Consider the following 115,343-nt stretch of genomic DNA (forward strand, 5'->3'; position numbering starts at 1 on the left):
ATTGCTGCTCGCTGGGCACTGGACCAACTGCTGTTGGAGGAAGTGTTTCCGTTTCTTTACAGGCGGCTAAGCTTAGCGCCAGTAGTAGAATTACGATTCTGGTTTTTGTCATGATCCGTATTATTTTTTTGGCGTGAACTCAAAGGCTAAGCTAGGGTAGCTGGTGTTAGTTTTGAGGAATTTTTTAGGAAGAGTTACCGTGATTTTATCTCCATCTTGGCTCCATTTTACTTTTTGTCCAGAACTTAGCAAAGTGATGCTGCTTTTCTTTTCAGGAATATTTCCAGCCCAAGTTACGGAGGGAGGCGTTTCCTCTCCTTCGGGAATATTTACCAAAGCATACATGTTTCCCTCTTTGCCAGCCGTAAAAAATGTGTTTTCATCCTGATAGTTTTCAGTAGTTCTGGTGCCGTAGATCGCTTTTCCATTTTTGTCCATCCAGTTACCTATTTCAGTCATGCGCTCTAAGTCGCCTTCGCGAAGCGTTCCATCAGGTTTTGGCCCTATGCCCAGTAGCATGCTTCCTCCTTTGGCTACAATTTCCACCAGCGAATGGATGATTTTGGTAGAAGACTTTAGCTCATCGTTGGGTACATGTCCCCAGTTATTTGCGAGGGGAATGCAGCTTTCCCAAGGGTTGTTGATTTGCTTGCCGGGGATGGTTCTTTCAGGTGTTTGGTAGTTTTCGTATGGTCCATGAACGGTTCTGTCTACCACAATCAAGCCTGGTTGGTTTTTCCGTGCCATCGCCGCTATTTTTTCAATATCAATAGTTTGTTCGCCGTGCCTCACCATGCGGCCTGGTCTTACCCAACCGCCATCAAACCATAAAATGTCGATAGAGCCGTAGTCTGAGGTGAGTTCGTTTACTTGGTTAAAAGCGAATTTTTTGTATTTCTCCCATCTTTCAGGGTGAGCAGCGAGGTTATAGTTTACATTTCGATCCCATGAACCATATTTGTCCCACCAGAAGTATTGCGAGTGCCAGTCAGGTTTTGAAAAATAGGCACCGATCATCATCCCTTCGTTTCTGAAAGCTTCAAACACGTACTTGGCCACATTGGCTTTTGGGTGGTTGGCAAATGGTCCGTTGGTGATTTTAAAATCGGTTTCTTGTGTGTCAAACATATTGAAACCATCGTGGTGCTTGGTGGTGAATACCACATATTTCATTCCAGCACCTTTGGCCGCAGCGGCCCATTGTTCAGGTGCAAAATTCACTGGGTTGAAGTAATCTTTCATGCCCCAGTACCATTTTTTGAACCCTTCATAAGTCATGCTGTCTTTTCGGTTGATCCAGTCTTCGGAAGTGAGTTCCCAAGATTCTACTACTCCAGCTTGGGCATAAAGCCCCCAGTGGATAATCATCCCAAATTTCAGGTCTTGCCATTGTTCGAGCTTAGCCCTTACCTTCGGGTCGGTGGGCCATTCGTATTCGTCAGACATCCCGTGGACATTCCCCTCTTGGGCCATTATTGCACTTGAGCTACAGAGAGCCAACAGTAGCATCAACACCAGATATTTTCGCATGGATCTTACCTTTAGATTGTTCTTGATATTTTCTTCTTTCACTACAATCTTAAATAAAAATCTTTAATTTTAGAAAATGTGTGCGCAAACATTTGTAATTTGCCTGCAGAAATGTGAAGTTGTATATCCAAAATTATGAACAATCAAACTCCTAAAATTTTAGCCCAATTGATAAAAATGAATAATATGAAAAACATGTTTTTGCCCTTGATCTGCTGGGCAATTATGCTAATGACCCTAAGTTGTTCTAGTGTTCAAAAAGATGAAAATTATGATTCTCCGATTAGCATTATTCCTGAGCCTGTAAGTATGGAAAAAGGGCAAGGGGCTATCATTCTTACCGAAAAAACTAACTTGCTTGTATCAGAAGGCGATGCCCAAGCGAAAGAAATAGCCGAAAGCTTTGCCCAACAATTCCAAGAGGCTTCAGGAATCCAACTTTTGGTGAAGGAAACTAAGGATAGAGCACCAAATGGTGGGATACTTTTTACCGTAGCAGAGATTGACGTTCCTGCTGAAGGATATTCCCTAGTGGTAAATGATGAGGGAGTGGTCGTCAAGGGAAAAGACCATGCGGGTTTGTTTTATGGCGTGCAAACGCTGAAGCAATTGTTGCCACCTGCCATTGAGAGCAAGGAAGTGGTTGCAGATGTAAAGTGGACATTGCCACTTGTTTCTATTGAAGATTACCCAAGATATAACTGGAGAGGAATGCACTTGGATGTTTCAAGGCATATGAGTTCGGTTGACTTTGTGAAAAAGTACATCGACAACATGGCGATGCACAAATTGAATATCTTCCATTGGCACTTGACCGATGACCAAGGTTGGAGAATCGAGATTAAAAAATATCCGAAACTTACGGAAATAGGTGCGTGGAGAGATGAAACATTGGTTGGACACGCTGGTTCTAAGGAATTTGATGGCAAGCGCTATGGCGGTTTTTATACCCAAGAAGAGGTAAAAGAAGTGGTGGCGTATGCCAAAGAACGATTCATCACGGTAGTTCCAGAAATTGAAATGCCTGGCCATGCTACGGCAGCGGTTGCTTCCTATCCTGAGCTTGGCGTGACGGGAAATCGTCCAAAAGTTGTAGGTGAGTGGGGCGTGTTCTTGGATATTTATGGTGTAGAAGACACTACATTCACATTTTTGGAAAATGTATTGGTGGAAGTGATGGCTCTTTTCCCAAGTAAATACATCCACATTGGTGGCGACGAGGCTTGGAAAGATCAATGGAAAGCTTCTAAATCGGTACAAGCAAAGATCAAGGAACTGGGTTTGAAAGATGAGCATGAGCTGCAAAGCTGGTTCATTACCCGCATGGAGAAGTTCATCAACTCAAAAGGAAGGCAAATAATTGGTTGGGACGAGATTTTGGAAGGAGGGCTTGCCCCTAATGCAGCGGTGATGTCTTGGAGGGGAGAAGAAGGAGGCATAGCGGCAGCAAAAGACAAGCATTATGTGGTGATGTCTCCAGGCTCGCATTTGTACTTCGATCATTACCAAGGAGATCCAAAGTTCGAGCCTCTCCAAATCCATGGATTTACTACCTTGGAAAAGCTTTACTCTTATAACCCTACACCAAAAGAGCTGACTCCTGAGGAAGAACAGTATATTCTAGGGGCACAAGCTAATGTGTGGTCAGAGTATTTGCCTACACCCGAAAAAATAGAATATGTTGTTTATCCGAGAATAGGGGCATTGTCTGAAGTGCTTTGGTCCCCTTTAGCGGGAAAAAATTGGAAAGCATTTAAGCTGAAAGTCCCTGATCAACTAGAGCGCTATGCTTTCAGAGGCATCAATTATTCAAAGAGTATCTATTATGTAACTTATGAGGTAAAAGCACAAGAAGGCTCAGACAAATTGATAGTCACACTCAAAAACCAGTTTGAACTGGAAGGTATGCATTATACATTGGATGGGAGTGAGCCTACTGTCGATTCTCCTCTTTATTCTGAACCTTTAGTATTGGCAGAAGGAACGCAAGTAAAAGCGGTGTTGATAGAAGATGGAAAGCCAAAAGCGAAAGTGACTGGTATTACAATAGAAAAACCTCAACCCAAACGCTCTTCTCATTAGGGGAGGGGCAACTTTTTATCACCTTAAGTAAAATATGATATGCAAAGAAGAGATTTTATAAAATCTAACTCGGTGTTGGCGGCAGGTGCAGTGATGATACCTCAAGTGTTGAATGCGTCGGTTTTTAAAGATGGGTTTATCTCGAAAAGACCTCCTGTGGGGAAGCGAAACTTCACTAGCAAGGCCGTGGAAGAGGCTATAAAAAATGTAAAAAAAGCGATTAAAAACCCTGAGTTGGGTTGGATGTTTGAAAATTGTTTCCCGAATACCTTGGACACCACGGTGAACTATAAAGAGGTAGATGGTCGCCCAGATACGTTCGTCATTACGGGAGATATACATGCGATGTGGTTGCGAGATAGTAGTGCACAAGTATGGCCGTATGTGCCATTGGCTAAAAAAGATAAAGATCTCCAAAAGCTTCTTTCGGGTGTTGTCAATAGGCAAACTGACTGCATTTTGATTGACCCTTATGCAAATGCGTTTAATGAAAGTGCTACTGGAAGTGAGTGGGAAACTGACTCAACGGACATGAAGCCAGAGCTTCATGAGCGGAAATGGGAAATTGATTCGCTTTGCTACCCTATTCGTTTGGCTTACCATTATTGGAAAACAACTGGAGATACTTCTGTTTTTGATAAAAAATGGGAAAAGGCCATGAAACTGGTGCTGAAAACCTTTATTGAACAGCAACGAAAGGAGGGTGATGGACCTTACAAATTCATGAGGAAAACGGAGGTAAATACGGATACCATGCCCATGTTTGGGGCTGGAAATCCTGTTGTGCCAGTCGGGTTGATTGCTTCGGGCTTTCGCCCCTCTGATGATGCCACCACTTTTTTATTCTTAGTTCCTTCTAACTTTTTTGCTGTTACTTCGCTCAAGCAGCTCAATGAGATTTTTACAGAAGTGATAAAAGACAAGGAGTTTGCCTCAAAATGTACTGCTTTGGCAAATGAGGTGAGCGATGCGTTGAAGGAATATGCCATTGTTGAGCACAAAGGGTATGGCAATATTTTCCCTTTCGAAGTAGATGGTTTTGGTAACAAACTATTTATGGACGACGCAAATGTCCCAAGCTTGCTGGCCATGCCTTATTTGGGAACTATCAATGCCGATGACCCTATTTATCAGAACACTCGAGCTTTTGTTTGGGGCAAAGACAACCCATTCTTCTTTAAAGGAACAAAGGCCGAAGGAATTGGTGGCCCGCACAAAGGAATGGATTTGATCTGGCCTATGTCCATCACCATGAAGGCGCTTACCAGCGATAATGACGAGGAAATTAAAGGATGTATTGAAACTCTAATGGCGACCCATGGCGGTACAGGATTCATGCATGAGGCTTTTCATAAAGATGATCCGAGCATTTTCCACAGAACATGGTTTGCTTGGGCGAACACGCTCTTTGGCGAACTGATTCTTAAAGTATACAACGAGCGGCCACAGCTTTTGAAAGAAATTTGACCGATTACTTAAATAAACCACAGTACTACGAATGAAGAATAATAGACGAGATTTTATCAAAAAATCATCCATCGGATTGGGCTTAGCTGGTGCAGGGATGGTGCCCTTGAGTGCTTGTACGGCTACTACTAGCGAAAAAGTAGGTGAGGAGAAAGCGGCTAAAGATCAAAAAGTAACCAAACCAATCGTGATTTCTACATGGAATCATGGTCAGCCGGCAAATGTTGCAGCATGGGCATTGCTCAAAGAAGGTAAAAGCGCTTTGGACGCAGTAGAAGCGGGCGTTCGTATTCCTGAGTCAGACCCTGAAGTAAGAACTGTTGGACTTGGTGGATATCCTGATCGTGATGGAAGAGTGACATTAGATGCTTGTATCATGGACCATCATAGCAATTGCGGTTCAGTAGCTTTTTTGCAAGACATTGTAAACCCGATCTCTGTAGCTAGAAAAGTGATGGAAGATACTCCGCACGTAATGTTGGTAGGAGAAGGCGCACTACAATTTGCCGTAGAAAAAGGCTTTGAGCGAACTAATTTATTGACCGAAGCTTCTAAAAAGGATTGGGAAAATTGGTTGAAAGAATCTAAGTACGCGCCTGTGATCAATGTGGAAAACCATGATACGATCAGCATGCTTGCTTTAGATGAGGAAGGCAACATTTCTGGTGCATGTACGACCAGTGGCGCATCGTATAAAATGCACGGCAGGGTAGGAGATTCACCCATTATTGGAGCTGGGTTATTTTTAGATAATGAAGTTGGCGGGGCTTGTGCCACAGGTTTGGGCGAAGCGGTGATTAGGGTTTCGGGAAGTGCAATGGTGGTGGAAATGATGAGACAAGGGGCTAGCCCCCAAGAAGCATGCAAAGCTATTGTAGAGCGCATTTATGAAAAATTGAAAGATGTGGAGAATTTGCAAGTTGGCTTTTTGGCGCTCGATAAGAAAGGAAGCTACGGAGGTTACGCCATCCATAAGGGTTTTAACTATGCAGTGTATTCAGATGAATCTAACAATACTTTGATTGATGCTGAGAGTAAGTTTAGTTAAGCAGTATTTTTATAGTTTGCTATTTTCCACTGCTTTTGTTCATTTGACTAATGTTCCGTTGATGGCACAAACAGGCTCAGTTACTGAACCTGTGAGGTATATTGGCGGGAATACGATTGATCCCAGTGTTCACGAAGGCAGGCTGAGGTATGCGATAGGAACGGAAAATATTCAGGTGCTCCGAGCCAATAGGGAGCATCCTGAATTGGCAGATGGTTTTGGTTGGACGTATAACCACGCTCCAAATTTGGCTTATTGGGAACATACTTTTTTCCTTCAGTACTTAAGTAATCCGAAAGATGAACACGTAGCCCCAGGTCATACGATGCTGGTCACTTCAGAGAATGGCCGCCAGTGGGAAAAGCCCAAAGTGGTATTTCCGGCTTATGAGGCACCTGAAGGAGTGGCAATTCCCGAAGGCTATAATGGCTATATGATGCACCAGCGGATGGGATTTTACGTAGCTCCAAATGATCGCTTGTTGGTATTGGGTTTTTATGGTCACACAGATCATCCTTTTGGTAAAGGTGGTATTGGTCGTGTGGTAAGAGAGGTGAAAAAAGATGGGAGTTTCGGACAGATTTACTTTTTGAGATACAGTAGTTTTACCAATTTTAATGAAAATAATACCAGTTATCCTTTCTTTAAAAAATCTAAGGATGAAGGGTTTGTAGAAGCTTGTGAAGCATTACTTGCCGACCGGTTAATAACCTTGCAATGGTTAGATGAGGATTATGGAATGGATGATTTTTATGGAGAAGGAAGAGTCCCCGATTCGGTAGAAGCTTTTTCATATTATCACCGCCCTGACGGAAAAGTGGTCGGGCTTTGGAAATTTTCCCATACAGCTTTGTCTAGCGATGAAGGGCAAACCTTTTCCGCACCGGTAAAAACCAAAACCTTGCTAATGGCAGGAGGTAAGGTATGGGGGCAGAGGACGGACGATGACCGTTATGCATTGGTGTATAACCCTATAGAAATGCAAGAATACCGCTTCCCTTTAGCCATAGTGACAGGAAATGACGGGGCCGTTTTTGACAATCTTTTGCTTGTGCAAGGTGAAGTTCCGCAAAGAAGGTTTTTTGGTAGGTGGAAAGATTTTGGGTCTTGCTATACCCGAGGGATTGTGGAAGGAAATGGTAATCCGCCAGGCGATGATATGTGGCTTACCTACAGCATGAACAAGGAGGATATTTGGGTCAGTCGTGTGCCTCTTTCGGTGAAGTATATGGTAGAAGGAGATGTGGCGGATAACTTTGAGGACATGAAAGTGGATGGGCAAATCAAGGATTGGAATAGTTATGCTCCGCAATGGGCATCTGCCAAAATTGTAGCGGAGGCCAAAAGTAATAAAGCTCTCGAACTTACAGATGCTGATCCGTATGATTATGCTCGGGCTATCCGGGTTTTTGAGGAGGGTAAAAATGTGAAGCTTTCCTTTAAGGTAAAACCCCAACAAGATGACAAGGGTACTTTGCAGGTGGAAGTGACCGATCAATTTGGCAACAGACCAGTGCGGGTTTATTTTTTGCCAGATGGACGATTAGTAGCCTATGATGGCAGCAAGGAAATCGAGTTGGGAAAGTATAAAAAAGAGACTTGGTACAAGTTAGAGCTAGAAATTGATGCATATCTCTACGGAAGTTATTCCTTGATACTTGATGGAAAAGTAGTTTTGGAAAATGCAGCTTTACATGAAGCTGTAAAGTCTGTGGAACGAATTTCTTTCCGAACAGGTGACTATCGCAGTTTTCCCACCCGAAAAACGCCTAACCAAAAAGTATCTGAGCCTTTGGAAGGAGCGGATGACAAAGTAGAAGAAGCGATCTTTTTGGTGGACGATGTAGAAGTACGTGCGAATTAACTGAACTCCTTTTTTAACATAAAACTGCCTCTGTCCTATTCTTGGACAGAGGCAGTTTTATGTTAAATAATTCTTCCTTCGGAATCATTTTCCCCGACCTTATTTAAACATGTTCTTAGGTCTATCCTTTATCGATAGCAACCTCTAAATTTTGCTTGAATAGCGAAATTACCAATTCTTTTATTAGCCAAGTATTACCATTCATTCCTGTCCAAGTGCCACTCATTAGGTCTTCCCGTTAGTGAATATTAGGGGTGATATATTCGCCGTTTTCCAACAAAGAATTTTATCACTATACCAAATCAGTTTAAATGAAGAACCCAATAAAATTACTCACGCTTATTACGACCTTATTGCTCCTCATTTTTCAATCTTGCAAAGATGATGAAGAGCCAGTGCCACAAAATGTAGCACCTGTTATGGTAGCGCAATCGTTTTCCGCTTCGGAAGGGGCTAGTTCTGGTGGCGTGTTGGGCACTGTTGTGGCGACCGACCCCGAAGGGAAGGCGCTTACGTTTAGTATCACTACAAACGATAATGGATTATTTGAGATCAGCACAGTAGGGGCTTTGAGTTTGGCCACAGGCAAAAACCTAGATTTTGAAACGGCAGCAAGCCATACCATCACGGTTGCTGTTTCTGATGGCGATCTGGAAACCGAAGCAGCCATGACGATCAACGTAACAGATATAGACGAAGCACCAAGTATTGCCGCACAAAGTTTCACGGTAAAAGAGGATGTTTCAGGCACGGATATACTTGGCTCTATAGTCGCCACGGATCCTAATGGCGATAACCTTACCTACACGATTGACAGCAAGGGAAGCTTGACGTTTGCACTTGCCAATGTCAATGATATTACCTTGGCAAGTGGTGTAACACTAGATTATGAAGCTACTAAAGCTTACATGTTCGATGTAACGGTAAGTGACGGAACATACTCTGCCACTGCTGCCATGACTGTTAACGTGGAAGATGTGAACGACGAACGTCCTGAATTTACGGTATTTGGTCCTTTCTCTGTGGCAGAAGATGTAAACCAAGCTACTATAATTGGTACTGTAGTGGCAACGGACGCTGATAGTGATGAGCTAACTTATAGTATAGGGACTGGAGGCGATTTATTCGAGGTGTCACCCAATGGAGGCGAAATTAGCCTAAGAGCCACAGCAAATTTAGATTATGAAACCAAAACCCAGCATTCTCTACAAATTACTGTTTTTGATGGCAAATTTAATGTAAGTGTAGCGGTAATTGTTAATGTGACCGATGTGGTTGAAAGTGCTGTAACAGTAAGCACGTTTGCAGGGTCTATTACAGGTTCTCCCGGTGCAACAGATGCTATTGGTCTAGCGGCAAAATTTAGGAATTTGGGTGGTGTAGCCCATTTTAATGGAGCCTATTATATTGCAGATACAGGCAACCACCTCATCAGAAAAATGAGTGCCTCTGGTGAAATAACTACATTTGCAGGCTCATCTCAAGGTTATTTGGATGGTATGGGCACTGCCGCAAAATTTAATAGCCCTTCGGGTATAGCTATTGATGGAACAGGCAACTTATATGTTACGGATTCAGATAACCACAGAATACGCAAAATAACGCAAAATGGCGAAGTAACTACCTTTGCTGGATCTGGCAATGCTGATTTTGAAGATGGTACCGGCACAAAAGCTTCCTTCAATTCTCCAAAGGGCATATGCTTTGATCTTAATAATAATTTATACATAGCTGATTATCAAAATAATATGATAAGAATGGTAACGTCATCTGGTGAGGTGAGCCGGTATGCGGGCACTACCTCTGGTGGCTACGCCAATGGGGACAGGCTTTTAGAAGCAAACCTTAATCATCCCTATGACATTATTTACAATAGATTTGATAAAGCTTTTTATTTTAGTGATGCCGACAATCATGTGATTAGAACTATTGACAATAATACGGTTAGAATTTATGCAGGCACTCCTAATCAGGCTGGCTATGCAGAAGGGCCTACCAGTACCGGCATGTTTGACCAACCCCGACATCTTGCAATGTATGGACAAGAACTCTTGGTGGTAGATTATAATAATCACGCTGTGCGTAAAGTAGCCGAAATAAATATCTCTTCACCTGGCAGTGGTTTTGGCTTAATAAGAAATGAGATAATTAATCTCGCTGGTGGAAATGGAGAAGGCTTAAGTGATGGTGATGCAACTACAGCAAAATTTTACTATCCATCAGGTATTTGTTTCGACAATGTAGCCGACGGTATCTTTATTACTGAGGAACTTGGCAATCGAATACGGAAAATCATTATCAATTAAATGTCAAACAGCCTGGCATGGGCGATTCATCATGCTAATAAGTTGCTTTGCTGTGTATACAGATAGTAAAGAAAGCACTCCTACACTAGTATTATTTGCTAGATATTAAAATAAGTAGGAGCCTTAAAATCATTCAAAATTTTTACTTGAACTTAAAAAAATCCCACTGCTATTCTGGCAGTGGGGATAAAACCTCTGTGCGAAGTAATAGCACTTTGGGTCTAAAGATTTTATCAATATCCAAATTTTCAAACTATGAAAAAAACAATCATATTATTCGTGTTGCTACTCGCTGCCAGCTTTTCAGTCTCTGCGCAAATAGGCATGTACGAAGCATTAGAAGCTCACGGAGAAGGAGCTAAATATCAAGAGTATTGGAGTGTTGGCAAATCAGAAGAAACTGGGAAGTACCATATCGATGGAAAGCGTTATGTGCTCACTGCCGAAATTAAAAGACTTCCATCAGGAGTACCAGTAGGCTTTTCGCTCATCAAAGTTGAAGATGGAAAAAGTTGGAGAGGAGCCGATGTAATGACTGATTACGAAAGAGCTATTGGCTATCCTCACATCGTGACCAGGCATAAATATAACAAAGATGGCTACGCAGTGGTGGGAGACTACATTTTCTCGCTCGATGGAATTTCCGAAGATGGGCTTTCTTTTGATAGAATTGATGCCATTTACATCAAAATTGGCGGTGAAGAAAAAGCAGAAGAAGAGCCTAAAGAGAAAAAGAAAATGTCTCTCAAAGAAAAAATGAAGGCTGCCAAAGAGAAAGTTAAAGCAGCTGCAATGGTTTCTTACGGACCAGAACATCAAAAAGCCTGCGATACTGATTTGGGTAAATTGGTTTCCGATTATTTGAAAGAAATGAAAGCTAAGCAAGATGCCAACCCAGCAACTGCCAAGCAAAAGGCGGAAATAAAGGAAATTGAATTCGCCAGAAAAAACAAAGATGCCGATCTGAAAGCCTACAACGACTCAATTAGGGCTACTCCCGAATATAAGAAATTAAAAGAGCATCAAAAAAGAATGGCAGAGATGGAAAAAGGCAGTGCAGGAGAAAAAGTAACCATTGTAAATGGTACTAGTAGTCCAATCAGAGTAGACTCATTCAATATTACCCCTGGCAGTAGCAGAACGTTTGACTGTGATTTTGATATCTACCTTATGAAAACTGACAAAGCAAAAAACGAGGTAGTAAGAAGCAGAAAACTGTCAAGCGCCAGAACTAATTGCGGCCGTACAATTACAGTGAATTAAAGAAGAATATCAGATAAGAATGCAACCTTTTTAAATATTAAACAGTGTGAATAATTATTTATTTGCATTGTTTAATAAGGTTTTGCCAATCATTCTAAACCTTAAAAAAAAACAACAAACCTTTTTATGAAATTACTCAAATTCGTATCCTATATTGGAGCCTTATCGTTGCTCTTTGTTTTTCAATCTTGTAAAGATGATGAAGAACCTACTCCACAAAATGTAGCACCTGTTATGGTAGCACAATCGTTTTCCATTTCGGAAGGGGCTAGCCCTGATGACGTATTGGGCACCATTGTAGCCACCGATCCTGAAGGAGAGACGCTTACATTTAGTATCACTACAAACGATAATAATCTGTTTGCCATCAGTACCTCAGGTGCTTTGAGCTTGGCAACAGGTAAAAGCCTAGATTTTGAAACCGCTACAAACCACACCATTACAGTAGCTGTGTCTGACGGTGACCTAGAAACCGAGGTGGATATTACCATTACGGTAGTTGATGTAAATGAAAATACAGCTCCTGAAATCAATGCACAGACATTTAGCATTAGGGAAAATATAGATGTTAGGTCCGCAATAGCTACAATTGTAGCCACTGATAAGGACAGCGATGCCCTTACCTACTCTATATCACAGAATATCTCTCAAAACAACAAAGATTTATTTGAATTTGAGGATGAGAGCGTACCAGAAATCAGTCTTACTTCTGGTCAGTCATTAGACTTTGAAAGCATTACTAGTTATTCAATTGAGATCACGGTTAGTGATGGGAAATTAACTGCGGTGGTTGATATAACTATTAATGTGACCGATGTAAACGATGCACCAGTAGTAGCTGCCCAAACATTTACGGTGGCAGAAGGAGTGACCGATAATACGGTAATAGGCACCGTTGCAGCTACGGACGAAGATGGCGATGTACTCAGTTACAGCCTTGCCTTAGGCATAGGCTCTGACAATATTTTTGAAATTAATGCCAGTGGGCAAATAAGCTTGGCAGAAGGCAAGAAGCTAGATTATGAAACGGCTACCAGCCATATACTTACTGTGGAGGTGAGTGATGGTGAAGCCAGCAAAACGGCTAAAGTTACTATAAATGTTACAGATTTGGATGATATAGCTATTCCCGACGCAAATTTTATAACTGCCTTGCTTAACAATTCTTCAATTAACACCAATGGTAATTCGGTAATAGAAACAGCCGAGGCTTCCAGTTTTACTGGCACTATCAGTGCGGCAAATAGTAATATAGAAAGTGTGGAAGGAATTGAATTTTTTACCAATGCTACTAGAATTTCCCTTTATGGAAATAGCCTCACTTCTATTGACCTATCAAGCAACACAAAAGTGACGCAACTACTACTTGAATCTAATAAGTTGAAAACTATTGATGTTTCTATGTTGTCAGAGTTGACCGATTTTAAAGCCCATAGCAATGAATTGACTACGGTGAATCTTGCAAATGGCAATAATGCCAATATGACCAGGATGCAGTTGCAGGGCAACCCGGGCTTAACGTGTATTAAAGTAGACCAACTACCTGTCCCTACATCAGGATGGTCGAAAGATGCATCAGCTTCTTACAGTATTATTGATTGTGAGTAAAAGCACAGAAGTAGAATATAGGTACAAGTACAAGCCCCAATTTATTGGGGCTTGTTTTTAAATGAAGAATGTTTTTTTTTGATAAAAAACGCTGGAGACTACCATTGTCAAATATTGGGGCTTTGCTTTAAGGTCAATCAGCTATATCCATTATGCTTTTAAGAACATAACTTAGGTTTTAAATATACCCTAGCTTCTTTTTTGTACCTTTAAAATTTGACCCTGTTTTACTTTAGAGAATGAGATTCTTACTCTGTTTGTTATTACTGGTTATTTCAGGTATTTCATTTTCTCAGAATATGGAAATGGCTAGTTTCCATATCTCACAGCAGGATGGCCTCCCTTCTAATACGGTTTATGACATCTTTCAGGATAGCCAAGGTTTTTTATGGGTAGCCACCGAAAATGGACTTGCAAGGTATAATGGAGCAGAATTTCGCTGGTTTTCCAACCCTCAAGTGAGATCGCAAGCAGTGGGTTATCTGTCGGAGGACAATAAGGGGAGGATCTGGCTTCATAACTATTTCGGGGAATTGCTTTTTGTAGAGAATGATAGTTTAAAAAAACTCCATTCATGGGAAAAGTACTATCAGTCAGGGTTTCCGAGAATTACCAACATTGGAGATAAGCTTTTGCTCAGTAGTCCGTCCAATATTTTTTTCTATGAAATAGAAAAGGAAAAATGGTCGCGTCTAGATTCTCTATTTGAACACAGTCAGTTTGAAGGTGGAGGTAAAATTAATTACGCCGACCATCTGGTGTACGAAGACGAATTATGGAGTGTTTTTTCTAAGAGAAATACTGCAATTGTAAAATCTCTTTTTAATCCATCTAAGCAATATACCATTCAGTATAAGAAGTGTGGCTTAAATCAAAACACACTCCAACTAACTACTTTTAATAGTAAGATATGGCTGTACGACAGTAGCTGCCATTTGCTGTTTGAGCTTTACAATGGAAAAGTAAAAGACATTTCAGAAAAGTATGACGAGCTACTAAAAGATACCAGACAGATTAAAAATCTTGGTAATGGAATGGTTGCCTTTTTTGGACCATCTGGCTGTTATCTGTTAGATGAAAAAAGTGATCGATGGTTTTTACTCAATAATAGCAGAAATGTGAGCTCTATTGCCAGCGATAGTGAGGGCGGAATTTGGTTGGGGACACTGAACGAAGGTATTTTTTACTATCCTTCACTTGAGACGACGATTATAAAGAAAAGTCAAAATGATATTCTTACCAAGCTCGCTGTTGACAATAAGCACAAGAAGGTGGTAGCAGGAGCTTATGATGGTAGCCTGTTGTTTTATTCTTTTGAAGGAGAATTGACAGAAAAAATAGCTCCACAAAGTTCCAGAGAAATTCAGAGCCTATTTGTTGATGAAAGAAACGACAAACTTCTGTATTATGGAAAGGAATTGAAAATTATGAATCTTGATAATTTAAGCCTTGTTAAGAGCATGGTAATGACTGCTTTAAAAGATATAGTGCAGTTGGATAAAGGATATGGGCTTGCCACATCAGCTGGTCTGTCTATTGTAGTTATGGATAGTGTTTATAGTAAGAAGAATAGTTCTGGCATAAAGCAGCGGTGCGCTTCTGTAGGATATGATTCGATAAACCAGCGCATATGGTTAGGGACACAAAAGGGCTTGAAAAAGGTGAGTTTAGAAACGAATGAAGTTTCTTTATGGCAGCCTACTGGGCTAGGGTTTTCACCAGGAGTCTCCGAAATAGATAGATATAAAGATCAATTTTTTATTGGTACATATACAGATGGGCTGATGATTATTGAGGGCGAGGAGATGAAAAGGCATATCACTATGTCAGAAGGGTTGCCTTCTGACCATATCACGGCACTAGCCAGTACGGATACCCAGCTTTTTATAGGAACGGATCGGGGAATTGCCATTTATACATTTAAAGACGAATCTATTTACCTGATTGATGATACCAAAGGGCTTACGGCAAATGAGATTTATGACCTAGTTGTGGCTGAGGCCAACCTGTGGGTGAGTACCCCAAATGGTCTCCAAATTTTCAATTCATTTTCTGTTAAAAACACTCAAAAACCAAAAATTCATATAACTAACATCAGTTCAGGAGACAAGGTGTTTGCGGGGTTGGATAAAAATATCACTCTTTCTCCAGATCTTCCAGAATTGCGGATAGATTTTGATGTTTCCAATAGTTTGAGGAGTAGGGGAAAAGCAATGATCCACTATAGAATTAAAGAACTCAATGGAGGTAATTGGAGTATTACTTCATTAAAATACCCATCAGCTAAGTACCAATCTTTACAAGCTGGGAAGTATACATTTGAGGTCATGGCTATTAACGAAGATGGAGTCCAGTCTGCAAATGTCATTCGAATTCCGTTCAACGTATTGGCGCCTATTTGGAAGCGACCTCAATTTCTGATATTGGTTTTTTTATTCATTTTACTTTGTTCTGTTGTTTTTGTTTATATCAGACTGGAGCGAATTAATGAAGCTAACAAGCAGCAGCTGCTCCGAAAATCTCATGAACAAGATCTTAGAATAGCGCAATTAACGTCTATAAGGTCTCAGATGAACCCACATTTTATTTTTAATACAATGTCATTGATTCAGGGCAAGGTATTGAATGGGCTAAATGACCAAGCCAATAAAGCTATTCAAGACTTTTCATTGTTGATGAGAAAGGTATTGGATTTTTCCTCAAAGGAAATGGTCGCACTTGCAGATGAAATAGAAGTAATAGAAAAATACCTTTCTATCGAAAAAAATAGGTTTGATGATAAACTGACATATGACATAATTCTTGATGAAAAACTCAAAGATGAGCTCATAAAGTTGCCATCGCTTTTGACTCAGCCCTTTGTTGAAAATGCGTTGAGGCACGGGCTTCTTCATAAAGAAGGGAAAAAGGAGCTGCTGATATCGTTCAGTTTGGTGGAAGAGATATTGGTGATTGTGATAGATGATAATGGAATAGGTCGGGCTGCTGCATTGCAGGTAAATAAATCTCGGCGCAACAACCACCACTCATTTGCATTGGAGGCTTACAGTAAGAGAATTGAACTCTTGAATATGGATCGGAAAAATAAAATAGAACTTGATATAATTGATAAATTAAGCATGCGGGGCTTGCCTGTAGGAACTAAGGTTGTTATTAAATTGCCACTTATAAATGAGCCAGTTAACATCAGTTGAAAAAATAAAAGTGTTGCTTGTAGACGATGAGCCTGCAGTACGGTCGGCCTTAAAGGAGATGCTAAGCCATTTTCATAGTATTGAGGTAGTGGGGGAGTCTAGTAATATTCCCGAGGCGGTCAAAGCAATTCATCAAGTACAGCCCAATCTTGTTTTTTTGGATATAGAAATGCCAGGATATTTAGGCATCCAATTGTTGGAGTTTTTTAACCCCAGTGAGGTAAACTTTGATATTGTATTTGTTACCGCCTATAATGAATATGCCATACAGGCATTCAAAATAGCGGCGTTCGACTATTTGTTGAAACCAATAATTACGGTCGACCTAGAACAGACCATAGAGCGATTTGTAAAGAGTAAAAGGAGGCAAAAGGTTTTGGAGCGCACCCAATTACTGAAGGGCTCTTTTATGCAAGAAGCCTTGCCCAGTCAGATTGCCATCAATTCTATGGAAGGTATAGATTTTTTGGAATTAAAAAATATCATTCTTTTTGAGGCTTCGGGGATCTATACCAATATTATAGTTGCAGAAGGGCAGACCATTGTCGCAAGCAAGCCGATAGGTGAATTTGAATCGTTACTTGCTGATAATACAAATTTTTTCCGGGCACATCGCTCTTTTTTCATCAATCTGCAACAGGTAAGAAAGATGTTAAGTAAAAAAGGATGTGTTATTATTATTATGAAAAATAAAATGGAAGTTCCACTTTCAAGATATAGGAAAAAAGAATTTGAGTTGGTTATTGAAAACTTTAGGATTTAAAAAAGGAGGCTGATTTGATAGGGTTGAGCTTATTGGCTATTATGCTAAAACCTTCTGACGGATCCTCCATTTTATGAGTATTTAGGCTTTATAACTCTTCCTTCGGTATCATTTCTCCCTCCATAATATATTGCTGAACAGCGCTTTCTATTTCGAGACGAGGTTGGGCGGCAACATCGGTGAAACCTTCCATTGTTAGCAATGTACATTTCTTTTCTTATATAGCTTTCAAGGCGTGCATAAAGTTTTTATAGGAGTTTTCCCCATTGCTCACCGCGGTTATTTTTTTATCTAGGTATGCTAAAAATAGATTTTTCATACTGGTAGTTATTTAGAAATGGTTGTAGTTGAATCGTTGTTCAATATTAAGTTAGTGGCATAAAAAAGCCTGCATTTTGTGTGTAAATGCAGGCTTTTATGCTGGATAATCGTGAAGTTTTATTGTATATCAATCAGCTGGAGAGGGACATTCCATCCTTTTACAGATACTTTTAAGCTAGTCGAGTCGAACTTTTCAGGATCAAATTCAACAATTACTTTTTTAGTATTTTCTCCTATTACCGAAACGTAGTTGTCATCGTAAAAAACAGGTAGCATACGTTTTCCAGTATTTTTGTCCACTATAGAAATCCGATTGAAAAATGCTACAGGACTGTTTTCCGAATTTGTTAAAGTCACCTCTATCTTTCCTTCCTCTAGTTGCTTGGCTGTTGCTTTCAAAGGAGCTTTTTTGAGGCTGTTCAAACCATTGTATTCTCCATTCTTATTAGGTACCCAGTAGAAGTTTTCAGTCAATACGTTTTGTTCCATATCAAGCAATTGGAAGTTTATGAAAGCCCCGTTTTCTTTTGCTTGTTTTTCCAAAAACTTTTTCACTGACAAGAATTTCTTTGTAGAAGTTGGTTCAATTCCTACAATCACTTGGGTGAAGCGTTTTTTGTTTCCTTCCATGTCAATGGTCTCGACTTTCAGCATCATGTTGGGATAAGTCTCAAACGTATTGTTTACGGCCATCACCATTCCATCGGTAGGGTTGTACATCACATGCAACGGTTCGCTGCCCTTTCTTAATCCATAAAGACATGCATTTGGGTCGAGGTAATAGTCGTACATCTGCCCGCGGAGCGAAGTCCAAGGGTTTTGAGTTTTCCAAATGATCGTGCCGGTGTACCAGTCCCACATATGTGAGCTGAATCCTTCCATAAGGGCTCGGTACTGATCGTAGTTTACAAGTTGTGCCTTTTCTCCAAAATCTTCTGCATCTTTTGCATCGCCATAAGGGCGCACGTGGTATTCGTAGCCAATGTATTTGTGGTAAGCCCAAACCGAATCTACTATCGAATCATTGAAGGTAGGGGGAACTAGGTTTGCCTCAGGGATAAATCTTCTCAAGGATTGGATATCTCCCACGCCCACTGAGCCTACTTCTGAGTTGAACGGCCAGGTTTGGTGGTCCCAGAAAAGTGATTTGTCTTGGATGGTATATGGACCATCGCCATTGCCGCCGATGGTATTGAGGGACATGCTGTCCGAATTGGAATATTCGATGAACCAGCGTGTACCATCTTCTTCTGGCAAGATTTTATCTTGAAGAGCTGATAAAATATCCACAGGAGGGGTGGCTTCGTTGCCACCGCAGTAGATGGCCAGCGAAGGATAATTTCGGATCATTTTGACCATATCCCGCGCCGATTCGAGGAATAAGTTGTGGTCATCTGGGTATTTTCTTCGTGTCCATTGATCTTCCAATTTCATAGGATCGACCCACTTTCCGTTGCAGTCGCCTGAAATCCAAAAATCTTGGATGACCAAAATACCGTATTTGTCGCAGGCCTCGTAAAACTCAGGTCTTTCCGTAAGCGCACCGCCCCAGATCCGGATGAGGTTGAGGTTCATATCGCGGTGAAAGCGGATTTCCGCATCGTACCTTTCTGGGGTAAACCTGAGCATGGCATCGGAAATAATCCAGTTTCCTCCTTTGATGAAAATCTTCTGGCCATTGACCATTACCTGCATGCTTCGGGTTCTGTCGTTCCATTGGCGGGTGATTTCCCTTACGCCAAATTGGACAGCTTCTTTATCAGAGACTGAGTTTTTCTTATCAGTGAAAGCCAATTCTATGTTGTAGAGATCTTGAGATCCGTACATGTTTGGCCACCAAAGCTTTGGGTTTTCGATGGTGAAATCAGGTAGTTGAACCTTGGTGGTTTGGTGGGCTTTTATGGTTACGGGTAAGCTGATGGTTTTTCCATCCAATTCATAATGCAAAGTTCCTTCTACATCTTTATTGGTAGGATTTTGAAGTTCTGTAGCTACTTTAAGGGTGGCTGGCGCTTGCTGCTGTTTATTAGGATTTCTTTTTCCTGGTACAGAGGTAATTATATGTGGGTTTTTGATATTGACAGATCCTGTTTTTTCTATGAATACTTTATCCCAAATCCCTGTGTTTCGATCTCTTATGGGTTGAATCCAGTCCCAGCCAGCTACGTACTGATGGCTCACATTTTTAGCAATAGTGCCATCTCCACCTTGGCCGCCGTTCGGGTTTCCAACAGGATCTGGAGGGTAAACAATTACGGCTAGCCTGTTTTTTCCATTTTTAGATAAGAAGGGTGTGATGTTATAGTTTTGCCTCAAAAACATCCCTTCATGGAGTTTCGTATTCACTTTTTCCCCGTTCACAAATACATCACAACTATAGTTGATGCCTCTAAACCTGAGCCACACTTGCTCGCTGCCCTTTGCGCTCGTTTCAAAATCGTTTACAAACCAATACGTGTAATGGTCTCGCCCTGTATCGTATATATCCAGAATTTTTTCATTGTTCATTCCATAAAAAGGGTCGGGGACCTTTCCATTATTGAGTAGCGTGGTAAGCACCGTACCGGGTACGGTTGCCGTCATCCAATTGGCGGTGTTGTACGAGGTTTTTGAGATCATTTCCCCTGATGAAGCCTCTACTTCTCCAATGGGGGCACATGCCCAACCAGAGTTAAGCTCTATTATGTTTTGAGCTTGAGAAAATAAGGGTATGAAAGCGAGTAATAAATGGAGGGTTCGAATTGTAAAGTTTTTTAAAGTCATCGCTGAGTTAAACTAATGTATAAGTGATTGTGTGCGCACACATGTTTCAAATCTATTAATTTTTTTTATAAAATTTCTTTACCAGTTAAAATAAACCAAATGGGAATTACCAAATGCCTGGTGGAAGAAATCAGAGAAGGTTTCTTAAAAGCTAAAATTTCTTGGTTTTTAGCATTTGAGCCTTTTAATGAAGGATCATTTTTTATCATAATGCCTTTGATGAGAGTATACCACGAACTCAGTATTTTTTCGGTGTTTGCGTACACATTTATCAAAAAGACTGTTTTTATGCATATGTTATCAAATTAATCATCTAACTTTAAGGGGTAAAATTTGTAAGGTGGGGGCATATGTTTGCTAATCTTACAAAACCAGATAGTGCAAATAGAAGAAGAGATTTGTTCTTGACGGTCAGTTACAAAAATTACAATCGTAAACTTAACCATCATATGAAAAGGATTTTATACGTACTACTTACCGTTTTTTTGTGTCAGTGTAATGACGTTCAGGATGCTTCACAAGAAACTACTACACCCCAAGATTATACTCAGTATGTAGACCCGTATATTGGAACAGGGTTTCATGGCCATGTTTTTTTAGGGGCAAATGTACCCTTTGGAGCAGTGCAGCTAGGCCCTACTAACCTGACACAAGGATGGGATTGGTGCTCGGGCTATCATTATAGTGATACAACGTTGATCGGTTTTGCCCATACGCACCTGAGTGGAACTGGGATAGGAGACTTGGGAGACATTTTGCTGATGCCCACTACGGGTGAGGTGAACCTAAAAAGAGGTACTTTAAAAGATATGTCTGACGGATATGTTGGGTTCTACGACCATAGTAATGAAGCCGTAAAGCCTGGTTATTATAGCGTTTGGATAGATAAATATAAAGTAAAAGTAGAGCTTACGGCCACTGCAAGAGTGGGGTTGCAGCGGTATACGTATGAAAGCGATGCGCAGCAAAACGTAGTACTTGACCTAGATCGTGGGATAGGTTGGGACCAGCCCATAGAAACATTTATAGAGTTGGTGGATGATAGTACAATTGTCGGCTACCGATTTTCAAAAGGTTGGGCAGTTGATCAGAAAATCTATTTTGCTATGAGCCTTTCTGCTCCAGTTGCAAAGTTAGTAGCGGAAAAAGATGGTGCTTTGGAAGCGGTGAAAAAGCTAGAAGGAGAGCGTTTGAAAGTTGCCTTAGTATTTGATGGATTGTCCAATGGCGAATTGCTTATAAAGACAGGTATATCGGCAGTAAGTATAGCTAATGCAACAGAAAACTTGCAAAAAGAGGTGTCAGGCTGGGGTTTTGACCAGGTTGTAAAAGATGCGGATGAAGCGTGGAACAAGGAGCTTTCCAAAGTAGCGGTGGACATGCCTACAAAAGACCAAATGAAGGTTTTCTATACTTCTTTGTACCACACCATGATTGCGCCTTCCTTATTTAGCGACAGCAATGGAGAGTACAGAGGAGCGGATGGAAAAACATACCAAGACACTTCTTTTACCAATTATACGACATATTCTTTGTGGGATACTTACCGGGCCGCCCATCCACTTTTTACCCTTACCCAAAAGAATAAGGTGGAAGATTTTGTAAAGAGTTTCTTGAAAATTTATGAGCAACAAGGAAAGTTGCCTATTTGGCATTTAGTTGGCAATGAGACTGATTGTATGGTTGGCTACCCCGCTATTTCTGTTATTGCCGATGCTTATTTTAAGGGCTTCGATATGGATGCGGAGTTGGCTTTTGAAGCAATGAAAGCATCTTCAACTAGAGACGATTATGGAATGGTTCATCTCAAAAAACTCGGTTATATCCCCGCCGAATTGGAAAAAGAATCTGTAGCCAAAGCGATGGAATATTGCATTGCCGATTGGTCAATTGCTCAAATGGCAAAGGAGTTGGGGCATGAAGAAGATTATGCATATTACAATAAACGGGCTCATGCGTATCAGATTTATTTTGACAGTACTACTAATTTCATGCGGGCAAAAATGAGCGATGGTAGCTTCCGTGAGCCGTTTGATGCGTTTAAGTCTACGCATGAGTGGGGTGACTATACCGAAGGAAATGCATGGCAATATACTTGGTTGGTTCCGCATGATGTAGAGGGATTAGTGAGTTTGTTTGGTAGCGCAGAGGCTTTTGAGAAAAAACTGGACAGCCTTTTTTTGGTGGAAGGCGATATGGGTGAGGAAGCTTCTCCAGATATTTCAGGTCTTATAGGTCAGTATGCCCATGGGAATGAGCCTAGCCATCACATCACATACTTGTACAACTACATAGGCAAACCAAGCAAGACGGCTGAAAAAGTGCGCTACATTATGGATAATCTTTATACTACGAAGCCCGATGGGATTTGTGGAAATGAGGACGTTGGACAAATGTCCGCTTGGTATGTGATGTCTGCACTTGGGTTTTACCAAGTGAATCCAGCAAACGGTGAGCTCATTTTTGGCAGTCCTTTGGTAAATGATGCAGTGCTTCAGATGGATGATAATAGCAGGTTGCATATTCAGGTGAATAACAATAGTGGGGAAAATAAATATATCAAACAGGTTTCTTTTAATGGGAAGCCGTATTCTAAATCGTCTATTTCTTACAAGGAATTAGCAAAAGGTGGTGACTTAATTATCGAAATGGATAGTGTGCCATCGGTCGATTGGGGTGTGCTAGAAAAAGACTTCCCAAAGTCAAGCCATTAATAATTGTTAACCAAAAAAATGGAGAAATATCAGTAATCTTAAAGGTAAGGGAACTGTCAATAGAGTACCTAGAAGAGTGTAAAATAAAGTATAGAATTTAATTAAATGTATTTCGTAAATTAAGAAGAGTATGTCAAATAAGACAATTGTTGGAGTTGATATAGGTGGTACGAGTATCAACATTGGTTTGGTTCGGGGAGGACAATTGGTCAAAAAAATAAAATGTGCAACACCGGCTTTTGAAGCGAAAGAGGTTGTGATTAAGGCTGTGATAGATGGGATTGAAAATATATCGGCAAATCATGAGATTGAAGGCATAGGTATAGGAGTTCCCGGCTTGTTGGATGTGCATGCAGGTATTGTATATGATTTGAATAATATCCCTTCTTGGGATGAAGTTCATTTGGCGAAAGCCATCGAGGAGTATTTTTGTGTAACAGTATACCTAGCCAATGATGCTAATTGTTTTGTAGTAGGCGAAAAAGTATATGGTGAAGGAGCTTCCTATAATAGTATTGCGGGCATTAGCTTGGGAACAGGTATTGGAATGGGTTTTATTCTCAACAATCAGCTTCATTCAGGTATAAAATCGGCCGCTGGTGAAGTGGGAGCTATTCCTTATTTGTTTCATAATTATGAGCATTATTGTAGTGGTAAATTTTTTCAACAAGAATTTGGTTTAGATGGGGATTTGGTTTTTCAGCGAGCGTTGGATGGTGATGTAGTCTCTAAAGGAATTTTCAAGCAATTCGGTTCGCATTTAGGGCATTTGCTGAAGCACTTAATGTACATAATGGCACCTGAGGCAATATTTATTGGAGGATCTATTAAAGAAGCATTTCCGTTTTTCTCAGAGTCCATGTGGGAGGTTCTTCATACATTTCCATACAAAAGAGTGCTTGACTCCATGGTAATTGAAAAATCAGAAATGAATGATATAGCCATTATGGGTGCTGCCGCAGTTTATGAAATTAATGCTTGCAAAGTAGAGGCAACTGTCCAAAGAATAGCACTTTAACTAAAAGTCAGCAATCAGTAAGATAAATCTCCAATCCGATAAGAAGTATAGTATGTCAACCAATCTCATTGAAGTAGTAACGGATTCTGTTGCCTCGTGTGTGAATGCGGAGCTCGGAGGAGCCGATCGTGTAGAGTTATGTGATAATTTGTTTGAAGGAGGTACAACTCCAAGTGCTGGGATGATAAAACTCGTTAGACAAAAGGTCAAAATAGACCTCATGGTTATGATTCGCCCAAGGGGAGGTGATTTTCTTTATAGCCCAGAGGAGTTGGAGGTAATGAAAGAGGATATAAAGGTTGCGAAAGAACTAGGTGTAAATGGTGTTGTTTTTGGCTTACTTACCCCCGATGGCGTTATTGATAAAAATAAAACGAAAGAGCTTATTGAGATAGCCCGCCCCCTGAGTGTTACCTTTCATCGCGCATTTGACATGGTAACAGATCCTTTTCAGGCTTTGGAAGATTTGATAGAGCTGGGAGTGGATCGTATACTTTCATCGGGTTTAGAACGCTCGGCGCTGGAAGGAGTTGATTTGCTAAAAGAACTCATTGAAAAAGCTGGAGGTCGTATTATCATTTTAGTTGGAGGAGGTATCCGTCCGCATAATATTGAGAAAATAGTAGCTAAAACAGGAGCTAAAGAATGCCATGTTTCTGGAAGAAAGCCTGTAGAAAGTGGAATGCGATTCAGGAATGGGCGTGTGTCTATGGGAGGTGCTTTGCAACTTCCTGAATACAGTATTTCTGTTGTAGATAGTAGCGTGATTCAATCCTTTCGCAAATAGTACAGGTCTATCCAAATATATACAATGAAGTTGTCTAAAGTAAAGTCTTTCGGCTACGAATGGTTGATTTCGCCCTATGCTTCCAGTAGCGACTGCCCGGTCATTTTTCCTTAAATAATCACTATTATTCGCGTCAAAATTGAATACCCTTCTCTCTTTCGCTATGAAACCCTTACTTTAGGTAACTTCAATTAGTTTTTGAGCCAGACTTTTGAGTCTGGCCATTTTATTTTTCTCTAGTTAATCATCGATATTGAAATTTATTGAGCAACACTAAGCGGTTTTTTTTCCTCTGGGTCTTTTGCCATAATATGGGCAATACAAAGAGCTTCTAGTTCTTTGGTACGCTCATTTGGGTAAAGGTTTTTGCTTTTGTGAGTGAGTTGAAGAGCTGCTGTATAGTTTTGGACATTGAAAGACCTTACTCCCAGATTAAAAAAATGAAGCCCTATTAACTGATCAAAGCTAGCTGGCTTGTGTATTTCATAATCGTTTTCGTAATATTTATCAAGCTGCTCTTTGTTTGTGGATATGTATTCTTCAATCCGATTACTAATATCCTTCTGGTTGATCAAAATTGAATATAATGGGGCGGTAGGCTCGATTAATATGTCTTTTTTTTCTAAATTGATAAGGAGATAAAGATGATAGTTCAGTTCGTATACCTTATAATCAAAACCAAGTTGCTCGAAGAAATAGGCGTATAAAATAGAGCTTGTAAGGCAGTCGTATTTACCTTGGGAAATAGTTTCGCCGAACGAGCTCTGAGCCATGTATTCTTTAAGATATTCACCAAACAACTCGTTTTTAACAGCAGAAACAAGCCTTTTTGACAAGCCTGTTCTGTTCTTGACTTTGTTTAATTTTTTAATAGACTTATCAAGCCTAGCTTGAAGATTGCTTTGGCTAATATCGGAAGAAAAAGGTCTTCCAGGGGTGAGCAGTAGACCCAGTGTGTCTAAAGACTGTGCAGGCTGCGCAACTACACCCCCGCTTGTGAGTATAATATTGATAGCCAAAACACATCCTATTATTGAGTATAATGTAGGTTTCATGGCGTAAGGGTTAGGTCTATATCAGACTGTTTGTTTTTATGTAATATAAAATTAATATATAGTTAACATTAAAACAAGTAAAACGTTCGCCTAGTATGTTTAATAGGTGTTAAATGGTGTTTTTATTTCGATTGTTTTTACTTGTAGAAGTCTTATTTAATAGCCTTGTTGCTTTTTGAATAATATTGTAACGTTTACGTAATATTGAGTTTATTTAATGAGGGATTACTATAAGATATTAGGGGTAAGTGAGGGGGCTACGCCAGTAGAGATAAAGAAGGCGTATAAGAGGCTGGCATTGAGATATCACCCTGATCGTACAGGAAATGATACCAAGGCTGGTGAGTATTTTAAATTGGTGAATGAAGCGTATCAGGTGCTTTCGGACGAGGAGAGAAAGATGGGGTATGATATCTTAAGAAGGTATCAAATATTGCAAGCTGAAGCTATAGTTAGTAATGCAAGTGTAGAGGCTGAAAGACCAAAAAGACACCAAAGAACCTCTCAAAGAGCGAGGACAAACCGTGGTGCAGGTAGGTATTATGATAGGAGAAAAGCGGAAAAAGAGAATACCGCAATTGCGTTTTTGGTGATTTTATCTATATCCTTCATTATCCTGTTTTACTATATGGTGTCTACCTATTTGGAAAATGAACGGATGGAAGAAAGGAGGGCTTATAGGGCTAGCCTTTTCAGTGAGGCTCAGTATAAGTATACGATTAAAGATTATGAGGGTGCAGTGGCTGAGTTGGACACCTTGCTTGATGATATGCCTGATAATGGGGCTGCTTATGACTTGAAAGACAGGGTTATAGATGATATTGGGCTAAATGCTAAGAGGAGTTTTGATGACGGTAAATATGAGCAGGCATTGGTTTATTATGAGATGCTCAACAGGCTAAACGAGTTAAGGGGGAAGGATTTGAAGTTTAGGTTGGGTGAATGCTTAGAGGCTCAAGGTTTATTTGAGGAGGCTATTGGTCAGTACAAAGAGATATTAGATACAAACCCAAGAGAGATAGAAGCGCATTATAAAATAGGAAAGGTATATTATGAAGGGGTTAAGGACTTAAATAAGGCGGAAGAGTTTTTTGCAAATGCCTCTAGGTTGGCTATAGCATTTTATAAAACAAGTTATGGTGCTGCTTATACAATTGTGTTAGACCCAAGTGAGCTATCCCATCTTCATTTCGAGTTATTTATCAATAAAGCTAGGTTGCACTTATCTCAAGGGAATTTGGAGCAGGCTCATTACGATTGTAATTGGGCTTTGATATTGCGTCCAAATATTGCCTTGGGTTATTTGATAAGTGGAAATATTTATTTGGAAGAAGGAAAAAGTGTGCAGGCTTGTTTGGAATGGGCAAAAGCAATTAGTTTAGGAAATAAAGTAGCTTTGGGAAAAAAGAAAGAATATTGTAAATAAAAAAAGTGCCGATCATATGATCGGCACCTTTTTACTTTCACCTTATCCTTATTACCAAAACATAATCTGTCAGATCATACACATCTAATTCTTTATAATTATATATGTCTTTAATGACTTGCTTTAGCGCATATTAGCACAACCGTTTGATAGGTTATTGCTGTTATGCATTACAAACATAGGATAATAAATTAACTTTTATATTTCATAACAATTAATTTAACATTAACTAATTGTTAAGTATCTCTAAATTCTTTATAATCCTTGAGAATTAATTTTTATTAAAAACATAAATTTAAGCCTAGAAAATATTTTTTATCTAAAAAACTACTGCATAAGTAGCTGTTTTTTTAAAACAAGATGGTTAAATCTTATTTGTAGAAATGTAGTGTTTTATGAATTTGTATATTTGTAAAAGCAGGTATTGTTAATTTGGTATTTGAGATTTTTATAAAAATAATTGAAGATATATGATACTAAGTATAGAAACATCTACTCCAGTTTGTTCAGTTGCTCTTCATGAGAAAGGAGAATTGGTCAGTTATATGGAGTTGAGGGTTGGTCAATCTCATTCTGGGCAACTGACGATGATGGTTGACAATATACTAGAGAGGGCAGCGGTGTCATACGAAAAAATTGAGGCAGTGGCGGTGTCGGAAGGTCCTGGTTCTTATACAGGTTTGAGGATTGGGGTGTCTACAGCAAAGGGAATTTGCTATGCTAACGAGCTTCCCTTGCTAAATGTGGGCACGCTAGATTCTATGGCGTTAGCGATGGGCAAAAATGCTGGGGAGGAAGAGGTTGTATGTCCTATGCTAGATGCGAGGCGTATGGAGGTTTATTGTGCTATTTACCAAAATAGAAAGCTACTGAAGGGAGTAGAGGCAAAGGTGATTGATGAAGAAAGTTTTTCTGATCTATATAAACACAAGAAACTGTTGCTTGGAGGGCCTGGAAGTGAAAAGTGTAAAGGGGTGCTTATCTCTTCAAACATAGCATTTATAGATGGGGTAGGGCCATCGGCTAAGGAGATAGGTGAACTTGCTTGGGAAAAGTACCAAAACCAAGATTTTGCCGACTTGGCATATTTCGAACCCTTCTATTTGAAAGCCTTTTTAGCAAAGAAACCTTCGAAAAAACCTTTTTAATTGATGGTTGGGTTGAAATAGATAGGGGTTGATAAAATAAATTGTACCTAAAAGGTTATTTGTAGTAGAGTATTTTGTAAACTGCTTTATTGAAAACTAAATAATATCCAATCAATGACACAAGAAGGGGCTTTACAAGTAGAGCGGCACGATGTATTTATCTCCTATGGGAGGAAAGAAAGTAAAGCTTTTGCCATAAGGCTCAGGGAACAATTAGAAGCCGCAGGTTTCGAAGTTTGGCTCGACCTTGAAGATATAGAAGTTGCCGAGGTTTTTCAAGATAGGATAGACAATGCTATTGATACCTCGGATAACTTTATTTATATAATTTCCCCACATGCTATTCAGTCTCCGTTTTGCGGCAAAGAAGTGACAAAAGCCGTAACTCACAGTAAAAGGATAATTCCCATAGCCCATATTATAAGAAATGAGGAAGATCTTCATCCGGTAATAGCTGAGCTCAATTGGCTGCAAATGAAGGAAGAGGAAAACCCAGATGCGCCTATAGAAGAATGGAAAGCAATTGACGATTTTGATGCAGGGGTTAAAACGCTTATTTCTCAACTAAGCAAAGAGAAGGAGTATGTCCAAATGCATACAGATTTGCTTTTGGAGGCTCTAAAATGGAAAACGCATCATAAGAGTTCACAGTTTTTGCCCGTAGGGAAGGAGCGGCAAGTTGCTGTAGAATGGTTTGAAAGGACTTTTAATGAAAAAGTGCCTTGTTTGCCTTCGGAGTTGCATTGCGAATATATTTGTGAGGCAAGGAAGAATGCGGAAAATATGATGACCGATGTGTTCATTACCTACGATACTTCTGATAGTATTTATAGGGAAGCGATTAACCGCATTTTAATACGCAAAGGGATTACTACGTGGGTAGATTTTTATGATATAAAAGCTGGCACCACTTACGAAGATGCCATAGCACAAGGAGTGGAGCAGGCGGATAATTACCTTTTCTTGATTTCTCCTCGCTCAATTGTTTCAGAGTATTGCCTTAGGGAGTTTCAGAGAGCCAAGGAACTGAATAAGTACATTGTCCCGGTGATGGTGGAAGAAACGCCTGAGGCTGACATTCCCTTAGGGATTCGTCAAATCCAATATATAGATTTTAGTAATGCCTTAAAAAAAGGCAAAGGGCCGGGGTTTAAAAATGCTGAAACAGCCCTTCTCAACCGAATTCACGAAGAGCATGATTATTTTCAGAAGCACAAACAGTTTTTAGTGTCTGCCTTGAAATGGGAAAAGCTTGACAAAAATGACAGTATCCTTTTGCGTGGATTTAACTTGGAAGAGGCTGAAAGTTGGCTTAAAAATGGATTGACCAGAAAATCGAATCCACCAACAGCTCTCCACATTGAGTTTATAGAAGCAAGTAAGTCTAAGGTAGGGCAGTTAAAAACCGAGGTGTTTATTTCCTATTCAAGAAAAGATGGGGATTTTGCCCGAAGGCTTAATAACAAACTTCAGGTTTATGGAAAAACAACTTGGTTTGATCAGGAAAGCATTGCCGATGGAAGTGATTTTGAAAAAGAGATTTTCAAGGGGATAGATAGTTCCGATAACTTTTTGTTCATAATCAGTCCAGACTCAGTGGGTTCAGAATTTTGTGAGAGAGAAGTTGTATATGCAGCCGAACATGGTAAAAGACTGGTTCCTGTAATTTGTAGGACGACCGATGAACAAACCGTACCTGAAGACCTATCCAAGGTACAATGGCTGAATTTTGTGGGAAAAGACTTCGAAACAACGTTCGGCAAGCTGGTTTTTATGCTCGATACTGATCGGGAATATGTGCAGGAGCACACTCGCTGGTCGCAAAGAAGCCAAGATTGGATAGCCAAAGGGAAATCAGAGGATCTATTGTTGAGGGGAAAGGAACTGGAACAAGCTAGAGACTGGCTTGACACGGCACTCACAGAAGAAAAAAAACCAGGACCTACTGAAAGACACCATTTGTTCATCACGGCCAGCTATGAAGCGTTTATTGCATTACAGCAGGCTGAAGAACAGCGGAAAATGGAGGTAGAGCGTATAAAAAGGGAAAAGAGAGAGGAGGAGCTTAAGGTGATAATGGAGCGAAAAAGTGCTCGAAAGCAGCGTAGACTTCTCATTTTACTTATTATCTTTTTATTGGCGTCGTTGGGCTTGCTAATTTATGCAAGGCTAGAGAGGAAGAAAGCTATAGCTGCTGCTGAAAAAGCAGAAGAAGCGGCTAGCGTAGCAAGACTAGCTGAAAAAAAGGCTACTGATGAAAAAAGGAGGGCGGATTATCAAAGAGATTTGGCAAATAAAAGAAGGGACGAGGCGAACGAAAAAAGAAAAGAAGCGGAAGATGCAAGGCTGGCCGAGGCGAAAAAAACAAAACTGCTTGAGTTGGAGACTATAAGGACTGATTCTTTAAGAAAAGTAGCTGAGGTTGAAAAAAAATATGCAGTTGCACAAGCGAAGCAAGCTAAGTTAGCAGCAATTGAAGCGAAAGCAAGTAAAGAAAGAGCTGATCAAAAAGCTCAGGAAGCAGAAGACAACGCTAAGAAAGTAAAACAGGTTGCAGAAGTATCTTCATTGGTGAGGTATATGGCAAATCGGTCTAGAGAAATAGATGACCCTGATTTGCAGGCTCTGGTAGCAATGCATGCTCGTGAAATTCATAAAGATTATCAAGGTTATGAATACGAGCCTGAAATTTACGGATCGTTGTACGAAGCTCTTAAAGGTCTAAAAGGAGATAGTTACAACCTAAAAGTATTAGGGAGTAGAGAGAATATAACAGGGCTTACCGTTACCGAAGAATATGTGTATGCTGCTACGGATGATGGTTCTGTTAAAAGCTTTAAGTGGGACCCGAACAAAGGGGTTATAGGTGTTGAACATAAAAAATGGTCAACTCTTAGGAGGAAAACAGTTTTCGTAAAAACAGAATTTTTCAATACGGAAGTATTGGTTACTCCCGACGAAGAATGGATAGCAGTTGGAAATGAGAATTTTAATACGTTTTATTTTGCTACACAAAGCCCTAAAGAATATCATTTTGAAGGGCATACGGGAAAAATATTGTCCTTAGCAATTTCCCCCGACCAAAAGACACTTTATACGTCTGGTCAAGACAATAAAATATTTGCTTGTAACTTGGATACTTATGAAAGTACTCTTTTTGCAGAAAATAAAAGGGATGCAAATGCTCTTGCTATCAGTCCTGAGGGGACACTCTACGGAATTTTGGAGAATGGGGATATAATGATGTGGAACGGTGCAAAAGAAGCCTCAGTGTTTAAGAAAAACAACCGCTTTTTTGGAAAAGGGACGGAAATAGCAATCAGTAAAGATGGGAAATGGCTTGCTGTAGGGTATAGTCATGGAGAAATCGATATTTTAAATATCAATCACCCAGGAGCCTTTGCTAAAAAGTTTTATGGTCACAAGGGCATAGTCGAAGATATCAAGTTTTCTGATGACGGTAGGTTTTTGGCTTCGCTTAGTATAGATGGACGGGTCTATCTGCGGGACATGATCAACTTTGAAGAAAAACCTCGCATTTTGGAAGGAGGGTTGACTTTCGGAAAGTCTATTTCTTTTAGTAGGGATAGTAAATATCTAATGGTGGGGAATGGAAACAGCATTATGGCCCACCCCATAGATATGGATATGATGGCAAACCAGCTTTGCGAGAGTATAAGTAGAAGTAAGAAAATGTCAAAAGAGGAGTGGGATAGGTACGGTATCCAAATGATTAATGATGTTAAAAAGTTAAATGTTTGTGAGTAATGAGGTCTGTGTATAAAAAAATAATCATAGCAGTATTTTTGGGGATGGGCTTTTTACAAGTGCGGGCACAAGGGGAGGATTCTTGTCAGGTTTCTATTAGAAACGCAGAAACAAATTACAAAAATGGAAGGCTATATCAAATTATAAACCTGAAAGACTGCATCAATTACCTTTCTTCCAGAGAGCAAAAAGCTAGAGCTTATTACCTTTTGTTTAAGGCGTATGCCCATACGGACCAAGATTCATTGGCCGATTTGGCCATGTCCGATTTTCTAAGGCACGATCCTAATTATAATGCTTCGGGCGAAGACAATAAGTTCAGGTATTTCTCCCAAAAGTTCATTAACCGTCCTTATGAAATAGCCTTTTTTGGAGGGGTGAATTTCAATGTGGTAAGCAATGGAAACAGAGGGACGAGCTACCTTTTTGGGGTGAGCCATAGCAATGAGTTTTACCCAGAGCTTTTTTTTACAAAAAGTTTAAAAATAACTCAACGTATTAATGATCAGTATTCGGCGAAAGGTAAAGAACGGTGGTTGGTCGATAATGGAAATGAAAAAGGTTTTATTGATGAGTTTACCGCACCTGTATATGGTGAATTATCTTTAGGGTTAAAGCATTTTCCTTTCCACCGAACCAACAAATGGAACTTCTTTTATGAGGGAGGAATAGCTTTCAACCTGATTATAGGTAATAGGTTCAATGAAGCTATTTTTCATATTTTTGAGACAGAAGAGGGTGATACAAGCGATCCAGCCTTGATTTATGAAGAGCGAGAGCCTCAAAATGACGTGGAGATAGAGCCTGTCTTTAATGTAGCGCCTTATGTAGGAGCAGGTTTTAGGAGAGAACTAGAGACTGGTAAGTTAGAACTAGGCTTAAGGGTACAGAGCAATTTAATTCGTCAAGAGTATTCCTATGATATGCGTCCTCTTTTGATGATGACGGGTTATGAGCATGAGGAGTTCAGGTCGGTTACAACAGAACTAGTCATTGGTTATGTCATCAATCGATATCGCATAAAAAAATTCCAGAAATAGCAGAGCCTTCATTATAATGACCTTCCTTTTTTATTTATAGTATATGGTGTTGTTTGCCATTAACTGTTTGCAAACAGTGGTTAACTTTTTACTTACCTCAATAATAAGCCTGCTGATTTCCTGTTTTATTACAAATTTATGTGATAGAGGTATCATCGTTTCTCCTGCACAATAAAGTATACAAGCCAAATATTCTTTTGATTAACATTTTTGCCGATACAGTTAAGTCTATCGGTACATATTCATTTGAATTAAATAGACAAAATTTTGCTCAAATTATGAGAGGATTAATAATCTGTATAGTTATACTTTTTAATTTATCTGACACATTACTCTTTGCCCAAGAAAGAGAGGATATCCCAGATACTTATGTGCTAAAGGTCGATGAGTTGATGAATCTTGAAAGGAAAAGTAGTTATGATAAAGAGATAGTATCGGCTTCTAAAAAGGCTGAATCTTTATTTGAAGCTCCTGTATCGGCATCTGTTCTAACGCGCGAAGAGATCAAAGCTTCTGGAGCCACTTCTATTCCCGAAGCCCTTCGGTTAGTTCCTGGTGTAATCGTTAGGCAACTGACCAATGGGAACTATAATGTACATATCAGAGGTATGGATTGGCTTCCATATCAAGGTGAGGAGGAATTGCTAACGGGGCTGAACAAGCTTTCTTTGGTAATGATAGATGGACGTCCCGTGTTCAACTACTTGATGGGCAGTACTTTTTGGCAGACTTTACCTGTAGATCTCAATGATGTAGAAAGGATAGAGGTGATCAGAGGGCCTGCATCGTCTCTTTACGGTCCAAATGCCGTTACTGGTGTGATAAACATTATTACTGCAAGGGCACAAAGAAATGGAGTGTTTGCAATGGCCAATGCCCAAACAGGCTCTTATAACACAAGTATAATGAATGCTTCTGTTGGTTACCGCTTTAATGAAAAATTCAGTGTTATAGCCTCTGCTAACAAACAGTATAGAGAAAGAACCACAGAAATGCATTACAGCAAGGCTGACTCTGCTTATATGCCAATAGAAGAAATTCCTCTATTCGGAGGGCTGGTGTCCCAAGAAACCATATTGGAAACAATGTATCAAGATAACCATGTGTCTTATGATAAATCAGGGTTTAATTTACTTTTAGAGCATAAGCCAATGCCTAATATTTCATATTATCTAAGAGGCGGTGCTGAAAACTCATTTACAAATGATGCCTTATTTCCTGACTATGAGGCTGTACTTCACAAAGGTAAATCGAATACAAAGTATATAGAAGCTGCTGGGAATGTCCATAACCTCAATTTTAAGGCCTCTTATATGTTTGGAGATCAGGATATAGCTATTGGTTTGTATCATAAACAAGAAACAGAGTTTATAGATGCTGATATATCTTATAATTTGCAATTAGGAAAACTATCTATATTGCCTTCAGTGAGTTACAGGAAGTCCACCTATTGGCATCCATTAGATCCCGAATTACTTATCTCAAATTCGGATGAAATGTTTGATAATATAGTGTCAGGAATAGACCCTTCATTGCCTCTAGATCAAGCATTAGGACTGGCGTTTGCTAATGCTTTTGCCCCTCCTTATACCATGATGGATGGGAAATCTGTTATTGAAAACCCTGGAGCATCTTTCAAACTAGAATACAGGGCATTAGCAGACAAGCTCAGGTTTGTCGCTTCGGTTCGTGCTGATCAATATGTGAACTTATCAGATGATATAGATTTGTCGTATCAGTTTTCGACCACTTTTAAGCTTAAAGAAGGTCACTTGATAAGGGCAGAATATGCTAAGTCCTATACAAGCCAGTTTCTGATCAATACCCAAGTGACGTTTATGGTGCCGCAGACATTTGATCTTGGTTTACCATTTGGAATACCTGGTTTGTCGATAACAAATGGTAATAAAAGCCTTACTCCTACAAGTCAAAGTTTGGTAGAAATTGGTTATAGAGGGAAACTTGCAAAAAACTTTTCAGTAGATGTGGAAGCTTTTAGGGGTGAAGTGAATGATATGATATCTGTAGTAAAGGGAGAAACTGAAATTGATTTGGCAGCTCAACCAATTCCTAAAGTGATTTTAAACCAACCTATGGCGAATATTCCATCAAAAGCTGTTCAAACAGGTGTTACTTTGTCTATGAATTATACTTCTAAAAACTTTTGGGTTAGGCCTTATTTGACTTTACAACAATCCAAAGTGCTGGATCATGCAAGGTATTTTGATCTCATAGACCTAGGGGATGAGTTAGAAATCAAACCTGAAGTAGACCATGAAGCTACACCAAGCTTATATGGAGGTGTCTATTTTAACTATCAGCTTTTTAATAAACTAAATTTTAACATTACAACATACTACATGTCTGACCAGATTTATTATAGAGGTCAGCCTAATGAAGTCAGTGCAGCATTTTCTACTGGGGATAGGATTGTTACTAATCTGAAATTTGCATTGGACCTGAATAAGCAAACATCCTTTTTTATTAGTGTAAGAGATTTATCAAATAGCGAAGAGTCAGAGTATTATTATACCGATCCTGTCAAAACAATGTACTTGGCAGGAATTAATTTTGAACTCAAGTAACTTCTGCCACTGACTAACTTAAGAAATTCAATAATATGAAACTCAATAAGTTTTTAACTACAATATTTTTGGCTTTGGGCTCTATGTATATGGTTCAAGCGCAAGATGCCAATCAGGATCAGTTGTTAACATTACTCGAAGCCTATGAGGATGCCGGGTCTAATGCTAAAAAAGCGAGCGTAATGTATGAAGTGGCGCAGATGTACGAAATACAAGGGGTTTACAGACAAAGCTTTGAAGCATATGAAAAGACATTAGAGCTTGAAGAAAATGGTGATGTTGACATAAGAAGTAATGTACTGACAAAACTTTCCCAACTTGCCATTTCCATTCAAAAATATAATAAAGCGATAGCTTATAGAAAGCAGCTGATCACTCTTCAGGAATCCCAAGGAAATGATAAGGCAATTGTTTCTTCCAAAAAACATATTGCCAACGTAGCGATCTTATCTGAAAATTATGAGGAAGCTTTGGGTATTTATGATGGACTGATAAGAGATTTGTCCAGCGGAGATAGTCCTAAAGAACTAGCCCAAGCTTATAATAACCAAGGTTATGTTCTTAAAAAAATGGGAAAAGATGCTGATGCTACAGAATGTTTCAAGCAAGCGCTTGGGGTGTATCAAACCCAAGAAAAGCTTAAGGGAGAGGTAGATATTGATATTTTTACAAATATTGGTATTTCATATTCTTATCTAGGCGACTTCTATAAGGCAATTGATTATTTTGAGAAATCGAAAAAAGCATATAGCAATAAAGGAGATGAGCTTAATGAAGCTAGAAGCAACAACTATATAGGTGCCACGCAGTATGTAAGAGGGGATAATTTGCAAGCGCAGATGGCACTGGAAGATGCGATAAAGCTTGGTGAAAAAGTTGGAAATAAAGAGGTTCTGAGTGAAAGTTATAAGATTTTGGCGGAGGTTTTTGCCGCAGAAAAAGATTTTGAAGCATCCCAAAATGCTTTGAAAAAGCATTTAGATCTTAAAGGACAACTGGAGGAGGAGGCTGAAGCCAAAAGGAAAGAGGCGCTTCAAAGGCAGTTAGAGGCAGAAAGAAATGAAAATGCTTTGAAGCAAGCTTTAGCTCAGCGTCGTGAACAAGAGCTGGCATTGAAACAGGCAAAGCTTGAAGCAGATCAGCGTGAGAATGAATTGAAAATTCAGCAGCAGCAGTTCGATTTGCTTTCAAGGGAAAAGGAATTACAAGAAACGCAGTTGGCTAACCAAAAGTTAGAAAAACAGCGAGTACAACAAGCTTTACAGTTGGCAAAAGAACAGCTAGACAAACAGCAAAGTGCGCAAGAAATAGCCGCTTTGCAGCAAGAAAGAGAACGCCAGATAGCAGAGCTTAAGCAAAAGGAATTGGAAGAAAGTGAAAGGCAAAAAGCGATGGAGCTTTTGCAAGCAGAAAAGAAAATTCAAGAGCAAGAGCTCGCCCAAGAAAGTGCAAATAAGAAATTTTACCTAGGTGGTTTTGTCCTTATCGGAGCATTCCTAGCTTTTGCCTTATATAGCCTTATCCAAAGGAGTAAGGCAAATAAGGTATTGAAGTTCCAACAAGAGGAAATCCAAGAGAAAAATGAAGAGCTTTCGGCAAGTGAAGAAGAATTGAGGCAAAATATGGAAGAGCTTAAAGCTACTCAAGAGGTTTTGTCAGAACAAAAAGAAACATTGCAGAGTCATTTCCAGAAAATCACGCATAGTATTACTTATGCAGAAACAATTCAAAATGCCATTTTGCCGCCTGTTTCGCTCCAGCAAAAACTTTTCCCTGAAAGTTTCTTGATCTACAAACCTAAGGATATTGTATCAGGTGATTTTTATTGGTGTTCTACCAATGGTAAAAAAAGAGTAGCATCAGTAATTGACTGTACGGGGCACGGTGTGCCGGGCGCTTTCATGTCGGTAATTGGTAATAATCTGTTAAGTGAAATTATTGAACGTCAGGAAATTTACGATCCGGCAAAAATACTTGAGTTGCTGCACGATCAGATTAGGGAAAAGCTAAACCAAGATGAAGGTGCTAACAACGATGGCATGGATATGGGTATTTGCGTGTTTGAAGACCAACCCGATGGTACCATAAAAATGGAATATGCCGGCGCTAAGCATAAGTTGTTCTTAGCAGGTGCAGAGGGTTTTAATGAAGTTGATGGGGACAGGAAATCTATTGGAGGAAAGCATAGCTCAAAGCGTACGTTTACAAATCATTCAATAACTCTTTCCAAGGGGACTAGGGTGTACTTGACTACTGATGGCTACCTTGACCAAGCAAATGATAATAGGAAACGCTTTTCAACTGGGCGCTTTAGAGAGGTGATTCAAAGAAACCATCAAAAGCCAATGTATGAGCAAAAAATAGTATTTGACAATGCATTGACGGAGCATCAGCAGGATTCAGATCAGCGAGATGATATTACCGTAATGGGTATTGTGGTTTAAGAATACTTAAAAAGTTGGATCATAGGGGAGCGTTGTATAAAGTACAATTCTCCTTTTTTTGTTTCTCTGCATGAGAGATAGGTGAGGTGAATAATAAATTTTTACTTGTAATTTTTGGTAACGATAACAGAATGTTTAGTTTTCCACTAATTATCTTTTGACCAATATTACAAGAAAATAAAGCTGAAAGATGTCGAATATTAAAGAAATTGCTCAACAAGCAGGGGTATCTACCATGACTGTGTCTAGGTATTTTAACAACCCCGAAAAGCTTAGTGAAAAGGCAAAAGAAAAAATAAAGAAAGTAATAAATGAAATAGATTACCAGCCCAACGAGATTGCTCGGTCGATGCGGGCAAAAAAAACGTTGCTGGTAGGTGTGGTTATTCCCGATATACGCAATCCATTTTTTAACCATTGCTATTATGCCATAGAAGAATATTTCAATAAACTAGGGTACAGTATTTTGCTGTGTAACTCAAAAGAAGACCCTGTGGAAGAGCTTAAGTACATAAAGCTGCTATCCGCCAGGCAAGTTGATGGAATAATATTGATGCCTGTATCCGAAGAGTCGATAGAGGTATTGGTAAGAAAAAAGAAAAGCTATGTATTAGTCGACCGTGTTTTTGAAGGAGTAAAAGGAAACTATATTATTGGCGACCATTATAAAGGAGCTTTTGATGCTGTAAGCCATCTTACTGCACTTGGGCACAAAAAGGTGGGGATAATAAAGGGGGGGAATCACCTTTTTCCCTATGCAGAACGGTACAGAGGGTATGTTGCTGCTCTTGAAGTGTGTGGTATTCCACTTACTGCTGACTTGGTAAAAGAGGCATTGCCTGAGCAAACAACTGCTTATGAATGTATGAATGAATTGCTGAGTTTGCCAAAAGGGTCTCGACCAACAGCCATATTTGCTTGTAATAATCTCATGTGCCAAGGAGCTATCAAGTCTATTTACGAACATGGCTTAAAAATACCTGATGATATTTCCATAATATCCTTTGACCCATTACCTGCGCACGAAATATTGAAGCCAGCTATCACCTGTGTAGCCCAGCCTGTATATGAATTAGGCGAAAAAGCTGCCGAATTGCTTTATCAAAAGCTAATAGGAGAGGGAGAAGAGGATAAGCACCTTGTAATAAAACCTGAGCTGATACATGGAGATTCGTGTAGTAGCCCAAAAGAAGATTGATTTTGATAAAGATTGGAGTTTAGGTAATGATATTTCCCAAGTTTTTTTTCCTGGCTTGAAGGAAATGGTAACCAATGGCCAAGAAAGCGATGATAAGACCAAAGCATTCTCTGGCAGTTTCTATGAACACCTTGTCGGGGGACATGCTGTGGAAAATTTCTTCCGAATCGTGGTGTATGAACCAGTCAAACACACCTGGAGAAAGGTACAATGCCCAAACAAGTGTAACCGCCATCAACGTTACTAGCAAAAACTTGTTATATTTCCCCATAATGGCAAATGCTGAAATCCCCGAAACTAAGCCATAAACTCCTACCCATATCCAAGGATCTGGATCGTTGAATTGTACTGCCGCAAAAAGCGCAAATAGGATAGTTAAAATGATGTTGATGAATTTTTTCATGGCAATATTAAATATTGATTGTTTTCTTCAAATTATCACTTTCTATGGCAAGCTCTATGAGTTTGATCACATCTCTCGACTGCTCAGGCTTCACCTTTAGCTCAGCTCCTTCTCGTATTGCCTCATAAATATTTTTATAATACTCCCCGTAGCATCCCGCTTCGGTTTCCACAGTGCCGTCCACATGCAAGCCATTTATACTCGTGTTTATAAAGCCCCAATCTTGCTCAGGCTCTGTGCCCCAATCATTTCCTATGGGTAGAAAGCCAGCTTTCAGCATTTCTTCTTGGGGGTCTATTCCATATTTGGTGAAAGAGCCCTCAGTCCCATGTAGCTGGTACCTTGGCCCTGGTTCTCTTGCCAAATAGCTGCATTTAAGTACTACTTTTAGTTCAGGGTAGTCCAGCCGAAGGTCATAGGCATCTGTCACCTTCCCGCCAGTCCGTTGGATGCGGAGATCTGCGGTAATGGCTTTTGGCATTCCAAAAAGGTCAACCACTTGGTCTATCATATGAGAACCTAGGTTATAAAGCACGCCTGTGCCTGCGCCACTTTCTTCTTTCCAAGTGCCTTCTTGTATAAAATTCCTGTACCTATCGTAGTGTGATTCAAACTCGACCAGTCTACCTAGCATTTTTCCTTCCACTACTTTTTTTACGGTAAGGTAATCGCCATCCCAGCGCCTATTTTGAAATACGCTGAGTATTATCCCTTTTGCCTTTGCCAAGGAAATCAACTCGTTTGCTTCTTCCGTTTTCAGGGTGATGGGTTTTTCAACTACTACGTGTTTGCCTTTTCCAATAGCTTGTTTTACCATGTCAAAGTGGAGGTAGTCGGGAGTGTTGATGATGACGAGCTCAATTTCTTCATCGTATAGTATCGCCTCAAAATCTCTTACAATCTCTGCTGCAGGGTGCTTGTCTTTCGAAATGTTCTTCGTTCTTTCCAGTATTTTTTTTATTTCGAAACCAGAATTAGCCAGTAAGAGTGGGCCGTGGAAAACAAGTCCTGACATTCCGTAGGCAGCCAAAGCTGTTATAATGGGTTTGGTCATTTTGGTAAAAGTCTTTTGGTGTGAAATGGTAAATAGCCATTGCCAAATTATCGAAAAATTCATTATTCCTGCTTAGTAATTCGAATTTTCTAAGCCCTCAATTGCAGTATCTATTAATCAAGGTATATTTGTATGCAAATTTGAAAAAGCTTTGTAAGAGAAGCTTTTGACTTTTTAAGGTAGGGTGGGAGCTTATTTCACCAAAATAAGTAAAAATGGATCAAGCAATTTTAGATAAGTATGAGTTGGTGGTCGGGCTGGAAGTACACGCCCAACTTGCAACGGAAAGTAAGATTTTTTCAGGAGATTCGACGGCTTTTGGTCAGCCACCTAACACCAATATCAGTGTGATTACTTTGGCACATCCTGGTATTTTACCAAAGGTGAATAAGAAAGTAATTGAATATGCCATAAAAATGGGCTTGGCTTGCCATTGTGAAATCAGCCGATACAATATCTTTGATCGCAAAAATTACTTCTATCCAGATTTGCCGAAGGGCTTTCAAACCACGCAAGAGAAGCATCCTGTGTGTATAGGAGGCTATTTAGAAGTAACTCCAAAAGATGGGAAAAAGGTAAAGATCAGCCTCAACCGAATCCACATGGAAGAAGATGCTGGTAAATCCATACACATGGATAGCGCACCTGAAACCCAAGTGGACCTAAACAGAGCAGGAGTCCCTCTTATAGAAATAGTAACCGAGCCAGATATCCGCACTGCGGAGCAAGCGTATTTGTATGTGAATGAAGTGAGGAGGTTGGTGCGCTACCTTGAGGTGTGCGATGGGAATATGGAAGAGGGTTCTGTACGTTGCGATGCCAATATTTCTGTTCGCCTTAAAGGTCAAACAAAGCTAGGGAGCAAAGTAGAAGTAAAGAATATGAACTCGGCTAGGAACGTGCAGCGCGCCATAGATTATGAGTTTGCGAGGCAGGTAAAAATGGCTGAAGCTGATGAAGAGATTATTTCGGAAACTAGGACTTTCAATGCAAATAATGGAAAAACATTCAGTATGCGTTCTAAGGAGCAATTGAACGATTACCGCTATTTCCCCGAGCCAGATCTTCCTCCGATAATTATTGAAGAAGAGTATCTGAAAGAATTGGAAGCTTCTTTACCCGCCTTGCCGTGGGAGTTGTTCGAGAAATTCATTACTGAATATGGATTGCCAGAATACGATGCCAACTTCTTGGTAGAGACGAAAGAAATGGCTGCTTATTTTGACAGTGTCTGCTCCCATACCAAAAATTATAAAGCAGCTTCCAACTGGATTATGGGGCCCGTAAAGTCATATTTAAATGATAATTCAATAGAAATTACTAGTTTCCCAGTTGCTCCCGAGCAAGTGGCTAGTCTCATCGCTTTGGTCGATACAGACAAGGTGAGCTATACCGTAGCTGCTCAAAAGTTGTTCCCTGCTCTGATAGAAAATCCTTCCGAACTAGTAGAAAAACTAGCTGAAAAGCTTGGTTTGGTGCAAGAAGATGATGATAATGCGCTGAGGGAAATTGTAGTGGCAGCTCTTGCCAAGTTTCCAGATAAAGCCGAGGCGCTTAAAAAAGGGAAAAAGAACTTGCTTGGTTTATTTATGGGTGAGATAATGAAGCAAGGAAAAGGAAAGATAAATCCTAAAAAAGCAAACCAAATGATCATGCAAGTGCTTGCAGAGAAGTAAATGCGATGAAAATAAGGTTTTGGAACTTTCATCCTAGTTCCATACTTATACAAAGAAATAAACATATATTCATATAACAGTAGAATAATGAAAACCTTAACATCAACATATGTAAAAATTCTGCTTGCTTTAAGCATAGTAGGATTGTTGTTCACTTCTTGCGAAGAGAAGAAAGTAGAAGATGGAGAAATAACTTTGAGTGGAGAAGTGTTGAATGCTGGAGAGGGTGGAGAAGTAACGCTTTCCAAAATAGTAGATATGGCTCCTTTGGAAGTGAGCAAAGTGAAGTTGGAGGGGGGTAAGTTTTCTATTCCTATTCAAGCTGGACCAAATGACTTTTATGTTCTCAATATTGATAATAAGCAAGAGCGCATGATGATACTTGGGGAAAAGGATGTGACGCTTGTAGCCGATGGTGGTGAAAATGATGGGAAGTTTGAAGTGAAAGGGTCGGCTGATACAGAAGTGTTGTTAGCATACAATAAACTGCAAGAAGAGCTAGAGAGCGAAGTGCAAGGTTTGCAAACAAGGTATCAAAATGCATCTTTAGATGAAAGAACAGCTATTGAAGCTGAGTATGATTCTTTCCAGGCTAGCTCAATTGCAAGAATAAAAGGGTTTATAGAGCATAATTCAAGTTCTTTAGCGACAGTTATTCCTGCTATGAGCCTAAGTATAGACGATGACAGCGAATTCTTAGGTTTACTAGCCGATAGGTTATTTGAAAGCTACCCAGAAAATGCCTTGGTGATAAAGCTAAAAAATGATATCAGTGCAGCGGCAAACACTGCTATCGGAAAAGAAGCTCCTGAAATCAAGCTTGAAAATCCTAATGGAGAAATGGTAGCACTTAGCTCATTAAGAGGGAAATATGTGCTAATCGATTTTTGGGCAGCTTGGTGTGGTCCTTGTCGCCACGAAAACCCTAATGTGGTAAAGTTATATGCAGAATACAAAGACAAAGGCTTCGAAATTTTTGGAGTGTCTCTTGACAAAACAAAAGAAGATTGGGTAAAAGCGATAGAGGATGATAACTTAGGTTGGGTGCATGTTTCAGACCTTAAGTTTTGGAATTCATCTGTTGTGCCTAAGTACAATATTACGGGTATTCCTATGACTTACTTGCTCGATAAAGAAGGTAAGATTATAGCCAAAGGGCTGAGAGGGAAACAATTGGAAGATAAGTTAGCAGAATTAATGTAAAAAATAATACTCATGGATGTAGGAATAATCATGGGCAGCAAGTCGGACCTGAAAATCATGTCGCAAGCTGCAGAAGTATTAGAGGAGCTAGGTGTCGCTTTTGAGCTAACAGTAGTTTCGGCTCACAGGACTCCCGAAAGGATGTTCGAATATGCACAAAAAGCGAAAGACAAAGGCTTGAAGGTGATCATAGCTGGAGCAGGAGGGGCAGCCCATTTGCCAGGCATGGTTGCCTCGCTCACCACTTTGCCGGTAATAGGTGTTCCCGTAAAATCAAGCAATTCAATCGATGGTTGGGATTCGGTACTGTCTATTTTGCAGATGCCAGGTGGTGTCCCTGTTGCAACTGTTGCGCTAGATGGCGCAAAAAATGCGGGTATTTTGGCTGCTCAAATAGTAGGTACGTCCAATGAGGTTGTTGCCCAAAAACTTGAGGAGTACAAAGAAACATTGAAGAAAAAAGTGCTTGACTCAGTAGATGATATAGAGAAATACGGCTGGAAATAAACTCTAGCGCCTAGCATAAAAATCAAAAAAAGGTCGCTTTAGCTAAGCTAAAGCGACCTTTTTTATAAGTTCAAATACAGGCAGGATTACTTTCCCCCTCTCGACATTGACCTTGATTTGGTAGAGCTTCCAGAGCTGTAGCGAGAACTGCTTCTGCTTACCCTACTTGCGGTAGATGGGCTTCTCGATACTTTATTGTTCACCGTACTTTTAAGTGCGCTATTTGTTTGTGCCCTATTATAAAAAGTTGGGTTTTGCTTTCTTGCGGCTGTTGATGCTGTTCCGTAAGACGATACTCCTCCAATGGTTCTGCCATAATATGGACGGGAAGAAGTTCGGTAGTTACTGTTCCAGTCCGAGTACGAATTGCGGTAAACAGGGCCGGATACCAAGCCCATCATAGAACTCATAAAAGCATATTTTCCATAGAATGACCAAAAAGAGTTTCCGCTATTGTCTGACCTCCATTGGCCATAGCGGCTATTGCCTACATAATTAGAATAGCCGGGAGGCGCTACGTTTTTAGATAGAACTCCATCTTTTTTGGAGGCTACCTCCATGCCCAAATCATTTACATGAATGTCAAATTCATTTTCACTTACCTTGTACCATTCCGTAATTTCTTCCTTAGGTAAATCTTCTTCCCCTTTTCCTTCTTTCACTATTTTGTATTTGTGGAAATAGTCTTTAGATAGAGAACCTTCCACGTTCATATCAAAAAGTATGATGGTGAAGTTCTTTTCTTGGTCGAGCCCTTGGATGATAACATCTAGTGCGGATTTTTGGTAGCTAGAGCCTCCGCATGAGGCCAAAGTAAGCAGTAAAGTTGCTACTAGTAATTTCTTCATTGTTAAGTTGATCGTTATAAAAAGAGTTTCTTATTTGTTCACGAGTTTGGAACTGAATTGTTTTAGAGATACCAGAATATTTCCTACATATCTACTGGTAGGATGTTGCTAAATTCTCTTTCCTCCACATATTTTCCCAAAGAAGCTTCAAACACATTGTCTTCCCACTGCTCTACGTTCAGTACATATTTTTCCGACTCGTCTATGTATTCCCAAGAAATAAACTCTTCTGACTCTGCATCGGAATGCACATTTTTGAAAAAACCAGGTCTTTCTCCCTCTCGGTAATAGGTCTTTCCGTCCAGTTCAATAGACTTTGGAGGTTTTTGCTTTTGGAGAATGCCTTCCTCAACTGTTTCGTCTAGCTTTCCCCAAGGAATTTTTTTGGAAACAGTCAGTACCACCTCATCATCAATTTCTATATATAAGAAAATAGTTTCATCGGCAGCTTCAAGCTTGTACTCGTAGGTAAAGTATTCGTTTCCCCAGTCGTACTCAAACTCTTCTTTCACTTCCCAAGACTTCATATCATAGTCTAGCAAAAAACCTTTTCTAATATCCCAAACCTTGATGTTAAGAGGGTCGTAATGTGGCCCCTCTTCCTCTTTCTTTTTTTTCTTAAAAAACCCAAAAGCCATAATCTCTTGATTTTATGTGAAAGAGCCATGATTGGCTCAAATCAGTTATTTAAACTAAAAATAGTCAGAAATAGGGAGAGGGGAAGTTTCCTTCTTAGCTTTTTTAAAAATTAAATTGAGCTTTCACTAGTTTCACGGCTATGGCAAGAAGAATTATACCAAATATTTTTCGCAAAATATCGGTACCGCCCACCCCTAGTTTTCTTTCTATCCACGCAGATGACTTAAGAACAAGATAAACAAAAAAGAGGTTTACTAAAATTCCGATTAGAATATTGGCTATTTCATATTCTGCTCTAAGTGAGAGGATGGTGGTCATGGTGCCGGCTCCTGCTATGAGCGGGAAAGCTAAGGGTACTATAGAACTAGAGCTGCTTTGCGAATCCCCCTTAAATATTTTTATGCCCAATATCATTTCCAGACCGATGAGAAAAATAACGATAGCACCTGCCACTGAGAAAGATTCTATATCCAACCCAAAAAGTTTCAGGATAGATTTTCCTAAAAAAAGGAAAACGACCATGATAATTCCTGCCACTATCGTCGCCTTTTCCGACTGGATTTTTCCCGCCTTTTGGCGTAAGTCTATTATGATAGGTACAGAACCTACAATATCGATTACCGAAAATAAAATCAAGGTAACGGAGATGATTTCACTAAAACTAAAGTTCATTTTTTTAATTATGTTATTGGTTGTTATTTATGTTTGTAACTTGTTCATTTAAAGGGTTTTGTCTTGTTAAATGTTTGCCCTCTTTTTTGAGCCTGCAAATGTATTTTAATTTATTTCCAAACAAAACCATTTTTAAAGAATTGGGCATAAAAAAAGGCATGCTCTTAAGGAAGCATGCCTTTTCAATAAATATTGTCTTATAACCTAAATTTATTTGTTAGGCTGAGGGGTCATCCTTAGGTAAGGTTTTATCTCGGTAAAGCCTTTTGGAAATTTGGCTGGTATTTCTGACGTGGGGATAGATGGAACTACCACGCAGTCATCGCCATCGTTCCAGTTAGCTGGCGTGGCCACTTGGTGGTAAGCCGTCAACTGAAGTGAGTCGATTACCCTCAAAAGCTCATCGAAGTTCCTGCCCGTAGAAGCTGGATAAGTGATGGTCAGTTTGATTTTTTTATCTGCCCCTATCACAAATACAGAGCGAACGGTAAGGTTACTGCTCGCGTTTGGATGGATCATGTCATAAAGGTTAGATACCTTTTTGTCCTCATCTGCAATGATCGGGAAGTTCATTGAGGTTTTTTGGGTCTCGTTGATGTCGCCAATCCAGCCTTTATGCGATTCTAAGCCATCTACGCTAAGTGCCATTACCTTCACATTTCTTTTTTCAAACTCAGCTTTGAGCTTGGCCACTGTACCTAATTCAGTAGTACAAACTGGTGTATAATCGGCAGGGTGAGAAAAAAGAACCCCCCAGCTATCGCCTAGCCACTCGTGAAAATTGATAGTGCCTTCGGTAGTTTCGGCGGTGAAATTTGGAGCTTCATCTCCTAATCTTAAACTCATGTCTTTATTATTTTAGTTATAATAAGTCGTTAATTCTTATCCCAATTTAGGCATAAGTTAATACTTCGCCAAAGAAGTGTCTACTTCATCAGCATAGGCTAAAATGCCGCCTTTGAGATTGTAAAGATTTTTGAAGCCAAATTTCTTTTCCAATACCTCAATTGCATCGGCACTTCGCTTGCCACTTCGGCAGTGGACAACTACTTTCTTGTCAGATGAAATCTTATTGAACTGGTTTTCTATAGAATCTAGCGGAATAAGTTCGCCACCAATGTTGGCAATATCATATTCGTACGGCTCTCTTACGTCAATCAGTTGGAAGTCCGCCTGTTGGCTTTGCATTTCTGCCAGCTCTTTCACGGTTACTTCTTTTACATCTTTGTCCTTGTCCCCATCTGGGTTAATTCCGCAGAACTGCTGGTAATCTATCAGCTCTTTCAATGTTGGATTATCGCCAGTCAATGGGTTTTCAGGATCTTTGTAAACCTTCAGCGTTCGGGTGGTAAAAGTAGCAGCATCGAACAAGAAGAGCCTGCCAGAAAGCGGATCGCCTACACCTGAAATAACCTTGATTACTTCGTTTGCTTGTAAGCTACCTACTATGCCCGGAAGTACGCCTATTACGCCACCTTCGGCGCAGCTTGGTACCAAGCCCGGAGGCGGTGGCTCTGGGAACAAATCGCGGTAGTTCGGCCCAGTTGCCCCTGTCTCGTCCGTATAGTTAAATACCGAAACTTGCCCTTCAAAGCGGTAAATAGAGGCATATACGTTGGTTTTCCCCAACAGTACACAGGCATCATTTACCAAGTAGCGGGTAGGGAAGTTATCTGTTCCGTCGGCTACCAAATCGTAATCTTTAATGATGTCGAGCGCATTTGCAGAAGTAAGCATCGTATTGTGAACAATGATTTCTACATGAGGATTTAGTCCTTTTATGCGTTCTTTAGCAGCCTCAACTTTAGGTTTTCCTACATCATCTACTGTAAAGAGAACTTGCCTTTGCAAGTTGCTATCATCTACCACATCGAAGTCAACTACCCCGATGGTGCCGACCCCTGCTGCTGCTAAATAGAGCAAAAGAGGGCTTCCAAGGCCACCTGTTCCCACTACCAATACTTTAGCAGCTTTGAGCTTGCGCTGCCCTTCTATGTTGAAGTCTGGTATGATAAGGTGTCGGCTATATCTTTCTAGCTCAGCTTTGCTGAATTGGATATTTTCCATAATAAATGAAAAGTGTTAATTAATTGGCTAATTATATTACCTAATACCCCCAGCTATGGCTGGAATGATACTTACCGTAGCCGATTCAGCCACTGCAGTATGCTCGTTGTCTAGGGCTTTGATGTCCTCGTCACCTACATAGATTCTCAAGAACTTCCTGATATTTCCCTCTCCGTCGTAGATGTGCTGGCGAATGCCTGGGAACTGCGCAGCCAAATCTTCCACTATTGCAGAAATATTTTCACCCGATACCTCAATTGTTCCCTGATTTTCGGTGTATTTCCTTAGGGGAGTGGGAATGATGATTTTTGCCATGATTAAAAATTAAGATTGATTTAAAATTAATAAGTATAAGTGTCTGAAATTTATTCTTCAATGCTTTCTTCGGCGAATTTCTCTGTTTCGTCCAGTGCCCATGAGCGTGTGTCGGCTACTTCCCCTTTCATTACTGAGATGATAATGTACGAGAAAAATGGCTGGGCAAACTTTAGGTCATGCTCCGAAGGAATAGCTGGATGGTCGGGGTGCGAATGATAAATACCCAACAAGCCCAAATTGTTTTCGGCAGCGTACCTTTCTGCTTTCATATAGTCCATTGGGCTCACTTCAAATCTCCTTCGCTGGTCGCCGTCTTTGCTATTGGTCACCTCTTTTGCTACGTCAATTATCCTTACCTCCCCTTCATCGTTTCCATAAAAAAAACCAACACATTCGTAGGGATAGGTGCTTTCAGCATGAGCTTGCATTTGCTGCAAAGCTTCTTTATTTATCTGTAAGTTCATTCTTTTTCTGCTGTCCTTAATTAAAAAATACTGTTGATCACCTCGCTGTACTTTGCCGCATTGTCGGGGAACATAGTCACCACCACCCCGTTTTCAATAGAGTTCGCTACTTTGATAGCCCCTGCCAAGTTAGCCGCAGCCGAAGGGCTCAGCAAAATACCTTCTTCCCTTGCCGTCGCTTTTATAAGGTCGTAAGCGTCCATGGTGTCTATTCCAAGGTTATCATCTGCAAGATCCTTGTCATAAATTTTTGGGACAATAGCTGTTTCCAAATGCTTCCATCCTTCCATGCCGTGCATAGGCGAATCGGGCTGAAACGAAATCAATGTGATATCAGGGTTCAATTCTTTGAGCCTTCTGCCTGTCCCGGTAAAAGTACCCGTAGTTCCCAAGCCTGTTACAAAATGGGTGATTTGTCCGTTGGTCTGGCGGAATATTTCAGGTCCAGTGGTATGGTAATGCGCTTGCCAGTTGCTGTTGTTAGCATATTGGTCAGCGTAAAAATACTTGTCGGGCTCTTGGGTAAAAAGCTGCTTTGCATAAGTTTGTGAGCCATCTGTGCCTTCATAAGGCGAGGTATAAATAATTTTTGCCCCGTAAGCTTTCAAAATAGTTTTCCTTTCTTCCGAAGCATTTTCAGGAAGGCAAAGTGTTACAGGAATTCCCAACGAAGCGCCGATAGAAGCATAAGCAATTCCAGTGTTTCCGCTGGTAGCGTCAAGGAGTTCCTTGCCAGGAGTGAGCAGTCCGTTGTTCACCGCATCTTTAATGATGTTGTAAGCGGGGCGGGCTTTTACGCTCTCACCTATTTGTTGCCATTCAAGTTTGGCAAATAGCTGTACGCCAGGCTTGTTGAACACTTTGGTGATGGGGAGTAAAGGAGTGTTGCCTATAAACTGACCTAGCTCCCCTATTCTTTTTTTGTAATCTACTTTTTCTTGTTCGGCAATCATTATTTATGTTTTTTTAAGGTAATCCTTTGGTTAAAAAGCAATAAAAAAGGCCTTTCCAGTTACGGAAAGACCCTATATATGCTTTTGCTAAATTTGTAGCTCTTTGTATGGTTAAGCACAATGGATGGGAATCTCTTTCCGGTATGGAGAGGGCGCACTGCAACAGCAACAACAACATGCGGCGGCTGCTTTGGCATTTCCCATAAGATTCATCACTGATTTTACCATTGCTTTTGTATCTTGAACCAAATTCAGTTACATAAACCGAAGTAGTCCTCTTTGAGTTCTCAAAAAGAATACTTTTTTCATAAATATAAAAATTAACCCAAGTTTTTAATGATTTATTATCATTGAAGGCGGATTATTAGAGTATTTGCTAGCAAATTGGTTTTCGATTTAGACTTTTTTAAAGTACGCATATTATAAATGAAAATAATACAAGAATCGGTTCGGCTGCCAGCCTTCCCACGAGGCTTCCATTTGGTCACTTCTGCCATAGAGCAGCGGCTTTCCCAAATGAAGCACATAAAGGCGGGGATAGCTCAAATATTTATCCAACATACCTCGGCGAGCCTTACGCTCAACGAAAATGCTGACCCCACGGTGAGAGATGATTTTGAGAGCCATTTTAATGCAATGGTTCCTGAAAATGCCCCTTATTACAGGCATACCTACGAAGGCCCTGACGACATGCCCGCCCATATCAAATCATCTTTGCTGGGTAGCTCGGTTTCTGTACCCATAACCAATGGTCGCTTTAACCTAGGCACTTGGCAAGGGATCTACCTCTGCGAGCACCGTGATTATGCTTCTTCGCGCAAGCTAATTATTACAGTGATGGGGGAGTGAGGTGCTAAAGTTTAAGCTCGACTTTAGCCATTTGCCAACGGTCAAAAAGCTTTGTTTAAAGCAAAATAAGACATGTTTTATAATTATCAACTTCGTTTTTTCCACTCTTTTAAGAACGAAGTTGATAATTAAATGTGAAAATCCAGTCAATTTGCTTTCTAGGCAATAGTTGGGTTTTCAAAAAGGCTAAAGTCGAGTTAAGAGCATGTTTAAAATTTAGGTTTTCAAGCGAAAACACTCAGTTTTGGGTTCTCACGAAAGAAGAAAATTTTTGAATAGCAGCGCTATTGTAAAATTTTATTTTGAAGTGAGGTTCCATAAATGAGCGTTTGCAGCGAAATAGATAAAATTTAAACATGCTCTAATGATTATGCCAAGGTAAAAACATCTTGTACGGATATTAAGAGGTTTTTTTGAGGGTTACAGGTTTCTTGTTACATGTTTTCTTTAGAACCAGAAACTAGTACCTAGCAACCAGCAACAGGTAAAAGGAGCGTAAATATGTGTTTAGGGTCAATAAGAAAAAGATGTTTGTTCAGCCTATCCGTGCGAATAACTTCTTTTTTTACACAAGCGGAAAAACTTGCAGGTCTATTTGTAGTTTGGATAAGAAGGCAATGAAAAATCAAAAGCTAGGAGATAAAGGAGAAAACTTGGCGGCCAAGTACTTGGCAGAGAAGGGGTATGAAGTTTTATACCGAAACTACCGATATAAAAAGGCTGAAATTGATATCATTGCAACAAATGGGACGCTATTGGTTTTTGTGGAGGTAAAAACAAGGTCTGGAACAGGTTTTGGTTTCCCCGAGGCGGCCATCACCCCAAAAAAAGTGGAGATGATGCAGCTTGCAGCCGAGTATTTTATGGAAGAGGAACAGCTTCCCGAAAACTTTTTGCTGAGGTTCGATGTAGTGTCCATTGTGGTGAGAGGGGAAAAATACGAGATAGAGCATATTGAAGATGCTATTGGTTAATTTTTTTGAATCGACTTTAAGAGGATATAGAATGTTTGGAAGAATCACTCCCGTAGTTAAGAATTTACTGATTGTCAATGTCGTCATATTGATTGTTCAGCAGTTTATGCAGATTGATATGTCAGGAATGTTTGGGTATCGATACCCCTTTGCCGATACGTTTCAGCCTTTCCAAATATTCACCTACATGTTCGTGCATGCCGATTTTTGGCATTTGTTTTCCAACATGTTTGCCTTGTTCATATTTGGCCCTATGCTAGAGCAAACATTTGGCTCTAACCGCTTTTTAGTGTTTTACCTCATTACGGGCTTAGGCGGGGGGCTTATTTTCGGTATTGTGAATTTCATTGAAATCCAGCAAATGGAAAGCGCAATTGTTTCATTTTCCCAAGTTCCTTCTTCAGATACATTGCTTTCATTTGCACTGGACTACGCACCAAGGCTCACAGAGGAGGGCTATACATTTGTGTATGAAACTTTTCCTTCCAATCCTGACAATGCTATGTATATTGAAAGGGCGGAGAATTTTATGAGCCAAATTTATCAGAGAGCGGCAAATATGCCTATGGTAGGTGCTTCGGGTGCGGTATTTGGCATTTTGATGGCGTTTGGAATGCTTTTCCCCAACCTCCAGCTGATGTTGCTGTTTCCTCCTATACCGATCAAAGCAAAATATTTGGTGACTTTTTATGGGCTATACGAAGTATATAATACTATAAAGGTAAGTCCCGATGATAATGTGGCGCATATTGCCCACTTAGGAGGGATGGCTTTTGCTTTTCTTCTCCTTAAGATATGGAAAATTCAAAGCCCATACAGGTAGGTAAGTAAGATTGTCCTAAGTTCTCCGTTTTCAAGCCATACTTTGTATCTTTGAAAAGGATAGAAACCTACGGGTACTTCAATTTGTTGCCTATCTATACATGAGTACCTACAACCTTAAAAACCAATATAGATTTTTCGCAGATGAATAGTTTTGTAGAAGATTTTAAATATGCGTGGAACAGGCCCAATAATGCGTTGATCAAACTCATTATCCTCAATGTCTGTGTGTTTGTTTTGATTAATTTGGTTTGGTTTATTTCTACCATCGCTAAAGATCTGGCTATTTATGAGTTTGCGAAAGATAATTTGGCAATCCCATCGGCTATTAATCAGTTTGTGTTCAAACCTTGGACGCTCATAACTTATTTCTTCACTCACCAAGATTTTTTCCATATTCTGTTCAATATGCTCATTATGTATTGGTTTGGGCTGATTATCCAAGAGTTTTTGGGTAGTAAGAAGCTTGTAGCCTTGTATATTTTAGGAGGAATGGCAGGCGGTGTGGCTTTTCTTTTAATGTATAACCTTATCCCTTTTTTTATTGAAAGAGGTCCCGTGCCTATGTTAGGTGCTTCAGCTGCGGTTTATGCCATAGTGATTGGGGCGGCTGCTTTTATGCCTGAATACCGAATGAGCTTGATATTATTAGGCCCGGTAAAAATTAAATACATCGCTGCTGTTTATATATTTCTTTCGTTTATAGGAACTACTGGTGCTAATGCAGGAGGAAATATAGCCCACTTAGGCGGGGCGCTTATTGGTTTTGTGTTCATTAAACAGCTCCAAAAAGGAGATGACTGGAGCAAGCCCATTAGCAATATTTTGGATTCGATAGCAGGGCTTTTCAAGGGAAGGTCAAAAATGAAAGTTACTTACAAAAAGGGCGCTTCGGTAAAAACGAGTAATGCAAAAGCCAGCCAGCCAGTGAAACCAAACGGTGAGCCTGACCAAGCGATAGTAGATGCGATTTTGGATAAAATTTCTGAATCGGGTTACGAAAAACTAACCACCGAAGAAAAGCAGATTCTTTTTAAGGCAAGCCAAAAAAAGAGCTAAGTTCCACTTATAAAATTTAGTAAAATGGAAACGGTAGAAATCCTAAATAGTTCGAGTTTGCGGGTTACGGGCAATCGATTAGATATTTTGGAGATATTTAAAGAGAACTCTTTTGCCCTAGCCGAGAGCTTTCTCGAAGAAAAGCTTTCTGGGAAATGTGACCGGGTTACCATCTACCGAACTCTCAAGACCTTTGAAGACAGTGGGATTATCCATCGCGTGTTGGATGAGAACAATATTGTAAAATATGCTCTCTGTGGCCATGGTTGCCACGATAGCTCCGAACATTCTCACGACCACGTGCATTTTAAATGCAAAACCTGTGGGCAAACGACTTGCATAGACAGTGTACCCATCCAAAAAATAAAGCTCCCCGAGGGATACGCCCAAGAGGAGACTTTTCTGTTGATAGTAGGAGAATGCAAAACCTGTAAGCAGTAGAAACACAAAATTTCACACCCCTTTTTTATACATCCCTATTTACCACGGTGGCACTTGCCTGAGCGGTAGGTAAAACCGTAAGGTCGCTGATGTTTACATGCGCTGGCCTAGATACGGCAAAATAAATTAGCTCCGCAATATCTTCGCCCAACAGCGGGTCCATTCCTTTGTACACATTCTCAGCTTTCGATTCATCTCCTTTAAATCGTACCTCAGAAAATTCGGTATTTACCAAGCCAGGATTAATAGCGGTAACCTTTATTCCATAAGGATTTAAGTCCAATAGCATTCCCTTATTTATGGCATCCACCGCATGCTTAGAGGCGCAATAGACATTGCCGTTGGGGTACACCTCTTTACCCGCTATCGAGCCAATATTTATAATATGCCCGCTTTTTCTATCTACCATTCCCGGCATCACCGCTTTCGATACATAGAGCAACCCTTTTACGTTGATGTCAATCATTGCATCCCAATCATCCAAATCGCCATTTTGAATGGAGTCTAGCCCGTGGGCATTGCCCGCATTGTTCACCAAAATATCTATTTTGCTCATGGATTCAGGAATGCTTTCAATAGCTTCTAGCACTTTCTCCTTATTTTTCACATCAAAAGCGAGGTACATCACATTTACCTTCTCACCAAACTCCTCCGCCAGTTTTTTGAGCCTGTCTTCCCTTCTTCCGCAGATGATCAAATCAATTCCATTTTCGGCAAATATACGTGCCGTTGCTTCCCCTATTCCTGAGGTAGCACCCGTTACCAAAGCAATTTTAGCCATGATCTAATTTCGTTTTTAGATAAGAAAATTTTCTGATCCCATATTACAAAGCCCCATACATTTCGCCAATTTTTCCAAGGCTTTTTTGAAGGGATAATGGAATAAATTCCTGTTCAGGGGAAATAATTCCCACTTACCGGTTTAAACTCTTTTGGTTGAACTATGCAGGGTAATATTGTATCAACCTTTAGCGCTAGAAGGAAATAATTCAATGAATACGAGAACCCTATAAACAATGAAAATATGACAAGCTTTCAATTCCAAAACTCAAATAAGACCCCAATAGCAGCAGCGGCAAATTTTTTTAGTAAGAAAGGGTATTTCAATCCCCCCAAAGAAAAAGACGATAAAAAGGACCTTGGAAAGAAGTAACCATTCCCAATTTTACAGCTCCGAATCTCTATAGGTCGGGGCTTTTTTGTGCCTAGAAAAGAAGGGTATGTAATGCAATTGTAACAAAGAGTTGATTAGTGTTGTTTGGCTTTTGAATGTGGTATGTCCATTTTAGTAAAGAGCTAAATGTGTTTTATAATCAACTCCAACTTATGTTTTTGTTAAAGCGCTTTCTGATATCTAGCCACTACTTTTTTCTTTTTTCAATACTATTTCAAAGCTATTATGGTAATGTACAAGCTTTAGAAGCTCAATTTGGTAATAAAGGCAAGCAAAAAAACGCACATAAAATTGAGCTTAAGAATATTATCCTTCATAAAGGGAAAACTATTTATAGCGAGTACTTTGAAAAAACGGATGGGCTCATGGGTTTTCAAGCAGATAAAAGGCAAAACTCACCTATAAAATATACTCCACACATTGGCTTCAAAAATTACGACCAACCTCCTCAAGGTCGTAATTTGGGTGAGATCAAAGTAGGAGAGTTGTTAATGGAATATGATAGTGCTTTTATGCACTATATGCCTGTGTTAGATAAAGTATCAACCCAAGCTGAAATTAAGAACATGTTTGGGAGGGATGTGAAATTTGTGCTTCCAGCCGATCAGTTTCGCAAAGTACAAATAGATGATAGGGTGAGAACCCTATATATCCCAAAAGCATTGGATACTATATCTATAGAACCTAGTGTTCGTGATAGTTCTTATTTATTAAAAGTGACTAATCCATTTAAAGTAAAGTGGAATGCGGATAAGAATAATAAAAATGGTGTTGCCGTGCTATTGGATTGGTCTGGTGAAATTAATCTTCCAAATAACGGTAGGGCGCGTCAAAAAAAATGGCATACCATTATTGATATTTTCGAAGATAATGGAGAAGCAATCATCGACGAAAGGTATTTAAAAGAGCTGCCAGAGGGAGCTCTTTTTATGGTTTGGCTTATTCGCGGAAATATTGACATCGAAGAATATCAAAAGGGGAAAACCTTAAAGGGCGCTAGTGAAATTAGAAGTCAATATATGTTTGTCTCAATTGATTAATAAATTTTTAGCCTCGAACTTACCACAAGTCAGGAGTTGATTTTTCCTCCAATTTGTCTTCCAAGCTATCGGGGAGAGCTGGGAAAAAATCGATTCCAGTAAGCTCTTCTAACCTATCTACGCTTACAATGTAGTACTCCAATTCTTCATCGCTAGCCATGTTGGGCATCAGGTAAGCAATGGACTTTATATCCGATCCACTTACATCAAACACTATTTTGTAAAAATACTTGGGAACTGCCACTTCATTTTCCCCTATGGTGGGTAATCCCTCTTCCAAAATCCCTCCTGTTATCACATATAGCGTATCGTATTCCGAAGCCCAACTGCGGACTTGCCCCTCTAGTTTTTTCCAAATCCCTCGGTTAAAAGCAGGTGTTTGTGGCGAGATATTGCTAAAGTAAAAGCTTTCGTACATGGCTTCTTCGGTGAAGCGGAGGTCAGCGGCCGGGGCAAGATGCCCACGGTCGTAGCCTGAGCCTTTGTAGTCGCTGTCGTGTGCTGTTTCGGTTTCCACCAGCTCATCCATGCGAAAGCTGCCCTTTCTTTCGTACTCACCGGCGGCTTCAGTGCTGGTGATTTCATAGGCGACCCACTCGGCTTGCTCGAACTTTTCACTAAAAGAAAGTGTATAGTTTTTATGCTTTACAATTATCCCAGTGGTGGAAGTGGGCAGGTAATTGAAGTCACTTTCTTGGAAAGTGGTGGAAATAGCAGCTTGTGGGGAGGAAGTCTGAACTACAGCTACTGAATCTTCTTTTTGCAAGCCTTGGTTATGCTGGGTTTCTTGTGTACAAGAAATTAAAGTGAGCATTACTAGTATATATCGCATAGTTGCTTAAGTTAGTTAATTGATGATTGAGATGAATACTCCTAGAAAAGAAGCAATACCTGATAATAAGGATGAGATAAAGCCCATCGAAGAAGCAAATTATGAAGATTTGCCTGAGTTGGATTGGGAAAATGAGGAGGACGACGATGACGAACTCCCCAATTTTAACCGCTTGTTGGGATGTGGAGGGTAGCTTATAAAAAGCTACTTTTTTTGCTCCAGCCCAAGTTTTTTGCCTAGTTTGAGCATTAGAGAAAATGCTTGGTCGTATTCATTTTGGATTTCCCCTTCTAATATAGCATCTTTTAGCTTGTCTTTAAGCGCCCCCACTTCTCTCGAAGGTTTTATCCCAAAAGTTTCCATAATAATTTCTCCAGTAATTACCGGCTGGAGGTTTCTAATATGGTCTTTTTCTTCTATCTCGCCAATCCTTTTTTCCAAATAAGCGAAGTTGCTGAGGTAGCGTTTTACCTTCGTATCATTTTTGGAAGTGATATCCGCTCGGCAAAGCATCATCAAGGCTTCCACATCGTCTCCCGTATCAAAAATCAACCTGCGAATAGCCGAATCGGTAATGTCTTTTTTTACCAGAGCTATTGGTCGCAAGTGAAGTTTTACCAGCTTTTGCACAAACTTCATTTTCTCGTTGAGCGGAAGTTTTAGCCTCAAGAAAATTGGCTTAACCATACGTGCTCCTTTGTCCTCGTGCCCGTGGAAAGTCCATCCCGCTTTGGGGTGGAAGCGTTTGGTAGGAGGCTTGGCAATGTCGTGCAAAATAGCAGCCCACCTCAGCCAAAGATCGTCCGAGACTTTGCACACATTTTCCAATACTTGCAATGTATGGTTGAAGTTGTCCTTGTGGGTTTTCCCATCCCTTTTTTCCACGCCTCGGAGGGCGACAAACTCTGGAAAGAAAGTTTCCAAAAGCCCTGCATGGAAAAGCAGTCGGAAGCCATAAGAAGGGCTTGGGGCTAAAATTATTTTGTTGAACTCGTCGGTAACCCGCTCCATCGAAACTATCTCTATACGGTCTTTTTGTTTTTTGATAGCATCAAAAGCATCGGCATCTATATCAAAATTGAGCTGGGTGGCAAACCTGATGGCACGCATCATGCGCAGTGGATCGTCCGAAAAAGTGACCTCGGGCTCAAGTGGTGTTCTCAATATTTTTGCCTTCATATCCTTTAGCCCATCAAATGGGTCAATCAGGTCTCCGTACGTAGCTACATTGAGGCTAATAGCCAAGGCATTTATGGTAAAATCTCTTCTGTTCTGATCGTCTTCCAGCGTGCCGTCTTCCACTATTGGTTTGCGGCTTTCCCTTCGGTACGATTCTTTTCGTGCCCCCACAAACTCTACCTCCAAGTCCCTTAGTTTGACCTGGGCTGTCCCAAAACTCTTGAATACATTGAGCGAAGTGCCTTTGCCAAGGCTATCTGCCACGCACTGGGCAAGGGCAATTCCACTTCCCACACATACTACATCTATATCTTTAGACCCTCTTTCGAGAATCAGATCACGCACATATCCTCCAATCACATACGCTTCTACGCCAATATTTTTGGCGCATTCGGCTATGGTGCTAAATATTTCTATGCTATCGAGGTGTTCCTTAAAATTTGTCTTGTTCTGCATCTGCTTTTCCCGTCTTCCGTTCGTATCCTGCAAAAATACATATTCCGAGGGAATTGGTAGGGGAGATACGATGCTTTGCGCTTAATCTTCCTTTTTGCAGGTTCAATTCTTTAAAACATACTTTCCTTCACTATCTACCGAAAAGCGAAAAAGCTGGCAGTTTTTCTCAAAGTACTCAAAGCCTGGCTGGAGGTTTTTCCAAAAGTTTTTCAGTTCGGAAGGGTAGTTTCTTTTGAGCAAAGAATCAAAATCTCTGGAGGGAAAAATATGGACTTGTGTTTTATGTCCAGCATTTTTCGCTTCCGTAGCCAATATGTATAGTTCTTTTATGATAGGATCGGTGAGGGGCACGCAGCCAATGGTTACGCAATCTCCATGGATAAAAATATCACCACCTAGCGAGCCTTTCTTGCCCAAAATCCGGTCGCTTTGGTTGGGGTAATTGATGCCTAGCGAGAGGTAAAAGTTGCTGTGCGGATTGAACCGGTCGATGAAGTAAAAACCTTCGGGAACTTGCCGGTCGCCTTGTTTTCTTTTTGGGCCAAGGCTGCCCGAAGAGGAGCAAATGCGGTAAGTAGTGAGCAATTGGAAAGCCTTGTTTTGCTGACCTTTTACCCAAACTTCCGTCTCTTTTTCCTTTTTGAACACTCGGATAAAAAGTTCGTATTCGCCCATAGCCAGACCATGTTGTTGGAGCTTTTCTTCCAAATTGGCTTCTTTTTCAGCATAAGCAGTTCGCACCCGTTGGTAGCGGAGTTGGTCTTGCTTAAAAGAGCTTTGGCAAAAACTCAGTTGGGTGATAAAAAGAGGGAGGAAAAGCAGCAAAGAGCGGTTCATTTGGAAAGTGGTTTTTTCAAAATGAAAGGTCAAGAATTGAGCCTTTTAGATATTTTGCTAGATAAAACAGCAAGCAGATATAGGCAAATAGAGCTACCAAAAATGTTGATTATTAGGTAAGTCCATTTTGCATCAGGGGAAAAAATTACTCCACAGTCATAAAATCCAGGATAGAAGTAAAGGCTAAAGAAACCATAATGAAAAAGTGCAATGAAAGCTTTAAATTTTAAGGTGTGAGTGTCCAATAAAAACCTTAATTCACCATCCCAGTTATAATCGAGATTTGATATAAATATGAATAGCCCAATTCCTAAGATAGTAAGGCCATAAATGAATTCAGTACGAGTGCTAAATTGTATATTAAGTTGGGATAAAGCTTTGATTATAAAAAATAATAAGGTGAGCCCTGTTGAATAGAGAACAGGGCGAGGGAATTCCATAAAAGAATAATAACCATTTAAAGTATAGTAGGTAAAATCCCCCAAGAGGATAAAAATAAGGTTAATCACAAAGAAAACTCTGATTTCTCTTCTTTGAACTTTAAAACTTGTGGATTTGTGAATAAAGAACAGAATCCATCCTAGCGAAAAAAGAATAATCAACTCCCATGCAAAATCGTGGTAAATGAGAGGGTAGAATTCCTCTGGTAAATCATCTGCAATAGGAAATACTTCTTCGTCTTGGATGAAATTCATTAATCTCATTTCCCTTCCCTTTTCTTCCTAAACACTTCCTCCAATTCTTCTGCACTCATTGCATTCAACGTCATTTCCTTGGTCAGTCCCGCTTTTCTACCTACTAGCACGCCGTAGCGCATATCGTGGTAGCCAGCGGTTTCATGGGCATCGGGGTTGATGCTTATCATTACGTTTTGGTCGAGGGCGTAGCGTACCCATCGCCAGTCGAGGTCGAGGCGTAGCGGATTGGCATTTATTTCAATGCTCACATTTGCCGCAGCGCAGGCATCTATCACCGCTTTGTGGTCTATGGGGTAACCTTCTCGTTTGAGCAACAACCGTCCAGTGGGATGCCCTAGCGTAGTGGTGTAGGGGTTTGCAATGGCTTTTAGCAACCTGTCTGTCGCTTTTTGCTTGTCCATTTTGAGGTTAGAATGGATGGAGGCAACTATGAAATCGAAAGAAGCCAAAACTTCATTGTCGTAGTCGAGGTTGCCATCGTTCAAAATATCCGATTCTATTCCCTTAAAAATCTTGAATGGAGCTAGTTTTTCATTGAGCTCGTCAATTTCCTTGTGTTGGGCAATGATGCGGCTTTCGTCCAAGCCGTTGGCATAAAAAGCCGATTTGGAGTGGTCGGAAATACCCAAATATTCGTAGCCCATGTCTCGGCAATAAGTTGCCATTTCCTCTAGTGTATTTTTCCCATCGCTGTAGTTGGAGTGGTTGTGGAGCGAGCCTTTTAAGTCTTCCAAAGTGAGCAGTTCGGGAAGTTTGTTTTCCTTGGCAAGGTCCAGTTCGAAATCTCCTTCTCGCATTTCGGGCTGCACGTAGCCCAAGCCTGCTTTTTTATAAATTGCTTCCTCCGTTTCAAAGCTGTTTTCGATAGCGATGCTTCGCAAGGACTTTCCTTCGGCGGTGATAAATGCCAAGTGGAATGGGTCAGAAGAGTCGATAAAAAGTTGGCTAGCAGCTTTTTCGGGTTGGATTACTTTCACCTCAACTTTCAGCTTATTTTCTTCAATTTCCCCCCGCCAAGTAAACGGACTGGACTCGGCTTCGTGGTAAACTATTTCAGGTACATCCGCCATAGCTTCCCAAACAGCATCGGTATTTTCGGTTGAAACCAAAAGCTCAAGCTTATCTATGATTTCCATCGCCCTACGGAGTTGCCCCGAAATGAACACGGGCGTGTTGGGTAACTTTTCTTTCAAATATTTTTCCAGTTCCAGTGCAAAAGGCTCTGCTTTGGCAAAGAGCAGTTTGCCCACATTGCTGTCTATAAACTCAATTTGTTCGATTATCAACTCCTGCGTTTTTTTTCCAAAACCTTTCAGTGCAGAAATTTGGTCATTTTTACAGGCTTCAATAAGCGCTTCCAAGCTTTCCACTCCCAGCTCTTTCCAAATCGTTTTTATCTTTTTCGCCCCAATTCCCTTAATATCGAGCATTTTTATGACCCCAGCAGGAGTGGTTTCCAGCAGTTCGTCGAGTTCCTTAAAACTTCCCGTTTCCCTGATTTCTTCAATTTTTACCAACATTCCCTTCGATACACCAGCTTCTTTGAGCTTTTCGGTGTCATCGGAATAGAGGCTCAACGTGGTTTTTTCCATATTGAAAACAAAACCAGTGTAGCCCCTCACTTTGAAAGGGTTGGCATCGTGCAATTCGAGAAGGGAAGCGGTCAGCTTAAAAAGCTTGATGATTTCTTTGTTGCTCAAGGTATTGGCTTTTGGTGTAAATAATAGGACGGCAAATGACTTGCTCGCAAATTAGAGTAAACAAAAGTAGTTTGGTAATTTTTACCAGCCAAACTCTTTCCCTTTGGAGGGATAAACTAAATTTGTAACTTGGCTTGCTTTCCTTTGCTAGCGCGAACCCTTGGTTCGTATCTTGAGGCGGAAGGTTTCACTTAATTAAATGAGACTACTTTAAAAGGTTCGTTTTAATATAAAATCTACAAATTCGATGATTTCTGATTTTGGATACATCTTATTGTTTATCATAGGCTCTGTCGCATTTTTGTGTGTAGCCTACCTTACTTCTTTTTTGGTGCGGCCAGACCGGCCAAACTACGAAAAGCTGACGACCTACGAATGTGGGGAAGAACCCGTGGGGAATGCGTGGGCACGATTTAATATCCGTTTTTATATCATCGCGTTGGTTTTTGTATTGTTCGATGTGGAAATAGTGTTTCTTTTCCCTTGGGCGGTGGTGTTTGGCAACGAAAACCTCATAGCCGAAACCAATGGGCTTTGGGGCTGGTTTTCCGTAGCGGAAATGCTGATTTTTATTGGGGTTTTGGCACTTGGGCTAGCATATGTGTGGAGAAAAGGCTTTTTGGATTGGGTGAAACCTGAGGTGAAGCCTAAAGACATTCAGAGTAAAATCCCTGCTTCGGCTTACGATAAAATCAATAAAAAATACGCAGGTAAAAAGGTCCTATTAGAAGATTAAGTTATCTGAATAATGAATAAAAATTTTCGCCTATTACCTTCCTTTTTTCTCATAAGCTTAGTTGGCGTGTTCACTGCGGCGGGAATTTTTTCCTCTTGTCAGCCTGTGGAGGAAATTGTCACAACCGACCCTTCTGCCAAGCTCGAATTTTCCGAGGATACCATTTTTTTCGATACGGTTTTTACTTCCCTTGGCAGCGTAACGAAGCGTTTGCAAGTTCTCAATCCTTCTGAAAATGCGGTGAATATTTCCTCCATTCGTTTGGGGAATACGGCCAATTCTGCCTATTCATTGGTGATCAATGGCATAGAAATGCCAGAGGTGAGGGATATGAAGTTGCTGGGAGGAGATAGCTTGTTAGTGCTGGTAGAAGTAGAAATAGATCCGCAAGACGAGGACTTGCCTTTTGTGGTGAACGATTCGGTTATTTTTGAGGTGAATAGCAATGTCCAAGATGTGAATTTGGTGTCGTGGGGGCAAGATGCTGTTTTTTTTAGGGGAGGATTGCAGGCGGTAGAATGTGATGCGATCTGGACAAGTAACCGCCCTTATGTAATTTATGATTCCCTAGTGATTTTGGAAGATTGCGAGCTAACAATGGAGCCCGGTACAAAGGTCTATTTAGCAGATAATGCATCACTTTTTGTGGGAGGAACAATCAATATTCTTGGTAGTGCGGAAGAGCCCGTACAGATTCAGAGCGTAAGGCTAGACGGGGAATATGCCACGCAATATGGGCAATGGAACGGGATTTACTTTTTGCGAAACAGCAGAGATAATTTTATAGATTGGGCAGAAATAAGAAATGGGACGATTGGGCTGTATTTGGGTACGCCAGATGCTGACGATACGCCTGATTTGGTGCTTCAAAACACAAAGATTGAGAACATGGCACTCCACGGTATCCAATGTATTACTTCAGATTTGTTGATGACTAACTCACTTATCAACAATTGTGTGGTGAATACGCTGCGCTGCACTGCTGGGGGGAATTATAGCCTTTTCCACAACACATTTGCCAGTGTGAGCACCAACTTTTTTAGGGACGAACCTTCGTTTGCAATGGCTACGTTCCAAGACCTCGGCAACGGTACGGTACTTTCGGAGGACTTGCAGTTGACAATGGCAAATAATATAGTGTGGGGAAGGTTGGAGGAAGAGTTGATTTTGGCTTCCGACGAACAGTCGAGCTTGGTAGTGGGTGCTTCTCAAAATATTTTCAAGACTATAATCGAGGACTTGGAGAATGGGAATATTCTCAATGAAGACCCTATATTCAATAACCCCTTTGAACAAGATTTTTCTTTAGATACGATTGGGGAAAGCCCTGCAATAGATGTTGGATTGGAACTAGGAGTGGAAACCGATTTGGCGGGTAATCAGAGAGATAGCTTGCCCGACATTGGGGCATATGAGTTTGTAAAGGAAGAGTAAGAAGAGAGGTATAGTAATCTGCGAATCTATTTAGTTGTTATTCAAACGGCTTTCCCAAGTGTTTTAAAAAGCCGGCAAACATTGGCACTACCATTTTTTTCAATTTGAATTTCATCCATTATTTTTTTTACGAGAATCAAGCCTATTCCCCCAGAGCGTTTATCTTTTATGATTTTATCGAGTGTGGGGGCGTCGTAGTTTGGAATATCAAAAATTTCGTCTGTATCAATTATTTCAAACACGAAAGAATCCCCATTGTTGAGGACTCTTACTTCTATGGATTCGTCGTTGTTGCAGCTGTGCGAATGTATCATTAGGTTGGAGCATACCTCGTCGATGGCTACTACCACCAAGTTGATATCCACATCTGGGATGCGGTAATTATCCAATACGCCTGATACAAAATCCCTTACATTTTTTAGATTGGATTTATCGCAACTAATTTTTGTTGTGTAAACCATTAATAGTTGTTTTTGCTTCTTCTTTAGTATTAGTTATTGGCAGAAGCTTGTGTAAGCCCAAAAGCTTGAACACATTATATACTTTTTCGCTCATGCCAAATAGAACCATCTTTAGCTTTCCGCTGTCATAATCGTCAATTCTTGAGGTAAAAACGCCTATTCCCGGAGAGGAAATATAATTGAGGTTTTTACAATCAAATAAGAACAAGGATTTACCCTCCTCCATTGCTGTTTCAATAGCATCATCTAGCTGAATTGATGATGTGGCATCCAGATCACCATGAATGCTGATGATATGAAAATGACCTTCGTCTGTTATTTCAAGTTCCATGTGAATATTGATACGTTATTTTCGGTATTAAGTTTAGTATTGTTGCACAAAAAGCTTTGTGTTTGGCGATATACTAGTATAAACGAGTTCCAAAGTAAGATAATTTTGTGATTTATTTTAATCACCAAAGGAATAGTAGGCAAAAATAACTTTGCTAGAACTAAAATTTTATGATCAATACAGTAAAATCATCGTCGATAAATGTGGTTTTTGCAAACGTAAAAATATCGCTTACAAGTGTATCATAAATCTCGTTGAGTGCTTGGTCATGATGCTGTTTTAAATGCTCCTTGAGTCTATCAAAACCATATAACTCCCTGTTTTGTTCACTGTGCGCCTCAGTCACACCATCGGTATAAAGCAACATGATGTCGTCCTTTTTGTAGTCAAAATGGCTCGTTTTTACAAAGTTCGAATAGGTGTCGTTTCGGACGATGCCTAGCCCAAGCCCATCTGATTCTAAGAAATCAACTTTGTCGGTATCTTTTCTATATACCAAAGTTGGGCAGTGCCCAGCTCGGGCAAAAGTAACGATCTGTTTTTCAGTGTTGATGAGGTAATAACTTGCCGTAATGAATGCGGAGCGTTCCAAGCAAGCTGAAAGAGCCGAATTTGCCTTTATCAAGAAATCCTTGGGGCTTAGGTTGAGCCTTACCAACGATTGGAAAATCCCCTTCATCTGAGCCATATTAAAGGCTGCGGAAATGCCTTTTCCTGCCACATCGGCTATAATCACCACATGCTCGGTTTCAGAGACTTTATACACATCGTAATAATCTCCACCAACTTCCGTGGCTGCCTCTGACCTGGCAAAAAGCTCGAACGTACCATTTGCCTCTAGTTTTACAGGAAGTAACCTAGACTGCACATTTTTAGCGATTTCCAATTCGCCTTTATAGCGTTCATTTTCAACGGCTTGCGATACTAACTTGAAATTGTGGAGGGCTACACTTGCCTGAGCTACGAAGGTATTCACCATTTTGATCATGGTGTTGTCAAAAGAATTCCTCAGCTTTTTGAGGAGTACTAAATCCCCAAGATTTTCCTTTCCAGAAATGATGGGGATGGCCAAAATTGAGCTATAGACCGTATCTTCATTTACTGTAAAAGCTCCAGGTTTGCTTATTTTTTTTGAGTGTTGCCCATCGTACCCCACTTGGAAAATATAGCGTTTGGATGACCTTGCCATTTTTTTATCGATCCCAACAGCCCATAAGTTGGAGGTATTGTGGATTTCGAGCCAGCCAGCATCAGCATTGGTAGAGCTCATGGCACTTTCCAACAATAATTTGTAGATCTGGTCCTCATTTTCTCCCTCAATTATCGAATCGCTGAGTTTTTGAAAAACGGATAACTCCTTTGTTTTTCTTTCAAAAACAGAAGAAGTGGGCAGGTTGAAAATGATAACCAGTAATGCTGCCAAGGTGTAGAACGATACAAAAATGAACAAGGCAGAAAGGAAAATATTTTTTGAGATATCGTCTATTAATAAAATATTATTATTGTGGTACGCCGAAATACTTGCGAAGAAATAAGAAAGGCAAAATAAAATAATGATTAACTGGAAAATACTCAATAGCTTTTGGTTAAACAGTAACTGAGGAATCCATTTTAAGTTCACGCTTAGGACGAGGGACCAAAGCACAAAAAATGCTATGACAATATTGAAATGCACACTGAAAGGTGCTAAAGCAAAGAAGTGTACTGCCGTAGTTGCAAAAAGAGCATATTCAAATCCATACCAACTCAGGTGTGCAAACCGGTTTCTCTCATAAAGTACCATTCTTTTCCACTTAGCAAGGGTGGACATGAGCAGTAAGAAAATCAAACCGATATCTACATAGTAGAAAAAAGCAGAAATGAGGGAATTATAAAGGTAGGAATCGGTTTCCAGAACAATTGACATGATGGAAAGCACTCCAGAAATAAGGGTGCAGACCAAGGCTGTCAAAAATATTTTCCAAATAAGATCATGCAGGTCAGAAGTTTCTTGTTCCTTGGTACGAACCCAATTGTAGAGATAAAGACTTAAGATAAAACAGTTGAGTAGCAGTCCTTTGAGGAAAAAAGGAACAGGTACATCGGGGGCAACTTCTTGTGCTTTTTGGTAATGCTCAACCAAGCCTGTTACCAGTAAGAGGAACCAACTGGCAAAGGAAAATATAAGTGCGAGCTTCTTAATATTTTGGTTATTGAGCATTCAAATAGATTAATGAAAAAATATTACCTTCTTCTAAGATTCAGACTAAAACTATCTTTATTGACTTTGTTAACGGAAAATTGCTATCGCTTTCGCTAATATAAATAGTCCATTAAAAAAACAGAGACATAAGTTGGATAAATCTTAATTTGTAGAAGATTATTTGGGTGTACTAAGCTTTGTGAGCCGTATTAATGATATAGGTTTTTGCTGTTGATGTAGTCGATTGCCTCCTCATGGACAAGGTAGCGAATAGATTTATTTTGCTTGATGGCATTTCTGATGAAAGTGGCTGAGATGTCTACCTTAGGTGCATCAATCATTTTCACTTGAGGGAGTGAAGACACTTCTGTCTTTTCCGATCCAGGTCTGGGATATACCAGTAAACCGTAATTGTCTAGGATGACCTGATGATTTTTCCATTTGGGGAAATTCTTCAGGTTATCTTCTCCCAAAATCAAATTGAACTTATGTTTAGGGTATTTTTCCGAAAGATAAGTGAGCGTATCGACTGTATAGCTTGGGCGAGGCATTCTGAACTCGATATCCGTAGCGTGGAACTTGGCATTATCGCTTATAGCCAGCCGTACCATTTGCATCCTGTCAAACTCGTGTAGTAGGCTATTGCTTTTTTTGTGAGGGTTTTGAGGAGAGACCACAAACCAGACTTGGTCGAGATCGGCGTATTCTGCCATAGTGTTGGCAATGATCAGATGTCCAATATGTATGGGGTTGAACGAACCAAAAAATAGACCTATGTCCATGGAGAGCGGTGGCAGGTTAAAGTAAAGAAGTGTATAAAAGTCCCCTATGAATTGTCTGGAGGCTTATAAATATATTTTTTGTGATTAGAATGCTATTTTAAAAAAGTATCAATATGGTTTTGAGCTTCTATTATTGCTTGGTCGAGTTTGTCATTCAATATCGATAGATCGAATTTTTGCTCAAAAGAAAGCTCGTGTTTTGCTTTTTTTATCCTTTTTTCCAATGCTTTGGGAGTTTCTGTTTTGCGGTTGGTTAAGCGTTCTATCAACACATCCACGTTGGGAGGTTTTATGAAAATAGCGAGAGCCTTGTCTCCAAAATATTTTTTGAGGTTCAGCGCACCTACTACATCCACATCTACTATTACGTGATTTCCCGAGTCCCAGATCCTCTCTATTTCAGATTTGAGCGTACCATACATTAGTCCTTCATACACTTGCTCGTATTCCACAAACTCACCCGCTTTTATTTTGGTATTAAAATCTTCGAGTGAAAGGAAATGATAGTGTATTCCATTTGCCTCGTTTGGACGAGGTTTCCGAGTAGTGGCGGAGATGGAAAATTGGAGGTGGGGATTTACTCTTACTAAATGGCTAACGATAGTTGTTTTGCCTGCGCCAGACGGCGCGGAAAAAATAATGATTTTACCCTCTGACATGATTTATTGGACTGAATATTTGATTTTAGAGCGAATTTCTGAAGCTAAATCTTCTGGAACTGCCAGTTTGTTTTGTTGAATGTGGTTTTTCAACAATTCAATGGTAGAAGATTCTAGGTTGTAATATGACATGCAAGTCGTGCACTTCATATAGTAGTCATTAAATTTTTGCTTGTCGGACTCAGATGCTTCGTTATCCAAAATCAACTGTACTATTTCAACAAATTCATTGCAAAAGCGTGAACTGCCATTCTTAGTAAAGGTATTTCCCATGAGATCAACTCGTTAAACTAAAAGGTGATAATTATTTATAGCCCATCGATTGGGCATATTTTTTTAATTTTTCTTTCAATAAGTTTCTGGCTCTGTGTAACCTCGAACGCACCGTTCCTATAGGTATATCGAGTATTTTCGCCATTTCCTCGTAAGTAAAACCTTCAAGGTCACATAATATTATGACTATTCTGAAGTCCACAGCTAGAGAGTTAAGCGCATTGGTCACTTCGTCACCAATACGGTTTTGCATGGTCTCAGAGCGCAAATCTATAGTTATATCATGATCTGCATTTTCCGAATTGTAATAGGTTTCAACTTCTTGATAATCTACTTTAGAAGGTTGTTTGCTCTTCTTCCGATAATCATTGATGAAGCTGTTTTTTAAAATCCTAAACAGCCAAGCCTTCGCATTCGTTCCTTTTTCGAAAGAAGTTATGAATCTAAATGCCTTAAGGTAGGTATCTTGCACCAAGTCCTTTGCCTCTTCTTCATCCAATGTCAACTTATATGCAAAGTTGTACATGGAGTCGATGTGAGGCATAAACTCTTCGTCAAAGATTTTAGTCTTTTCTTTTTCAGAATAATCTTTCTTGGATTGCTCTGCCATATTGATGGATGGTGTAGGTGTGTTCAAAAATCTTAAAATAATTTGGGATAATAAAATAATTCAAGCCCGCATCTCGGCATAGATTCAAATTATTGCTAATTGATGCCCCTTTTTATGAGCACCATTCCTAATTTCGTGCTCATTTTGTTTGATGACCTTTACAAAAAGAAGCTTGGTTTTGTTTGTGATCTCGCTGGAATTTAGTTCTGTTGAACCCTTTTTGTGATTGTAAGCATACAGTAAGTATAAATATCAATATACGGTTTAGCAATTTTTTCGGATGTTAAAAAAAGTTATAATAAGCAGGACGGATAGTTTGGGAGATGTCATTCTTACCCTACCGCTAACAGGTTATCTCAAAAAAGTTTTTCCTGATATAAGTATTTCATTTGTTGGACAAGCTTATTCTCAGTCAGTTATAAATTCTTGCCAGTATGTAGATACCTTTTACGACAAGAAAAAGCTGCTGAACGGGGAGCAAAAACTAGAAGGTGATGTAATAATTTTTGCTTTCCCAGATAAAGAGCTTTGTAAGCTTGCCAAAAAAAGCAAAATTCCGGTTAGGGTAGGAACTAGCCACCGTATATTCCACTGGGGCACTTGCAACAAATTGGTGAACTTTAGTAGAAAGAAATCGGAGTTGCACGAATCTCAACTCAATTTTAAGCTTTTGAAGCCTTTGGGGGTAGAAGAAGCTCCTAGCCTCAGCGAAATGCCCGAGTTGGTAGGAATGCGGGCTATGGCCGAACTTCCTGAGGTGCAAAAGGAAAGGTTGGATACGGGGAAGTTTAATCTGATCCTCCACCCAAAATCGAAAGGAAGTGCAAGAGAATGGCCATTGAGCCATTATGAAAAATTGGTTGAGATCCTGCCGTCAGAGAAGTTTCATTTTTTTGTGTCGGGCACACAAGCCGAAGGCGATTTGATAAAAAATGAAGGTACATCCCTGTTTGATTTTCCGAATGTGACCGATGTAAGTGGGCAGTTTTCCCTCGAAGAATTTATTTCCTTTATAGCCCAAGCGGATGGGTTGGTGGCTTGCAGCACAGGGCCTTTGCACATAGCTGCCATGCTAGGTAAAAATGCACTCGGGTTTTACCCCTCTATGCGGCCTATGCACCCCGGCAGGTGGAAAGCTTTGGGAGCGAAGGTCGGTATTATGGAAGTTGACGATGTGTTGGGCAAAGGCTCAGGCTCCGAAGCTGTGGAAGAGATTAGTCCCCAGATGGCTGCGGACTATATTCTTTCACATTTTAGCTAATACTCTTTTCCCTAGTTTGCCATGAACTTTGGCAGCCAAGTTACGAAGTCGGGGAACAGGATGATGAGTACCAACATGACTAGTTGGATGAGGATAAAAGGAATGATTCCTCGATAGATCTGGGTGGTTTTTATTTCGGGCGGAGCCACGCCTTTGAGGTAGAAAAGCGAAAATCCAAAGGGTGGAGTGAGGAAAGAAGTTTGAAGGTTCATGGAGACCAGTACGGCAACCCAAAGCAATTCCATGTTGTAAGCGGCAAAAACAGGGGTGACCACGGGCATAAAAATGAAGATGATTTCAATAAAATCGATGAAAAATCCTGCGATGAAAATAGCCACCATCACAAAAGCTAGGAAGGCATAAGGGCTCAGGTTGGAGCTTTGGATAAAGTAAATAAGTGCATCATCGCCTTCCACGCCTCGGAAAACCAACCCAAAAGCAGTAGCTCCCACCAAAATGATGAACACCATACACGTGAGAAATGTGGTTTCCCTCATCACCTCTTGCAGCACTTTCCAAGAAAGCTTTTTCTCAAAAAAAGTTAGGATAGTTGCCATAAGCGCACCTACTGCCGCAGCCTCGGTGGGCGAAGCTATTCCAGCGAAAATAGATCCAAGCACAGAAAGTACGAGCAACATGGGAAGTACAAATGCTCTTATAATCTTAGAAACAGCATTTGTTGCCATAAACTTTTTTACCTCGGCAGCAGGAACTGGAGGAGCTGATTGAGGGCTTACAATGGCTACTATAAACACGTAAAGAATATAAACGATTACCAAGGTGAGCCCTGGGATAACCGCCCCCACAAACAAATCTCCTACAGAAATATTCATTACACTGCCAAGCAAAACCAACACGATGCTAGGCGGGATAATCTGCCCTAGCGTGCCCGATGCGGCGATAGTACCCGTTGCCAATTCGGGCTTGTAGCCTCTTTTGAGCATGGTAGGCAAGCTGAGCAAGCCCATGGTCACCACTGTTGCGCCAACTATTCCCGTGGAGGCGGCGAGCATTGCCCCTACCAAGATTACGGCAATAGCCAAACCGCCTTTCAGCCTGCCAAAAAGCATCGCCATGGTGTCGAGTAGGCGTTCGGCAATGCCCGATTTTTCGAGCATCACGCCCATGTACACAAAGAGTGGGACGGCCAAGAGGACGTAGTTACCCATAGTGCCATAGATGCGAAGGGGCAGTAGGTTGAAAAATTCTAACCCAAAAACATAAAACCCGAAAATGATGGAAACTCCTGCCAAGGTAAATGCAACGGGATAGCCAAGAAGTAAAAGGACAATCAAGCAGAGAAAAAGTGCTAATGCAATCATTGTAAAGAGAGGTAGTAGTTCTGAAATGTGAGGTATTTAAAACTTAAGCTACTTGTCCGTTTTTTCCTGTGAGCTTAAAAAAAGAAGTAATAATCAGAGACGTTCCCTGGAGCAAAAGCAGGGAAAAACCGACGATGATACTCCCTTTTATGATGTAGCGAGCGGGTAGCCCACCAGGATCGTTGGAGCCTTCCGAAAGTTTTAGAGATGTTTCTAGGTAAGGGATTCCCCCGTTGATAACTACAAGGCAAAAAGGGACAAGGAAAAAGATAGTACCAAATAGATTGACCAGGGCTTTTCCCTTTTCGGAAAACCTGCTGTAAAAAATATCTACTCGCACGTGTTTGTCGTGCTTTAGCGTGTAGGCTGCGCCCAAAATAAAAATGAGGGCAAAAATGTGCCATTCCAATTCGAAAATGGCGACGTGGGTTACGCTGAACAAGTAGCGGGTGATTACATCGTAGCAAATGAGTAAAACCAAGGCACTGGTCAGAAAAGAGACGCTGATGCCTACGTATTCATTAAGTTGGTCAACAAACCGAACATATCTATTTAAAAACTTTACCATAGCAAGTTATCATTTCCATATGGGTGAAAAAATATTGGGCAATTTTAGCTTTCTGCCTAAAAATATAACTTTTAGAGAGAATGAGGGAAGGGAATGTTCAGTAAGTGCTACCCGTCAAATTTTTTTAGGTTACCAAATTTTTGAAAACCTCTGCCTTCTCTTGGCTTATAGTTACTCGTTCCTGATTGCTTGTTACGAGTTTTTTGTTGTTTAATATGTTTGTAATCAATAGTATAGGTGATTGAGTAGATGGCGCCTGATCTTTATTAAGTGCTTTTTTATAACCAGTAACTAGAAACCGCAGCGGCGGACCGTCAGCAACGAGTAACCGTCAAAAAGCCTTAATTAAACCAAGGTTAAGAAATCATACTAGAAATAAATTTTGTTACACGGCAGTAAGCTTTTATTAAGTCAAAAATTTCCTCAGCTTTACGCCAAATTTTTGTCTCGAACTAATCCTTTTTCACATATGTCATTCATTTCACTCAAAGTAGTTGCGCCAGAAGAATTACAAGATATGCTAATATCAGAATTAGCCGAATTGGGCTTCGATTCCTTTTTAAGTTCCGATACGGGATTTGATTGCTCGGTGGAGAAAGAGGCTTTTGATGAAGATGCTGTAGATGAAGTATTTGGGTTTTATTCCAAGCAAGGAAGCTTGAGCTACACCTCGGAAGAGGTGGTGAAGCAGAACTGGAATAAGCTTTGGGAAACGAATTACGACATGGTGGAAATTACGTCAGAATGCTTGATAAGGGCAGAATTTCACAAACCAGAGAAAGAATATCCTTACGAAATTATCATCACACCCAAAATGTCTTTCGGAACAGGCCATCATGGTACTACTACCGTGATGGTTCAGCACCAGCTGGAAATTGACCACAAAGGGAAAAAAGTGTTTGATGCGGGGTCTGGAACTGGGATTTTGGCAATAATGGCTTCTAAACTTGGAGCAGCTGAAGTAACTGCTTGCGATATTGAAGACTGGGCTGTATTGAATGGGAAAGAAAATGCGGAGAAAAACGGAGCTGAGCTCGAGTACCTTCAGGGAACGGCGGTGGAGCATGGCAAAAAAGGGGAATATGATATAGTACTGGCAAACATCAACCGCAATATTATTTTGGAAGAACTGCCAACGTATTACGAAATGCTCAAGCCAAAGGGGCATTTGTTGGTAAGCGGTTTTTATGTGGAAGACATTCCGCTAGTAGTCAACAAGGCACAAGGTGTTGGTTTTTCTTTTACAAACAGTAAATCCAAAACAAACTGGGCTGGTTTGGTTTTAGAAAAAGGTTAGATTTTTGCAGCATTACTTATCGGAACTTATACATGCCCAAATTAGGTTTTTATGAGTAAATAGGTACTTGGGAAGAGTACCGAATTATCACTATCTTCTGTAAAAATCTGGCAATTTTTTTACTTACTAAAGGTTTTAGCTTAGGGCTTGTTTTAACTTTAGGTTTTCAAGCAAAAATGCTCAGTTTATGCTTCTTGCGAAAGAATAAAATTTTTGAATAGCAGCCATCGTGGCGTGGTACTATGGAAAAATTTTCTTTTGATGCAAGGTTCATGAAATGTGCTTTTGCAGCGAAATAGGTGAAACTTAAACAAGCTCTTACGATAAAGAACTTTGGGCAAAGTTCGAGGGACAATTGTTTGTAAAAAGGATACCTATACCATGAAAAAATATTTGAGTTCTATCCTGTTCTGCCTTTTGGTGGTAGGAAAAACTTTCGGCCAATTTAAGGATGTGCCATTTACACATAAGGATAGCCTTAGTGTTGACATCAATAACTTGATGGGACAATCATCAAGCGCTACGGCAGATACCGTACTTGGGGCTTTTAATGGAATTTACGAAGGTCTTTCCGAAGACCAGCTAAATTTGGTGTTTGAAGTATCTAAAACAATGTACGGAAAGGGTTATAGAGCTAATCCACATATGGAGAATTTTTATGCCTGCATAGCTTTTGGTATAGACAATCGCAATTTGCCGTCTTCACAGCTCACTCGTTTTCTCGAGATAGCTGACACCACTGCTAGGCTTTATAAAGGAAATCTTTTCAGAAACTTCCTTTCCCTCACTCGAGATTTTTGCGAAACAGATACTATTTATTCCTCTAAATACAATCGCCTAATAGTGGAAGGGGACGACTTTACCTTCGAGCATGTATTTGATGAGAGTTTGGTGGATCCAAAAGCTTTGGTTGCAATGAATTCGGCTGTTCCTGAAGCTGTGCTAGAAGAGGAAATTGAGGAAGAGCTACCAGATGAAGAAGAAATAAAAAAAGAAGAATGGTTTGAGCATTTGGAAGAAGAAGAGGAGGAGGAAGACGGGGAAGAGCTTTCTTGGGGTGATGATGGAGGCTGGGAGGTATATGAAGAAGGGGACGAGGAAAGTTGGGAAGAAGGGGATGAGTCTACCGATTTTGAAGAAGGGGAAGGAAGTCCTGGAGATGCAATTTTCGAAAGTTTTGCTCCTCCAGCAGCGGATTTGCCTGATGTGCTCGGCCCTATGCTCAGCATAAAAAATGCAAATTTCCACATGCATTCTATTTACGATACGGTAAAAATGGAGAACGTGAGTGGGGATTTATTGCTGATGAACTACGAGTTTGTTGGTACTGACGGAAAATTGGGCTGGGATAATACAGGCTTGGACTCTGGAAATGTATTTTGTGATTTGGCTGACTATTCTTTTAATATAAAAAGTACAAGAATTTCTGCTGAAGATGCGGAGCTTCACTATGGATCCAAGTTGAAAGAACCTGTGAAAGGGAGTTTTATATACGATAGCCATATTCACAACTTGAGACCAAAACAAGCTAAATTCCCTCAATTTCAATCTTACCAAAGTAATATAGAAATAGAAGATTTGGCTGATAGCATTAGGTATAGAGGAGGTTTTTCTTTGCAAGGGAAAAAGTTTTTGAGTAATTCGGCCGAAGGCGTAGAAGCTACTCTAGATTTTATGGGGAGTAATGGTAACTCGAAATTCACCGCTATTTCCAAAAAAGGGTTTGTTTTTGACGATTCGTTGATTTACAGCCCAGAAGCAGCGATTAAAGTCCATTACGATGACTCCACAAGTATTTCCCATCCAGCTACTATTTTTAAATACGATACCAAATTAGATATCTTGAGGGCAAGAAGGGGCAAAGATGAAAACAAAACATCTCCATTTATAGACGAGCGCCAGTCTGTGTATATTTCTGCCGAAATGCTGGAATGGGACATGAAGAAAGATAGTATTGATCTATTTATCCTCAATGCTCGCGAGCGCATTCCTTTGGTGGTTGAATCCACTGATTATTTTGATAAATATAGGTTCATTGCCTTGCAAGGGCTGTACAAGTTCCATCCGCTTCAAATGGTGGTTGGTTATGCAAACCGAATAAAGTCCAATACATTCACCAGCTACGAAATGGCAACCGACCTGAAGCAGCAACCTAATGTGGTGAAAGGTGCAATGCAAGAGCTTGGAAGGAGAGGGTACATCGAATATAATGACGAAACGGATGAGATCACTGTAAAAAGAAAGGCAAAGCTGTACGTATATGCCAATATGGGCAAAAAAGGGGTCGATTTTGATAATATGATCATGCATTCGCGAGTGAACAACGGTCCTAACCTAAGTATTTCGGTGAATGGAAAAGGTTTTGAAGTAAGTGGGGTAAAGCGTTTCAATTTAAGCGACCAGATGGGAATTGTAGCTACTCCTGAAGATGGAAAAGTAAATTTGGAAGATGGTAGAAATACCTCTTTTGCAGGAAGGATGCAAGCAGGGAATTTTGTATTTAGGGGAAAAGAGTTCATGTTCAATTATGATAGCTTTAAAGTAGACTTGGATGTGGTAGACTCCATTAGTATTATGGTGAAGCAGAAAAATGGACAGTTCAAAGAAATGCAAAACAACATCGTGAATACCGGAGGTGTGTTATACATTTCCCACCCAAGAAACAAGTCTGGTAAAAATAAATTGCCGCAGTATCCTATTCTCGATGCGCTTAAAGGAGGTACAATCTATTTTGATGGTCCTGAAATTTTGGGCGGAGCTTATGATTCCACTATTCTTTTTGATATTCCTCCATTTGAAATCGACAGTTTGAATAGTAGCAACACAAGTATTATTTCCTTCAATGGTACTTTTAAGTCAGGTGGGATTTTTGAGGATTTCGAGCAAGTACTCATTGTAGATAGTACTGATAATTCTTTTGGTTTCAAACGTGATATGCCAGATGCAGGCGAGCCTGTTTACGGAGGGAAAGGTACTTTTTTCAATAAAATAAGGCTGAATAATAAAGGAATAAGAGGCGATGGTCGGATTAATTATTTGACTGCTGACTTTAATTCTAAAGATTTTATTTTTTATCCAGATTCGGTATTGACAAAAGGAGAAAAGGGTGAGATAGCTTTTGGTGAACATAATGGGGTTGAGTTCCCAAGCGTCCAAATGGATGGCTATAAAATGAAATGGCTGGTAAATAGTGATAGTATGCTTTTGACCAACCCAAAATCCAAGCCTTTTCATGTGTACGATCCAAATACGAACTTTGAAGGTACGCTTGCACTTACTCCAGAAGAGCTGAAAGGCGATGGGCGAATAGAAACAGAAAATTCGATAAATTCATCAGAACAATTTCAGCTAGAGGGGACGTCTTATGTAAGCCATTATTCTAAGTTCTTGATTAAGTCGGACGATCCTGATGTTCCTGCCATGTTGGGAGACCCGGTAAAGGTGGAATATGATTTGAAAGACCGAATGGCTTTGATCAAAAGTGAAGAAGAAGGCTCAAGTGTTTTCGCCTTCCCATTCGTACAATACCAGTCAAATATTAGTCAGGTATCATGGAACTTAGATAAGAATGTCTTGGTGATGAGTGTGAATACCGAAAATGAATCAGGTTTGGGCAAGTTTACCTCGGGTAATAGCAAACACGATTCCTTATCTGTCTTTGCCACCGATGCAATGTATGACCTTTCGGGTCACGTATTGGGTTTGGCCGGAGTTCCTTATTTGGTTGTGGCAAATATCAAAATCATACCCGATAGTGGTAAAGTAAATATTAGGGAACATGCCGAAATGGACGAGTTGAACGGGGCTACCCTCGAATTCAACGCACTTCAAAAAAGACATGTACTTACTGATGCGAAAATCAAAGTGCATTCGAGCAATGAGTTTGAAGGAACGGCGAATTATGCATACACCTATGGAGTGAAAGATACCTTTAATGTTGTTTTTGATAGGTTTGAAACAGAAAAAACAGAGGTAAAAGGAGCGAAAGGAGGTATTTCTTATACTACTACTGGTTTTTCAAAAATCATTGAGGATGATCAATTTGCATTTGCCCCAGGGCTTTATTTCCAAGGAGACCTTGAAATCCATGATACTGAAGAATACCTCGATTTTAAAGGGCAAGCCAGCCTAGCCCTTGATAGAGATGAAAACGACTGGTTCGATTATACATCCAACGATGCCAATACCCATGGGGTCATCAATATTGATGAAAACCTTCAGGTTTCAGGTTACCCTACCAAGCTGAAAACAGGTTTGTTCTTTTCTAAAATAGACCGTGAACCCTATATTGCTATGGTGCAGTTTAAGCGTGAGTGGGCTGCTGACCGCTCTTTGTTTCAAGCTAGAGGAGAGCTTTCTTATAGCGATTCATCCAACACTTATAGGATAGCACCTCAACAGCTCAGAGATGAAGAGACCCAAAAGGGGCATGATTTTGTCTATGAGCACAAGCCTGAAACGGCAACTTTCTCGGGCGAATTGCAATTTGTACTTCCCGTGGAAGACCAATACACGGTAAAAGCAGCGGGTACTGGTTTTGCTAAAACAGAGGAAAAAGATTTTCAAATAAATGCGAGTGTACTGATTGAGTTTAATGGCGATGGACCAGTGATGGAAACCATGGCCGAAGACCTAGCTGACAATACCTCTAGCACTGAAGGAGCTATTGAAAACGAAGAAAAATTTGCCAATAAAATAGCCCAAATGCTTCCCGAAAAAAGTGTGTTTGAGTTTTTGGATAGGTTTGCCGATGGAAGTGCGACCATTAGCGATTATTTTAATACCGGTATTTTCTTGACCAATGTCGATTTCAAATGGTCTGATGAAATGAAGGCTTTTTACAATGAAGGCACAGTTGGGCTTGGAGGTGTATTCAAGAAAGAAATCGACACGCAAATAGATGCGTATATTGAAATTCCGAAAGCTGAATCAGATAATGCGTTTAATGTCTTTTTAATGGACAGCGAGGAAATGTGGTACTATTTTAACTTTGACAAAACAGGTATCCGTGCAGTTTCATCTAACGATATTTTCAACCTTGATCTCTCTAAAAACTCAAACGGCTTAGTCAAATTGGCCGAGATAGATGAGATGTTAGGGTATGTGAGTAGTTTTCGAATGAACTATTTAGGAATTGAGGAGATGCTCGACTTGGTTATACCTACTGGAGATATAGACCCGTATGCCAATACTGGAGGAGATTTTGGTGACGATCCATTTGGTGATATTTCTGAAGAAGGAGATGTAGCGCCAGTTGAAGAAGAAGAAGCCGAAGAAGAGGAAGATGATGATGGGTTTTAGGCTTTCTCAATAAATCTTGTTAAGTTTCATCTTGGCAATAACCTACAAAGTTTTATAAAAAAGATAGAATTTTAAATAAATTGACTGAACAATGGTACCAGTAAAAAAAACAGCTTTGTTTTTTATGCTAGTGTGTTGCTTCGCCTTTGTTGCAACGGATGCATTTTCCCAAAAAAAGGACAGAAAAAAGAAGAAAGCCGAGCGCAAGGAAGAACTTACCGCTTCAGATACAGTAACTTTTACAACTTCGGATGATTTTAAGCCAACTCTTGAAATTAACCCTGGTGCTATTGAAGAGGAGAAAAAGCCCAAAAAGAAAAGGCGGAAAAAAAAGGTTTTCTATGGGCTGAAAACCAAGGTGAGATACTTTAAAGAGATAAGAAATAATTCTACAATAGTTATCAAAGTACATGTACTCAAGGAGTATGTAGCTCCAAACCCTTACATGCGTACGGTTTCTTACTATAGTGAAGATAAAAGGCGTCCGGCAAGCACAACTAAGTATAAACCCGAATACGGCATGCCCTTGCACGGTACTTATGAAAGAAGGGTGAATGGTGTGCTTACTGAAAAAGGGATTTACTACGTAGGGGGCAGACACGGGAGATGGGAAACATACGGTAGGGACCAGCTCCTCAGAGATAAAAAGAAGTATTACAGAGGTTTTCCAAAAGATTCAAAAATCACATATTACGATATAGAGAGCACTAAAATAAAAGAAGTTATTCCTATTCAGTATGGCAAAAAAGAAGGGTGGTACTTAAAGTATTATGAAAATGGAAAACTGGCTGTAGTTGGTCAGTATGTAGATGATATAAAAGTGGGTACTTGGCTTGAGTATTACAATAAAGAAGGCGACAGGGGGCGTGAGAAAAAGGAAACTGTTTATGTAAATCGAAATCGCCCTTATGATGAAGAGTTTGAGCCCTATGTATCGAGAGAATGGGACGAAAAGGGAAAAAAAATTGTTGACAACAGGAAAAAGAAGCGTGGACGTTAGGCAAAGTAGGTGATGTGAATCTCAGATTAAATTCACTATTTTTGCAAAACGTTTGGAATCAGTGATAAGCACCGGAAATCTGGTGCTTTCTAAATACAGAGAGATATGTTAGATAAATTAGAAGAAATAAAAAATCGGTTTGATGAGGTGAGCGAACTTATCGTTCAGCCCGAAGCTATAGCCGATATGAAGCAATATGCCAAGCTTAATAAAGAATATAAAGACTTGGATAAAATTGTGAAAGAGTATTTTAAGTACAAAGAAGTACTTGAAAATATTGATAATACCAAAGCGATCATTTCCACCGAAAAAGACGAAGAGTTTAGGGAAATGGCAAAGGAGGAACTCGACGGGTTTCTTGAGCAGAAAAAAGAGTTAGAAGGGGATATAAAAACCATGCTTATTCCCAAAGATCCTAATGATAGCAAAGATGTTATTTTGGAAATTAGGGCTGGAGCCGGAGGAGACGAAGCTGCAATTTTTGCAGGTGATATCTATAGGATGTACCAGCGTTTTGCTGAAAGGATGAACTGGAAAATGAGTCTAATGGACTTTACCGATGGTACGTCTGGCGGCTTTAAAGAGATCATTACTTCTATTTCAGGTGAAGATGTGTACGGAAAGCTCAAGTTTGAGTCTGGGGTGCACAGGGTGCAACGAGTACCGGCTACAGAAACTCAAGGAAGGGTTCATACTTCTGCAGCGTCGGTTGCGGTTCTGCCCGAAATGGAAGATGTTGATGTACAAATCAATATGGGAGATGTCAAAAAAGAGATTTTCTGTGCGTCGGGTCCAGGTGGTCAGTCGGTAAATACTACCTACTCTGCTGTAAGGTTAACCCATATTCCTTCAGGTATAGTGGCTTCTTGCCAAGATCAAAAGTCTCAGATCAAGAATATGGAAAAAGCTTTGAACGTACTTCGTTCAAGAATTTATGAAATGGAGCTTGAAAAACACAATGCTGAAGTAGGTGCGCAGCGTAAATCAATGGTAGGTAGTGGCGATAGGTCTGACAAGATCAGAACCTATAATTATCCACAAAGTAGGGTAACTGACCATCGAATTGGATTTACGGTTTATAACCTGACTGCGGTGGTAGATGGTGATATCGGAGAGTTTATTGAGAAACTCAGAATCGCTGATAATGCGGAAAAGATGAAAGAAGGTACAATGGCTTAAAAAAGCTTATTCCTAATAAAATAGAGGCCACCCTATCATTTTAAATAGGCTGGCCTTTTTTAGTTGATTTTGGGTCTAAGGAATTTCTAGTAAACTAGTGAGTAGCTTCGTAAGTAGCTGAAGCTTTATCTGCGGTGCTTGGTGTTGCCGCTTTTGATTTAAGACCAAGGAATGTAAGTAAGATGAAGGCGAAAGCAAATGCGAGTGAACGTAATTTCATTGATTTCATGATAGACTTATTTAAATGTTTGACTAGAGGTTTTGAACACTTTAATACTAATTATATGCCACTAATTGTTAAGTTATTGATATATAGTCATTTAGTAGTGTTTTAGCATATACCGTTCACATAAAAAAATGTACGCTTTTACACAGGGGTGTTCATAAACGAACAAATTTTTTGGTGAAATAATTAAATTTTATCATCGTAGAATTATACTAATTTTGTCATAGTGAAAGCTTACCACGAGGGAGGCTTACAATAGTTGAAAGTAAAAACAGTAAAACTACATCTCATGAAAGTTGCCATCATTAAGTACAATGCAGGAAATATTCAGTCTGTCATTTATGCTCTGAACCGTTTGGGTATAGAGCCAGTGGTAACTGACAACCATGAGGAAATCAGAAATGCTGATAAAGTAATTTTCCCAGGTGTAGGAGAAGCTAATTCTGCTATGCGAAGCGTGGAAAGTAAAGGGCTTGATAAACTTATAATTGGTTTAAAGCAGCCTGTGTTTGGCATCTGTGTAGGGCTTCAGTTGCTATGCAGATATTCCGAAGAGAATGATACCAAATGTTTGGGGGTGTTTGATTTGGATGTGAAGAAGTTTCCTAACCAAAGCCAGAAAGTGCCTCAAATTGGTTGGAACAATATCAATGATTTCAAATCACCTCTTTTTAAAGGTGTTGAGGAAGACAAATATGTCTATTTTGTACACAGCTACTATGCTGAGCTAAGCGAGTACACTGCTGCCCAATCGGAATACGGTGTGAAATTTAGTGCTGCTTTGCAAAAAGATAACTTTTATGCTGCCCAGTTCCACCCCGAAAAAAGTAGCAGAACAGGAGCGAAGATTATCCAGAATTTTTTAGATATCTAATTGGTGCAATCTGCTCCTGCGTTTATGCAAAGCTTGCTATCTTCTGTTGAATAGTCGAATTCTACGTCAACAGGGATGGCAGGGCAATTTCCCGTAATACAAGTTTTAGCTTCAGCAGTGATGTTCACTTCAGGAGTTCCATCGGTGATTTTCATGGTCATGAAATAAGTAACAAAATAGGTTTCTGAGCCTATAAGTACTGCTTGGGTTGTTTTTCCTTCAAGTAAAATATTGCCCTCATTTGAAATTTCACCAGCAAGTAGCATACTTGGAATAAACTCGAACGGACTTTCATAAAGCCCGGAAAACTCAATTTCATCGAAGGTGGTGCTCAATATTGCTTCCGTGAAGTTAGCAGTAGTAATACCTTCTAGTTCTAAGTCGGCATTGCTGGAAATACTGTAAACCCAAAGTTGTACATTATTCCCATAGCTACCCTGAATAGCAACCGAATCGCTTTCTTTGTATTTCAGGTTCTCCAAAATAGGGTGGTCGAGCAATGTTTCTTGGTAAAGGTCAAAGGTATCGGCATAAATACCAGTGAAATCAATATGCTGAATTTGATCTTGCTTAGTCCAAACGGAAGTTGAAGTAGCCAAAGTGACTTGCTTACCTTGGCGAAGACTTTTGTCTGCATCGGCATAATATCCATGCGTATTTAGAATTGTATCAAGCAGCTCATATCCGTAGGTAAGCGTCCCATTAGTTCCTTGTTGGAATGTCTCACTTGTACCATCAAAGAAAGCTTGTGCGTCTTCTGAACCTTGTGGAGTAGCATCGATGACAGCAGTTCCCTCATTCAAAAAACTCATGTTTTCCACAGTGAAAGGCAAACTTCCGTCTACATATAAATGCCCCCTGAAGTTTTCAAAGACATCTAGTTGGTTACTTGGCTCAAAGGGGATAAGCCCACTGTAAGAAATGGCAAATTTGCCACCCTCTACTTCAACATATCTTAGGGAAATATCACCTGAATAAGCAATGAAAGGATCGTCAAAGGCAACGTAATACTCGTCGAAGCGGAAAGTGCCTTCTTCAGTAGTTAGTGTGGCAAACCCTCCATCAACAACGGCGTGCATATAGCATTGGCTGTCAGAAAGAGGGAGGGAATCAGGGTTGCTGAACATAATTCCTTGGTTCAGTTCCATATTTGCCCCAGATTCAGTTTCATTTATTATGTTGCTGAAAATACCTGTTTGAGGAAAGTTGGCGATGGCATAGCCCGACATAGAAGAAAAGCTGCTGTCGCTATCGGTAACTACATCAAAGTCGCCGTTGGTGAAATACACAATATCGCCTTCAGAATCTTTGAAATAAAGGCTGCCTTTTATTTGGGAGCTTCCTTTCGAAATCGCAATTCTATTCTGATTTACATAAAAGGTGATATCACAATTATTATCTGCATTTAGTGTAAACGGATAGCTTTCCAACTCTTCTCTTTCAAAGAGATCAAAGGGTTCGAAGTTGCCCAGGTCGCAGCCAGGCAAGGTGAGCCAGAGTAGAAATTGTGTGATTAGAAGAATTTTAAATTTCTTCATATTGATATGGCCTAATAAAAGGCTTAAATAGTTGGTGAAAAATTGTTCATCTGCCTGATATGTGCAAACATCAGGCAGAAAGTTCAATTCATCGAAAAAATTACTTTATTTTCCACACCCAAGTGCCATTGGCGCTGATATAGCCACTTTTCCCAAGTTTTTCTACGCTTAAAATAGTTGAGCCTTCGTGTTTGATCAGCTCGTTTTCAGGTTCCAGAAGTAGTTTTCCTTCTTTGTCGGCAAGTCCCGAAAAGTTTTCAAGCATCACGGCAAGTGAGCCATCGGGCAGCTCATAGACTTCGCTGTAAATAACTTCGCTCATGATGTTGCCACCTTTGTCTATCATCTTCCATTTCCCATCCACTATTTTTTTCCAGCTCACATCTTTCAACACCTGTCCATATTTCAACTTCTCCGACCTTCGAGCTCCATATTTTTCCAAATAGGCTTCTTTATTACCACGAGTAAAATTCAGCTTCACCTCATTGCCATCTACTTGGCGGGTAAGCTCCCAAATCTCACCTCTTTTGGCAAAAGCAATGTCACCTACATAGTTTGTGACCTCGTCGAACTTGGTAGGATATGCCGGAAGCCCATCGGGTTTGATATGATAAAAACCTCCTGTGCTTTCCACAATTGCCCGGTCGTTTTTAAAGCCGTCTATTACCTTTCCTTTCAACCCAAAGCTGCCAACTACAGCTCCTTTCTCATCTATAATTTGCTTGTCGTTTACAAAAGCAAAACCATTGCTAAAAGGGGCAGCTTTTTTAAACGATTGTTTGATGACCGATTTTCCAGTCTTGTCAATATAGCCCCAAAGGTTGCGTGAAAGTACCGCCGCTTTTCCGTCGCTAAAGCTCGCTGCAAGTTTGTAGGTGGCAGGAATTACTTCTGCTCCATTTTGATCTATAAACCCGAATTTTTGCTGGGTTCTATCTTTATTATACGCCTTTACCAAAGCGAGCCCGTCGCTAAATGGATGAATTTCTACATATGCATATTTGGTGAGCAACTTTCCAGTTTTGTCTGCCAAGGCGAGTTTGTCTGATTTTTTCACGACTGCCAAGCCATTTGCATCAAACTCTGTTTCGTAAACTAGCTTGTCTGATTTCGAAAAAGAACCAGCAGGCGCAGGTTCAAGAGAAGGCTTTTCTGAAAGCTCTTTCAGCGTTCCATTTTTTTCTACTAAGAAGTATTTCTCTTCTTTTTTCAATAGTTCGAAAAGCGTGTTTTCCCCTTCACCTATTGGGCGAATTCCATCGTATTCAAATGGGAGAACTACTTGGTTTTGAAGGTCGATAATTCCCCATTTTCCACCTTGGTTTGCTACTACGAGGCCATTGGTAATAGGCGAGGCAAAATCATATTTCAGTGGGATGATCGCTTTTCCTGTGTAGTCAATGTAGCCATATTTGCCTTTTTGGGCGGCTTTCGCCAAGCCTAGGCTATCCCTCCAAACCGTGTTGAAAGCGGTGTCTATGTAAGAATAAGTTGGAGGCAATACCTCTTGGGCATTGTAATCAATATAACCGATGTTTTTGCCGTCATACACCTTGGCTAAGCCCGCATTTTTACCCCAAATATTTTCAAAGCTATCAATACGTTCGTAGCTAGGTTCGAGTACGACCACGCCATTGTAGTTCACATAGCCTGTTTTTCCATCCTTCATTATTTTGGCGATACCTCGTTTGTTTTTCCAGATTTCTTCAAACCCAATAATATCACTGTATTCGGTAGTCAAAAGAACCTCCCCGTTTTCATTGATGTAGCCTTTCTGCTCAAAAAGCACTTTTTTGGCAAATTCACTTTGAAGCTGCTGCCTGCCTCTGCCCGTAAGCGCAATGCCATTTTCAAAATCTTCCAAGCCGTCAAGCTCTACAGATGCTGGGAACAAAACTTTTCCTTTTGTGCTTACCGCTCCCCATTTCCTGCCAACTCTCATGCGGGCTATTCCATTTTTGAAAGGGTAAATCATGCTGTATTCGAAGGGTAGCAATTGCTTGTTTTGCAAGTTTACCAAGCCCCACTTTCCGCTTTTCCCTCGCCCTTTTTTTACGATACATGCCCCCTCGGCTGGGACTTGAATGCCATCAAACATGAAAGGGAGCACCGCTTTTCCGTTGCCATCTATGCATCCAAACTTGCCGTTTTTGCGGGCAATGGCGTAGCCTTCGCTAAAGTCACTAATCACATCGTATTCAAAAGGAACAACAACATTTCCTTTTCCGTCTATTACGCCAAACTTGCCTCCACTTTTTGCCCAAGCCCTTCCTTTCTCAAATGCTCCTATGTTTGAAACAGACGATCCTCCAATTTCACTTATGATGTTTCCAGCCTTGTCTATCAGCCCGTCCCAAAGTGTATCTACGGTTACCCTTGCCAGCTCAGCTTCCTTAAAATCGGTGACCACCATGTCTTTGCAATTGCTTTTGAAAAGGATTTTCCCTTGCTTATGATCGATCAGGTAAGTGTAAATAGTTTCTTTCTCTCCTTTTTTCTCAGGTAAGAGGATCTCTCTTGCCATGCTCAAGCCTAGTTCATCGTCTATCCCTACATCGAAAAATTCTCTTTTGCCCAACAGGTTTTGCCCTACGCCATTTTCCAAATAGGTACGGTAATCGTGTTCCACCCAGCGAGGCTTGCGTGCTTCAGGGTTTGCCTTTAGTATAGCTATTCGCTCTTTTTTCAGCGCATTTTGCGTAGCAACATTTAGCGCTACTTGGTTTGGGTATTCGTTTTTCTCCAAGAGTTTTCCATCTTCCGAAATCTTTACTGCCGTAAGCGCATTGCCTTTTTTTGCCGTAATTACTCCTTGTTCTAAAGTGATGGCTTCGTACTGGGCTGAAAGCAAAATCTCTCCAAACTGGTTGTAAAGTCCTTTTTTTCCTCCTTTGGAAAACTCGGCATACACCGCCCCGTTCGGAATGGCTTTTATTTCATCATAATTATTTTCGAGCAAAACCTTTCCCTCAATGGAAGCAAGTCCGAATAGGTTGTTGGTATAGGTGCGGAGCAGGGTAGGGCTAAGTGGACTGATCAACTGGTAGTTGAGGGGGAGGACAACTTGGTTTTTTAAATCAACTAAACCACATTTCCCGTCTTCCCACACCACTGCAAACGGAACTTTCAAGAGCTTTACCTGTTCATAATTGGCAGGAATGACTTCCGTGCCCTTTCCATCTACCAAGCCACTTTTTCCATTATTTTGGAAAATAGCCAACCCGTGGCTGCCAAACGAACCAAGGTGCTCGTATTTGGCGGGAATTACCAACTTGCCCTCTTGGCCAATCGCGCCCCATTTTCCCCCTTCCCGCACAGGAAATAAGGTTTGCGAGAAGGAAAAGGAAGAAATTAGTAATAAGAAAAAAGTGAAGAATAGATTCTTGTGGATAGGATTCATTTTATATGAAATATTTTGGTTTCAGTTTTTTAGAAAAGCTAGTGCCTAAATACGTGCCAAAGTGGCGAATTAGGAAGTTTGATGTTGGGAATAGTTCTGTATTTTCTACGGTTCTAAAAAGAATTATTGCCTTTTTATGTCCTAAACTGCCAAAATGAATGGCAAAAACTTTTCGAGCGACAATTTTCCTTTGGTTTTCCTAAACAAAACCCTCCCTTTTCTTTTTTTAAGTTAATGAACTTCTGTAACACGCAACTCGCAACACATACCTTTTCCACTAGCCAATACAAGTAAACACATCAAAATCGAATTTCAATGAGCAAGGAAGAAAAAATCCAAGAACTTGATGCCTTGGCCGCCAAAGCGTTGCAAGGTGGTGGTGAAAAAAGAATTGATTCTCAGCACAAAAAAGGGAAACTAACAGCTAGGGAACGAATTGCCTTGCTCCTTGACCAAGGCTCATTTGAAGAGGTCGGTATGTTGGTGAAGCATCGTTGCACCGACTTTGGAATGGAAGATGAAACCTACTTGGGCGATGGCGTAGTGACGGGCTACGGAGAGGTAAACGGAAGATTGGTCTATGTGTTTTCCCAAGATTTCACCGTATTTGGAGGTGCGCTTTCCGAAGCTCATGCCGAGAAAATCTGCAAGATCATGGATTTGGCTCTGAAAAATGGTGCTCCGCTTGTAGGATTGAACGATTCGGGAGGGGCGCGAATTCAAGAAGGAGTTGCCTCTTTGGGTGGCTATGCCGATATATTTTACAGGAATACCTTGGTTTCTGGCGTAATCCCACAAATTTCTGGAGTGATGGGCCCTTGCGCTGGCGGTGCTGTTTATTCCCCCGCCATCACCGATTTTATTTGCATGGTGGAAGATACTTCCTACATGTTTGTAACAGGACCAAACGTGGTAAAAACCGTTACCCACGAAGAGGTGTCGTTTGAAGATTTGGGCGGGGCTTCGGCGCACAGTACCAAAAGTGGTGTGACGCACCTCACCGCAGCCAACGACGTGGATTGCATCAATCAGATAAAAACTTTATTAAGCTTTATCCCCCAAAATTGTGAGGATGAAACCCCAAGGTTGCCTTACGAGGCAAAGGGCAGCGAGCTTCGCCCAGAGCTGACGGACATAATCCCCGAAAACCCCAACCAGCCCTACGATATGCGGGAAGTAATTGCCGGCTTGGTGGACGATAAAGAATTCTTCGAAGTGCAAAAAGACTTTGCAGGGAACATTGTAGTCGGTTTTGCCAGAATTGAAGGGCGAAGCATCGGGATAGTGGGCAACCAGCCTGCGGTGTTGGCAGGTGTGCTAGATATCGACGCCAGCAATAAAGCCGCCCGCTTTGTCCGCTTCTGCGATTCCTTCAATATTCCCCTGCTCGTGTTGGTAGATGTGCCAGGCTTCTTGCCAGGGACGGATCAAGAATGGAACGGAATCATCAAAAACGGGGCGAAGTTACTTTATGCTTTTTGTGAAGCCACTGTACCGAGGGTAACGGTCATTACCCGAAAAGCCTACGGCGGGGCATATGATGTGATGAACTCCAAGCATATTGGGGCGGATATGAACTTCGCCTGGCCTACGGCAGAAATAGCCGTGATGGGGGCAAAAGGCGCAGCCGAAATTATTTTTAAGAAAGAAATAAAAACAGCCGAAAATCCCAAGGAAAAGCTAGAAGAGAAAATAGAAGAATACACCAAGCTCTTCGCCAACCCCTACAAAGCCGCCAGCCGAGGCTACATAGACGAAGTAATAAAACCAGAAGCTACCCGCCAAAAGCTCATGAAAGTATTCAAAATGCTAGAAAATAAAGTAGATAAACTACCCAAGAAAAAGCACGGGAATATTCCGCTGTAATAAAATAAACATCTCGCTCGGCTCTTGCCGAGTGAGGGTTAATTAGTGGGCGTCTCGCCCACATGTATCAAGTAAAGAAATGCTAAAGCAAGGGATGTTCCTGAGCCGAGCAATAGAATTTCATATCACCAGACCATCAAACCATGTCAGAAACCAGAAAAGCACATACGGACTATGCTTATTTTTGGACGATGACGGTTGTAGGTTGGGCAGATGTATTTACAAGAAAAGAATACTGTGAGATAGTGTTGGATAGCCTGCAATTCTGCCAAAAAACAAAAGGCTTGGAAGTTTTTGCCTACGTGATAATGCCTAGCCACATCCATGTGGTGGGGAGAAGGGAAAAAGGAAGGTTGGGCGATTTGATTCGGGATTTTAAGAGCATGTTTAAACTTTAGGTTTTCAAGCGAAAACGTTCAGTTTTGGGTTCTCACGAAATAAGAAAATTTTTGAATAGCAGCGCTATTGAAAAATTTTCTTATTTCGTGAGGTTCTAAAAATGAGCGTTTGCAGCGAAATAGATAAAATTTAAACATGCTCTAAAGTTTTACGGCAAAGCAAATTATAGATGAGATTGAAAAAGGAGGATACGAAAGCAGGAAAGATTGGCTGCTCCATTTATTTCGGTTTCATGCAAAATACAAGCGGCAAAACGACCTGCATATGTTTTGGCAGAAAACCAATTACCCAATAGAGTTATCGACTCCTTACCTCGTTGACCAAAAAATAGAATATGTGCACGAAAACCCAGTAGCTGCGGGCATAGTTCTAGAGCCTGAAATGTATGTGTATAGCAGTGCAAACCCATTGAGTAGGTTGAAGACATTGCAGGCGTAGCTGGCTTTTTATAGCGAGACGCTACAGAAATAGTTGCCACTCGACAAGAGTCAAGCGGCATATTTCCTCTCGTCGGCTCCAGCCGAGTGAGGATTATGAAGTGAGCGTCCTCGCTCACATGAATAAAAAAATCCCCGCAATTTTGCGGGGATTTCATGTTTTCCAAAAAGGAAAGGTTAATATCTGCTGCTTGGGTTGAGTTTGTCTTGCAATTTGCTCAAAATCCTGTGCTTCGTTTTTAGCTTGTTAACGTAGTTGTTGCGCTGCTGAAAAACTGGGTAGTTACCCGGAGTCCTGCTATCTTGTGCAAGTTCAAACGCATATTTTTTACTATAGTCTTCCAGCTCTTGTTCGTCTTTGTCTATCGAGTCTTGGAGTACTTGCATTTTCAATTTAATCTGCTCAGAAAATGTCTTTTTAGGAAAATCTGGGTGGAAGTACCTTGTTGATTTTTCCAAGAAGTGCATCTCAAATAGCTCGTTACAAACTATTCTAAACTTAAGGTTGAGCTGCTTGTCTTCAGGATTAGGAAGTTTACCAAACTGCTTCCACTTTAGCTGAAGTTGCTTCACAAAGTTGATATCGAAGCGAGCTTTGCCTTCCAGCATATTCTCCACTTCGGTGTATATATCTTGTTTTATCTCGATGCTCGACTTCTCCTTCATGGCAGCATTGTATTTCAAGTTGTTGAAATACGTATCGATCTGCTTTTTGAAGCTAGAAAACATTGGGGCGATGATCTTTTTAGGAACCTTACTAAAGGTCCTCCACTCACGCTGATAAGATTTTACCTTGTCTGCCTTAGCAGGGTCGCTGCCCGCTTGGTTTATTCGCGTAAGGTCGTTGATGATATACTGAGCTCTTCTTTTTGCGTCTTTTATAACTTTGGCTTGTTCCAAGAAGAACGATTTCCTTCTTTGGAAGAAGTATTCCAATGCTTCGTTAAATTCTTTAGAAAGCTGCTCTTCCACTTCTTTGTGGGCGCTTCCTGTTTTTATCCACTTTAGCTTCAGTTCTTTTAGCTTTTCAGCACCAAATTTCCAGTCGGCGCTTCCTTTAAAGCTGTTTGCCTCGTTAAGGAGGGCTGTTTTTATCTCGTAGTTCTTCTGCCTATTTTTTTCGATATACACACGTATATCGTCCTCCATGTTGTTTATTTCTTCATAGAGTTTGGTGAAATCGCCCAAGCCATTGAACTGGGCAAGGTAGGTACGCATGTGAATAAGTTTCATGAGGTACGAACCTTTGTTTTCGGCAGTTACTATTGCCTCTTTCACCTCGTTTACCTTCTTCTCCACCATTTCGAAGCGGTTGAGAAAATAGCGCATACTCTCTTCATCGGATTCTCTTACTACTCCGATTTCCCTATCCTTGAAGCCTAGATAACCTTTGAGATAAACTTTGTCGTCTTTAATATACCCGAAATCTGAGATTTCAGGATATTCTTTAATACCAGAGTCTGACATTTTGTTATTAGATGATGGTTTGGTTAAAAGTTTTGATTTATTAGTTACACTTAAAGATAATTACCAATTTCTACAACTGATAACTATCCACCGAGACTAAAGATCATTCTTATTTAGCAAATATGTATGATTTAATTATTATTCCTAAAGTATTTCTCATAAAAGCTACACAATAAATGTAGGGAACTGGTAAAGCCCCACTAATGATAATGAATTAATTTTATGATATTTGTAACGTAAATGTCATAATTTCGATTCGAGAAACTTTAGTTAAAACTAATATTAATATTTTAATTGACCAACACAAGGCATGAGTAATGAAACTATAATTTTTTCGATGGCGGGTGTGAGTAAAATCCATCCACCTAAGAAACAGGTCCTTAAAAACATATATCTATCTTTTTTTTACGGAGCAAAAATCGGGGTTTTGGGCCTCAATGGCTCAGGAAAATCTTCCCTGCTCAAGATCATAGCGGGAATAGATAAAGAGATACAAGGCGAGGTGGTTTTTTCACCTGGCTACACCGTAGGGTACTTGGAGCAAGAGCCGAAGCTCGACCTGTCAAAAACAGTAAGGCAAGTAGTAGAAGAAGGGGTGCAGGAAGTTGTTGACCTTCTCAAAGAATTTGAAGATATCAACATGGCTTTTGCCAACCCAATGTCTGACGACGAGATGACCAAGCTGATAGAAAGGCAAGGAGAGGTGCAAGAAAAGCTGGATCACCATAATGCATGGGAGCTAGATACTAGGCTAGAAAAAGCGATGGATGCGCTCCGTTGCCCACCTGAAGATGCGTCAATTGAGAACCTTTCGGGTGGTGAGAAGAGGCGAGTTGCTCTTTGCCGCCTATTGCTCCAAGAGCCGGATGTGCTTTTGCTCGATGAGCCTACCAACCACCTCGATGCCGAGTCGGTACATTGGTTGGAGCAGCACCTTCAGCAATACAAGGGCACTGTAATAGCCGTAACTCACGATAGGTACTTCCTCGATAATGTAGCTGGTTGGATTTTGGAATTGGACAGGGGCGAGGGCATTCCTTGGAAAGGGAATTATTCTTCGTGGCTAGAGCAAAAGCAAAATAGGCTGGCCAAAGAAGAAAAGAGCGAGTCGAAAAGGCAAAAAACACTTCAACGAGAGTTGGAGTGGATCAGGATGGCACCCAAAGCCCGCCAGGCCAAGCAGAAGTCGAGAATCAATGCATATAATGATTTGGTGAACGAGGAGTCGAGGGAAAGAGAAGAGAAGTTGGAGCTGTTCATTCCTGCCGGCCCGAGGTTAGGGACGCAGGTAATAGAAGCACAGCAAGTAGCCAAGTCTTTTGGCGAAAAGTTGTTGTTCGAAAATATGGAGTTTAAACTTCCTCAAGGTGGTATTGTTGGAGTAATTGGACCAAATGGTGCGGGTAAAACCACGCTTTTTAAACTGATTACGGAGAATGAAAAACCTGATAAGGGCTCTTTTGAGGTGGGCTCTACGGTAGAAATAGCTTATGTAGACCAGGAGCATATCAACCTCGACCCTAATAAATCAGTTTGGGAAACTATTTCGGGCGGAAATGAAACCATGCTCATTGGTGGAAAAGAAATAAACTCAAGGGCTTATGTGAGTAAGTTTAACTTCTCGGGAAGCGACCAACAGAAAAAAGTAGGTGTGCTTTCGGGTGGTGAAAGAAACAGGGTGCATTTGGCGATGACTTTGAAGCAAGGCGCTAACTTATTGCTGCTTGATGAACCTACCAACGACTTGGACGTAAACACGCTCCGTGCATTGGAAGAAGCGCTTGATAACTTTGGCGGCTGTGCAGTAATCATCTCTCACGACAGGTGGTTCTTAGATAGAGTTGCTACCCACATATTAGCCTTTGAAGGAGACTCCAAAGTAAGTTTCTTTGAAGGTAACTTCTCGGACTACGAAGAAAAAAGAAAAGAGCAGTACGGTGACCTAACTCCTCACAGAATTAAATATAAGAAGTTGCAGTAAGGGGGAATCTATTCCCACATTAGGTTTCATAATAAAAAAACTGATTTACGAACAAGGATTAACGAAATATGATCTGCAAATTTCCACTTGTTATAATTTGGAATATTTAGGTCGCCCCGATGGGGCTTGAAGGTTAAGGTTTCGTAGATGCACTACAAACAGGATGCTCCTATGGAGCATGTATACTCAAACAAAAATACTTTGGGAATTTCATTGGACCGAAAGCTTTTTGTTTAGTATATGCTGCCAAGAAAATTGAATTAGTTTTTCCCAATTCAATTTACTGGCGGTGTAAACTTCTAGCCTCAATAGAGGCGACCTGTTTGTAGTAAAATCAATAAAGCACATAAGCCCCATCGGGGCGAACCTCTTGATTTATGAAAAAAACTAGCTTGCGTCTCTTTAAGGATTGTCGTTAAATTATTTTATAAAATCGTTAATCCTTGTTCTGAAATCAAAACATAGACGTCTGATGTGAGGTGTTAAAAATTGAAAGAGCTTATGATGCGTAATGCCAAAAGATAAGATATGGAAGATATTATCAATTTATTACCCGAATCGCTTGCCAACCAGATAGCAGCCGGTGAGGTGGTACAAAGACCGTCTTCGGCGGTGAAGGAGATGCTGGAAAACTCGCTAGATGCTGGTGCTACCAACATCAAGTTGATTGTGAAAAACGCTGGAAAAACGCTGATTCAAGTAATTGATAATGGAAAGGGCATGTCCGAGAACGATGCAAGGATGTGTTTTGAAAGGCATGCGACTTCTAAAATAGTAAAGACCGACGATCTTTTTTCTATCCATACTTTTGGGTTTAGGGGCGAGGCGTTGGCTTCTATAGCGGCGGTAGCGCAGGTGGAGCTCAGGACCAAAAAGGAAGGAGATGAGACAGGTACGAAAATATGTATTGAAGGGTCAACGGTGATTTCCCAAGAGCCAGATGTTTGTGCCGATGGGACTTCTATAAGTGTAAAAAACCTTTTTTTCAACGTACCTGCCCGAAGGAATTTCCTCAAGTCTAACCCCGTGGAGTTGAAGCATATCATGGATGAGTTTTGTAGGGTGGCCCTTGCAAGGCCAGAAGTGACCATGAGCATGTACCAAGACGACCTCATTACCTTCGACCTGAAAAGTGGGAAATTAGCAAGAAGGGTGGTAGAGATTTTTGGGAAGAACTATGAAAAATCGCTCATTACTTGCCAAGAGGGAGTGCCCGGGCTAACTATTGAAGGCTACGTAGGAAAGCCAGAATCCTCCAAAAAGTCGAGAGGGGAACAGTTTTTCTTTGTGAACGGTCGCTTTATCAAGCATCCGTATTTCAACCATGCGATTATGTCGGCTTTTGAAGGCTTGTTGCCCGAAGGCTATTTCCCTTTTTACGTGCTCAATATCACCTTGGATGCCCGAAAAGTTGATGTGAACGTACACCCGACCAAAACTGAGGTAAAGTTTGAGGATGAAAAAACGATTTATGCGCTCATTAGAGCCTCTATAAAACAAGCATTGGCGCAGCAAGGGGCTATGCCTTCTTTGGATTTTGATTTGAATGTGAATTATTCGAGAGGGATTGACCTGAACTCTTCCTTCACACAGCAGGATGAAAAACCAAGTGCAAGCCCTCCTCCATTACGAGCTGATTCGGATGCATTTAGGAACCAGTCCAATCTTCAGAATTGGGAGAACTTATTTCCTACAGCAGAACCTAGTGCCGCTGGAAATACAGAAAATCCTTTTTTTAAAGAAGAACCAAACGAGGAGGAGGATCAAGTGCAGCAACAGCCAGTGGAAATAAAATTTAGCAGTGCGGCAAATGAAATTCAGCCAGAAGAGCCAGATATTCCACAAACTGCCAAGAAGAAGTTCATCCAACTTCATAGGAAGTATATCTTGACCCCCGTAAAGTCGGGTATTATGCTTATAAACCAAGAGGCTTCTCACCAGCGGATTCTTTACGAACGATTTATGCGTAGTATAGATGCTAAAAATGGAGCTTCCCAAAAGCTGGTCTTCCCTGTGGAAATACAACTAAATGCGGTAGAGCTAGCCCTTATAAATGAGGTGAAAGAAGATATGTGGGCATTGGGCTTCGATTATGAAGAGCAAGAAGGGAATATGCTGATAGTGAAAGGCTTGCCCGCAGAGGTGAATACGGGAAATGAGAAAGATATAATAGAAGACCTTTTGGAGCAAATTCGGATTAGCCAGCCTGGTATTAGCTTAAATATTCATCAGCGCTTAGCACGAGCCTTGGCCAGGAGAACTTCTCTAAAAGCTGGGACTAGGCTAGATGAAGTAGAAATGCAGTCGCTGATTGAGCAACTGTTTGCCTGTGCCGAGCCAAATTATACACCAGGTGGGAATAAAACCGTTTCTATCATCTACATGGACGAAATTGAATCGCTTTTTCTGAGAAGCTGAAACTTTTTTGTCCAACCTTTTGATTAGTAAAATGAGGGTTTGGTGTAAAACCTTCCCCAAGTTCATTTTTAAATTGTTTAGGCAAGCTAAACTTCATTGATAGTAAGTATATGTGGTTACAAACTGAAGAGCCAGAAATTGAAATCCTTGAAATAGAGGAAACAGATACCGACTCGGATGAGTTGAACGACTTGGTGGTGTACAACGATGATGTGAACACCTTTGATCATGTGATCAATACGTTGATAGATATTTGTGAGCATACGCCCGAACAAGCAGAGCAATGCACCATTATCATTCATTACAAAGGAAAGTGTGCGGTAAAAAAAGGCAGTTTTGATGAGTTGGTGCCTAAGCGTAATGCCATCTGCGACCGTGGGATTTCTGCTGAGGTCGAATAATTCACTTCCATCATTCTCCCAAATAGTATTATTTTTGGCTTCAAAAGAGGGTAGTTCTCTCTTTGTTTAATAACCGTAGGTACTTATGAATTTTCCCTCGAAGCTAGTAGAGTCGGCCGTAGAAGAAATTTCCAAACTTCCAGGAATAGGTAAAAAAACAGCCCTAAGGCTCGCTCTTTTTTTGTTAAAAGAAGATGAGCAGGTAACCAACAAGCTGTCGAGTGCCTTGGTAAAACTTCGTACCGAGATAAAATACTGCAAGCAGTGTTTTAATATTTCTGATGAAGATACTTGTTCCATTTGTTCCTCTCCCCGTAGGGATAATTCATTGGTGTGTGTGGTAGAAAACAGTGCGGATCTTCTGGCCATAGAAAATACATCCCAATTTAATGGAACGTACCATGTGCTTGGCGGAGTAATTTCCCCCATAGATGGCATTGGTCCTTCGGAACTGAGGCTAGGCGAACTGATAGATCGCTGCTCTTCTGGTGAGGTCAAAGAAATTGTTTTGGCACTTAGCGCTACCATGGAAGCGGATACCACCGCTTTTTACATCACAAAAAAGATGAAAGATACTGAGGTGAAGATTTCTACTATTGCCAGAGGTGTGCCTATTGGAAGTGAAATAGAATATACCGATGAGGTTACGTTGGGGAGGAGTATTTTGAAGCGAATAGCTTATGAATAGTTCCTACTTATACAAAACGTATATAATCCTGTCGATCCCACGAGCGGTTTGGTAAACTACCTCTTCTGCTTTTTGAAACCCACAGTTAAAAGCAGCTTTTTTGAGTTCGCTAGCCTTGGGCCAGTAAGCGTCTATCTTCCCCCATTCGGTTTCAAATACAATGTGGTTTTCCTCACAAAATTCGCCGAGTACTTTTATTTCTTTGTAGGGGGTTTCTACTATCAGCTTGCCATTCTTACTAAGCTGGGCGTACATCTTGTGAAAAGCTTTTGTGTACTCCGCTTTTGACATCTCCATAATGCCAGACCACAGCCAAAGCATGCAATCAGCCTGATAGGGAAGGGTAATTTCTTTGGCGTCTTGCTGAAATAGCCTCACCTTTGAGCCAAATTTTTGCTTCATGTAGGAAATGAGGTGGGGTACTCTTTCTATGGCGGAAAGTGATCCTTGGTAGCCTTTTTCCAGCACTTTATCCAGCGCTCTTCCATAGCCAGCTCCTATTTCCACCACATGTTTAGCACGCTCTATGTGTGGGTAAATCGCTTCAATATCCGGTCCGTTTTCCAACCCTATCTGTCTGGCAAAATCCTTGAATTTCTCAACTTCTATGTTTTGATAAAAACATAAGTTGCTGTCATTAACTATCTTCTTATTAGGTTTTGCCCCCACAATTTGTACGTTTTCCATAAAATACTGATCTCTTCTCTCTTAGGCGATGTAAAATACATTAATAAAACTAGATTCCCCTTCGTTTCGTATGCCAAGAGCTTCTTTGCTGGTCCATATTGGGAATGTTGGAATAAGTGAGGTGAGCGGATAGGATATTTGCCAAAATCAGGCACATAAATCGAGCTAAACAACTTTTTTGACAGGAGTTTTTTTTAATATTGTTTTGCGCAGTACAAATTTGAAATTCATTCGCTGATGTATAACATAATTCCCTCACCCAGCGCTGAGGCTCTTTCACTGATTTGAGATTGTTTGCTCGACCAAGAAACATTAAAATATGAAAGCCATTATCCCCGTAGCGGGCATAGGAGTAACCTTGCGCCCGCATACCCATACACAACCCAAAGCATTGGTTTCTGTAGCAGGAAAGCCCCTCCTTTCTCATATAGTAGATTTTTTGGCCAGTGCCGATATCAAGGAGTTTGTGTTCATAATTGGTTATATGGGGAATAAAATCGAGTCGTTTATGCGCTCGCATTATAGCCACAATGATTATAAAATGGATTTTGTGCAACAAGAACCTCGTCTTGGCTCAGCTCATGCCGTGTATTGCGCGCGGCAGTTTATGCAGCCAAACGATGAGTTGCTGATCATGCTGGGAGATATCTTAGTGGGAATGGATTTGAAGGCAATGGTAAATAGGTCAGAAACTGTAGTTGGTGTAAAGAAAGTGAAGCGACCAATTGATTTCGGTATAGCCGAATTAGGAAGTAATGGGGAAGTGGTAAAGTTGATAGAAAAGCCGAAAATACCAAAATCGAACCTCGGGCTAGTTGGGATTTATAAGATCAGAAGGGCGGCAGATCTAATTCAATCTATAGAAGGTCAGCTAGAAAGTGCGCCGCCTACCAAGCAGGATTTTAATTTGACCGATGCGCTTATGGAAATGGTTGTGCAAGGGGAAAAGGTGACGGTGATAGAAGTAGATAATTGGTACGATTGCGGGTCGAAAGAGTCATTGCTAGAAGCCAATGCGAAATTGCTGAAACGGAAAGGAGGGAAAGCCGATAAATCGATTCGGACTTCGAGTGGAATTATTATTCCCCCTGTAAAAATTGGGCGCAACTGCGATATCCGTAACTCTATCATAGGTCCCAACGTGGTAGTTGGTGATCATACGGCTATAGTCAATAGTGTAGTGTCAGATTCTATTATTGGTTCTTACAGTATTTTGGAGTTTTTGATGCTCAATAATTCTATCATAGGAAATGATACGAAGCTCAAAGGCATGACCCAAAGTCTTAATATTGGGGATAATACGGAAATAAACTTTTTTGGCGACAGATAAACCGTCTTTCAGAAGGTCGGGCAAATTTGTTAGTTTTGCTTTTTTTTTAGAAGGGTTGATAAAGAATTACGTAGATGTTTGATTATAAAAAATTGGAAAACTTCTGTAGAGAGGTTTTTATGAAAATGGGATGTAGCGAAGCCGATGCTAGCTTGGCTGCAGGAGTGCTAGTAAGTGCCGATTTGAGAGGGGTTGATTCCCACGGAGTGGCCCGGCTAAGTGGCTATGTGAGGTTATGGGAAAATGACCGGGTGAATCCTAATCCAGATATAAAAATAGTTCATGAAACGCCAAGTACGGCGGTGATAGACGGAGATGCTGGGCTAGGCTTAGTAGTTGCCCCAAAGGCAATGCAAGTAGCTATAGATAAAGCCAAAAATGTAGGTACAGGTTGGGTAAGTGTGAGGAACTCGAACCATTTTGGGATTGCTGGTTATCATTCTATGATGGCACTGGAGCATGACATGATCGGAATGTCGATGACGAATGCAAGCCCGCTGGTTTCCCCCACGTTTTCCAAGGACAGGATGCTAGGAACGAACCCAATTGCCGTGGCTATTCCTGCCAATGGGCAGCCAGCTTTTGTAGCAGATTTCGCTACTACCACTGCGGCAAACGGTAAACTAGAAATATTACAAAGAAAAGAAGAAGATGCCCCAACTGGCTGGGTGCAAGATGCCGAAGGCCAGCCAAGCAACGATGCTTCTGCCCTCAAAAAAGGCGGTGCTCTTTTACCGCTTGGTAGCGATAGGGTACGAAGTAGCCACAAAGGTTACTGCCTAGGTTCTATTGTCGATATATTTTCAGCGGTGCTTTCAGGAGCTGGTTATGGGCCGTGGGCGCCTCCATTTGTAAGCTTTTTACCTCTTCCCGAAAATCCTCCAGGGCAAGGCCTGGGGCATTTCTTTGGGGCGATGCGAGTAGATGCTTTCCGCCCAGCAGATGAGTTCAAAAGTCACATGGACAATTGGATTGGAAGGTTTAGGCAAGCAACTCCAGTAGAGGGGCACGAAAAAGTGCTGATACCGGGTGATCCTGAGAGGGAGCTGGAAGCGCAAAGGAAAACAGAAGGCATTCCTTTGTTGTTGCCTGTAGAGAAGGACTTGAAAGGTTTGGCAGAGCGTTTTGAGTTAGAGTTTTAGCATTTTTGAACTAAATAAATCAAAGGGCTATGATGACACACTTTGAAAAACTCCCCTTGACTTTACGTAGGAACGGGTATGATTATACCCTATTGGAACGAACAGAGTATAAGGCTATTTACCTCCAAGAGCTAGATGGAAAAGAGGTGGCTTATGAGATTTTGAGAATCCAAAAGAACAAATCGACTCTGCCTAGGGTGGGTGATGAATCGGTTTTTTACAAAGAAATATTTCCGAAAAACGAGGATTTTGGGCTAAATGCCTGGACGGTGAAGGGAAAAGAAAAAGCGTTCAAATTGTACCATTCCATTATGTCGGCTTCCAATGGGCAGCTCGAAATCAAATTTTAATCAGCCTCATTTTTCTGAGCAGCCAACTTCACTAGCAAACAACCATGTTGAAACTTTTTAAGTTTTTAAGAAAAAACAGCGTTTCGCTGGTGTACTGCCTTGCCCTCGCCTTGGTACCTATCATTTCAAGTTCTTCTATCAGCGTACTTGCCTATCAGTACGAAGAAACCATTCGTGCTTTTGCACTTCCCCAATGGGCTGTTTTTTTTAGCCTTACTGCTTTTACAATGGCTTTTGCCATTACTCCAACAACTTTTATCAGTATTTTGAGTGGGTACTTTATGGGGTGGGTTTGCCTGCCTTTTGTAGTGGTTTCGTACCTCGCTGCTGCGGCTATCAGTTTTTTTCTTTCGAAGAAAATAGATAATGGGAAAATGCTGGGAAGCCTTCGCTCGTACGAAGGGGCGGAAAGGGTGATAGACAACCTTAAGAATAAAGAATTTCAAGTAGTATTTTACTCCAAGATTTCACCTCTGCTGCCTTTTGCCTTTTCCAACTTCTTGCTGTCAGCAGGAGGAGCAAGTTTCAAAGGCTTTATGATAGGTAGTTTGGTAGGGATGTTACCTCGAACAATCTTTTCTATTTGGATAGGGACACAGGCGTATCAGCTGGTTTCGATAAGTCAAGAAGGCATGGGCTTTCATACCCAAGCCTTCATTAGCATACTTATCTTGATAAGCGTAGTCGGGGTTTTTAGGCTTTTCCAAAAGGCTTTTGCCATCTAAACAAAGCTGCCTAATAAGCAATCATCATGTTTTGGTACATTTCCCTTGCTTGCTGGGAAGGCTCTTTTTCCATTATTTCATTGAGTATTTCTTCTACTCCCTCTACCTCGCTAAGGAGGTACAATGCCCTGTAAGCTGCCACCCTGATATTGATGTTTTCGTTATTGAGAGCCAGTTCTGATAAAATTTTTGCTCCTTGCAATTGGGCTTCTACTGGGCGGTTGAGCAAATAACTACCAAAGTAGTTTAGCAAATATTGGGTTTGCTCACGGTGGCCTTTCCCAAGCTTTTCCACAAACCAGTCCATTTTATTGGGAACACCATAGTAACTATAAAAATCGGCAAGCGTAACCGTAATGCTCAAGTCATTTATGTCTTCAAACTTTTGTAACAGAAGAAGTGGTTGATCTCCACCCATGTTGGCGTAGGCATACAGCCCAGTCGCCACTACGGTGTAGGAACTATCTTTCATTGCTATTTTGGCGATATCTAGTTTGTTCTTATCCAATGTTGCCAATACATTCATCGCTTCGGCGCGAACCATAGGGTGCGGGTCGCTCTGAACCATCTGGCTTACTTTTTTCACTAACTCATCTTTCCCGTCTCCTGCATATTTGCTGAAAGCACTCACCGCAGTTTCTCTTACTTTCCAAAACTCATCGTTCAAGGCATCGAACAATACAGGAGTAATCAGCTCTTCGTCCACTCCTGAGGCAAGTTCATTAAGTGCGCTTAGTCTTGCCAAAATATTCTCAGCATGTTGGAACTGAAAAATGAACTCAGCCGTGGGAACTAAGAAATCAACCTCAGATGGGATGACTTGTTCGGGGTCGAACAATACCAAATCGGGTTGTGAAGTTGCAGGGAACTCGAAGGTTTCCATGGCTTCGTCTATTAGAACGGAGTGCCTTTCTTTTTCCCCGTTCACCCAAATATCGATGCTTGCAGGCAACTTGTAGATTTTCGTGTATTTTACATCTTGGTGCTGCCTTACCCTTACGCTTACTTTCCCATCTTCGTAGCTATGGACTATGTGCAAGTTTGGATGCCCAGGTGACAGAAACCATTGATCGAAGAACCAATTTAAATCTTGCCCAGTCACTTGTTCAAAGGCAATTCTTAACTGATGGATTTCTACTTGTTGGAAAGCATATTGGTGCAAATAGTTTTTGATAGCAGCAAAAAATGCTTCGTCGCCTATATGGTTGCGTAGCAAATGCAAAATCACCGATGCCTTTGCATAAGAATGGCTATCGAACATTTCCTCTTTATCGAGGTATTGGTACCTTATGAGCGGTTCTTGCTTGCTGGCAGATTCAAAAAGGTAGTTGTCCAATTCCTCTTTTCTTGCCAAGTCGGCTTCATTTACGCCGAGTTTGTGTTCGTACCAAAGGTATTCAGAGTAAGTGGCAAAGCCTTCGTTGAGCGGTAGGTTTGCCCAAGATTCACAGGTTACCAAATCGCCAAACCAATGGTGGGAAAGCTCATGGGCTATGATTCCGTCCCAGTCTTCATCTATCAGGTAGCTTTTGTCTACTTGTACTTCTTCCATAAAAATAGAAGCCGAAGTGTTTTCCATTGCACCCGATACAAAGTCCCTCACCACTATCTGGTAATACTTGTCCCAAGGGTAGTCGTAGCCGAACTTGTCAGAGAAAAAGTCCAGCATTTCAGGAGTATTACCAAAAATGTCTTTGGCAAAAGGGGCAAACTCTTTTTCTACAAAATAGCTCACGGGCTTTCCTCGCCAAGACTTGTCGTCCACTTTGGCAAAATCGCCAACAGCCATCATAAAGAGGTATGGGGCATGGGGAAGTTCTTGTTTCCAGTAATCGGTACGGGTGCCGTCGTGGTTATTTTGTTGGAAAATGAGTTTTCCATTAGAAACAGTTTTGAAGGTGGTGTCTACCGTAATGTAAATTTCTTGTTTGGTGCGGGTGTTGGGCGAATCGAAGGTAGGAAACCAGCATGAAGCAGCTTCCGTCTCGTTTTGCGTCCATATTTGCTTTGGTTTACCTTCTTCTTTGCCCAGCGGATTTATAAAATACAGACCTTTGTCTGAAGTAATGGCATTGCTACCGCCTTGAGGAAGTTCGTTGGGCTTTGCGGTGTAGTCCACAAATACTTGTAGCTTTTCCCCTTTTTTGTATTTCCTATCTAAAAATGCGGTGACTTGGAGGCTGTCGTAAGTGAAGTTGAGAGCTGTTGTATCGGAAAGGTTTACTACTGCTACTTGGTGGATATCGAACCCTTTTGCATCGAGTACTATACTGTCTTGTGGGTAGAACCATGGTTCAAGTAGCAGCTCGGCTTTCCCTAAAAGGTGTTGTTTTTCCCAATCGAAAGATACGGCAAGCTTTGTATTGATAAGGTCAAAATATTTTGTCTTTTCAGGGTTGTAATCTCCTTTTTTAGAAACCCATTCTGGTATTTGCTCTTCGGCAGGACCTTCATAAACAGCAATGGAAGGCACGCCAGTTACTTCTAGTGGGCTGGTTTGTTTAGCCGTTTTTTCGGACGCCTTACAGGCAGAGAAGAAGATAGTAAGTAGAATGAGAAAAGCTGGAGCTTTAGCTAGGTTATTCATTGTCTAAATGTTTTTTTCAAACCATTTCAACCAGTGTCATCTCAATGAGGTTTACTGGCGATCTGTTGTTAGTGAATAATGGACGATACCTTCTAGCCAAATAGCAAAGGTTAACGCCTTGCGGAAAAACAGTTGGTTTGATTTAATTGTCTGTAGGATAGTTAAGGGTCAAAGTAGGAAAAATTCGACCTCAGCGCAATGATACTCAATTATCCTTTACACTTATTAACATTTCGAAAGCAAAATAATTGTTTAGGCATTGTGGTATTGTAAAATTTACTCCTTTTTATTTCTGGCCTTGTTCATTTCTTTAAGCTTTACATACCGTACAAAAGTAGCATGGGCGGAAATTGAGCTGATCACAAAACCATAATAACCATCGAGCAAGCCAAGCTTTATGAAATAATCAGAAATGAACTTCCATACAGATTTTAGAATAATAAGAAATACTGAAGCCTTTTTCCCTTTCTTAAATAGGTTTTCCGCACCTATTTCCGAAAATTTGTTCACTTGGTCTATATGCTGCCAAATAGTATGGTAAGAATAATGGAGGATGTCACATTTGATATGCTTAACCTTAACCTCTTCTTCCATCTGAACATGCTCGTGTATGTAGCCTTCCCATTGTCCTTTTCTCCTATCCCAGAGCCGTAGCTTTGTATCTGGATACCAACCGCAGTGCTTTATCCATTTTCCACAGTAGTTGGTGAGCCTGTTGAACTTATAGGCATCGTACTCGCTGTTTTCCTTTATTTTTTGAAGCTCGGCAACCATTTGGTCCGAAAGGATTTCATCGGCATCCATTGAAAGGATAAGATCATTTGATGCCAAGTTGTTTGCGTAATTTTTAGTTTCCGAATAGCCCCTCCATTTTATTTGTTCGAACACAACGCCATGGGAAAGGCAAATTTCTTTGGTTTTGTCCGTAGAGCAAGAGTCTACCACCACTATCTCATCTGCAATTCTTTTCAAAGAAGCTAAGCAGTTTTCAATGTCCCTTTCTTCATTAAATGTGATGACCGTTGCACTGATTTTTGGCATAAGGCAAATTGATGGTTAAACTTGGGTGTGGGCACAAAGTTGGGGATTTAAAACCAAAGTCTCTAACTCAAGGTTTAAAAAAGCTAAGCTTGTCTGAAAGATCTGCCCAAGCGTTTTGGGGCTTCAAGGTCTTGGTTATAAGGAGTGTTCCTTTCTCGGCTCTAGGCATTTATATATAAAAGCGCTAGTGCTTATCAGTTTCAGGCTTTAGTTTTGCGACTTACAATAAGTATAATTGAGGAAATCAGAAAATTTAAAATATGCCAAGTTATATAAATCTAAAAGTAAAAGAGGTGGTGAAAGAAACACCTGATGCGGTTACCATTAGTTTCAAACAACCTTTATTCAAAAAAGTAAAATACAAGTCGGGCCAATTTCTAACACTTGTACTCAATATTGATGGAAAAAGCGTGAGCCGTTCGTATAGTATGAGTAGTACGCCTACACTAGATAGCTTGGTTTCTATCACCGTAAAAAGAGTAGAAGGTGGCTTGGTATCTAATTATCTCAATACCCAGGTAAAGCCTGGTGATACTATAAAAGTGATGGAACCGGTAGGTAACTTTACTTTTGAGGCAGATAAAAGCAAAAATAGGCATATAGTACTTTTTGGGGCAGGAAGTGGTGTTACCCCGTTGATGTCTATCCTTAAAAACGTGTTGTTTTTTGAACCAAACAGCATTGTCTCGTTGGTATATGGAAATAGGAACGAGAACAGTATTATTTTCAAACAGAAACTAGAAGAGCTTAAAAGCAAGTTTGGAGACCGATTCAACTTGGTTTATTCGCTGAGTCAGCCACAAAACCAGTGGGAAGGCTACAAGGGCAGGATAGATGAGGCTGTTTGCCTGAATGTGCTGAACCTGCTTCCCAAGCATGATGCTTCTGAGTATTACATTTGCGGACCAGATGGAATGATGGAGCAAGTGAAAGCTGGGCTCAAAAAAGCAAAAGTTGCGGCGAGCAGTATCCATATGGAAAGCTTTACAGCTTCTAACGAGTCGGAAGAGGCTTTGGCGAAACTTGGAGATATGGGCGACAAGTCTGTAAAAATTATTATCCAAGGGGATGAGTACCAAATAACGGTTCCTGCTAAAAAGAGCATTTTGGATGTTGGGCTAGACGAAGGTTTAGACATGCCTTTCTCTTGCCAAAGTGGTCTTTGTACGGCATGCATGGGCAAGTGCACTTCAGGCGAAGTAAAAATGACCGATAACGATAGCCTTTCGGCCGATGATGTAGCTGCAGGTTATGTACTTACTTGCGTAGGGCATCCGGCTTCCGACAATGTAGTTATCGAATTTGATTGATTTTTCCAGCCTCATCGGAAGTGGCTATTCAGCTTCCGATGAGGTCTTTTTATACAATTCTCCCAACCTTACCTGCTTGCACATGTTTGGCTTATTTAAGAAAAAAAAGAAATCGAAACCTTCTCCGCCCATGGTTGATCTTTATGGAGAGCCGCTGGAAGAAGGGGATTCTGTGGAATCGCTCAGATACGAATTAGGTAAATGTACGGTCACTTCTGTAGATGGAATTATTCATTATGTGTCGGTAGAAACAGGCAAAAAAGTGCCTTGGGTAAAAATGGTAGATGCCTCCACAGAAAGGCAAAAAGTAAAGAAAATCTAATAGTAGCTTATGTCAATAACCTCCCTTTCTGCACTAAAAAGCTCAATTCTTTGTAACTTTATACAAAGCCAAATTTAATTATGTCAATACTCAAGACTATCACATTGTATTCTGTTGGAAGAAAATCATTTGTAATCGTTTTTTTGTTTTTAATCCCTTCTTTTGTTTTGGGCCAGCGCCTTGGCGGTTTGGAGAAAGATGTAGGGCTTGCTCGCTCTTACGATGAACAAGCATGGAAACTTGAGCGGAATTTTGAACATCAGAAGGCATATGCGCTTTACCAAAAAAGCATGGCTATTTATGAGGAATATGGCTTATGGGGGGATTATATAAAAAACCTCAGAGGGCTTATGGTGATAGAAGCGTTTAGAGGGAATGTGGAAAAAGGGCAGGGCATAATACGCGTTGCCGACAGCTTAATTGCCGTACACAAGGTGATACAAAGTGAACCGCTATTTAAAGTTCTGGAAGGGAAGTCCTTTTTCTACCTTGTTTTGGAAAAACCAGACAGTGTTATTAGGTTTTCAAATGAAACCCTCGCTCTTTATAGAACATCAGGAGGATTGGGGAAAATAGAGGCAGCTAGGGTGTATAATGGTATTGCTGGAGCATATGATCAGCAAGACCGATTTGATCTGGCTATTCAATATTTTGATAGCGCTACCTACCTTGTTGAAGAAGCAGAGGGTCTTGAAAGCAGCTTTGCCTCCACTATTTTTTACAACAAAGCAGCTACATATAAAAAGGCGGGGAATTATGAAAAAGCACTGGAGTATGATTTCAGAAGTCTGGAAATTTCTAGGCAATTTCTAGACCCCTATCATATATATATAGCTACCAGTTATTTAGGTATTGGACAGGATTATCTTGGGAGAAACAATGGTAAGGAAGATGTTAAACTTGCTCTTGAGCAGTTTGACAAATGCAATGAAATTCTTAACGTAAATCCTGATATCAACTACCTATATCATGTATATGCTGCATATGGGGAGGCTTATAATATATTAGGAGAATTTGAAAAATCTGAGGACTATTATTTGAAAGCCATTCAGATAGTTGTCAATCTTTTTGGTGAACAATACTCAGAACTTATCCAGTATTACCATGCTCTTTCTGAAGTGTACATGGGAATGGGGGATAGAGATAAAGCTGAAAAATATTTGGAAAAGGCACTTGTGCTGATAGAATCAGATGAAGCAATGAGTTTTCGCTCTAAAGCTAATAATAGGCTTTTATTGGCTCAGTGTAAGATTAAGTTTGATCCGCTTTCAGATAATGTTGGGGTTTTATATCAAGAAGCACTGTCAATTTTAGTAAGTGATTTTCAACCTACAAATATATTTGATAACCCAACGGTAGATCAACTTTCTTCGGATAATACGATTTTAAATATTTTACTGGATAAAGCAGAGTTTTTGGAACAGTCCTTTGAAGAAAATAATGATGCTGCTTATCTCGATGCGGCTCTTAATTCGTACCTCCTCGCAACTGAGTACATAAAACTTGCAAGGAAGGGGTTGATAACTATGCGTTATAAACTCACCCTCAACGAGAGGAATGATGAGTTGTACGAAAAGGCTATTCAACTAGCACTCAGGCTTTTTGAGCTTCAGCCCGAAGAGACTTATTTGTTGAAAGCTATTGAGATGGTGGAAAACCGTAAGTCATCTTTGTTGCTCGATCAGCTTTCAGAGATTGAAGCAAAAAGCTTTTCTAATATCCCCGATAGCTTATTGGAAAGGGACAAAAGGCTCAAGAGTGATATTGATTATGCTGGGAAACTGATTTTCGAGCAGTCCTCCTTGCCCCCTGACCAAAGGGATGACGCTTTGATAGCTGAGTATAGGGCACGGGTTTTTAATTTGGAACATGAAAGGGAGCAGCTCATAAAAAAATTGGAAAGTGGCTTTCCCGAATATGTACAATTAAAGCATAACCCAGAGAACTTTGATGTAGCCGAGGTACAAAGTCTGATTAAAGAAAACCAAGCTATTGTAGAGTTTTTCTGGGGGAAAGATTCGCTTTATGTTTTTACCATTGGGAAAAAAGATGTTAGTTACCATATAGTGCCAAATATTGTAGTACTTGAAACAGAAGTGAATATGTTTTTGAGTGCACTGAAATCAGGCGATATTGATGGTTTTGTAGAAAATGCTCATGCTATATATAGTAAGTTGTTAGCTGGTAAATCAGAGCAAATCCTTCAAAAGACAGATTACGTATGCATTATTCCTGATAATATTTTGAGTTATATCCCTTTTGAAACACTGATTAGCCATGTGCCAGAAGGCAGGTTGAATTACAGGAAGTTGCCTTACCTTATTAAAAACTATACTATTTCATACCACTACTCTGCCAGCCTACTTACTAAGTCTATAAACGTTGAGAAATCAAAAGATTGGGATGAGCCTTTTATTGGTTTTGCCCCCACGTTTAACCAACAAAAAGTAGCCAGACATAGAGGATCTCCTACAGATAGTATTATTATAGGTCAGTTACTCAATTTGCCACAAGCGGCGGCAGAGGTTGAGAATATTTCAGATTTCCTAGGCGGCACGTATCATTTAGGGGAAACAGCCTCAGAGGAAACATTCAAAAAAATGGCCAACAATAATCAGGTTATCCATTTGGCTACGCACACTATTATAAATGATGTAAATCCACTTTACTCTAAGTTGGTTTTTACCCCTAATGCAGATAAAACTGAGGATGGAATGTTGCATACTTATGAGCTTTATAATATGCAGCTTAATGCCCAAATGGTTAGTTTGAGTGCGTGTAATACAGGCGTGGGTCGCTATTTTAAGGGCGAGGGAATTGTCAGTCTGGCCAGGGGCTTTATGTATGCCGGAGTACCTAATGTAATGATGAGCTTTTGGTCAGTACCCGACCAGTCTACAGCGAAGATAATGCAGTCGTTTTACGAGGAAATAGAAAAGGACAACAGCCGTGCTGTTGCCCTTCGAAATGCTAAATTATCGTATCTTAAAAATTCCGATGCTCTTACGGCAAACCCTTATTATTGGGGAGCATTTGTCCTTTTAGGCGAGATAGAAGATAACTCTTCTAGCCCATTGGAGAAGTATTGGTGGCTTCTGCTCATTCCTGCATTGGGCTTGGCTTGGATTGTAGCACTTAAAGCTCGTTCAAGATAGCTTTAGCTTTTTCTGAATAGCTGCTTTCTTCTTTTACTATCACTTCAAACTGAATTTTAGCCTCTTCTGAAAGTCCTTTTTGAAGATATGCCATGCCCAAGTACCACTGCGATGGCTCAAAGTATAAGCCCTCTTCATCTTGGGACATGTCTTCCAAGATAGAAGTTGCTTCCGATGCCTCGCCAATACTAATAAGCGAGACTGCCATATAGAAGCGCATTGAATCATCGCCAGGAGCTTGCTTCAGCGCTTCTTTAAACGCATCTGCCGCTGCTTCAAAGTCTTTTTGGTCATATAGTTGGAAAGCTTTATTAATCCCTTGTTGCCCACCTCTGGCATTAGGGCTGGCTACGTTCATATATGGCTCATAGTAGGCCATGAAAACCTCTTCGCTACTTTTTACATTGTATAGTAAAAAATAGGATGCCATTATCAATATAGAAAGCGATGCGGCAAGGCTAAAGACAAGCCTTTGCTTCATTTTTATGACTTGGAAAGGTGTTTTCTCCTCTGTTGCCTCTCTTAGTTTTTGCTTCAGCTCTTCGTTGAACTGCGCTTCCAACGCAGCCAAAAAATGACTATGCAAAGATACTTCTTCGGCAAACTCAGGGCTATCGCCCATGTATTCTTCGAATAGTTTGCGCTCCTCTTCATCCATGGTGTTTTGGAGGTAGGCTTCTATCTGGTCAAGGTCAAATTTGTATGATTCCATGTTATAAAAGGTCTTCTTTGGTATATTTTTGTTTGATTAGTTTCTTTAGTTCATTCACACAACGTAGCTTTTGAGACTTCACTACATTTTCATTTTTATAATTCAATTCCCTTGCAATTACTTCCATGGGATATTTTTTGTAATAAAACATTTTCAAAATAGAGTGACAAGGGTCTTTGATTTGTTGTAAAATTCCTCTTATCATTTCTACTTTTTCCGAAGAGACTATTTCTTTCTCAATACTATCTGAAGTATCAAATGCATAGGTAGTCCCATCTTCATGCAGGTCAATCCGTTTGCTTTTGTGCAGATGTTTGAGAACAAGATTTTTAGCTATGGCAAAAATGTAGGTTTTTAGAGAGCTGCTTAATTCTGTGAGCTTTCCTAGTCTTACATTGTCATTAAAACTGATAATAGCATCTTGGAATACATCTTCCGCCTCATCTTCTCTCAGTTGGTAGTACTTATAAGCCCAACCCAAGAAATCTTTTTTGTTTTTGGTATAGAGCCATACTAACACACTTTCATCTCCTCCTTGAAGCTTCAAAAGCAACTCCTGATCCTTACTACTTGCTGAATTCATACTTTTATTATCTGAAGATTTAAATCGTAAACTTGTTGTTTGTATTTATTTACAGACAATCAGCCCTTTACGAGAAATTGTCTGTTTAATTTAGTTTTTATCTTATACATCTCCTATTCAAAAAAGCAAATAGGAATTATGGATGCCAGTTTTTGTAAGCTTCCAAATGTTTCAAGTGGTATTATGAAAATGTTGGTTTTTACAGGACTAAATTATTGGCTAGCCGCTTGTATGGTATTATAACCAAATATCTATAATACAATCCTTTGTTCACAATAACGGTATTCTCGAGTTCTTCGCTATGTCATTAGGATGGCAAGCAAAAATCAATAAAGATTCAAGTTATGAAGAAACGAGTATTTATCATATCGCTCATTGTCCTGCAATTTAGTCACCTATTAAGCTTTTCCCAAAGTTTTGACATACCAACCAAGGGGGCAGGGATAAGTTTTGGTAATTCTGCTAAGTTCACCGGATTGAGATTTAACTTCTCAGATCATAATATAGAAAAGATAAACGGGGTAAATGTAACTATTTGGGCACCTAAAGAAGAGACTTTTTTGGGGAAAACAAGTGGGATTTTGGTGGGGCTTCCACTTACAGGTGGTGGGGAAGTCAGGGGTATTTCCATTGGTGGTGGAGTAATGGCATCTCAGAGTATGCACGGTATCAGTATAGGGATAGTAGGTGCAGGAGCTGGTGGGAATATGGCTGGTATCAATGTAGGAGGAATTGGGCTTGGTACAGGAGGAAGTCTTTCAGGTATTAATATAGGTGGAGTAGGTCTGGGTTCGGGAGGGAATATGAGCGGAATTAATATTGGAGGTATAGGAACTGGCTCTGGAGGAAATCTTTCAGGTTTTAATGTTGGAGGTATAGGGCTTGGGAGTGGGGGTGACATGGTAGGAATCAACCTTGCTGGTCTGGGAATGGGTGCAGGAGGTAGCCTGAAAGGAATTAGTTTTGCTGGAATTGGTTTGGGTTCAAGTAGCGATATTGTTGGAATTCAAGCTGCTTTGGTGGGTTTAGGTGCCGGGGAAAATCTAAAGGGGCTTAGTGTAGCGGGTATTGGGCTTGGTTCGGGTAATACCTTAGCAGGTATTCAAGTAGCAGGTGTAGGGTTAGGAGCGGGCAATACGGTGTCGGGAATTCAAATAGCAGGGGTTGGTATTGGTGCTCCTGAGATAAAAGGTTTGAGTGTGGCTCTTGTGGTAGGAGGTGGTGAAATAACTGGAATAACTGTCGCGCCAGCATATTTACAGATAGAGGAAGATGGGCATTATACTGGACTTGCTGTTAGTTCTTGTACTATTTCAAAAGGAACTTTTACAGGTGTTGGTATCGGTATTTTCAATTATACCCGCTCACTTAAGGGTATCCAGTTTGGCTTACTTAATTATGTAAAAGATAATCCCAAAAGCTTGAGGCTTCTGCCAATTTTTAATGCGTCTTTTTAGGTAAGTTGGTTTTTCATATTTGTATGTAAGCGAAAAGAATCTTTCTTTTGGGTAAAAGAATTGATACCTAAACTGAAGATGAAAAAAGAATATATTATTGGCCTGGACTTAGGGACTACAAGTGTAAAATCATTAGCCTATAGCCTCGATGGAAAAGTATTAAAAGTGGCTAATGTGCCCATTAGTACGCATAGACCTAGCCAGCAAATTAGCGAGCAGGTTCCTGATGAAGTACTTTCAGCTGTGATAAAGAGCTTGTGTGAGGTAGCTGAAGGACGACAGCCCATGGCTATATCAGTAAGCAGTGCTATGCATAGCATAATTGCAGTAGATAAAGATGGAAAACTGCTGACCAATGCAATTATTTGGTCCGATACCAGAAGTATTCAAGAAGCCGAAGAAATTAAAAAAAGTGCGAATGGGCATGTGATTTATAAAAATACAGGTACACCCATTCACCCAATGTCACCATTAGCCAAGTTGGTTTGGTTGAAGAAAAACGAACCAGAGATCCATCAAAATGCCTTTCGTTTTCTTTCACTCAAAGAATATATCTTATTCAAGTTTTTTGGAGAATATGTGGTAGATCATTCTATTGCTTCCGCTAGTGGGTTATTTAATAACTCAACTTTACAATGGGACGAAATAGCATTGGAGATAGCAGGCATTACTTCTGAAAGGCTTTCTCGTCCAGTCCCCAGTACTTTTCAGTTAAAAGGGTTGAGACAAGAGTATGCTGATGCCATAGGCATTGGGAAAACAACTCCATTTGTGGTTGGGGCGAGCGATGGCTGCTTGGCAAACCTAGGTGCCAATGCAATGAAAAAAGGCGAAGCTTCGGTGACTATTGGTACAAGTGGGGCTATAAGGGTAGCTAGCTCAGCGCCAATTGCCGATGATCAAGAAAGGCTATTCAGTTATGTGCTCAATGAGCATCATTTTATTTCGGGAGGGCCTATCAACAATGGAGGGATTGCCTTGCAATGGTTTTGCCAATCTGTTTTACAGTTTGTAGAAAAACCTATGGATAAAGCAATGGAACTGGCAGCTAGTGTTGAGCCAGGAGCAAATGGATTGGTTTTTTTGCCCTACTTGCTAGGCGAAAGAGCTCCTATATGGGATGGGGCAGCGAAAAGTGCTTTTGTTGGACTCACCTTTAATCATACTATTGCCCATATGGCTAGGGCGGTGCTAGAAGGAGTTGCATTTTCTATCAAGCATGTAGCCGAAGCCTTGGAAGAAAATGTAGGGAAACTTGATGTAGTTTACGCAAGCGGTGGTTTTGCCAATTCGGACTTGTGGGTGCAGATACTTGCCGATGTTTTGGGGGCAAAAATTAACATTACTGAAAGCCATGAAAATTCTGCTATCGGCGCTGCTATCCTTGGTTTATATGCACTAGGGAATATTTCGGACCTGAGTAATTTGAGTGACTTGGTTAAAGTATCACGAGAGTTTAACCCTAACCCAACCTTCAGAGAAAAGTATTCTAAAAACTTCGAGGTGTATAGAGGTCTGTATGGAAAGCTCAAAGATGATTTCCATTCTATTTAAACCTACTTTACATTGAGTTAAGGTTGTAAAATGACCGCTATTCTCCTTTCAGTCATTCATGAGCTTCAGTTTCACTAGGAAAATTACCAACAGTGAAAGCTCCAGAGCTAACTTTTTAGAAACCTTGTAAAGAAAGTTGAGTAAAGAAGTCTGCAGATAAAATAACTCCCATAGTTTTTAACCCTGCTGCTACAGCTCTTGGATTCCAATCGTTGGCCTTGTGCCATGAATCAGTGGTTTTAGAGTTTTCCACCAATATTTTAGAACAGCCGCCAATTTGTTTGAAGCTTTTTAAAAGCTCTTCAGATCCAGCTTTTACCAAGTCAACGGTAATAAAACCTTCCAATCGATAAAGCACCAATTGTTTCTGAGTTATAAGTGATCAGCATAAGGTTTCCCTGTTAAGGGCTACTGGAGCAAGTGTTTTTACTGACATTGTATTTTTTTTAAGATTAAAATTTGTTCCCCTATTGCCAGCAATAGGGGCTATATGGAGTATAGCACTGTCAATATTTTATGAAATTCCCCATTAAAGCACATTCAAGATGCAATATTTTGAAAAACAATGAAAAAGTGTTTACCTATTGGTAGGAGGCTGTATTAATCAGGTATTTTGTTGTTTATCTTGCTGTTTAGATGCAGTGTACAATGCATTTCCCCCAGCATAGCGCTATGAGTAACAAATCATTGTGCTATACTGGGAATGGCGCTAAATATAAACAATGTGTGGTTATTATAAATAATGTGTAATTCAAATATTTTAATAAAAATGAAAATAATCCTGAATAAAGTAAAAATAATCCTATTTAAAATTTGCTAAAGTAAGATTGATGTAAGACTTTAGCCAAATAATAACTGTCTGAACAATAATCTAAAATCGCCACGTATAAACTTACATAGAGCTAAGTTTTTAAAGTTTTGTAACTTTCTACCGTTCTCGTAGCATTTCAATATATTTAAATACCTCAAAGTAAAAATGATTTCTCGAACCTTAGAGAGCATATAGTTGTGAGCGAGTGTTTAAATTGTTTTACAGTATT

The 115,343-nt window shown here is 40.4% G+C and carries 92 protein-coding genes (1 of these 92 only partly in view); 53 read left to right on the plus strand and 39 right to left on the minus strand.

Annotated elements, in window-relative coordinates:
* Together R9C00_28920 and R9C00_28925 are read right to left on the minus strand one after the other, a co-directional pair.
* Positions 1-112 carry the 5' portion of an alpha-L-fucosidase gene (locus R9C00_28920; protein WPO35722.1) on the minus strand. Its footprint begins 1,340 nt before the window's first position, so 112 of the gene's 1,452 nt are visible here — the first part of the coding sequence; the start codon lies at positions 110-112; its stop codon lies off the left edge, out of view.
* Between the two features lie 8 nt (positions 113-120).
* Positions 121-1,530: an alpha-L-fucosidase gene (locus R9C00_28925; GenBank protein WPO35723.1), complete on the minus strand. Its 1,410-nt coding sequence runs from the start codon at positions 1,528-1,530 to the stop codon at positions 121-123.
* Positions 1,531-1,716: 186 nt separating this feature from the next.
* Between R9C00_28925 and R9C00_28930 the strand changes: the two genes are divergently transcribed.
* The 9 genes from R9C00_28930 (at position 1,717) to R9C00_28970 (ending at position 17,125) form a co-directional block, all read left to right on the plus strand.
* Positions 1,717-3,612, plus strand: a complete 1,896-nt coding sequence (locus tag R9C00_28930) for a family 20 glycosylhydrolase (GenBank protein ID WPO35724.1) — start codon at positions 1,717-1,719, stop codon at positions 3,610-3,612.
* A 39-nt stretch (positions 3,613-3,651) separates the two neighbouring features.
* Complete coding sequence (locus tag R9C00_28935; GenBank protein ID WPO35725.1) at positions 3,652-5,079, plus strand: glycoside hydrolase family 125 protein; 1,428 nt, start codon at positions 3,652-3,654, stop codon at positions 5,077-5,079.
* Between the two features lie 31 nt (positions 5,080-5,110).
* Positions 5,111-6,127 carry a N(4)-(beta-N-acetylglucosaminyl)-L-asparaginase gene (locus tag R9C00_28940; GenBank protein ID WPO35726.1) on the plus strand — a complete coding sequence of 339 codons (1,017 nt, stop codon included), beginning with the start codon at positions 5,111-5,113 and terminating at the stop codon, positions 6,125-6,127.
* Positions 6,105-7,991 (plus strand): hypothetical protein, encoded by a 1,887-nt coding sequence (locus R9C00_28945; protein WPO35727.1) that lies wholly within the window; start codon positions 6,105-6,107, stop codon positions 7,989-7,991. Before R9C00_28940 ends, R9C00_28945 begins: the two co-directional genes overlap by 23 nt.
* Before the next feature lie 311 nt (positions 7,992-8,302).
* Positions 8,303-10,297: a cadherin domain-containing protein gene (locus R9C00_28950; protein ID WPO35728.1), complete on the plus strand. Its 1,995-nt coding sequence runs from the start codon at positions 8,303-8,305 to the stop codon at positions 10,295-10,297.
* Between the two features lie 255 nt (positions 10,298-10,552).
* Entirely contained in the window at positions 10,553-11,560 is a 1,008-nt protein-coding gene (locus tag R9C00_28955; GenBank protein ID WPO35729.1) for a hypothetical protein, read from the plus strand.
* Between the two features lie 126 nt (positions 11,561-11,686).
* Positions 11,687-13,168 carry a cadherin domain-containing protein gene (locus R9C00_28960; GenBank protein ID WPO35730.1) on the plus strand — a complete coding sequence of 494 codons (1,482 nt, stop codon included), beginning with the start codon at positions 11,687-11,689 and terminating at the stop codon, positions 13,166-13,168.
* Positions 13,169-13,407: 239 nt separating this feature from the next.
* Positions 13,408-16,362: a histidine kinase gene (locus R9C00_28965; GenBank protein WPO35731.1), complete on the plus strand. Its 2,955-nt coding sequence runs from the start codon at positions 13,408-13,410 to the stop codon at positions 16,360-16,362.
* A complete protein-coding gene (locus R9C00_28970; GenBank protein ID WPO35732.1) occupies positions 16,340-17,125 on the plus strand; it encodes a LytTR family DNA-binding domain-containing protein in 786 nt (261 codons plus the stop codon). Before R9C00_28965 ends, R9C00_28970 begins: the two co-directional genes overlap by 23 nt.
* A gap of 438 nt (positions 17,126-17,563) precedes the next feature.
* Here the strand turns inward: R9C00_28970 and R9C00_28975 are convergent, their stop codons facing one another.
* Complete coding sequence (locus R9C00_28975; protein ID WPO35733.1) at positions 17,564-20,209, minus strand: glycoside hydrolase family 2 TIM barrel-domain containing protein; 2,646 nt, start codon at positions 20,207-20,209, stop codon at positions 17,564-17,566.
* 449 nt (positions 20,210-20,658) lie between these two features.
* Here R9C00_28975 and R9C00_28980 point away from each other — a divergent pair, with 449 nt between their 5' ends.
* The 3 genes from R9C00_28980 to R9C00_28990 all read left to right on the plus strand — a co-directional run bounded on the left by R9C00_28980 (position 20,659) and on the right by R9C00_28990 (position 24,728).
* Entirely contained in the window at positions 20,659-22,923 is a 2,265-nt protein-coding gene (locus R9C00_28980) for a GH92 family glycosyl hydrolase (protein WPO35734.1), read from the plus strand.
* A 130-nt stretch (positions 22,924-23,053) separates the two neighbouring features.
* Positions 23,054-23,941 (plus strand): ROK family protein, encoded by an 888-nt coding sequence (locus R9C00_28985; GenBank protein WPO35735.1) that lies wholly within the window; start codon positions 23,054-23,056, stop codon positions 23,939-23,941.
* A gap of 52 nt (positions 23,942-23,993) precedes the next feature.
* Complete coding sequence (locus tag R9C00_28990) at positions 23,994-24,728, plus strand: copper homeostasis protein CutC (GenBank protein ID WPO35736.1); 735 nt, start codon at positions 23,994-23,996, stop codon at positions 24,726-24,728.
* Between the two features lie 260 nt (positions 24,729-24,988).
* Here R9C00_28990 and R9C00_28995 read toward each other — a convergent pair whose 3' ends face one another.
* On the minus strand, positions 24,989-25,783 hold the full coding sequence (locus R9C00_28995) for a hypothetical protein (protein WPO35737.1): 795 nt from the start codon (positions 25,781-25,783) through the stop codon (positions 24,989-24,991).
* A 217-nt stretch (positions 25,784-26,000) separates the two neighbouring features.
* Between R9C00_28995 and R9C00_29000 the strand changes: the two genes are divergently transcribed.
* The 7 genes from R9C00_29000 (at position 26,001) to R9C00_29030 (ending at position 39,392) form a co-directional block, all read left to right on the plus strand.
* The gene (locus R9C00_29000) at positions 26,001-27,209 is read left to right on the plus strand and encodes a DnaJ domain-containing protein (protein ID WPO35738.1); all 1,209 of its coding nucleotides are present in this window, start codon (positions 26,001-26,003) and stop codon (positions 27,207-27,209) included.
* A gap of 470 nt (positions 27,210-27,679) precedes the next feature.
* Positions 27,680-28,357, plus strand: a complete 678-nt coding sequence (tsaB, locus tag R9C00_29005; protein ID WPO35739.1) for a tRNA (adenosine(37)-N6)-threonylcarbamoyltransferase complex dimerization subunit type 1 TsaB — start codon at positions 27,680-27,682, stop codon at positions 28,355-28,357.
* Between the two features lie 114 nt (positions 28,358-28,471).
* Positions 28,472-32,125 (plus strand): TIR domain-containing protein, encoded by a 3,654-nt coding sequence (locus R9C00_29010; protein ID WPO35740.1) that lies wholly within the window; start codon positions 28,472-28,474, stop codon positions 32,123-32,125.
* Positions 32,125-33,165: a hypothetical protein gene (locus tag R9C00_29015; GenBank protein WPO35741.1), complete on the plus strand. Its 1,041-nt coding sequence runs from the start codon at positions 32,125-32,127 to the stop codon at positions 33,163-33,165. The genes R9C00_29010 and R9C00_29015 overlap by 1 nt, the downstream gene beginning before the upstream one ends.
* Before the next feature lie 197 nt (positions 33,166-33,362).
* On the plus strand, positions 33,363-35,750 hold the full coding sequence (locus tag R9C00_29020) for a TonB-dependent receptor (GenBank protein ID WPO35742.1): 2,388 nt from the start codon (positions 33,363-33,365) through the stop codon (positions 35,748-35,750).
* A 35-nt stretch (positions 35,751-35,785) separates the two neighbouring features.
* The gene (locus R9C00_29025; GenBank protein ID WPO35743.1) at positions 35,786-38,194 is read left to right on the plus strand and encodes a tetratricopeptide repeat protein; all 2,409 of its coding nucleotides are present in this window, start codon (positions 35,786-35,788) and stop codon (positions 38,192-38,194) included.
* Positions 38,195-38,384: 190 nt separating this feature from the next.
* Entirely contained in the window at positions 38,385-39,392 is a 1,008-nt protein-coding gene (locus R9C00_29030) for a LacI family DNA-binding transcriptional regulator (protein ID WPO35744.1), read from the plus strand.
* Between the two features lie 19 nt (positions 39,393-39,411).
* On the opposite strand, the gene R9C00_29035 is transcribed toward R9C00_29030, so the two are convergent.
* Both R9C00_29035 and R9C00_29040 read right to left on the minus strand, forming a co-directional pair.
* Positions 39,412-39,795 carry a transmembrane 220 family protein gene (locus R9C00_29035; protein ID WPO35745.1) on the minus strand — a complete coding sequence of 128 codons (384 nt, stop codon included), beginning with the start codon at positions 39,793-39,795 and terminating at the stop codon, positions 39,412-39,414.
* A gap of 7 nt (positions 39,796-39,802) precedes the next feature.
* Positions 39,803-40,912, minus strand: coding sequence for a Gfo/Idh/MocA family oxidoreductase (locus R9C00_29040; GenBank protein WPO35746.1), 1,110 nt, complete (start codon positions 40,910-40,912; stop codon positions 39,803-39,805).
* Between the two features lie 152 nt (positions 40,913-41,064).
* On the opposite strand from R9C00_29040, the gene gatB reads away from it, so the two are divergent.
* From gatB to purE, 3 genes are all read left to right on the plus strand, one after another.
* Positions 41,065-42,525, plus strand: a complete 1,461-nt coding sequence (gene gatB, locus R9C00_29045; protein WPO35747.1) for an Asp-tRNA(Asn)/Glu-tRNA(Gln) amidotransferase subunit GatB — start codon at positions 41,065-41,067, stop codon at positions 42,523-42,525.
* An 87-nt stretch (positions 42,526-42,612) separates the two neighbouring features.
* Positions 42,613-43,728, plus strand: coding sequence for an AhpC/TSA family protein (locus R9C00_29050; GenBank protein ID WPO35748.1), 1,116 nt, complete (start codon positions 42,613-42,615; stop codon positions 43,726-43,728).
* Between the two features lie 12 nt (positions 43,729-43,740).
* A complete protein-coding gene (gene purE / locus R9C00_29055) occupies positions 43,741-44,235 on the plus strand; it encodes a 5-(carboxyamino)imidazole ribonucleotide mutase (protein ID WPO35749.1) in 495 nt (164 codons plus the stop codon).
* 86 nt (positions 44,236-44,321) lie between these two features.
* Here purE and R9C00_29060 read toward each other — a convergent pair whose 3' ends face one another.
* From R9C00_29060 to R9C00_29095, 8 genes are all read right to left on the minus strand, one after another.
* Complete coding sequence (locus R9C00_29060) at positions 44,322-45,083, minus strand: hypothetical protein (GenBank protein ID WPO35750.1); 762 nt, start codon at positions 45,081-45,083, stop codon at positions 44,322-44,324.
* Positions 45,084-45,166: 83 nt separating this feature from the next.
* Positions 45,167-45,721: a DUF4178 domain-containing protein gene (locus R9C00_29065; protein WPO35751.1), complete on the minus strand. Its 555-nt coding sequence runs from the start codon at positions 45,719-45,721 to the stop codon at positions 45,167-45,169.
* A 103-nt stretch (positions 45,722-45,824) separates the two neighbouring features.
* The gene (locus R9C00_29070) at positions 45,825-46,394 is read right to left on the minus strand and encodes a MarC family protein (GenBank protein WPO35752.1); all 570 of its coding nucleotides are present in this window, start codon (positions 46,392-46,394) and stop codon (positions 45,825-45,827) included.
* Between the two features lie 210 nt (positions 46,395-46,604).
* The gene (locus R9C00_29075) at positions 46,605-47,240 is read right to left on the minus strand and encodes a peroxiredoxin (GenBank protein ID WPO35753.1); all 636 of its coding nucleotides are present in this window, start codon (positions 47,238-47,240) and stop codon (positions 46,605-46,607) included.
* 57 nt (positions 47,241-47,297) lie between these two features.
* A complete protein-coding gene (gene moeB, locus R9C00_29080) occupies positions 47,298-48,461 on the minus strand; it encodes a molybdopterin-synthase adenylyltransferase MoeB (protein ID WPO35754.1) in 1,164 nt (387 codons plus the stop codon).
* A gap of 36 nt (positions 48,462-48,497) precedes the next feature.
* Positions 48,498-48,776, minus strand: coding sequence for a MoaD/ThiS family protein (locus R9C00_29085; protein ID WPO35755.1), 279 nt, complete (start codon positions 48,774-48,776; stop codon positions 48,498-48,500).
* A gap of 50 nt (positions 48,777-48,826) precedes the next feature.
* Positions 48,827-49,243 (minus strand): M67 family metallopeptidase, encoded by a 417-nt coding sequence (locus R9C00_29090; protein WPO35756.1) that lies wholly within the window; start codon positions 49,241-49,243, stop codon positions 48,827-48,829.
* A 20-nt stretch (positions 49,244-49,263) separates the two neighbouring features.
* On the minus strand, positions 49,264-50,196 hold the full coding sequence (locus R9C00_29095) for a pyridoxal-phosphate dependent enzyme (protein WPO35757.1): 933 nt from the start codon (positions 50,194-50,196) through the stop codon (positions 49,264-49,266).
* Positions 50,197-50,622: 426 nt separating this feature from the next.
* Between R9C00_29095 and R9C00_29100 the strand changes: the two genes are divergently transcribed.
* The 5 genes from R9C00_29100 to R9C00_29120 all read left to right on the plus strand — a co-directional run bounded on the left by R9C00_29100 (position 50,623) and on the right by R9C00_29120 (position 54,341).
* Positions 50,623-51,045, plus strand: a complete 423-nt coding sequence (locus R9C00_29100) for a secondary thiamine-phosphate synthase enzyme YjbQ (GenBank protein WPO35758.1) — start codon at positions 50,623-50,625, stop codon at positions 51,043-51,045.
* Positions 51,046-51,662: 617 nt separating this feature from the next.
* On the plus strand, positions 51,663-52,019 hold the full coding sequence (locus R9C00_29105; protein ID WPO35759.1) for a YraN family protein: 357 nt from the start codon (positions 51,663-51,665) through the stop codon (positions 52,017-52,019).
* A 31-nt stretch (positions 52,020-52,050) separates the two neighbouring features.
* Entirely contained in the window at positions 52,051-52,842 is a 792-nt protein-coding gene (locus R9C00_29110; protein ID WPO35760.1) for a rhomboid family intramembrane serine protease, read from the plus strand.
* 143 nt (positions 52,843-52,985) lie between these two features.
* On the plus strand, positions 52,986-53,900 hold the full coding sequence (locus tag R9C00_29115; protein WPO35761.1) for a rhomboid family intramembrane serine protease: 915 nt from the start codon (positions 52,986-52,988) through the stop codon (positions 53,898-53,900).
* A 24-nt stretch (positions 53,901-53,924) separates the two neighbouring features.
* Entirely contained in the window at positions 53,925-54,341 is a 417-nt protein-coding gene (locus R9C00_29120; protein ID WPO35762.1) for a transcriptional repressor, read from the plus strand.
* Positions 54,342-54,366: 25 nt separating this feature from the next.
* Here R9C00_29120 and R9C00_29125 read toward each other — a convergent pair whose 3' ends face one another.
* Positions 54,367-55,125 carry an SDR family NAD(P)-dependent oxidoreductase gene (locus R9C00_29125; protein ID WPO38806.1) on the minus strand — a complete coding sequence of 253 codons (759 nt, stop codon included), beginning with the start codon at positions 55,123-55,125 and terminating at the stop codon, positions 54,367-54,369.
* A 542-nt stretch (positions 55,126-55,667) separates the two neighbouring features.
* Between R9C00_29125 and R9C00_29130 the strand changes: the two genes are divergently transcribed.
* Positions 55,668-56,555 (plus strand): hypothetical protein, encoded by an 888-nt coding sequence (locus R9C00_29130; GenBank protein WPO35763.1) that lies wholly within the window; start codon positions 55,668-55,670, stop codon positions 56,553-56,555.
* Positions 56,556-56,574: 19 nt separating this feature from the next.
* Here R9C00_29130 and R9C00_29135 read toward each other — a convergent pair whose 3' ends face one another.
* Positions 56,575-57,387, minus strand: a complete 813-nt coding sequence (locus R9C00_29135) for a DNA/RNA non-specific endonuclease (protein ID WPO35764.1) — start codon at positions 57,385-57,387, stop codon at positions 56,575-56,577.
* A 22-nt stretch (positions 57,388-57,409) separates the two neighbouring features.
* Between R9C00_29135 and R9C00_29140 the strand changes: the two genes are divergently transcribed.
* Complete coding sequence (locus R9C00_29140) at positions 57,410-57,580, plus strand: hypothetical protein (GenBank protein ID WPO35765.1); 171 nt, start codon at positions 57,410-57,412, stop codon at positions 57,578-57,580.
* A gap of 11 nt (positions 57,581-57,591) precedes the next feature.
* On the opposite strand, the gene R9C00_29145 is transcribed toward R9C00_29140, so the two are convergent.
* From R9C00_29145 to R9C00_29160, 4 genes are all read right to left on the minus strand, one after another.
* Positions 57,592-59,022 (minus strand): HD domain-containing protein, encoded by a 1,431-nt coding sequence (locus R9C00_29145; protein WPO35766.1) that lies wholly within the window; start codon positions 59,020-59,022, stop codon positions 57,592-57,594.
* A gap of 102 nt (positions 59,023-59,124) precedes the next feature.
* The gene (locus R9C00_29150) at positions 59,125-59,859 is read right to left on the minus strand and encodes a L,D-transpeptidase family protein (GenBank protein ID WPO35767.1); all 735 of its coding nucleotides are present in this window, start codon (positions 59,857-59,859) and stop codon (positions 59,125-59,127) included.
* 29 nt (positions 59,860-59,888) lie between these two features.
* Positions 59,889-60,563, minus strand: a complete 675-nt coding sequence (locus R9C00_29155) for a hypothetical protein (protein ID WPO35768.1) — start codon at positions 60,561-60,563, stop codon at positions 59,889-59,891.
* Entirely contained in the window at positions 60,560-62,257 is a 1,698-nt protein-coding gene (locus tag R9C00_29160; protein ID WPO35769.1) for a PHP domain-containing protein, read from the minus strand. The genes R9C00_29155 and R9C00_29160 overlap by 4 nt, the downstream gene beginning before the upstream one ends.
* Positions 62,258-62,504: 247 nt before the next feature.
* Between R9C00_29160 and ndhC the strand changes: the two genes are divergently transcribed.
* Together ndhC and R9C00_29170 are read left to right on the plus strand one after the other, a co-directional pair.
* On the plus strand, positions 62,505-62,993 hold the full coding sequence (gene ndhC, locus R9C00_29165; GenBank protein ID WPO35770.1) for an NADH-quinone oxidoreductase subunit A: 489 nt from the start codon (positions 62,505-62,507) through the stop codon (positions 62,991-62,993).
* Between the two features lie 12 nt (positions 62,994-63,005).
* Entirely contained in the window at positions 63,006-64,427 is a 1,422-nt protein-coding gene (locus R9C00_29170; GenBank protein WPO35771.1) for a choice-of-anchor Q domain-containing protein, read from the plus strand.
* 41 nt (positions 64,428-64,468) lie between these two features.
* Here the strand turns inward: R9C00_29170 and R9C00_29175 are convergent, their stop codons facing one another.
* The 7 genes from R9C00_29175 to R9C00_29205 all read right to left on the minus strand — a co-directional run bounded on the left by R9C00_29175 (position 64,469) and on the right by R9C00_29205 (position 69,725).
* Positions 64,469-64,888: an ATP-binding protein gene (locus tag R9C00_29175; GenBank protein ID WPO35772.1), complete on the minus strand. Its 420-nt coding sequence runs from the start codon at positions 64,886-64,888 to the stop codon at positions 64,469-64,471.
* Complete coding sequence (locus tag R9C00_29180) at positions 64,866-65,219, minus strand: STAS domain-containing protein (protein ID WPO35773.1); 354 nt, start codon at positions 65,217-65,219, stop codon at positions 64,866-64,868. Before R9C00_29180 ends, R9C00_29175 begins: the two co-directional genes overlap by 23 nt.
* A 160-nt stretch (positions 65,220-65,379) precedes the next feature.
* A complete protein-coding gene (locus R9C00_29185; protein WPO35774.1) occupies positions 65,380-67,419 on the minus strand; it encodes a GAF domain-containing SpoIIE family protein phosphatase in 2,040 nt (679 codons plus the stop codon).
* A 191-nt stretch (positions 67,420-67,610) separates the two neighbouring features.
* On the minus strand, positions 67,611-68,183 hold the full coding sequence (gene nadD, locus R9C00_29190) for a nicotinate (nicotinamide) nucleotide adenylyltransferase (protein WPO35775.1): 573 nt from the start codon (positions 68,181-68,183) through the stop codon (positions 67,611-67,613).
* A gap of 92 nt (positions 68,184-68,275) precedes the next feature.
* Entirely contained in the window at positions 68,276-68,842 is a 567-nt protein-coding gene (gmk, locus tag R9C00_29195; GenBank protein ID WPO35776.1) for a guanylate kinase, read from the minus strand.
* A gap of 3 nt (positions 68,843-68,845) precedes the next feature.
* Positions 68,846-69,115, minus strand: coding sequence for a hypothetical protein (locus R9C00_29200; protein ID WPO35777.1), 270 nt, complete (start codon positions 69,113-69,115; stop codon positions 68,846-68,848).
* Positions 69,116-69,146: 31 nt separating this feature from the next.
* Positions 69,147-69,725 carry a sigma-70 family RNA polymerase sigma factor gene (locus tag R9C00_29205; GenBank protein ID WPO35778.1) on the minus strand — a complete coding sequence of 193 codons (579 nt, stop codon included), beginning with the start codon at positions 69,723-69,725 and terminating at the stop codon, positions 69,147-69,149.
* Positions 69,726-70,005: 280 nt separating this feature from the next.
* Between R9C00_29205 and R9C00_29210 the strand changes: the two genes are divergently transcribed.
* Complete coding sequence (locus R9C00_29210; protein ID WPO35779.1) at positions 70,006-70,986, plus strand: glycosyltransferase family 9 protein; 981 nt, start codon at positions 70,006-70,008, stop codon at positions 70,984-70,986.
* A gap of 11 nt (positions 70,987-70,997) precedes the next feature.
* Here R9C00_29210 and R9C00_29215 read toward each other — a convergent pair whose 3' ends face one another.
* Together R9C00_29215 and R9C00_29220 are read right to left on the minus strand one after the other, a co-directional pair.
* The gene (locus tag R9C00_29215; GenBank protein ID WPO35780.1) at positions 70,998-72,308 is read right to left on the minus strand and encodes a TRAP transporter large permease subunit; all 1,311 of its coding nucleotides are present in this window, start codon (positions 72,306-72,308) and stop codon (positions 70,998-71,000) included.
* A 43-nt stretch (positions 72,309-72,351) separates the two neighbouring features.
* Entirely contained in the window at positions 72,352-72,876 is a 525-nt protein-coding gene (locus tag R9C00_29220) for a TRAP transporter small permease subunit (protein WPO35781.1), read from the minus strand.
* 469 nt (positions 72,877-73,345) lie between these two features.
* Here R9C00_29220 and prmA point away from each other — a divergent pair, with 469 nt between their 5' ends.
* From prmA to prfA, 4 genes are all read left to right on the plus strand, one after another.
* Positions 73,346-74,173: a 50S ribosomal protein L11 methyltransferase gene (prmA, locus tag R9C00_29225; GenBank protein WPO35782.1), complete on the plus strand. Its 828-nt coding sequence runs from the start codon at positions 73,346-73,348 to the stop codon at positions 74,171-74,173.
* Between the two features lie 381 nt (positions 74,174-74,554).
* Positions 74,555-79,474 carry a hypothetical protein gene (locus R9C00_29230; protein ID WPO35783.1) on the plus strand — a complete coding sequence of 1,640 codons (4,920 nt, stop codon included), beginning with the start codon at positions 74,555-74,557 and terminating at the stop codon, positions 79,472-79,474.
* 91 nt (positions 79,475-79,565) lie between these two features.
* Entirely contained in the window at positions 79,566-80,474 is a 909-nt protein-coding gene (locus R9C00_29235) for a hypothetical protein (GenBank protein ID WPO35784.1), read from the plus strand.
* Between the two features lie 105 nt (positions 80,475-80,579).
* On the plus strand, positions 80,580-81,653 hold the full coding sequence (gene prfA / locus R9C00_29240) for a peptide chain release factor 1 (protein ID WPO35785.1): 1,074 nt from the start codon (positions 80,580-80,582) through the stop codon (positions 81,651-81,653).
* A 94-nt stretch (positions 81,654-81,747) separates the two neighbouring features.
* On the opposite strand, the gene R9C00_29245 is transcribed toward prfA, so the two are convergent.
* Positions 81,748-81,873 (minus strand): hypothetical protein, encoded by a 126-nt coding sequence (locus R9C00_29245; GenBank protein WPO35786.1) that lies wholly within the window; start codon positions 81,871-81,873, stop codon positions 81,748-81,750.
* 295 nt (positions 81,874-82,168) lie between these two features.
* Between R9C00_29245 and hisH the strand changes: the two genes are divergently transcribed.
* The gene (gene hisH / locus R9C00_29250; protein WPO35787.1) at positions 82,169-82,753 is read left to right on the plus strand and encodes an imidazole glycerol phosphate synthase subunit HisH; all 585 of its coding nucleotides are present in this window, start codon (positions 82,169-82,171) and stop codon (positions 82,751-82,753) included.
* Here the strand turns inward: hisH and R9C00_29255 are convergent.
* Entirely contained in the window at positions 82,750-84,291 is a 1,542-nt protein-coding gene (locus tag R9C00_29255) for a hypothetical protein (GenBank protein ID WPO35788.1), read from the minus strand. The two genes, hisH and R9C00_29255, sit on opposite strands and share 4 nt — an antisense overlap.
* Before the next feature lie 100 nt (positions 84,292-84,391).
* A complete protein-coding gene (locus R9C00_29260; protein WPO35789.1) occupies positions 84,392-87,691 on the minus strand; it encodes a WG repeat-containing protein in 3,300 nt (1,099 codons plus the stop codon).
* Positions 87,692-88,006: 315 nt separating this feature from the next.
* On the opposite strand from R9C00_29260, the gene R9C00_29265 reads away from it, so the two are divergent.
* The 3 genes from R9C00_29265 (at position 88,007) to R9C00_29275 (ending at position 90,394) form a co-directional block, all read left to right on the plus strand.
* A complete protein-coding gene (locus R9C00_29265) occupies positions 88,007-89,557 on the plus strand; it encodes an acyl-CoA carboxylase subunit beta (GenBank protein WPO35790.1) in 1,551 nt (516 codons plus the stop codon).
* A gap of 143 nt (positions 89,558-89,700) precedes the next feature.
* Positions 89,701-89,955 (plus strand): transposase, encoded by a 255-nt coding sequence (locus R9C00_29270; protein ID WPO35791.1) that lies wholly within the window; start codon positions 89,701-89,703, stop codon positions 89,953-89,955.
* 265 nt (positions 89,956-90,220) lie between these two features.
* On the plus strand, positions 90,221-90,394 hold the full coding sequence (locus R9C00_29275) for a hypothetical protein (GenBank protein ID WPO35792.1): 174 nt from the start codon (positions 90,221-90,223) through the stop codon (positions 90,392-90,394).
* 176 nt (positions 90,395-90,570) lie between these two features.
* Here R9C00_29275 and R9C00_29280 read toward each other — a convergent pair whose 3' ends face one another.
* The gene (locus tag R9C00_29280) at positions 90,571-91,860 is read right to left on the minus strand and encodes a DUF349 domain-containing protein (GenBank protein WPO35793.1); all 1,290 of its coding nucleotides are present in this window, start codon (positions 91,858-91,860) and stop codon (positions 90,571-90,573) included.
* 310 nt (positions 91,861-92,170) lie between these two features.
* On the opposite strand from R9C00_29280, the gene ettA reads away from it, so the two are divergent.
* The 4 genes from ettA (at position 92,171) to recR (ending at position 97,348) form a co-directional block, all read left to right on the plus strand.
* A complete protein-coding gene (gene ettA / locus R9C00_29285) occupies positions 92,171-93,841 on the plus strand; it encodes an energy-dependent translational throttle protein EttA (protein WPO35794.1) in 1,671 nt (556 codons plus the stop codon).
* Between the two features lie 528 nt (positions 93,842-94,369).
* On the plus strand, positions 94,370-96,259 hold the full coding sequence (gene mutL, locus R9C00_29290) for a DNA mismatch repair endonuclease MutL (GenBank protein ID WPO35795.1): 1,890 nt from the start codon (positions 94,370-94,372) through the stop codon (positions 96,257-96,259).
* Positions 96,260-96,369: 110 nt separating this feature from the next.
* The gene (locus tag R9C00_29295) at positions 96,370-96,660 is read left to right on the plus strand and encodes an ATP-dependent Clp protease adaptor ClpS (protein ID WPO35796.1); all 291 of its coding nucleotides are present in this window, start codon (positions 96,370-96,372) and stop codon (positions 96,658-96,660) included.
* Between the two features lie 85 nt (positions 96,661-96,745).
* The gene (gene recR / locus R9C00_29300) at positions 96,746-97,348 is read left to right on the plus strand and encodes a recombination mediator RecR (protein ID WPO35797.1); all 603 of its coding nucleotides are present in this window, start codon (positions 96,746-96,748) and stop codon (positions 97,346-97,348) included.
* A gap of 3 nt (positions 97,349-97,351) precedes the next feature.
* Here the strand turns inward: recR and R9C00_29305 are convergent, their stop codons facing one another.
* Positions 97,352-98,035 (minus strand): class I SAM-dependent methyltransferase, encoded by a 684-nt coding sequence (locus R9C00_29305; GenBank protein WPO35798.1) that lies wholly within the window; start codon positions 98,033-98,035, stop codon positions 97,352-97,354.
* A 319-nt stretch (positions 98,036-98,354) separates the two neighbouring features.
* Here R9C00_29305 and R9C00_29310 point away from each other — a divergent pair, with 319 nt between their 5' ends.
* The 4 genes from R9C00_29310 to R9C00_29325 all read left to right on the plus strand — a co-directional run bounded on the left by R9C00_29310 (position 98,355) and on the right by R9C00_29325 (position 101,582).
* Entirely contained in the window at positions 98,355-99,365 is a 1,011-nt protein-coding gene (locus R9C00_29310; protein WPO35799.1) for a sugar phosphate nucleotidyltransferase, read from the plus strand.
* A 74-nt stretch (positions 99,366-99,439) separates the two neighbouring features.
* The gene (locus tag R9C00_29315; protein WPO35800.1) at positions 99,440-100,507 is read left to right on the plus strand and encodes an Ldh family oxidoreductase; all 1,068 of its coding nucleotides are present in this window, start codon (positions 99,440-99,442) and stop codon (positions 100,505-100,507) included.
* 29 nt (positions 100,508-100,536) lie between these two features.
* The gene (locus R9C00_29320) at positions 100,537-100,857 is read left to right on the plus strand and encodes a hypothetical protein (protein WPO35801.1); all 321 of its coding nucleotides are present in this window, start codon (positions 100,537-100,539) and stop codon (positions 100,855-100,857) included.
* 44 nt (positions 100,858-100,901) lie between these two features.
* The gene (locus tag R9C00_29325; GenBank protein WPO35802.1) at positions 100,902-101,582 is read left to right on the plus strand and encodes a VTT domain-containing protein; all 681 of its coding nucleotides are present in this window, start codon (positions 100,902-100,904) and stop codon (positions 101,580-101,582) included.
* Positions 101,583-101,592: 10 nt separating this feature from the next.
* Here R9C00_29325 and R9C00_29330 read toward each other — a convergent pair whose 3' ends face one another.
* Complete coding sequence (locus R9C00_29330; GenBank protein ID WPO35803.1) at positions 101,593-104,169, minus strand: M1 family metallopeptidase; 2,577 nt, start codon at positions 104,167-104,169, stop codon at positions 101,593-101,595.
* A gap of 276 nt (positions 104,170-104,445) precedes the next feature.
* The gene (locus tag R9C00_29335; protein ID WPO35804.1) at positions 104,446-105,210 is read right to left on the minus strand and encodes a glycosyltransferase family 2 protein; all 765 of its coding nucleotides are present in this window, start codon (positions 105,208-105,210) and stop codon (positions 104,446-104,448) included.
* A 260-nt stretch (positions 105,211-105,470) separates the two neighbouring features.
* Between R9C00_29335 and R9C00_29340 the strand changes: the two genes are divergently transcribed.
* The 3 genes from R9C00_29340 to R9C00_29350 all read left to right on the plus strand — a co-directional run bounded on the left by R9C00_29340 (position 105,471) and on the right by R9C00_29350 (position 109,997).
* Complete coding sequence (locus R9C00_29340; protein ID WPO35805.1) at positions 105,471-106,520, plus strand: ferredoxin--NADP reductase; 1,050 nt, start codon at positions 105,471-105,473, stop codon at positions 106,518-106,520.
* Entirely contained in the window at positions 106,513-106,842 is a 330-nt protein-coding gene (locus tag R9C00_29345; protein WPO35806.1) for a hypothetical protein, read from the plus strand. The genes R9C00_29340 and R9C00_29345 overlap by 8 nt, the downstream gene beginning before the upstream one ends.
* A gap of 80 nt (positions 106,843-106,922) precedes the next feature.
* The gene (locus R9C00_29350; protein WPO35807.1) at positions 106,923-109,997 is read left to right on the plus strand and encodes a CHAT domain-containing tetratricopeptide repeat protein; all 3,075 of its coding nucleotides are present in this window, start codon (positions 106,923-106,925) and stop codon (positions 109,995-109,997) included.
* On the opposite strand, the gene R9C00_29355 is transcribed toward R9C00_29350, so the two are convergent.
* On the minus strand, positions 109,978-110,709 hold the full coding sequence (locus R9C00_29355; GenBank protein ID WPO35808.1) for a tetratricopeptide repeat protein: 732 nt from the start codon (positions 110,707-110,709) through the stop codon (positions 109,978-109,980). The two genes, R9C00_29350 and R9C00_29355, sit on opposite strands and share 20 nt — an antisense overlap.
* 1 nt (position 110,710) lies before the next feature.
* Entirely contained in the window at positions 110,711-111,292 is a 582-nt protein-coding gene (locus tag R9C00_29360) for a sigma-70 family RNA polymerase sigma factor (protein WPO35809.1), read from the minus strand.
* 344 nt (positions 111,293-111,636) lie between these two features.
* Between R9C00_29360 and R9C00_29365 the strand changes: the two genes are divergently transcribed.
* Both R9C00_29365 and R9C00_29370 read left to right on the plus strand, forming a co-directional pair.
* On the plus strand, positions 111,637-112,749 hold the full coding sequence (locus R9C00_29365; GenBank protein WPO35810.1) for a hypothetical protein: 1,113 nt from the start codon (positions 111,637-111,639) through the stop codon (positions 112,747-112,749).
* Positions 112,750-112,827: 78 nt separating this feature from the next.
* Positions 112,828-114,303 carry a gluconokinase gene (locus R9C00_29370; GenBank protein ID WPO35811.1) on the plus strand — a complete coding sequence of 492 codons (1,476 nt, stop codon included), beginning with the start codon at positions 112,828-112,830 and terminating at the stop codon, positions 114,301-114,303.
* 115 nt (positions 114,304-114,418) lie between these two features.
* Here R9C00_29370 and R9C00_29375 read toward each other — a convergent pair whose 3' ends face one another.
* The gene (locus tag R9C00_29375) at positions 114,419-114,649 is read right to left on the minus strand and encodes a hypothetical protein (protein ID WPO35812.1); all 231 of its coding nucleotides are present in this window, start codon (positions 114,647-114,649) and stop codon (positions 114,419-114,421) included.
* Between the last annotated feature and the right edge of the window lie 694 nt (positions 114,650-115,343).

Source organism: Flammeovirgaceae bacterium SG7u.111 (genome assembly GCA_034044135.1).
Lineage (GTDB): Bacteria > Bacteroidota > Bacteroidia > Cytophagales > Flammeovirgaceae.

Coding starts and splice junctions, on each gene's coding strand:
- R9C00_29260 (WPO35789.1), bottom strand. CDS start 87,691: ATGAATCCTATCCACAAGAATCTATTCTTCACTTTTTTCTTATTACTA.
- R9C00_29370 (WPO35811.1), top strand. CDS start 112,828: ATGAAAAAAGAATATATTATTGGCCTGGACTTAGGGACTACAAGTGTA.
- R9C00_29070 (WPO35752.1), bottom strand. CDS start 46,394: ATGAACTTTAGTTTTAGTGAAATCATCTCCGTTACCTTGATTTTATTT.
- gmk (WPO35776.1), bottom strand. CDS start 68,842: ATGTCAGAGGGTAAAATCATTATTTTTTCCGCGCCGTCTGGCGCAGGC.
- R9C00_29230 (WPO35783.1), top strand. CDS start 74,555: ATGAAAAAATATTTGAGTTCTATCCTGTTCTGCCTTTTGGTGGTAGGA.
- hisH (WPO35787.1), top strand. CDS start 82,169: ATGAAAGTTGCCATCATTAAGTACAATGCAGGAAATATTCAGTCTGTC.
- recR (WPO35797.1), top strand. CDS start 96,746: ATGAATTTTCCCTCGAAGCTAGTAGAGTCGGCCGTAGAAGAAATTTCC.
- R9C00_29150 (WPO35767.1), bottom strand. CDS start 59,859: ATGAACCGCTCTTTGCTGCTTTTCCTCCCTCTTTTTATCACCCAACTG.
- R9C00_29065 (WPO35751.1), bottom strand. CDS start 45,721: ATGGCTTTTGGGTTTTTTAAGAAAAAAAAGAAAGAGGAAGAGGGGCCA.
- R9C00_28995 (WPO35737.1), bottom strand. CDS start 25,783: ATGAAACCTACATTATACTCAATAATAGGATGTGTTTTGGCTATCAAT.
- R9C00_28970 (WPO35732.1), top strand. CDS start 16,340: ATGAGCCAGTTAACATCAGTTGAAAAAATAAAAGTGTTGCTTGTAGAC.
- R9C00_29110 (WPO35760.1), top strand. CDS start 52,051: ATGTTTGGAAGAATCACTCCCGTAGTTAAGAATTTACTGATTGTCAAT.
- R9C00_29035 (WPO35745.1), bottom strand. CDS start 39,795: ATGAAAAAATTCATCAACATCATTTTAACTATCCTATTTGCGCTTTTT.
- R9C00_29270 (WPO35791.1), top strand. CDS start 89,701: ATGTCAGAAACCAGAAAAGCACATACGGACTATGCTTATTTTTGGACG.
- R9C00_29200 (WPO35777.1), bottom strand. CDS start 69,115: ATGGGAAATACCTTTACTAAGAATGGCAGTTCACGCTTTTGCAATGAA.
- R9C00_29090 (WPO35756.1), bottom strand. CDS start 49,243: ATGAACTTACAGATAAATAAAGAAGCTTTGCAGCAAATGCAAGCTCAT.
- R9C00_29320 (WPO35801.1), top strand. CDS start 100,537: ATGATGACACACTTTGAAAAACTCCCCTTGACTTTACGTAGGAACGGG.
- R9C00_29220 (WPO35781.1), bottom strand. CDS start 72,876: ATGGTAAAGTTTTTAAATAGATATGTTCGGTTTGTTGACCAACTTAAT.
- R9C00_29095 (WPO35757.1), bottom strand. CDS start 50,196: ATGATTGCCGAACAAGAAAAAGTAGATTACAAAAAAAGAATAGGGGAG.
- R9C00_29335 (WPO35804.1), bottom strand. CDS start 105,210: ATGCCAAAAATCAGTGCAACGGTCATCACATTTAATGAAGAAAGGGAC.
- R9C00_28985 (WPO35735.1), top strand. CDS start 23,054: ATGTCAAATAAGACAATTGTTGGAGTTGATATAGGTGGTACGAGTATC.
- R9C00_29075 (WPO35753.1), bottom strand. CDS start 47,240: ATGAGTTTAAGATTAGGAGATGAAGCTCCAAATTTCACCGCCGAAACT.
- R9C00_28930 (WPO35724.1), top strand. CDS start 1,717: ATGAAAAACATGTTTTTGCCCTTGATCTGCTGGGCAATTATGCTAATG.
- R9C00_28950 (WPO35728.1), top strand. CDS start 8,303: ATGAAGAACCCAATAAAATTACTCACGCTTATTACGACCTTATTGCTC.
- R9C00_29000 (WPO35738.1), top strand. CDS start 26,001: ATGAGGGATTACTATAAGATATTAGGGGTAAGTGAGGGGGCTACGCCA.
- R9C00_29340 (WPO35805.1), top strand. CDS start 105,471: ATGCCAAGTTATATAAATCTAAAAGTAAAAGAGGTGGTGAAAGAAACA.
- R9C00_29040 (WPO35746.1), bottom strand. CDS start 40,912: ATGAATTTTTCGATAATTTGGCAATGGCTATTTACCATTTCACACCAA.
- R9C00_29275 (WPO35792.1), top strand. CDS start 90,221: ATGTTTTGGCAGAAAACCAATTACCCAATAGAGTTATCGACTCCTTAC.
- nadD (WPO35775.1), bottom strand. CDS start 68,183: ATGGACATAGGTCTATTTTTTGGTTCGTTCAACCCCATACATATTGGA.
- R9C00_29365 (WPO35810.1), top strand. CDS start 111,637: ATGAAGAAACGAGTATTTATCATATCGCTCATTGTCCTGCAATTTAGT.
- R9C00_29085 (WPO35755.1), bottom strand. CDS start 48,776: ATGGCAAAAATCATCATTCCCACTCCCCTAAGGAAATACACCGAAAAT.
- R9C00_29180 (WPO35773.1), bottom strand. CDS start 65,219: ATGGAACTTGAAATAACAGACGAAGGTCATTTTCATATCATCAGCATT.
- R9C00_29120 (WPO35762.1), top strand. CDS start 53,925: ATGGAAACGGTAGAAATCCTAAATAGTTCGAGTTTGCGGGTTACGGGC.
- R9C00_29215 (WPO35780.1), bottom strand. CDS start 72,308: ATGATTGCATTAGCACTTTTTCTCTGCTTGATTGTCCTTTTACTTCTT.
- R9C00_29155 (WPO35768.1), bottom strand. CDS start 60,563: ATGAGATTAATGAATTTCATCCAAGACGAAGAAGTATTTCCTATTGCA.
- moeB (WPO35754.1), bottom strand. CDS start 48,461: ATGGAAAATATCCAATTCAGCAAAGCTGAGCTAGAAAGATATAGCCGA.
- R9C00_28955 (WPO35729.1), top strand. CDS start 10,553: ATGAAAAAAACAATCATATTATTCGTGTTGCTACTCGCTGCCAGCTTT.
- R9C00_29295 (WPO35796.1), top strand. CDS start 96,370: ATGTGGTTACAAACTGAAGAGCCAGAAATTGAAATCCTTGAAATAGAG.
- R9C00_29305 (WPO35798.1), bottom strand. CDS start 98,035: ATGGAAAACGTACAAATTGTGGGGGCAAAACCTAATAAGAAGATAGTT.
- R9C00_29115 (WPO35761.1), top strand. CDS start 52,986: ATGAATAGTTTTGTAGAAGATTTTAAATATGCGTGGAACAGGCCCAAT.
- R9C00_29330 (WPO35803.1), bottom strand. CDS start 104,169: ATGAATAACCTAGCTAAAGCTCCAGCTTTTCTCATTCTACTTACTATC.
- R9C00_29355 (WPO35808.1), bottom strand. CDS start 110,709: ATGGAATCATACAAATTTGACCTTGACCAGATAGAAGCCTACCTCCAA.
- R9C00_29010 (WPO35740.1), top strand. CDS start 28,472: ATGACACAAGAAGGGGCTTTACAAGTAGAGCGGCACGATGTATTTATC.
- R9C00_29205 (WPO35778.1), bottom strand. CDS start 69,725: ATGGCAGAGCAATCCAAGAAAGATTATTCTGAAAAAGAAAAGACTAAA.
- R9C00_29130 (WPO35763.1), top strand. CDS start 55,668: ATGTTTTTGTTAAAGCGCTTTCTGATATCTAGCCACTACTTTTTTCTT.
- R9C00_29105 (WPO35759.1), top strand. CDS start 51,663: ATGAAAAATCAAAAGCTAGGAGATAAAGGAGAAAACTTGGCGGCCAAG.
- R9C00_29140 (WPO35765.1), top strand. CDS start 57,410: ATGATTGAGATGAATACTCCTAGAAAAGAAGCAATACCTGATAATAAG.
- ettA (WPO35794.1), top strand. CDS start 92,171: ATGAGTAATGAAACTATAATTTTTTCGATGGCGGGTGTGAGTAAAATC.
- prfA (WPO35785.1), top strand. CDS start 80,580: ATGTTAGATAAATTAGAAGAAATAAAAAATCGGTTTGATGAGGTGAGC.
- R9C00_29210 (WPO35779.1), top strand. CDS start 70,006: ATGTTAAAAAAAGTTATAATAAGCAGGACGGATAGTTTGGGAGATGTC.
- R9C00_28975 (WPO35733.1), bottom strand. CDS start 20,209: ATGACTTTAAAAAACTTTACAATTCGAACCCTCCATTTATTACTCGCT.
- R9C00_29350 (WPO35807.1), top strand. CDS start 106,923: ATGTCAATACTCAAGACTATCACATTGTATTCTGTTGGAAGAAAATCA.
- prmA (WPO35782.1), top strand. CDS start 73,346: ATGTCATTCATTTCACTCAAAGTAGTTGCGCCAGAAGAATTACAAGAT.
- R9C00_29175 (WPO35772.1), bottom strand. CDS start 64,888: ATGGTTTACACAACAAAAATTAGTTGCGATAAATCCAATCTAAAAAAT.
- R9C00_29060 (WPO35750.1), bottom strand. CDS start 45,083: ATGAAGAAATTACTAGTAGCAACTTTACTGCTTACTTTGGCCTCATGC.
- R9C00_29325 (WPO35802.1), top strand. CDS start 100,902: ATGTTGAAACTTTTTAAGTTTTTAAGAAAAAACAGCGTTTCGCTGGTG.
- R9C00_29145 (WPO35766.1), bottom strand. CDS start 59,022: ATGCAGAACAAGACAAATTTTAAGGAACACCTCGATAGCATAGAAATA.
- R9C00_28990 (WPO35736.1), top strand. CDS start 23,994: ATGTCAACCAATCTCATTGAAGTAGTAACGGATTCTGTTGCCTCGTGT.
- mutL (WPO35795.1), top strand. CDS start 94,370: ATGGAAGATATTATCAATTTATTACCCGAATCGCTTGCCAACCAGATA.
- R9C00_29025 (WPO35743.1), top strand. CDS start 35,786: ATGAAACTCAATAAGTTTTTAACTACAATATTTTTGGCTTTGGGCTCT.
- R9C00_29100 (WPO35758.1), top strand. CDS start 50,623: ATGAAAATAATACAAGAATCGGTTCGGCTGCCAGCCTTCCCACGAGGC.
- purE (WPO35749.1), top strand. CDS start 43,741: ATGGATGTAGGAATAATCATGGGCAGCAAGTCGGACCTGAAAATCATG.
- R9C00_28935 (WPO35725.1), top strand. CDS start 3,652: ATGCAAAGAAGAGATTTTATAAAATCTAACTCGGTGTTGGCGGCAGGT.
- ndhC (WPO35770.1), top strand. CDS start 62,505: ATGATTTCTGATTTTGGATACATCTTATTGTTTATCATAGGCTCTGTC.
- R9C00_29265 (WPO35790.1), top strand. CDS start 88,007: ATGAGCAAGGAAGAAAAAATCCAAGAACTTGATGCCTTGGCCGCCAAA.
- R9C00_28965 (WPO35731.1), top strand. CDS start 13,408: ATGAGATTCTTACTCTGTTTGTTATTACTGGTTATTTCAGGTATTTCA.
- R9C00_29135 (WPO35764.1), bottom strand. CDS start 57,387: ATGCGATATATACTAGTAATGCTCACTTTAATTTCTTGTACACAAGAA.
- R9C00_29235 (WPO35784.1), top strand. CDS start 79,566: ATGGTACCAGTAAAAAAAACAGCTTTGTTTTTTATGCTAGTGTGTTGC.
- R9C00_29170 (WPO35771.1), top strand. CDS start 63,006: ATGAATAAAAATTTTCGCCTATTACCTTCCTTTTTTCTCATAAGCTTA.
- R9C00_29255 (WPO35788.1), bottom strand. CDS start 84,291: ATGAAGAAATTTAAAATTCTTCTAATCACACAATTTCTACTCTGGCTC.
- R9C00_28960 (WPO35730.1), top strand. CDS start 11,687: ATGAAATTACTCAAATTCGTATCCTATATTGGAGCCTTATCGTTGCTC.
- R9C00_29030 (WPO35744.1), top strand. CDS start 38,385: ATGTCGAATATTAAAGAAATTGCTCAACAAGCAGGGGTATCTACCATG.
- tsaB (WPO35739.1), top strand. CDS start 27,680: ATGATACTAAGTATAGAAACATCTACTCCAGTTTGTTCAGTTGCTCTT.
- R9C00_28940 (WPO35726.1), top strand. CDS start 5,111: ATGAAGAATAATAGACGAGATTTTATCAAAAAATCATCCATCGGATTG.
- R9C00_29050 (WPO35748.1), top strand. CDS start 42,613: ATGAAAACCTTAACATCAACATATGTAAAAATTCTGCTTGCTTTAAGC.
- R9C00_29360 (WPO35809.1), bottom strand. CDS start 111,292: ATGAATTCAGCAAGTAGTAAGGATCAGGAGTTGCTTTTGAAGCTTCAA.
- R9C00_29185 (WPO35774.1), bottom strand. CDS start 67,419: ATGCTCAATAACCAAAATATTAAGAAGCTCGCACTTATATTTTCCTTT.
- R9C00_29245 (WPO35786.1), bottom strand. CDS start 81,873: ATGAAATTACGTTCACTCGCATTTGCTTTCGCCTTCATCTTACTTACA.
- R9C00_29315 (WPO35800.1), top strand. CDS start 99,440: ATGTTTGATTATAAAAAATTGGAAAACTTCTGTAGAGAGGTTTTTATG.
- R9C00_29280 (WPO35793.1), bottom strand. CDS start 91,860: ATGTCAGACTCTGGTATTAAAGAATATCCTGAAATCTCAGATTTCGGG.
- gatB (WPO35747.1), top strand. CDS start 41,065: ATGGATCAAGCAATTTTAGATAAGTATGAGTTGGTGGTCGGGCTGGAA.
- R9C00_28945 (WPO35727.1), top strand. CDS start 6,105: ATGCTGAGAGTAAGTTTAGTTAAGCAGTATTTTTATAGTTTGCTATTT.
- R9C00_28980 (WPO35734.1), top strand. CDS start 20,659: ATGAAAAGGATTTTATACGTACTACTTACCGTTTTTTTGTGTCAGTGT.
- R9C00_29310 (WPO35799.1), top strand. CDS start 98,355: ATGAAAGCCATTATCCCCGTAGCGGGCATAGGAGTAACCTTGCGCCCG.
- R9C00_29015 (WPO35741.1), top strand. CDS start 32,125: ATGAGGTCTGTGTATAAAAAAATAATCATAGCAGTATTTTTGGGGATG.
- R9C00_28925 (WPO35723.1), bottom strand. CDS start 1,530: ATGCGAAAATATCTGGTGTTGATGCTACTGTTGGCTCTCTGTAGCTCA.